94 protein-coding genes (2 of these 94 running past the window's edge) are annotated in these 115343 nt (G+C 41.9%); 49 read left to right on the forward strand and 45 right to left on the reverse strand.

Annotated elements, in window-relative coordinates; all coding sequences use genetic code 11:
• Nucleotides 1–1272: the start of a triple tyrosine motif-containing protein gene (locus BMW98_RS09915; protein ID WP_170836514.1), read on the reverse strand. It extends 1665 nt beyond the left edge of the window; 1272 of the gene's 2937 nt are visible here — the first part of the coding sequence; its start codon is at nucleotides 1270–1272; the stop codon falls past the left edge of the window.
• Between the two features lie 314 nt (nucleotides 1273–1586).
• Between BMW98_RS09915 and BMW98_RS09920 the strand changes: the two genes are divergently transcribed.
• From BMW98_RS09920 to BMW98_RS09940, 5 genes are all read left to right on the forward strand, one after another.
• Nucleotides 1587–4694: a SusC/RagA family TonB-linked outer membrane protein gene (locus BMW98_RS09920; RefSeq protein WP_090258431.1), complete on the forward strand. Its 3108-nt coding sequence runs from the start codon at nucleotides 1587–1589 to the stop codon at nucleotides 4692–4694.
• Nucleotides 4695–4707: 13 nt separating this feature from the next.
• Nucleotides 4708–6228: a RagB/SusD family nutrient uptake outer membrane protein gene (locus BMW98_RS09925; RefSeq protein ID WP_090258432.1), complete on the forward strand. Its 1521-nt coding sequence runs from the start codon at nucleotides 4708–4710 to the stop codon at nucleotides 6226–6228.
• A 26-nt stretch (nucleotides 6229–6254) separates the two neighbouring features.
• Complete coding sequence (locus tag BMW98_RS09930; RefSeq protein WP_090258433.1) at nucleotides 6255–7100, forward strand: hypothetical protein; 846 nt, start codon at nucleotides 6255–6257, stop codon at nucleotides 7098–7100.
• Between the two features lie 76 nt (nucleotides 7101–7176).
• Entirely contained in the window at nucleotides 7177–9939 is a 2763-nt protein-coding gene (locus tag BMW98_RS09935; RefSeq protein WP_090258434.1) for a carbohydrate-binding protein, read from the forward strand.
• A gap of 15 nt (nucleotides 9940–9954) precedes the next feature.
• Complete coding sequence (locus BMW98_RS09940) at nucleotides 9955–11382, forward strand: glycoside hydrolase family 30 protein (RefSeq protein ID WP_090258435.1); 1428 nt, start codon at nucleotides 9955–9957, stop codon at nucleotides 11380–11382.
• A gap of 111 nt (nucleotides 11383–11493) precedes the next feature.
• Here the strand turns inward: BMW98_RS09940 and BMW98_RS09945 are convergent, their stop codons facing one another.
• Complete coding sequence (locus BMW98_RS09945) at nucleotides 11494–12303, reverse strand: helix-turn-helix transcriptional regulator (RefSeq protein WP_090258436.1); 810 nt, start codon at nucleotides 12301–12303, stop codon at nucleotides 11494–11496.
• 113 nt (nucleotides 12304–12416) lie between these two features.
• On the opposite strand from BMW98_RS09945, the gene BMW98_RS09950 reads away from it, so the two are divergent.
• The 7 genes from BMW98_RS09950 (at nucleotide 12417) to BMW98_RS09980 (ending at nucleotide 19293) form a co-directional block, all read left to right on the forward strand.
• Nucleotides 12417–13019, forward strand: coding sequence for a 3-keto-disaccharide hydrolase (locus BMW98_RS09950; protein ID WP_245733557.1), 603 nt, complete (start codon nucleotides 12417–12419; stop codon nucleotides 13017–13019).
• Complete coding sequence (locus tag BMW98_RS09955) at nucleotides 13016–13939, forward strand: carbohydrate kinase family protein (RefSeq protein ID WP_090258438.1); 924 nt, start codon at nucleotides 13016–13018, stop codon at nucleotides 13937–13939. Before BMW98_RS09950 ends, BMW98_RS09955 begins: the two co-directional genes overlap by 4 nt.
• 16 nt (nucleotides 13940–13955) lie before the next feature.
• Nucleotides 13956–15647, forward strand: a complete 1692-nt coding sequence (locus BMW98_RS09960) for a GMC oxidoreductase (RefSeq protein WP_090258439.1) — start codon at nucleotides 13956–13958, stop codon at nucleotides 15645–15647.
• A gap of 6 nt (nucleotides 15648–15653) precedes the next feature.
• On the forward strand, nucleotides 15654–16739 hold the full coding sequence (locus tag BMW98_RS09965; RefSeq protein ID WP_090258440.1) for a Gfo/Idh/MocA family protein: 1086 nt from the start codon (nucleotides 15654–15656) through the stop codon (nucleotides 16737–16739).
• A gap of 1 nt (nucleotide 16740) precedes the next feature.
• Nucleotides 16741–17280: a gluconate 2-dehydrogenase subunit 3 family protein gene (locus BMW98_RS09970; RefSeq protein ID WP_090258441.1), complete on the forward strand. Its 540-nt coding sequence runs from the start codon at nucleotides 16741–16743 to the stop codon at nucleotides 17278–17280.
• Complete coding sequence (locus tag BMW98_RS09975; RefSeq protein WP_090258442.1) at nucleotides 17281–17976, forward strand: galactosamine-6-phosphate isomerase; 696 nt, start codon at nucleotides 17281–17283, stop codon at nucleotides 17974–17976. It begins immediately after the preceding gene.
• A 66-nt stretch (nucleotides 17977–18042) separates the two neighbouring features.
• Nucleotides 18043–19293 (forward strand): DEAD/DEAH box helicase, encoded by a 1251-nt coding sequence (locus BMW98_RS09980; RefSeq protein ID WP_090258443.1) that lies wholly within the window; start codon nucleotides 18043–18045, stop codon nucleotides 19291–19293.
• 33 nt (nucleotides 19294–19326) lie between these two features.
• On the opposite strand, the gene BMW98_RS09985 is transcribed toward BMW98_RS09980, so the two are convergent.
• Nucleotides 19327–19698: a hypothetical protein gene (locus tag BMW98_RS09985; protein ID WP_090258444.1), complete on the reverse strand. Its 372-nt coding sequence runs from the start codon at nucleotides 19696–19698 to the stop codon at nucleotides 19327–19329.
• Between the two features lie 619 nt (nucleotides 19699–20317).
• Here BMW98_RS09985 and BMW98_RS09990 point away from each other — a divergent pair.
• Both BMW98_RS09990 and BMW98_RS09995 read left to right on the forward strand, forming a co-directional pair.
• On the forward strand, nucleotides 20318–21535 hold the full coding sequence (locus BMW98_RS09990; protein ID WP_090258445.1) for a DEAD/DEAH box helicase: 1218 nt from the start codon (nucleotides 20318–20320) through the stop codon (nucleotides 21533–21535).
• 37 nt (nucleotides 21536–21572) lie between these two features.
• Complete coding sequence (locus tag BMW98_RS09995) at nucleotides 21573–21764, forward strand: cold-shock protein (protein WP_090258446.1); 192 nt, start codon at nucleotides 21573–21575, stop codon at nucleotides 21762–21764.
• Nucleotides 21765–21972: 208 nt separating this feature from the next.
• Here BMW98_RS09995 and BMW98_RS10000 read toward each other — a convergent pair whose 3' ends face one another.
• Nucleotides 21973–25041, reverse strand: a complete 3069-nt coding sequence (locus BMW98_RS10000) for a VPS10 domain-containing protein (RefSeq protein WP_090258447.1) — start codon at nucleotides 25039–25041, stop codon at nucleotides 21973–21975.
• Nucleotides 25042–25199: 158 nt separating this feature from the next.
• On the opposite strand from BMW98_RS10000, the gene BMW98_RS10005 reads away from it, so the two are divergent.
• The 7 genes from BMW98_RS10005 to BMW98_RS10035 all read left to right on the forward strand — a co-directional run bounded on the left by BMW98_RS10005 (nucleotide 25200) and on the right by BMW98_RS10035 (nucleotide 32569).
• Nucleotides 25200–25988: a M90 family metallopeptidase gene (locus BMW98_RS10005; protein WP_162844751.1), complete on the forward strand. Its 789-nt coding sequence runs from the start codon at nucleotides 25200–25202 to the stop codon at nucleotides 25986–25988.
• Nucleotides 25989–26066: 78 nt separating this feature from the next.
• Entirely contained in the window at nucleotides 26067–26447 is a 381-nt protein-coding gene (locus tag BMW98_RS10010) for a hypothetical protein (RefSeq protein WP_090258449.1), read from the forward strand.
• A 259-nt stretch (nucleotides 26448–26706) separates the two neighbouring features.
• Nucleotides 26707–27570, forward strand: coding sequence for an MbnP family protein (locus BMW98_RS10015; protein ID WP_090258450.1), 864 nt, complete (start codon nucleotides 26707–26709; stop codon nucleotides 27568–27570).
• Complete coding sequence (locus tag BMW98_RS10020; RefSeq protein WP_090258451.1) at nucleotides 27563–28603, forward strand: cytochrome-c peroxidase; 1041 nt, start codon at nucleotides 27563–27565, stop codon at nucleotides 28601–28603. Before BMW98_RS10015 ends, BMW98_RS10020 begins: the two co-directional genes overlap by 8 nt.
• Complete coding sequence (locus BMW98_RS10025) at nucleotides 28596–29513, forward strand: transporter family protein (RefSeq protein ID WP_139177475.1); 918 nt, start codon at nucleotides 28596–28598, stop codon at nucleotides 29511–29513. Before BMW98_RS10020 ends, BMW98_RS10025 begins: the two co-directional genes overlap by 8 nt.
• Nucleotides 29514–29624: 111 nt before the next feature.
• A complete protein-coding gene (locus BMW98_RS10030) occupies nucleotides 29625–29963 on the forward strand; it encodes a PadR family transcriptional regulator (RefSeq protein ID WP_090258453.1) in 339 nt (112 codons plus the stop codon).
• On the forward strand, nucleotides 29960–32569 hold the full coding sequence (locus BMW98_RS10035) for an ABC transporter permease (RefSeq protein WP_090258454.1): 2610 nt from the start codon (nucleotides 29960–29962) through the stop codon (nucleotides 32567–32569). Before BMW98_RS10030 ends, BMW98_RS10035 begins: the two co-directional genes overlap by 4 nt.
• Before the next feature lie 73 nt (nucleotides 32570–32642).
• Here the strand turns inward: BMW98_RS10035 and BMW98_RS10040 are convergent, their stop codons facing one another.
• Nucleotides 32643–32855 carry a hypothetical protein gene (locus BMW98_RS10040; RefSeq protein ID WP_139177478.1) on the reverse strand — a complete coding sequence of 71 codons (213 nt, stop codon included), beginning with the start codon at nucleotides 32853–32855 and terminating at the stop codon, nucleotides 32643–32645.
• Between the two features lie 236 nt (nucleotides 32856–33091).
• On the opposite strand from BMW98_RS10040, the gene BMW98_RS10045 reads away from it, so the two are divergent.
• Together BMW98_RS10045 and BMW98_RS10050 are read left to right on the forward strand one after the other, a co-directional pair.
• Entirely contained in the window at nucleotides 33092–34633 is a 1542-nt protein-coding gene (locus BMW98_RS10045; RefSeq protein WP_090258456.1) for a peroxidase family protein, read from the forward strand.
• Between the two features lie 103 nt (nucleotides 34634–34736).
• Nucleotides 34737–36410, forward strand: a complete 1674-nt coding sequence (locus BMW98_RS10050) for an alpha/beta fold hydrolase (RefSeq protein ID WP_090258457.1) — start codon at nucleotides 34737–34739, stop codon at nucleotides 36408–36410.
• A gap of 371 nt (nucleotides 36411–36781) precedes the next feature.
• On the opposite strand, the gene BMW98_RS10055 is transcribed toward BMW98_RS10050, so the two are convergent.
• The 3 genes from BMW98_RS10055 to BMW98_RS10065 are packed head-to-tail and all read right to left on the reverse strand — an operon-like array spanning nucleotide 36782 to nucleotide 40689.
• On the reverse strand, nucleotides 36782–38152 hold the full coding sequence (locus BMW98_RS10055) for a B12-binding domain-containing radical SAM protein (protein WP_090258458.1): 1371 nt from the start codon (nucleotides 38150–38152) through the stop codon (nucleotides 36782–36784).
• On the reverse strand, nucleotides 38149–39483 hold the full coding sequence (locus BMW98_RS10060; RefSeq protein ID WP_090258459.1) for a radical SAM/SPASM domain-containing protein: 1335 nt from the start codon (nucleotides 39481–39483) through the stop codon (nucleotides 38149–38151). Before BMW98_RS10060 ends, BMW98_RS10055 begins: the two co-directional genes overlap by 4 nt.
• 18 nt (nucleotides 39484–39501) lie before the next feature.
• Nucleotides 39502–40689, reverse strand: a complete 1188-nt coding sequence (locus BMW98_RS10065) for a PqqD family protein (RefSeq protein WP_090258460.1) — start codon at nucleotides 40687–40689, stop codon at nucleotides 39502–39504.
• 339 nt (nucleotides 40690–41028) lie between these two features.
• Between BMW98_RS10065 and BMW98_RS10070 the strand changes: the two genes are divergently transcribed.
• Complete coding sequence (locus tag BMW98_RS10070; RefSeq protein ID WP_090258461.1) at nucleotides 41029–43767, forward strand: alpha/beta hydrolase family protein; 2739 nt, start codon at nucleotides 41029–41031, stop codon at nucleotides 43765–43767.
• A 153-nt stretch (nucleotides 43768–43920) separates the two neighbouring features.
• On the opposite strand, the gene BMW98_RS10075 is transcribed toward BMW98_RS10070, so the two are convergent.
• The 7 genes from BMW98_RS10075 to BMW98_RS10105 all read right to left on the reverse strand — a co-directional run bounded on the left by BMW98_RS10075 (nucleotide 43921) and on the right by BMW98_RS10105 (nucleotide 49009).
• A complete protein-coding gene (locus tag BMW98_RS10075) occupies nucleotides 43921–44523 on the reverse strand; it encodes a response regulator transcription factor (RefSeq protein WP_090258462.1) in 603 nt (200 codons plus the stop codon).
• Nucleotides 44492–45295: a sensor histidine kinase gene (locus tag BMW98_RS10080; protein WP_090258463.1), complete on the reverse strand. Its 804-nt coding sequence runs from the start codon at nucleotides 45293–45295 to the stop codon at nucleotides 44492–44494. The genes BMW98_RS10075 and BMW98_RS10080 overlap by 32 nt, the downstream gene beginning before the upstream one ends.
• A 56-nt stretch (nucleotides 45296–45351) precedes the next feature.
• Nucleotides 45352–45870 carry a hypothetical protein gene (locus tag BMW98_RS10085; protein ID WP_090258464.1) on the reverse strand — a complete coding sequence of 173 codons (519 nt, stop codon included), beginning with the start codon at nucleotides 45868–45870 and terminating at the stop codon, nucleotides 45352–45354.
• A gap of 152 nt (nucleotides 45871–46022) precedes the next feature.
• Nucleotides 46023–46661, reverse strand: a complete 639-nt coding sequence (locus BMW98_RS10090; RefSeq protein WP_147407718.1) for a hypothetical protein — start codon at nucleotides 46659–46661, stop codon at nucleotides 46023–46025.
• A 2-nt stretch (nucleotides 46662–46663) separates the two neighbouring features.
• Nucleotides 46664–47167, reverse strand: coding sequence for a hypothetical protein (locus BMW98_RS10095; protein WP_090258466.1), 504 nt, complete (start codon nucleotides 47165–47167; stop codon nucleotides 46664–46666).
• Between the two features lie 237 nt (nucleotides 47168–47404).
• Entirely contained in the window at nucleotides 47405–47995 is a 591-nt protein-coding gene (locus tag BMW98_RS10100; protein ID WP_090258467.1) for a hypothetical protein, read from the reverse strand.
• A 327-nt stretch (nucleotides 47996–48322) separates the two neighbouring features.
• Nucleotides 48323–49009: a tetratricopeptide repeat protein gene (locus BMW98_RS10105; protein ID WP_090258468.1), complete on the reverse strand. Its 687-nt coding sequence runs from the start codon at nucleotides 49007–49009 to the stop codon at nucleotides 48323–48325.
• Nucleotides 49010–49095: 86 nt separating this feature from the next.
• On the opposite strand from BMW98_RS10105, the gene holA reads away from it, so the two are divergent.
• The 7 genes from holA to BMW98_RS10140 all read left to right on the forward strand — a co-directional run bounded on the left by holA (nucleotide 49096) and on the right by BMW98_RS10140 (nucleotide 57872).
• Nucleotides 49096–50118 (forward strand): DNA polymerase III subunit delta, encoded by a 1023-nt coding sequence (gene holA / locus BMW98_RS10110; protein ID WP_090258469.1) that lies wholly within the window; start codon nucleotides 49096–49098, stop codon nucleotides 50116–50118.
• A 64-nt stretch (nucleotides 50119–50182) separates the two neighbouring features.
• The gene (locus BMW98_RS10115) at nucleotides 50183–53245 is read left to right on the forward strand and encodes a tetratricopeptide repeat protein (protein ID WP_090258470.1); all 3063 of its coding nucleotides are present in this window, start codon (nucleotides 50183–50185) and stop codon (nucleotides 53243–53245) included.
• Nucleotides 53245–54906 carry a porin family protein gene (locus tag BMW98_RS10120; RefSeq protein ID WP_090258471.1) on the forward strand — a complete coding sequence of 554 codons (1662 nt, stop codon included), beginning with the start codon at nucleotides 53245–53247 and terminating at the stop codon, nucleotides 54904–54906. Before BMW98_RS10115 ends, BMW98_RS10120 begins: the two co-directional genes overlap by 1 nt.
• Nucleotides 54907–54981: 75 nt before the next feature.
• Nucleotides 54982–55833 (forward strand): hypothetical protein, encoded by an 852-nt coding sequence (locus tag BMW98_RS10125; RefSeq protein ID WP_090258472.1) that lies wholly within the window; start codon nucleotides 54982–54984, stop codon nucleotides 55831–55833.
• Nucleotide 55834: 1 nt separating this feature from the next.
• Complete coding sequence (locus tag BMW98_RS10130; RefSeq protein WP_090258473.1) at nucleotides 55835–56518, forward strand: MotA/TolQ/ExbB proton channel family protein; 684 nt, start codon at nucleotides 55835–55837, stop codon at nucleotides 56516–56518.
• Nucleotides 56518–56907 (forward strand): ExbD/TolR family protein, encoded by a 390-nt coding sequence (locus tag BMW98_RS10135; RefSeq protein ID WP_090258474.1) that lies wholly within the window; start codon nucleotides 56518–56520, stop codon nucleotides 56905–56907. Before BMW98_RS10130 ends, BMW98_RS10135 begins: the two co-directional genes overlap by 1 nt.
• Entirely contained in the window at nucleotides 56907–57872 is a 966-nt protein-coding gene (locus BMW98_RS10140; protein ID WP_090258475.1) for a hypothetical protein, read from the forward strand. Before BMW98_RS10135 ends, BMW98_RS10140 begins: the two co-directional genes overlap by 1 nt.
• Here the strand turns inward: BMW98_RS10140 and BMW98_RS10145 are convergent, their stop codons facing one another.
• Complete coding sequence (locus BMW98_RS10145; RefSeq protein WP_090258476.1) at nucleotides 57873–58643, reverse strand: head GIN domain-containing protein; 771 nt, start codon at nucleotides 58641–58643, stop codon at nucleotides 57873–57875.
• A 123-nt stretch (nucleotides 58644–58766) separates the two neighbouring features.
• On the opposite strand from BMW98_RS10145, the gene BMW98_RS10150 reads away from it, so the two are divergent.
• The 3 genes from BMW98_RS10150 to BMW98_RS10160 are packed head-to-tail and all read left to right on the forward strand — an operon-like array spanning nucleotide 58767 to nucleotide 61306.
• Complete coding sequence (locus BMW98_RS10150; RefSeq protein ID WP_090258477.1) at nucleotides 58767–60002, forward strand: bifunctional folylpolyglutamate synthase/dihydrofolate synthase; 1236 nt, start codon at nucleotides 58767–58769, stop codon at nucleotides 60000–60002.
• The gene (gene trmB, locus BMW98_RS10155) at nucleotides 60003–60662 is read left to right on the forward strand and encodes a tRNA (guanosine(46)-N7)-methyltransferase TrmB (protein WP_090258478.1); all 660 of its coding nucleotides are present in this window, start codon (nucleotides 60003–60005) and stop codon (nucleotides 60660–60662) included.
• A complete protein-coding gene (locus BMW98_RS10160; RefSeq protein ID WP_090258479.1) occupies nucleotides 60662–61306 on the forward strand; it encodes a phosphatase PAP2 family protein in 645 nt (214 codons plus the stop codon). Before trmB ends, BMW98_RS10160 begins: the two co-directional genes overlap by 1 nt.
• A gap of 113 nt (nucleotides 61307–61419) precedes the next feature.
• On the opposite strand, the gene BMW98_RS10165 is transcribed toward BMW98_RS10160, so the two are convergent.
• From BMW98_RS10165 to BMW98_RS10195, 7 genes are all read right to left on the reverse strand, one after another.
• A complete protein-coding gene (locus BMW98_RS10165; protein WP_090258480.1) occupies nucleotides 61420–62031 on the reverse strand; it encodes a DinB family protein in 612 nt (203 codons plus the stop codon).
• 126 nt (nucleotides 62032–62157) lie between these two features.
• On the reverse strand, nucleotides 62158–63261 hold the full coding sequence (locus tag BMW98_RS10170; protein ID WP_090258481.1) for a serine hydrolase domain-containing protein: 1104 nt from the start codon (nucleotides 63259–63261) through the stop codon (nucleotides 62158–62160).
• Between the two features lie 160 nt (nucleotides 63262–63421).
• On the reverse strand, nucleotides 63422–66691 hold the full coding sequence (locus tag BMW98_RS10175) for an amidohydrolase family protein (protein ID WP_090258482.1): 3270 nt from the start codon (nucleotides 66689–66691) through the stop codon (nucleotides 63422–63424).
• 228 nt (nucleotides 66692–66919) lie between these two features.
• Nucleotides 66920–67213: a CBU_0592 family membrane protein gene (locus BMW98_RS10180; protein WP_185116630.1), complete on the reverse strand. Its 294-nt coding sequence runs from the start codon at nucleotides 67211–67213 to the stop codon at nucleotides 66920–66922.
• 8 nt (nucleotides 67214–67221) lie between these two features.
• The gene (locus BMW98_RS10185; protein ID WP_090258483.1) at nucleotides 67222–67704 is read right to left on the reverse strand and encodes a MarR family winged helix-turn-helix transcriptional regulator; all 483 of its coding nucleotides are present in this window, start codon (nucleotides 67702–67704) and stop codon (nucleotides 67222–67224) included.
• A gap of 135 nt (nucleotides 67705–67839) precedes the next feature.
• Nucleotides 67840–68352, reverse strand: coding sequence for a hypothetical protein (locus BMW98_RS10190; RefSeq protein WP_139177484.1), 513 nt, complete (start codon nucleotides 68350–68352; stop codon nucleotides 67840–67842).
• 4 nt (nucleotides 68353–68356) lie between these two features.
• Nucleotides 68357–69106, reverse strand: a complete 750-nt coding sequence (locus tag BMW98_RS10195; RefSeq protein ID WP_090258485.1) for an NUDIX hydrolase — start codon at nucleotides 69104–69106, stop codon at nucleotides 68357–68359.
• 77 nt (nucleotides 69107–69183) lie between these two features.
• Here BMW98_RS10195 and BMW98_RS10200 point away from each other — a divergent pair, with 77 nt between their 5' ends.
• From BMW98_RS10200 to BMW98_RS10210, 3 genes are all read left to right on the forward strand, one after another.
• Entirely contained in the window at nucleotides 69184–70200 is a 1017-nt protein-coding gene (locus BMW98_RS10200; RefSeq protein ID WP_090259433.1) for an alpha/beta hydrolase, read from the forward strand.
• A gap of 10 nt (nucleotides 70201–70210) precedes the next feature.
• Entirely contained in the window at nucleotides 70211–71134 is a 924-nt protein-coding gene (locus tag BMW98_RS10205; RefSeq protein ID WP_090258486.1) for an alpha/beta hydrolase, read from the forward strand.
• A 166-nt stretch (nucleotides 71135–71300) separates the two neighbouring features.
• On the forward strand, nucleotides 71301–72437 hold the full coding sequence (locus tag BMW98_RS10210; RefSeq protein WP_090258487.1) for an acetyltransferase domain-containing protein: 1137 nt from the start codon (nucleotides 71301–71303) through the stop codon (nucleotides 72435–72437).
• A gap of 39 nt (nucleotides 72438–72476) precedes the next feature.
• On the opposite strand, the gene BMW98_RS10215 is transcribed toward BMW98_RS10210, so the two are convergent.
• From BMW98_RS10215 to BMW98_RS10245, 7 genes are all read right to left on the reverse strand, one after another.
• On the reverse strand, nucleotides 72477–74357 hold the full coding sequence (locus tag BMW98_RS10215; RefSeq protein WP_222843626.1) for a glycoside hydrolase family 2 protein: 1881 nt from the start codon (nucleotides 74355–74357) through the stop codon (nucleotides 72477–72479).
• 189 nt (nucleotides 74358–74546) lie between these two features.
• Nucleotides 74547–76139, reverse strand: a complete 1593-nt coding sequence (locus BMW98_RS10220) for a PQQ-dependent sugar dehydrogenase (protein ID WP_245733559.1) — start codon at nucleotides 76137–76139, stop codon at nucleotides 74547–74549.
• 104 nt (nucleotides 76140–76243) lie between these two features.
• Nucleotides 76244–76984 carry a ThuA domain-containing protein gene (locus BMW98_RS10225; protein ID WP_090258489.1) on the reverse strand — a complete coding sequence of 247 codons (741 nt, stop codon included), beginning with the start codon at nucleotides 76982–76984 and terminating at the stop codon, nucleotides 76244–76246.
• A 158-nt stretch (nucleotides 76985–77142) separates the two neighbouring features.
• Complete coding sequence (locus BMW98_RS10230; protein WP_090258490.1) at nucleotides 77143–77493, reverse strand: hypothetical protein; 351 nt, start codon at nucleotides 77491–77493, stop codon at nucleotides 77143–77145.
• Nucleotides 77494–77570: 77 nt separating this feature from the next.
• Nucleotides 77571–80141, reverse strand: coding sequence for a heavy metal translocating P-type ATPase (locus tag BMW98_RS10235; protein WP_090258491.1), 2571 nt, complete (start codon nucleotides 80139–80141; stop codon nucleotides 77571–77573).
• A gap of 158 nt (nucleotides 80142–80299) precedes the next feature.
• Nucleotides 80300–80869: a helix-turn-helix domain-containing protein gene (locus BMW98_RS10240; protein ID WP_090258492.1), complete on the reverse strand. Its 570-nt coding sequence runs from the start codon at nucleotides 80867–80869 to the stop codon at nucleotides 80300–80302.
• Nucleotides 80870–80872: 3 nt separating this feature from the next.
• Nucleotides 80873–81391, reverse strand: coding sequence for a hypothetical protein (locus BMW98_RS10245; RefSeq protein ID WP_090258493.1), 519 nt, complete (start codon nucleotides 81389–81391; stop codon nucleotides 80873–80875).
• A gap of 32 nt (nucleotides 81392–81423) precedes the next feature.
• On the opposite strand from BMW98_RS10245, the gene BMW98_RS10250 reads away from it, so the two are divergent.
• From BMW98_RS10250 to BMW98_RS10275, 6 genes are all read left to right on the forward strand, one after another.
• Entirely contained in the window at nucleotides 81424–81903 is a 480-nt protein-coding gene (locus BMW98_RS10250; protein ID WP_090258494.1) for a DUF456 domain-containing protein, read from the forward strand.
• A 247-nt stretch (nucleotides 81904–82150) separates the two neighbouring features.
• On the forward strand, nucleotides 82151–82945 hold the full coding sequence (locus tag BMW98_RS10255) for a hypothetical protein (protein WP_090258495.1): 795 nt from the start codon (nucleotides 82151–82153) through the stop codon (nucleotides 82943–82945).
• A 6-nt stretch (nucleotides 82946–82951) separates the two neighbouring features.
• Complete coding sequence (locus BMW98_RS10260; RefSeq protein WP_090258496.1) at nucleotides 82952–83377, forward strand: OB-fold protein; 426 nt, start codon at nucleotides 82952–82954, stop codon at nucleotides 83375–83377.
• Between the two features lie 6 nt (nucleotides 83378–83383).
• Nucleotides 83384–83950, forward strand: coding sequence for a YceI family protein (locus BMW98_RS10265; RefSeq protein ID WP_090258497.1), 567 nt, complete (start codon nucleotides 83384–83386; stop codon nucleotides 83948–83950).
• Nucleotides 83947–84807 carry a DUF5777 family beta-barrel protein gene (locus BMW98_RS10270; protein ID WP_222843627.1) on the forward strand — a complete coding sequence of 287 codons (861 nt, stop codon included), beginning with the start codon at nucleotides 83947–83949 and terminating at the stop codon, nucleotides 84805–84807. The genes BMW98_RS10265 and BMW98_RS10270 overlap by 4 nt, the downstream gene beginning before the upstream one ends.
• 56 nt (nucleotides 84808–84863) lie before the next feature.
• Complete coding sequence (locus BMW98_RS10275) at nucleotides 84864–86558, forward strand: FG-GAP-like repeat-containing protein (protein ID WP_162844750.1); 1695 nt, start codon at nucleotides 84864–84866, stop codon at nucleotides 86556–86558.
• 71 nt (nucleotides 86559–86629) lie between these two features.
• Here the strand turns inward: BMW98_RS10275 and BMW98_RS10280 are convergent, their stop codons facing one another.
• Complete coding sequence (locus BMW98_RS10280; protein ID WP_090258499.1) at nucleotides 86630–88543, reverse strand: M14 family metallopeptidase; 1914 nt, start codon at nucleotides 88541–88543, stop codon at nucleotides 86630–86632.
• Between the two features lie 180 nt (nucleotides 88544–88723).
• Between BMW98_RS10280 and BMW98_RS10285 the strand changes: the two genes are divergently transcribed.
• Together BMW98_RS10285 and BMW98_RS10290 are read left to right on the forward strand one after the other, a co-directional pair.
• Entirely contained in the window at nucleotides 88724–91936 is a 3213-nt protein-coding gene (locus tag BMW98_RS10285; protein WP_090258500.1) for a PAS domain S-box protein, read from the forward strand.
• Between the two features lie 57 nt (nucleotides 91937–91993).
• Entirely contained in the window at nucleotides 91994–92725 is a 732-nt protein-coding gene (locus BMW98_RS10290) for a LytR/AlgR family response regulator transcription factor (RefSeq protein WP_090258501.1), read from the forward strand.
• 1 nt (nucleotide 92726) lies between these two features.
• On the opposite strand, the gene BMW98_RS10295 is transcribed toward BMW98_RS10290, so the two are convergent.
• From BMW98_RS10295 to BMW98_RS10355, 14 genes are all read right to left on the reverse strand, one after another.
• Nucleotides 92727–93899 (reverse strand): glycosyltransferase family 2 protein, encoded by a 1173-nt coding sequence (locus BMW98_RS10295; RefSeq protein ID WP_090258502.1) that lies wholly within the window; start codon nucleotides 93897–93899, stop codon nucleotides 92727–92729.
• Between the two features lie 91 nt (nucleotides 93900–93990).
• Complete coding sequence (locus tag BMW98_RS10300; RefSeq protein ID WP_090258503.1) at nucleotides 93991–94872, reverse strand: glycosyltransferase family 2 protein; 882 nt, start codon at nucleotides 94870–94872, stop codon at nucleotides 93991–93993.
• A gap of 37 nt (nucleotides 94873–94909) precedes the next feature.
• Complete coding sequence (locus BMW98_RS10305) at nucleotides 94910–96211, reverse strand: flippase (RefSeq protein WP_090258504.1); 1302 nt, start codon at nucleotides 96209–96211, stop codon at nucleotides 94910–94912.
• The gene (locus BMW98_RS10310) at nucleotides 96205–97362 is read right to left on the reverse strand and encodes a glycosyltransferase family 4 protein (protein ID WP_090258505.1); all 1158 of its coding nucleotides are present in this window, start codon (nucleotides 97360–97362) and stop codon (nucleotides 96205–96207) included. The genes BMW98_RS10305 and BMW98_RS10310 overlap by 7 nt, the downstream gene beginning before the upstream one ends.
• Entirely contained in the window at nucleotides 97355–97498 is a 144-nt protein-coding gene (locus BMW98_RS20445; protein ID WP_162844749.1) for a hypothetical protein, read from the reverse strand. The genes BMW98_RS10310 and BMW98_RS20445 overlap by 8 nt, the downstream gene beginning before the upstream one ends.
• Entirely contained in the window at nucleotides 97495–98673 is a 1179-nt protein-coding gene (locus BMW98_RS10315; RefSeq protein WP_090258506.1) for a glycosyltransferase family 2 protein, read from the reverse strand. Before BMW98_RS10315 ends, BMW98_RS20445 begins: the two co-directional genes overlap by 4 nt.
• Before the next feature lie 144 nt (nucleotides 98674–98817).
• Nucleotides 98818–100275, reverse strand: a complete 1458-nt coding sequence (locus tag BMW98_RS10320) for an O-antigen ligase family protein (RefSeq protein WP_090258507.1) — start codon at nucleotides 100273–100275, stop codon at nucleotides 98818–98820.
• A 97-nt stretch (nucleotides 100276–100372) separates the two neighbouring features.
• Nucleotides 100373–101512 carry a glycosyltransferase gene (locus BMW98_RS10325; RefSeq protein ID WP_090258508.1) on the reverse strand — a complete coding sequence of 380 codons (1140 nt, stop codon included), beginning with the start codon at nucleotides 101510–101512 and terminating at the stop codon, nucleotides 100373–100375.
• Nucleotides 101509–103575 carry a GumC family protein gene (locus BMW98_RS10330; protein WP_090258509.1) on the reverse strand — a complete coding sequence of 689 codons (2067 nt, stop codon included), beginning with the start codon at nucleotides 103573–103575 and terminating at the stop codon, nucleotides 101509–101511. The genes BMW98_RS10325 and BMW98_RS10330 overlap by 4 nt, the downstream gene beginning before the upstream one ends.
• Before the next feature lie 6 nt (nucleotides 103576–103581).
• A complete protein-coding gene (locus BMW98_RS10335; protein WP_090258510.1) occupies nucleotides 103582–104304 on the reverse strand; it encodes a TolC family protein in 723 nt (240 codons plus the stop codon).
• Nucleotides 104305–104315: 11 nt separating this feature from the next.
• Nucleotides 104316–105482 (reverse strand): acyltransferase family protein, encoded by a 1167-nt coding sequence (locus BMW98_RS10340; RefSeq protein WP_090258511.1) that lies wholly within the window; start codon nucleotides 105480–105482, stop codon nucleotides 104316–104318.
• A 3-nt stretch (nucleotides 105483–105485) separates the two neighbouring features.
• Nucleotides 105486–106247 carry a sugar transferase gene (locus BMW98_RS10345; protein ID WP_090258512.1) on the reverse strand — a complete coding sequence of 254 codons (762 nt, stop codon included), beginning with the start codon at nucleotides 106245–106247 and terminating at the stop codon, nucleotides 105486–105488.
• Nucleotides 106248–106424: 177 nt separating this feature from the next.
• Entirely contained in the window at nucleotides 106425–108473 is a 2049-nt protein-coding gene (locus tag BMW98_RS10350) for an LruC domain-containing protein (protein WP_090258513.1), read from the reverse strand.
• Nucleotides 108474–108600: 127 nt separating this feature from the next.
• Nucleotides 108601–108993, reverse strand: a complete 393-nt coding sequence (locus BMW98_RS10355) for a response regulator transcription factor (protein ID WP_162844748.1) — start codon at nucleotides 108991–108993, stop codon at nucleotides 108601–108603.
• Nucleotides 108994–109178: 185 nt separating this feature from the next.
• On the opposite strand from BMW98_RS10355, the gene BMW98_RS10360 reads away from it, so the two are divergent.
• From BMW98_RS10360 to argE, 4 genes are all read left to right on the forward strand, one after another.
• Nucleotides 109179–110381, forward strand: coding sequence for a BaiN/RdsA family NAD(P)/FAD-dependent oxidoreductase (locus tag BMW98_RS10360; RefSeq protein ID WP_222843628.1), 1203 nt, complete (start codon nucleotides 109179–109181; stop codon nucleotides 110379–110381).
• 87 nt (nucleotides 110382–110468) lie between these two features.
• Nucleotides 110469–113507, forward strand: coding sequence for a WD40/YVTN/BNR-like repeat-containing protein (locus tag BMW98_RS10365; RefSeq protein WP_090258515.1), 3039 nt, complete (start codon nucleotides 110469–110471; stop codon nucleotides 113505–113507).
• A 13-nt stretch (nucleotides 113508–113520) separates the two neighbouring features.
• Nucleotides 113521–114909: a YfcC family protein gene (locus tag BMW98_RS10370; protein ID WP_222843629.1), complete on the forward strand. Its 1389-nt coding sequence runs from the start codon at nucleotides 113521–113523 to the stop codon at nucleotides 114907–114909.
• Nucleotides 114910–115320: 411 nt separating this feature from the next.
• Nucleotides 115321–115343, forward strand: partial view of an acetylornithine deacetylase gene (gene argE / locus BMW98_RS10380; protein WP_090258517.1) — the 5' portion only. Its footprint extends 1129 nt past the window's final position; only the first 23 of its 1152 coding nucleotides appear in the window; it begins with the start codon at nucleotides 115321–115323; its stop codon lies beyond the right edge, outside the window.

Consider the following 115343-nt stretch of genomic DNA (forward strand, 5'->3'; position numbering starts at 1 on the left):
AATTCCGCCAGTGTTCCCAATGCGCTTACTCTCAAGTTTATTCACCTGAAAAAGCCCTTTGTCCATTCCAACCAGAATATCTCCCTTAAGCACTTGCAAGGTCCATGCTTGTCCCTCCAATCCTTTTACCTTGGTAAATGATTGATTGCTTGTGTTTAGAGTAGAAGTGTAAAACACGCCTTGGTTGGTGGCCAGATAAATGTCGTTACCCTGAATAAGTACATCATATATAGAGGCATCCTTAAAAATGGTGGTAACAGGAGAGGAGTGTGTGATCAGGTCCAAACCATTGTTTAGTAGTGCCCACACATTGCCGTGCTGGTTTTTATAAAGGTTGAGTACACTGTTGTCCTGTAGCTCGTCAAAGTTGTGGCCTCCTTGCACGGTTGCCCCATCTTGGTTAACGGCAATAATCCCAGAACTTAATGTGCCTAAATAGTAAAGGTTTTGGCTTACTTGTGTGGTTGAAATAATCTGATTGATCTCTTTCTCCTCAAACAACTCTCTTAAGATTTTGACAGTTTTCTTTTTCATATTCACACGAAAAAGAGTTCCTGTTTTTGAAGTTGCTAAGAGTTCGTCTGGTTGGCTTGTAGGGAGCATAGAAATGATCTCTTCATATCGAAACTGCGCATTCGAAAACTCTTGTTCAAAAGTCATGGTCTCTAAATTGAGCCTTTGTATTCCACTATGTTGATCTTGAACTAGGTACTGGTTGTTATAAACGTATGCGTAAATAAAGGCACTAGGAGAGGGGAGCCTTGTTGCTTTATTGTTTTCTACTACTACAAGCTCATTAAAGCTTCTGTAAATCAATTTGTTACCGATGATTGTGGCTTGCCAGAGATTACCTACATCTAGTCCGTAAAGTCTCAGAGAATCTAAACTCGATTCGTAATAGTACTGGCCTGTTTCATCCTTTTTCACTAGGCCGAATTCGTTAAAACCTCCAGCATATACGTTTCCCAATGAGTCGATGGTCAAGCTTCTGACCGATGAACTGTTGGGTAATGTGATTTGATGCCATTCTTCGCCATCATAAATAAGTACGCCATCATTGTTGCCAAAGTACGTAATGCCGGCTTGATCCTCTGTTACAGTCCAAAATTGAGGGTCTGCATTAAACGATTCTCTGTTGTAATGTATAATTCCCGGTAAGCCCTTAATAGAAGAAAAGGGTGTTTCTGAAGTGTTGGTTTGTGCAAAAACCAAAGTATGCAGTGAGGTAAACCATAGTAAAACTAGGCTTAACTGAGGGGCGCGTTTCATCATTTTAGGTTTTATCGGCATATGAAGAGGCGAAATAGGCAAGGTTTTGCAAACGTTTGACACTTCCGCTCATCACATTTAACAAAGCTGATAGAAAAATTGAATCCTTGCAAGTTATTGATAACCAAAAAGCTATAAAGTTTGACGAGTGGTTGGCGAGTGGTGTGAATAATCATGGTGTATTCGAAGTGTAATGTCAAAATGCTGATGTGTTAAGCCATTAAATAGTTTGCGTTATGATTTTTTAACATTTCCTGCAATCGATAGCATGTTGCAGTTGGTTGCCGGAAAACTTTAAAAGCTAAAACCTATATAATATGAGAGTTAAGAATTACCTGTTGATCGGTTTGATGCTGGTGGCCACATGGGCTTCGGCACAAACTAGGTCTGTAACTGGTAAGGTGCTAGATGCTGAAACATCGGAGCCACTACCTGCGGTAAGTATTCGCATTAAGAATACTTCGGCCGGAGATATTAGTGATGCCGATGGTTCATTCATGCTAAACGCTTCACCAACAGACACACTTGTTTTCTCTTTTGTTGGCTATGTAACAAAGGAGTATGTTTTGGGTTCAAGAACTGACTTACAAGTTTTTTTAGAGCCTGATGTTGCCGTACTAGACGAAGTAGTAGTAGTTGGATACGGTGTACAGAAAAAGAAAGTGGTTACTGGTGCAATTTCTAGTGTTTCATCTGAAGACCTGGAAACGTTACCAATTAACAATGTGGGCCAAGCGCTACAAGGGCGTACATCCGGTGTTACCATTGCTACCAACTCTGGTCAGCCTGGTTCTGGTGCTACCATCCGTGTGCGTGGTATTACTACTTTGAACAATAACGATCCGCTTTGGGTGGTTGATGGAGTAGTAGTAGACAATGGTGGTATTGGTTACCTAAACCAGTCAGACATTGAGTCGATTGAAGTATTGAAAGATGCTGCTTCACAAGCAATTTATGGTGCTCGTGCTGCTGCAGGTGTAATTTTGGTTACTACCAAAAGTGGTAAAAGAGGTTCAATGTCTGTTAACTATAACGGATACTTTGGTACGTCTGCGCCAGCAAGAAAGTTAGACCTTTTAAATGCTGAGCAATATGCTACACTAAGAAACGAATCTTCATTAGCTGCTGGTAATGGTGTGATCTTCGAAAATCCTGCTGCGCTTGGTGAAGGAACTGATTGGCAAGATGTGATCTTCAATGATAATGCAAGAAGACAAAGCCATGAGGTGAGCGTAAGCGGTGGAAACGATGTTTCTACTTTCTACCTATCATTCGGTTACTTACAGCAAGAAGGTATTGTTGCCACTGATATTTCGGAGTACGAACGTTACAACGTACGTATCAACTCTACTCACAAGCTTGCTCCTTGGTTGACCTTCGGTGAAAACTTAGGTTATTCTAAAGATAGAAGTGTAGGACTAGGAAACACCAACTCTGAGTTTGGTGGCCCTTTAAGTTCTGCAATCAACCTTGACCCGATTACTCCAATTTACGAAACGGACCCTAACCGTTTGAGCCAGTATCCTTTCAGTGTTGATTCTGTAGGTGCAGTTAAATCTCCTGATGGCAGATTCTACGGTATCTCTCAGTACGTGGGTAACGAAATGAGTAACCCACTTGCCTACATCCAAACTAGATTGGGTAACTACGGTAGTGCTGACAATATCGTTGGTAATGCATTCTTAGAAGCTGAGCCGATTGAAGGTCTTAAACTTCGTACTACAATTGGTACTAAGCTCGCTTTCTGGGGAGACGAGTGGTTCAACCCAGTGTATTATTTGAATGCTTCTACTTACACAAACCAGACTGCATTTAACAGAGGTACTAACCAAAGAATGGACTGGAACCTTGAGAACACTATCTCATACACGAAAATGTTTGGTAAGCACAATGTAAGCGTGTTGCTAGGTCAAGGTGCTTATAGAGACAACTTCTCAAAAGGTGTTAACCTAACAGTTTATGATATTCCGGTAGATAATTTCGATGATGCTTCATTGAACTTCAATGTACCAGTAGAGTCGACCAACCCAGGTGGTTATGAAAGTGCTGAGCACAAAGTAAGCTCACTTTTCGCAAGAGTGAACTACAACTTCGATGAGAAGTACATGTTCTCTGGTGTAATCAGACGTGACGGTTCAAGCCGTTTCGGTGCCAATAATAAGTATGGTGTTTTCCCTTCTTTCTCTGCAGGTTGGGTAGTTTCTGGTGAAGAATTCTGGCCAGAAAACAATGTGATCAACTTCTTGAAGCTAAGAGGTAGTTACGGTGTTGTTGGTAACGATAACATTGGTGACTTCGCCTACATTTCTACTATTGGTGGTGGCCGTAACTATACTTTCGGTAACGATCAGTTTACTATTGGTTATAGCCCAGATGCACCAGCAAACCCTGCTTTGAAGTGGGAGGAAACTGCACAAACTAACATTGGTTTCGAAGCGAACGTATTTGAGGACTTCAGAGTGACTTTTGAATACTACAACAAAGTAACCTCTGGTATTCTTCAGAACCCAAGAATCCCAGGTTATGTAGGAGCTATTGGTAACCCTGCTGCCAACGTTGGCGATGTGAAAAACGATGGTTTCGAATTTGAATTAGGCTACCAAAAAGAAATTGGTGACTTCCAGTTCGGTGTAAATGGTAACGTTTCTTACTTAAAGAATGAAGTTACTTTCCTAGGTGATGGTGTTGAGTACCTTGATGGTGGTGTTGGCTTCCAAGCAAGTAGTGCTCCAATTACCAGAACTGCTGTTGGCCAACCAATCAACGCATTCTACGGCTACAAAATCTTGGGTATCTTCCAAAATGCTGCCGATGTACAAGCGCATACTAGTACTGACGGTACCGTGATTCAGCCAAATGCACAACCAGGTGACTTTATTTGGGCTGATCTTGATGACGATGGTCAGATCAACGAGCAAGACAGGGACTTTATCGGTAGCCCAATTCCTGATTGGTCTTACGGTATTACTTTGAAGGCCAACTACAAGGCTTGGGACTTTACATTGTTCGCGCAAGGTGTTGCGGGTAACGAAATCTTCCAAGGTTTGAGAAGACTTGACCTTTCGAACGCAAACTACCAAAACGCTGCTTTAGGTCGTTGGACTGGCGAGGGTACTTCTAACACTTACCCAAGACTTTCTGACAACGATCCTAATCAGAACTTTAGCCGTCCGTCAAGCTTCTACTTAGAAGATGGTGACTACTTCAGAATTAAAAACCTTCAGGTAGGTTACACATTGCCAAACTCAATTTCATCTAAAGTGGGTATGAAGCAAGCACGTGTTTATGTAATGGCTGAAAACCTTGTGACTTTCACTAAATACACTGGTTACGATCCTGAAATTGGTGGTGGTGTAATGAGCATCGACCGTGGTATTTATCCACAAGCTAGATCATTCATGCTAGGTGTAAATGTTACATTTTAAGAAGAAATAAGACATGAAAAATAGATTAAAATATTGGTCACTTCTTGTTGCTGCTTGTGTATTCTTCACAGCATGTAGCGATGAGTTTCTTGAGGTAGAACCAAAAGGTCGTAGCCTTGAAGACAACTACTACAAAAATGCTGAAGAGGCTTACAACGGTCTTGTAGCAGCATACGACCCAATTGGATGGAGTAGCGGTGATTACATCACCAAGCTTTTCTCTACCAATGCTGGTTCGGACGATTTTTACGCAGGTGGTGGTAATGCACAAGATATTACCAACGCTCAGGTGTTCTCTAACTACACACTCGATGCTGCAACTGGCCCGCAGGGCTCGCTTTGGAGCAAAGGTTTCTCTGGTATTTTCCGTGTAAACACTTTGTTGCTTAAGCTGCCTGAAATAGACATGGATGACAATGTAAAGGCTAGGTATACTGCAGAGTTGAAGTTTTTGAGAGCATTCTACTACTTCGATCTTATCAGATTCTTCTATGAGATTCCTTTGTTGACAGAGCCAATTGACCCTGACAATATGTACAACGTAGAGCAAGTACCTGCTGATCAGGTTTACGATCAAATTGAGGCCGATTTATTGGCAGCAATTCCAGGTTTGCCAACTTCTGTACCAAGATCTACCGAAGCAGGTAGGGCTACACAAGGTGCAGGTCACGCATTGTTGGGTAAAGTGTATTTATGGAGAGAAAAGTATGCTGAAGCAGCACAAGAGTTTGCCGCGGTAAACGGAACACCAGGTGGTACTAGCCAGTATGGTTACGAATTGCTTGACAACTTTGCTGAGCTTTGGGATACATCTAACAAGTACAATACTGAGAGCATCATGGAAGTGTCTCATACTTCTAAGTCAAACGGTGTTTGGGACTGTATCGGTTGTACCGAAGGTAACATTCTGAATATTATGACTGCACCACGTGATTACAACGTGTTGGTTCCTGGTCAAGCACCAGACTATGTTTCTGGTTGGAGTTTCCTTCCTGTTACGCAAGACTTGGTAGATCAGTATGATAGAATAGAAGACAAGCGTTACCCTGCTACTATTTCAAACATTGATAGTTTGGCGCAAGCTGGTACACTTAGCTATACTCCTGGTTACCAAAACACAGGCTTCTTCTTAGCCAAAGTGGCTGGTAAGCAATCGGATGTTTCTACCGGTGGTGGTAACTACGAGTTGAACTTCTACCAAAACGAGTACGAGATTCGTTTGGCAGATACCTACTTGTTAGAGGCTGAGGCTTTGGTAAGAAGTGGTGGAAACGCCTCTCGTGCACAAGCATTACTTGATGCTGTTCGTACACGTGCAGGTTTAACTTCTGTACCTGCAACTGTTGAAAACATTATGCAAGAGAGAAGACTGGAGCTTGCTGGTGAAGGCCACCGTTGGTTCGACCTTGTAAGAACTGGCATGGCTGCTTCCGAATTGGCCGATAAAGGCTTTGTAGCAGGTAAGCACGACAGACTTCCTATTCCATTATTGGAGCTTACGAATACTAAACTGGTTCAAGACCCAGCGTATTAATCTGTAAACTTTTTAACAGTAAGAAAATGAAGAATTTAAAAACATACTCTTTTCTATTTGCTGGGTTAAGTGCACTGTTATTCAGTGCATGTACCCCAGAGAGTTCAGACCTAGACCTGGCACCAGCTCCTGAGGCTTCTTTTTCCATAGAGCCTGCTACTCAAAACAACCGCTACGTAGTTACCAATACTACTACAGGTGCTTTTGGTAGCTATTGGAACGTTGGCGATGGTTATTCGAAAGGCGAGGCGCAACAAACCTTGTTCTTGCCAGACGTAGGAACTTACGATATATCATTAGTAGCTGTAACGGCTGGCGGTGTAGATACTGCTGCTGTACAGCAAATAGTAGTAGACACCCCAGACCCAGTAGCTGGAAACCTAGTTGCCGGAAGCAAAATGGGCGAAGACGCGCTCGACCATTGGACTGTTTTCACCATCTCAGGTGGAGTTAACATCGACTTGACAGATGGTAAAATGGTTGCTTCTGGTGGTGGCTGGGGCCATGCTGGCCTCTATCAAGCAATTGATGTTGAAGCTGGTAAAACTTACAAGTTTGGAGCTAGCGTAGCCGGAAATGGAGCTACTGACGTTTGGTTGGAAACTTTCTTTGGAAGCTTTGCACCATCTGACGGTAACGACTACTCTGATGGCGGCAATAAAATTGGCTTGAATACTTGGAATGGCTGCGGTAACGCACCGTTTAGCGGTAACCTTGCACAAATAGGTTGCTCTGGCGATTTAGTTGGCCAAAACGGTGAAATTACTTTTGACCAATCGGGTACTGTTTACCTAGTTATGAAGATTGGCGGTGCCGATCTTGGTGTTGGTGGTATTTCCATCGATAACGTTGAATTAAGAGGAACAGAATAAGTTCATCATTATAGAGTGAGGGGCGGGCAGCCTTTGTTCGCCCCTTAATTTCCTACCCAAACTAACCTTACTTCTAATGAAAAACGGACTTACAACAGGTCTAGCCTTCATCGCTTGTCTGATATTACTTCCAATCAACTCAATCGCTCAGGGTTTTCTAAAAACTGACGGTCAGAAAATAGTAGATGAAAACAACAATGAAATTATCTGGAGAGGAATTGGCCTTGGTGGCTGGATGCTCCAAGAAGGGTATATGCTAGGAACTGGCGGCCCTCAACACGAAATTGAAGAAAAAATAACAGCACTTATTGGTGCTGAAAGAACCGAAACATTCTACAATGCATGGTTGGCCAATCATGTGAGAAAAGTAGACATTGACTCCATGGCTTCGTGGGGTTATAATATGGTGCGCCTTCCAATGCACTACAAACTTTTTACCCCGCCTATTGAAGACGAACCTGTTGAAGGTGAAATTACCTGGATTGACAAAGGGTTTGAAATGACCGATGCACTTTTAGAGTGGTGTAAGGCAAATGATATTTACCTAATTCTTGATCTACACGCTGCGCCTGGCGGACAAGGAGAGAACGCGGACATTAGTGACTACGACAAGGACAAGCCTTCGCTATGGGAAAGTGAGGCGAACAAAGAAAAGATGGTCGCCCTATGGCGAAAGCTGGCGGAACGTTACAAAGATGAAACACACATTGCCGCATACGATATTATTAACGAACCAAACTGGGGTTTTCAGAACCATGCAAGCGACCTTAACGGATGTGCTGAAAGTGCGAATACACCTCTTTGGAACTTACAGAAGGAGGTTACAGCGGCCATTAGAGAGGTAGATCAGAATCACATTATTGTGATTGAAGGGAACTGCTGGGGGAACAATTACAATGGGTTGCCAAGCCTTTGGGACGATAACATTGTAATAAGCTACCACAAATACTGGAACCCAAATACCCAAGGAGCGATTCAGGGTATGTTAGATATGCGCAGCAGTCGCAATGTGCCTATTTGGTTAGGTGAAACGGGTGAGAATTCGAACACTTGGTTTACCAACGCGATCAACCTTTTTGAAACGAACAGCTTTGGTTGGTCTTGGTGGCCTTTGAAGAAGCTGGGTGGTAACAATCCGCTCCAAATCAAACGAAACGATGGTTATCAGGCTATTTTGGATTACTGGCATGGCAACGGTGCAAAGCCTTCAGCAGATGAGGCTTATGACGCCCTTATGCAAATGACGGAAGACTTGAAGCTGGAAAACAATGTTTACCATCCAGACGTGGTAGATGCCAAAATTCGTCAACCACATACCGATGAGATCATTCCTTTTAAGCAGCATACGGTTGTTCCAAATGAGGACAACGTGATTTTTGCCGTAGACTACGATTTGGGTAAAAATCAGTTTGCTTACTTCGATATTGTATCGTCAAACACCACAGGCGATGCTGGTGGAGCTGCTTGGAATACAGGCGGCCAATACAGAAATGACGGTGTAGATATTCAGGCCAGTACTGATGAAGGTGTTACAAATGGCTACACCATCGGCTGGACAGAAGATACAGAGTGGTTAAAATATACTGTGCAGGTTGAAGAAGAAGGCAACTACGATTTGACGCTAAGAACTGCCGGTGGCGGTGGTCAGGTGAACGTTTCAATAAATGATGTAAAAGCCGCGGCAACCATAGAACTACCAAATACTGGTGGCTATAACAACTGGCAGTCTACCACTGTGGAAGATGTTTACCTAAAAGCGGGTAAAAATGTGATGCAGGTCTACATTGATAAGGCCGGTTTCAACATCAATTACATGCAATTGAATGGCCCAACTCAGAGCAATAGTGCACCTGTATTGATTGATAAAAAGGGCACTAACGAAAAAAAAAAGATAGAGCTGGTCTTTAACCAGCCATTCGAAACTATTCATAGCGATCATGGATTTAGTCTCACCGTAAATGGTGAGGCTGTTTCCATTACTAGCGCAGTTATTTCTGAAGTCTCTGATAGAACAATTGAATTGGAGGCCGACACCGAGCTGCGCTACAACGATGAAATATTCTTGAGTTATAATGGCACAGGTGTGGTTAGTAAAAACGGTGTGCCGTTGGCTGCTTTCGATAATGAAGAGATCAAAATTGTGCTTGAAGGAGGTGTGATTCCTCATATGGTTCCTGGAAGAATTGAAGCTGAAGACTTCATTAACAATAGTGGTTTTGAGGTAGAGCAAACACAAGATGCAGGAGGCGGATCTAACGTAGGCCATACAGATAATGGTGACTATTTAGATTTTATGGTTGATGTGCAACAGGCAGGTTATTATGATGTAAGCTTTCGCGTTTCGTCCGAATCGAATGGCGGAAGCTTGGCTTTAAGAAAAGTATTGGCTTCTGGTTCTGCGCAGTTGCTATCGCAAGTGCAGTTTGGAGCCACAGGCGCATGGCAAAATTGGGTAACGGAGCAAGGGGCTTTGGCTTACTTGGAAAAAGGTTTGCAGACATTAAGGCTACAAGCTACCGCTTCGCTATTCAACATTAATTGGTTTGAGTTGGAATTTGTATCAGAAACAGAGCCAACGTCAATCGAAAAGCAACTGGAAGAAGCACCAGTTAATCTTTACCCAAACCCAACTGAGGGTAAATTTACCATTGAATTTGCTGCTGGTTTTCGACCGAGCACTATTTTTATTCAAAGCCAAAATGGCCAAAAACAAAAGCAGATAACACCGCAAAAGGGCATTGAAAAAATGGAGGTAAATGAGCCACTTTCGTCTGGCCTTTACATTCTTATTTTTGAAGATGCCAACAAACTCACCTACAAAAAGCTACTCATAAATTAACTAGAGACGAATAGAATGAAATACCCTGAATTGAATATTTCCTTTCTTATGAAAGGCTGTCTGGCTTTGTGCCTTTCGGTTGCTATGGTGAGCTGCCAAATGCCTCAGCAGCAGGCAAAGTCTATGGTAACTACTGCCGATGCCACGCAGCTATTAACAGAAGGTGCGCTCAAGGTTTCTTCCAAACAAGTGAGCGGTGTTCCTGTAATTGAAATTGATGAACAAACGCAGTTTCAGCAAATTGATGGGTTTGGCTATACCCTTACGGGAGGCAGCGCCTTTCACCTAAATAACATGTCGGCAGCGGCACGTACTAAGGTTTTGAATGAATTGTTCGGAACTGGGGAAGGAAGTATTGGCGTGAGCTACATCCGTTTAAGTGTTGGCGCTTCCGACCTTGATGAAAAGCCATTTTCCTACAATGACTTGGCAGAAGGTGAAGTTGATCCCGAGTTGGAACACTTTTCCTTGGACTATGACAGAAGATATTTGATTCCTGTTCTAAAGGAAATTTTGACTATCAACCCTGATATTAAAATTATGGGTTCTCCATGGTCTCCACCAAAATGGATGAAGGACAATAATGACACCCGCGGAGGAAGCTTGTTACCTGAGTATTACAATGCCTATGCTAATTATTTAGTGAAATATGTTCAAGGGATGGCTGCAGAGGGTATCACAATTGATGCGCTTACTGTACAGAATGAGCCCTTGCACCCCGGCAACAACCCGAGTTTGCTAATGCTAGCCGAAGATCAAGCAGTCTTTGTGAAAAACCATTTAGGGCCAGCTTTTGAAAATGCCAGTCTTCAAACCAAGATTATTATTTACGACCATAATGCTGATAGGCCTGATTATCCAATCACCATTTTGAATGACCCTGAAGCAAAGAAGTACATTGATGGTTCTGCCTTTCATTTATACGGTGGTGAAATTGAAGCGCTCTCAGAAGTGCATGAAGCACACCCTGACAAGAACCTTTACTTTACGGAGCAATGGGTAGGTGCACCGGGTAATTTTCCGGAAAACCTGCAATGGCATACGCGTGAGTTAATTATTGGTGCTACGCGTAATTGGTGCAAAACGGTGCTAGAGTGGAACCTTGCAGCAGACCCAGAGCAGAACCCACATACCGACCGTGGTGGCTGCGACCGTTGCTTGGGCGCTATTACCATTGATGGAGACAAAGTGATCCGTAACCCTGCATATTATATCATTGCGCATGCTTCTAAATATGTAAGACCAGGCGCAGTAAGAGTTGGCTCTAATGAAGTAGGTGGTTTGCCAAACGTAGCTTTCAAAGCACCAAACGGGGATTTGGTGACCATTGTGCTGAACGATACAGACAAAGAACAAGGCTTCGCAATTAGTTCGGGAGTCGGAAATATAAAAACTGCTTTGAAAGCAGGAGCTGTAGGTACGTATGTTTTTCCTGCGGAATAAAAGAAATTAGTTAACGCCAAAAAAGTGCAATCGGAGTTAACTAGCACCTGCTAGTTCAGGTTTTCAAGGGCATCCCTAGTGAGAAGGAGGGGATGCCTTTTTTATACAGTGCTACCTTTTTAGGTACTTATGCAGGTGACTGGCATCGGTAAAGCCCCAGTTCATGGCTACGGCTTCTTGCGTTTGATCAGAGTGTTTTAGGTCGGCAGCAGCGCCACGCACTCGGTACTGCAAGGCGAAATCAGAAAAGCTTGTGCCCATCAAATCTTTAAACCTTTGCCTGAATGATGATGCAGACAAACCACAGGTTTGTGCGGCTTCTTCAGTGGTAATGAGCCTTTTTTCGTTAAAAACCAGCTGCAAGGCACTGTGTATAGAAAGGTGCTTGGTAAACTTTTGGTCTTCATTTGGCAAGGTGCGCCATTGCTCGTTCAGCATTAATAGCAATTGCAGCACTTGTAGCTTAGCCCATTCGGTGGTGCGTTCACTATCCTTAAGTATGGTTTTAGCAGATTCTCCCAATTGCAGCGCTTTGTCTTTCTCCGCCCCACTAAACTGCGGTCGCTTTTCTGGCGAGACCATAAAAGGAGCAAGCATATCAATATTCAATAGGTTGTTTTTTGCTAAAAATTGAGGATCAATTACAAATACAACCACCTCACAAGGAATCTCCAAAAGCTCAAAACCGTGTGGTTCCCACATGCTGCAAAACCAAACTTGTCCTGGGTGCAAAATCGTTTCGTGGCCCAAATACTCCCGCTTCATACGGCCACGCATCAAAAGCCCAATCTCAAGCTCATAGTGCATATCGAACCAATAGTCCGATTCGCTCAAATGATTATTCACCAGCAGTTCAACTGGCTTCTGCTCATTCAGCTCAAAGTAAAAGCGCTTTAGATTTTGTTCTTCAATTTTGCTCATGTCAAATCTTACAAGTTTTGTGAAAGAATTTACATAAAGAGTGGTTGCAATTTAGTGGATATTGGAATATGAAATACGCTAAAACCCTTCGATTAAACTTATTACTGCTAACGGTGGCTACAATTTTTTGTGCTTGCCAAACAGAAAAAAGGCAAGAAATATTCAACGGAAAAGACCTAACCAACTGGGAACATGTAGGTGATGGTAGCTTTACAATTGAGAATGGATTGTTGAAAACCCAAGGGGGCATGGGGCTGCTTTATTACACACCTGAAAAGCTGGGCGATGTTACCATTAGAGTGGTTTATAAAGGTGCCGATCAAAATAACGCTGGTGTTTTTATTAGAATTCCTGAGCAACCAACCGAGGCTTGGATGCCCGTAAACCGTGGTTACGAAGTACAAATTGACGATAGGGAAGACGAATTTCACAAAACAGGTGTGCTTTATTCTTTAACGAAGGCGAAAGCCGCTCCAGGAATTCCTGGTGAATGGAATACTATGGAGATTACGCTCGATGGAACAAGAACAATTGTAAAAGTAAATGACGTATTGGTTACTGATTTTACTGAGGGTGACCCTGTTCCAGAGAAAAAACTCGACTATGAACCAGACCGTGGACCAAGGCCAGCGCAAGGCTACATTGGTTTACAAAACCACGGTGGCGATGATGTAATTTACTTTAAAGAAGTTAGCCTAATTCCGCTTAAAAAATGAAATACGAAGTAGCTGTTATTGCAGACCTCTGCATGGATTTGTTGGTGGCCGGAGATGTAAAGCCTATTTACGGCCAAGTGGAACAGTATGTGAACGATTACCAAACAGACATTGGAGGGTCGGGATCCATTTTTGCTGCTCAATACAATAAACTAGGTGGCAACGCAGCCATGTTTGGTATTGTTGGCGAAGATGATTTTGGCAGCATGCTAACCCAAAAGATTGAGGAGATTGGCATGTCGACTGACTTTCTGTTTACCAGCGAAAATGTAAAAACCGCCCTTGGTTTAAACTTAGCATACGAGGATGACCGCGCCATGCTTACTTATAAGGGTACGCTGGGCGAAGTGAGTGAAGAACAAATTAAGGCCTGCGGAATTTTCGAAAAAACCGATCACGTGCATATTTCTAGCTACTTTCTGCTCGATCAATTACACAGCATGTGGGTACCTTTGTTAAGCGAACTAGAGCTAAAAGGTGTATCTGTTTCACTCGATACTAACTGGGCACCTGAAGGAAACTGGAGTGCTGTTCATCCACTTTTACCATATATTGATGTCTTTATTCCGAACGAAGAAGAGGCGCTTCAGATTTCGGGCATGAGCTCATGCGATGAAGCTGGAAGATGGCTTAGTTCACGTTGTGGCATGGTGGTAATGAAGCGCGGAGCCAATGGGGCAAGGGTTTTCAAGGGAGAGACAGTCAGAGATTTTTCTGTACCTGAAGCATTGGCAAAGGGGCTAAAGATAGCAGATACCACTGGGGCTGGAGATAATTTTGGAGCTGGCTTTGTATGGTCTTGGCTTAGAAACAAGCCTTTGGAAGAGGCCATTAAAATGGCCATTACCTGCGGAACCAGCAGTTTAAGAAAGTTAGGCGGAATTGAGGGGCAGTACGTGCCACACGCTGTTGAAGCTTAAGATTTAGAGAATCACTATGGAAAATACGTTCGATGCAATTGTTGTTGGTTCAGGTATTTCGGGTGGCTGGGCGGCCAAAGAGCTTTGCGAAAAGGGTTTAAAAACCCTTGTGCTAGAGCGTGGTCGCAATGTAGAGCACCTTAAAGACTACCCAACCGCAATGAAAAATCCGTGGGAGTTTGAGCACCGCGGTAGCATGACAAAAGCTTTTATTGATCAAAACCCGCTAATAACCAAAGCTGCGGGTTTTGGCGAAGACACTGCACACTTTTTTATTAAGGATGCCGACCATCCTTATGTGCAAAAGAAGCCATTCGACTGGATTAGAGGTTATCAAGTCGGAGGTAAATCACTCATTTGGGGCCGTGCCTGCCAACGCTGGAGCGATTATGAATTTAAAGCTCCGGCAAGGTATGGCTACGGAATTGAGTGGCCAATTGACTACAACGACATTTCTCCTTGGTACACCCATGTGGAGAAATTTATAGGCGTTTGCGGTAATAAAGATGGTATTGAAGCGATGCCAGATGGCGATTTTCTACCACCTTTCGATCTGAATTGTGTGGAGCAGCATATGCAGCAAACGCTGAAAGAACACTTTCCGGGCAGACATTTGGTACAAGGAAGGTGGGCGCAACTAAGCAAGCCCAACCAAATTCACTTAGAGCAGGGTAGAGGCCAATGCCAATGCCGAAACCTGTGTATGAGAGGCTGTCCGTATGGTGGCTATTTTAGCTCGGTAACCTCTACTTTGCCATGGGCAGAAAAAACGGGAAATCTTACTATAAGACCATTTTCTGTTGTTCATTCAGTGATTTACGATGATGCTACCGGTAAAGCTTCTGGAGTGAAAGTAATAGATACCAACACAATGGAAGAGCATATTTACAATGCAAAAGTAATCTTCCTGAATGCTTCAGCTTTAAACAGTACTTTGGTTTTGATGAATTCAAAATCGGAACGCTTTCCAAATGGCTTGGGCAACGACAACGATCTGCTCGGGAGGTATGTAGCCTTCCATCTTTACCGCGGTTGGGCTGGTGGAACTATTGATGGCTTCGAAGACAAGTACTTTTATGGTAAGAATCCAACGGAATGCATTATTGCCAATTACCGAAACCTAAAAGAACGCGATACAGATTTTGTGGGTGGGTACACCATATTTACCGGAGCTTATAGAAATAGAGCAGGGGAAGTGCTTGAAAACGAGCCGCAAATAGGTGCTGATTTTAAGGAGAAGTTAACCAAGCCAGGGCCTTGGCAAATGTATATGTACATGCAGGGTGAAACTATTCCGAAGGCCACAAACCGTATTACTTTGAGTAAAACAGAAACCGATCAGTGGGGAATTCCACTTATAGAAACGGATGTGGACTACGATGATAATGATGAAAAAATGATTCAGGATTTTCTTACGGAAAGCCGTAAGATGATGTCGAAAATGGGTGCAAGAGATATTTATGCCCACGACAACAAACAAGCACCTGGTTTGGACATACACGAAATGGGAGGTGCTCGCATGGGCAATGACCCAAAAACATCAATGCTCAATGAGCATAATCAGGTGCATGGTTGTAAAAACGTTTTTGTAACCGATGGCGCTTGTATGACCAGTACAGGCAATCAAAGCCCATCAATTTTGTACATGGCCTTAACGGCAAGGGCTGCAAATTTTGCCGCAGAACAAGTAAAACAAGGAAAACTATAACTCACCATGGATAGAAAAGTAAACGTAGGTTTAATTGGTTCTCAGTTCATTTCAAGCATTCATGCTGATGCCCTTAGGCGTGTGGCCGATGCCAATGTAATGGCCGTAATGTCGCCAACTCCGGGCAATGCACAGAAGTTTGCCGAACGCTTTAATATTCCCCATCATTTTACCGACTTGGACGAAATGCTGGCAATGGATGAGTTGGATATGATTGTGGTTGGTGCCCCTAACTATCTGCATTGTGAAATCACGCTGAAAATCGCGCAGGCAGGCAAACACATTGTAGTAGAAAAACCGCTTTGCATGAATTTACAAGAGGCCGACTTAATGATTGAGGCGTGTAAAGAGGCTAACGTAAAGTTGATGTATGCGGAAGAATTGTGCTTTACACCAAAATATGTACGCCTAAAGGCTTTGTTAGATGAAGGTGCCTTGGGCAAACCGGTGTTACTTAAACAGTCCGAAAAGCACGATGGCCCACATTCTGACCATTTTTGGGATGTAGAACGCTCTGGCGGTGGAGTTACTATGGATATGGGCTGCCATGGTATTCAGTTTTTTCGTTGGCTGAATCCGGGACACAAAATCACTTCAGTTTATGCCCAAATGAATACTAGTGTTCATACGGATAAAACGATTGGCGATGATAATGCGATTGTGATTCTTGAATTTGAAAATGGCGTAACGGCTATGATGGAAGAAAGCTGGTGTAAGCTGGGTGGAATGGATGATAGAGCAGAGGTACACGGCACAGAAGGCGTGGCTTATGCAGATGTGCTTCAGGGCAACTCTATTCAAACTTATAGTACAAAAGGCGTGGGCTACGCGGTAGAAAAGGCTGGTGATACAGTTGGCTGGAGCTACACCATGTATGAGGAAAACTGGAACTACGGTTTTCCGCAAGAGTTTGAACACTTTGTAGACTGTGTGAAAAACGATAAAACACCACTAGTAACTGGTGAGGATGGCAAAGCTGTGTTGGAGGTTATTTATGCGGCCTATGAGTCTGCAGGGACAGGTAAGAAGATCAGTTTACCATTTAAGCCGACAGTAGATAAGCCATATAAAGGTTGGAAAAAGAAAGCGTAACATGAAAAGGAGAAAGGCACTATCGCTAACCGCTGCCATGTTTGGTGGCGCTATTGTAGGGGCAGAAATGTTCCTATCCGGTTGCACGAGAGAGAAGGATACATTTGTATTCTTCTCTCATAATGATGTGCGCTTACTCGATGAAATTGGTGAAACCATTTTGCCCGAAACAGCCAATTCTCCAGGAGCTAAGGCAGCTCAAATCGGTAATTTTATGCGCGTAATGGTTCGCGACTGCTATAGTCAGGAAGAAGCGAACACCTTTTTTAAAGGCTTGCACGAAATTCAGAAGATAGCCAAGAAAGATTACGGCAAAAGCTTTGTGGAGTTGAGCAGCGCTGATAAGACTGAGCTTTTAACAGAGCTAGATACAGCGGCCAAATCTGCTGGTGATGAACATTACTTCACTATGATGAAGCAGTTGACCATTTGGGGCTATTTTACCTCGGAACCTGGCATGACAAAAGCACTACGCTTCAATCCAATACCGGGTAGGTTCGATGGTTGCGTTCCATATGACAATAAACCTGCTTGGGCCTAAATGGAAATTACTAACTGCGAATCGTATGATCAGCTAAGTGCTTTGGCTGCCGAAGTTGTGCTTCATTACGTTACCGAAAACCCAAACTTATTGCTCTGCGCTGCTACTGGCAATTCACCATTAGGGCTTTACAGAAATTTGAGTCAAGCGGCTGAGCAAATGAAAAAGATGCGTGTAATAAAGCTAGACGAGTGGGGCAGCATACCTATGTCGCACCCCGCTAGCTGTGAGTATTATTTGCAGCAGGAAGTAGTTAAGACGCTCGGAATAGCACCACAGCGTTACTTCGGCTTTCAAAGTAATGTTGCAAACCCTGAAGCAGAATGTGCGCGAATGGCTGCTGTGCTTAAAGAGCAAGGTCCAATCGATTTATGCGTTTTAGGGCTAGGTAAAAACGGTCATATTGGCTTTAACGAACCGGCCGAGGCCTTAACAGACCATTGTCATATTGCGACACTTGCAAGTAGTTCTCAAGCTCATAGTATGGTGCAAGCGTTACAAGACAAGCCAACCTATGGGCTCACATTGGGCATGAAAGACATTTTATCTGCCAAGCGTATTTTGCTTTTGGTGAGTGGCGAGGGAAAAGCCGGTGCCCGCGAAAAACTATTCAGCAAGCAGATTAGAAGTCAGTTTCCGGCCAGTTATTTATGGCAGCATGCAAGTGTTACGTGCCTTGTTCATACTCCAGATTAGTTATTCATTTCTACTAACCCTGAAAATGCGAAAACAAGGCTTACCTTTGTGGCTTAATTTAGTGCTATGAAGTTTGAGTCGTATTCCATTGATGAAGGGATAAAGCGCAGTATTTCTGAACAAGGCTATAAAAAGCCAACTGATATTCAGTTCAAGTCAATTCCAGCTATTCTCAAGGGAGAAGATGTACTGGCAATTGCCCAAACGGGAACGGGTAAAACGGCTGCTTTTGCTATTCCAACACTTCATAAACTAACGCTTAAAGCTGGTAATAAACTCCGTGCCGATGGAGTAAAGTGTCTCGTAATGGCACCTACACACGAACTAGCATTACAAATATACGAGGTGTTTAAAACGCTAGGTAAGTACACCAAGGTTTCCATTTTCTGTATTCACGGTGGGGTAGACCAAGATCCACAGAAGGAACGGCTTGAGAAGAAAGTGGATGTGCTTATCGCTACACCTGGCCGTATGTTCGATTTGGTGAGTCAAGGAGCACTGAATTTAAGCAGGGTAGAAACGCTTATTCTGGATGAGGCCGACCACATGTTGGACCTTGGTTTTATTAAGGATATAAGGGACTTAATGCGTCATATCCCAAAGCGAAGACAAACACTTTTCTTTTCGGCCACTATAAACGAAGAGATTAAAAAGCTGGCTTACTCGCTGGTAACGAATGCGATTAGAATTCAGATTTCGCCAAAAGATCCGGTGTCTAAAAATGTGCAGCATGCTGTGGCATTTATTGAAATGGACGACAAACGTTTTTTCCTCGAAGATTTAATTAAGCAAAAGCCTGATCAGAAAATATTGGTTTTTGTGCGAACAAAAGTTCGTGCCGAAAGAGTGAAAAAGGCGATGGAGCGCGTAGACCTTACGGTTGATACCATTCATAGTGATCGTGAAGCCAAGGACAGAAAGGCTACAATGGCTGCCTTTAGAAAGGGCAAATTGAAGGTGCTTGTGGCTACCGATGTAAGTGCTCGTGGTATAGATATTCCTAATGTAGAATTGGTGGTGAATTATGATTTACCAGAATCTGTAGAACATTATGTACACCGCGTGGGTAGAACCGGGCGTGGAACACAAAAAGGGCAGGCACTTTCGTTTTGCAGCACCGAAGAGAAAGATTTGCTTAAATCTATTGAAGGCGAATTGGCTAAGCCGATAGACCGTTGGGAGATCTCAAAAAGCGACTATCGTTACACCTTAGATATTTCGGATGGAAAGGCCAACGACTGGCAACAGCTTATGAAGCAAGCAGCGCTTGAAGAAGAGGAGTACAAAAAGGTGAAAAAGAAAAGGCGCAAGAAGTAATTCCTGCGCCCTATAAGTCTTAAGTTTTACTGATTACTCTTCAGTTGTTTCTTCGGCATTCTCAGCTTTTTCTGAAGAAACGTGCAATACAAACTCCTTGTCTAGTTTAAAGGTGTAAGTAGCAGCATCCATCAATTCAACAGCCGTTTGCGACATTTTCAAAAGCGACAAAAGGTCTTGTGCTAATAATGACGACTTAATGGAATTAACAGCTCTTCCCTCATGAGCTTCAAGTTTGAAAGGGTAAGTAGTGCTCTTTTTTGTGTCCACATCGGTAAACTCATGCTTAGAGAAAGGGTAAGTCTGAGTTTCTTCCTCAGCATCTTTCATTAGCTTAAGTAAAACCGGACGGTATTTCTTCCAAACAGGGAAAAAGGCATTAGTTGCCACAGTATCGAATTGCATACAGTTTTTATTATTAAAATTTCGCTTTAAAACGTTCAGAACCCGGTATTAACCGGTTTAGAAAGGCAGCGTTAAGTCTCCAAATTCTCAGGCCGCCTATATAGAATCACAATGAACTATAAGCCACAAAGTTAAGAAGATTAGACAGAATGTCCACCAGTTAATTCCATAACTTCTGAAAAACGCATTTAAAATCAGTCCGTTTGAACTGTTTTATATGAGGTATTATTAGCTAAATAAGTGGCAATAAAAGTGTTTTTAGAGGTAAGTATTGACTTCTTTTAGAAGTTGAATTCTGGCAATGAGTGTGTGATTTTGAATATGAGATATAATTAGGAATGACGATTTATTAAGCTCATCTTTGCATCAACAAATTAGGAGTATCCTTTTATTATTCAATCACGCCCGATTCTATAATCAATTTTTGCCCCTTATTATTTATCATTATCCAAGAAAATCAGGGCGAGTATAAGATCCTCAAAGTAAGTTCGGAGTAAGAAATCCTTACTTTTCACAGACCGTAATATCTAGGTCAGCTGTAAGCCTTTATTAATTATCCCTTCTGTGCCCTCATTAAGAGGTTTGTCGATCTCAGGCAATCATAATATCAAAAGAATTAATGCATTCTATTAAGACAAAAAGAAAAAAGCGAACTACAACCGATAGGTTTAGTAAGCCAAACAGAAATAGTAACAACAGAAACAGAAATAACGGTAGAGCTAAGAAAACTTCAACTATAGATCCTAAGTCCCTTATAAAGAAGGCGACAGTAGATACTAATAAGCCTTACGAGGCTAAGAGCACTTTTGAAGAACTACCAATACATTATAAGCTTAAGCAGAACTTGGCTAAAAAAGGTTTTTCTAAACCAAGCCAAATTCAGGAAGAAACGCTCGTTCATTTAAAGGACAAAAGGAATTTAATAGGCGTAGCCAATACAGGTACTGGTAAAACAGCTGCATTCTTAATTCCGATTATCGAAAGGTTGCTAGAGAACCCAAACACGCTAACTGCATTGGTTGTGGTGCCTACCAGAGAGCTGGCATTGCAAGTGGAGCAAGAGTTTAAAAGCTTGGCTCAAGGCTTAAAGTTATTTTCAGGCAGTTTCATTGGCGGTACCAGCATTGGTAAAGACCTTTCTCAATTAAAAAGAAAGAATCATATCATAATTGGTACACCAGGTAGGCTTAAGGATTTGGTGGATAGAAAAGCCATAGCATTACACAGAATACCTGTGCTTGTGCTCGATGAGTTCGATCGTATGTTAGACATGGGCTTTGTACATGATATTAAGCGTATTGTGAAAAGCATGGACAAAAGAGAGCAGACAATGCTTTTCTCTGCTACTATTGACAAAACACAGAAAAACTTAATCTCGGAGTTGATCAGCAATCCTGTTGAGGTAAAAGTGAATACTGGAACTTCTTCTAGTGATAGGGTAGAACAGGATATTATAAAGGTGCCTGCGAATGCCGATAAGTTCGAAATGCTTAGGGACCTGATCTCAGGAGAAGATTTTGAAAAAGTGATTGTGTTTGCGGAAACCAAAAGATGGGTTGATAGAGTGACTAAAAAGCTCAATCAAGCAGGTATTAAGTCTGATTTAATTCACGGTAATAAATCTCAGAATTACAGAATTAAAGCACTTGATAAATTCAAAAAAGGCAGCGTAAAAGTATTGGTAGCTACAGATGTGGCAGCTAGAGGAATAGACGTTACAGGTGTAACGCACGTTGTGAACTATCAGCTACCTATGACAATGGATAGCTACGTGCACAGAATAGGTAGAACCGGTAGGGCCGGAAAAACAGGAAAGGCGTTCACGTTTGTGGACTAATTCATAAAACAATTTTATAACAACTAATATAATTAAAATGGAAGGTACAGTTAAATTCTTCAATTTCTCTAAAGGTTTTGGGTTCATTAAACCAGCTGATGGTGGTGACGATGTGTTTGTTCACGAAAGTGGTTTGACCGAAGAAATTCGTGAAAATGACAACGTAGAATTCGATACCGAAAGAGGTAGAAAAGGAATTAACGCTGTAAACGTAAAAGTGATTGACTAATCACTGTTTATCAGCTAAGAATTGAAAGAGGCTGAATCAAAAGCTAAACGTTATTCTGAGTCCCGAGCATTCGGGACGAAAGAATCTGTCTGTTAGGAGCACTGCAATCAACAATAAGATTCTTTCGGTCGACTATTTCTCTAAGGAGAAATTTTCTCCCTCAGAAAGACGAAAACAATTAGCTTTTGAGTCAGTCTCTTTTATTTTATCAATTCACTTCAATAATATCCTTACCACTATTAAGGAGTACTTCGTTTACCTGCTTGAGGTCTGTGGTTAGCACATTATTAAGTTTATCCAGGTGCATTTTTAACTCGGCTTTCAGTTCTTCAAAAACTACATAAGCAGCATCGGTAGGCCTGGCTTGCCCGTTTTCCACACTTCTTCTCAAAGATGCCAAACGGTTGTTCAGCTTAATCGGAAAGTTTAGCGGGTCTTGCGGACTTTGGTTTTGTACCTGATACAAATCCTGCTCAATAACAGTAAGCTTTTCCATCATTGTATTGATAGCCGAAGTGGTATTTTGATTGGCGTCAATCGCCTCTACTTGCTTACGGATATCACGGATCAAAATTACTGCTTCGTTCGCCTCAGAGGTTTCTGCCATTATTTGCATAGCCAAATCAAACTGCTCTTGTAGGTGCTCAGGAGTAATGCCCTCCAAGTTAGGGTCCATTACAATGTTGAAGCTACTGGTTTTAGTTTCTCCGTCTACTGTAAGTCTAACCTGATATTCACCAATAGGCGCCATTGGACCACGCTGAGGTCGTGCACTCCAAATAATCATACCATCGAAGACTGTAGCGCCTGGGTAACGTAAGTTCCATGTAAAGCTGTTCAACCCATTGTTGGCAGGAGGTAGGCCTCTACCTTTTTCATCTTTTCCACCTTTAAAAGTGTCGATAAGGTTGCCCTCGGCATCCATTAATTCAATGGTTACTTCATTTGCGGCTTTAGGCAAATAGTATTGAATATTCGCATTGTAAACCCCTCGAATAGGATCGGCAGGTTTGAACAAGGTCACCTGATCATTAGCCATTATTTCCGTTGCTTTTCTAAATGGCGCAATATCATCCAATATCCAGAAACCACGACCGTGAGAACCAAGCACCACATCATCATTCTTCAGCACTAAATCACGAATAGGTGTATCGGGTAAGTTAAGCTGAAGCGGTTGCCACATTTCACCATCGTTAAACGATACATAAACACCATGTTCGGTGGCTAAGTACAGCAGTCCCGGTTGTTTCAAGTCTTCTCTAATTGCCCTAGCAAAGTGACCGTCTGCAATACCGTTGGTTATTTTAGTCCAAGACTTTCCATAGTCTGTGGTTTTGAAAACATACGGTTGTCTATCGTCTACTTGGTATCTGTTGGCGGCTAAATAGAGCGTTCCTTCATTGAATTTACTCTCGTCTATTATGCTTATGCGCGAATATTTAGGCAAGTCTTTAGGTGTAATGTCAGTCCATCTTTTACCACCATTTCGGGTAATGTGCACTTTACCATCATCGGAACCTGCCCAAATGGTATTCACATCGTAGTTTGACGGTGCCAATGCAAAAACGGTAGCATATATCTCTGGGCCGTTCATGTCTTTGGTTAAAATACCGCCAGTTTCGCCCAAAGTTTCAGGGTCGGCATAGGTTAGGTCTGGACTAATTTTCTCCCATGTTTGTCCATCGTTGGTTGTTTTCCATACATGCTGAGAAGTAGTGTACATTACGGAAGGATCGACAGGAGAGAACATAATAGGGAAGGTCCACTGCCAACGCTCAGGTAGCGCACTTGACGGTTCTCCTGAGAAGAATCGCGGATAAACTTGAATGTCCCTAATCTGTCCAGACTTACGGTTGTATCGGGTTAAAAGTGCTCCCTGACTGCCTGCATAAAAGATATCTGGATCGGTAGGGCTTTGTGTAATCCAGCCACTTTCACCACCACCAACTGCATAATACCACTCGCTGCTAGGTCCACGCGCTTGCATATGTCGCCAGCCTTCGCTTGGTATGGCTAAAGTGCTGTTGTCTTGCTGCGCTCCAGCTACATGGTACGGAACATCACTCGTTGTCATTACATGGTAAAGCTGCGTGGTAGGGAAGTCCTGGGCGGTCCAAGATTGACCACCATTAATGCTCACACTGCCACCTCCATCGTTGGCGCTAATCATGCGCATTGGATCATTAGGGTCGATCCATAAGTCATGGTGGTCTCCATGGGGTGGTCGCAATTGAATGTCGAAAGTTTTACCACCATCTGTAGACTTCCAAAAGTTCACATTCAAACCGTAAACTGTGTTTTCGTCTTGAGGATCGGCATAAATGCGAGAATAATAAAAGGCGCGCTGGCGAAGCTTTCTTTCACTATTGGTGCGCTCCCATGTCCAGCCTCCATCATCGGAACGGAAAACGCCACCTTCGTTTGCCTCAACAACCGCCCAAACTCTATCGGGGTTTACAGGCGATACGGTAACACCGATTTTACCAACGGGGCCTTCTGGCATTCCCGGGTTTGCGGTGAGGTCAATCCAAGTCTCGCCACCATCTAGCGACTTCCATATTTTACAGTCGGGGCCGCCTCCCCACATTTTCCATGCTTTTCTATAAACCTGCCAAGTAGTGGCATACAGTACATCGGGGTTGGTTCTGTCAATTATTAAATCAGCAGCACCAGCTTTTGGACTCACATAAAGCACTTTGTCCCATGTGTTTCCGCCATCGGTCGATTTAAAAACACCACGCTCTTCATTTTCGCCATAAGGATGGCCGAGCGCTGCCACATAAACAATATTTGGGTTAGTAGGGTGAACCCGGATTCTCGATATGGCTTGCGTTTCTTTCAAACCTAAATGTCTCCAGGTTTTACCACCATCTGTGGTTTTGTACACGCCATCACCTTGGGTAATGCTGCCGCGGAGCTGTGTTTCTCCACCGCCAATGTATACAATGTCGGGGTTGGTTTCGGCTACAGCCACCGCACCGATACTGGAAGATGTAATCTGTCCGTCTGTTACGGGAAACCATTCATTACCGCCATCGGTGGTTTTCCATAGCCCACCGCCTGTGGCGCCAAAGTAGTACTCGTTTGGTCTACCGGGGCTACCTGCAGCACCCAACGATCTACCACCACGGTTTGGGCCAATATTTCGCCACGAATAATTGCTATAAAAGGAAGGATCGACAGGGTAGTCTTTGGCTTGGGACAAGCCGCTCTCTTCAAAAATAAATAGCCCACTGGAAATGGCCAGTAAGCACAAAATAATTCGGTTTACTCTCATGTAGTTTAATTAAGGTTGAATGGAAACTACAAAATAGCACCTAAGAACTCACGTCAATTTATTTCAGTGGCAAAGGCGATGAGCCGATTTATTTGTTGGGGCACAGGGTATTTATGCTGTCAGATTTAGTATCATTACAGACCAAACACCCTAACCAGATGATCGGATATATCATTGCCTTTGGCTTTTTAATAGTTGTTGTTTATCAGCGTAAAAAGCGTAAAAAGCGTAAAAAATTCCAGCATAAGCCTATTGCACCAGCGTGGAGAACCATTCTTCAGAAAAGGGTATATTTCTATAGACAATTAAATGAACAAGGGAAGCGCCAGTTCGAAAATGACGTTCAGGAGTTTTTGGCGAGTATAAAGATCACTGGAGTTAAAACAGAGATTACCTTGGTGGATAAACTGTTAGTGGCAAGTAGTGCTGTAATTCCTTTGTTCGGCTTTCCGCGTTGTACTTATCGCAACTTAGAGGAAGTGATTATTTATCCTACTTCATTCAATAGGTGGTTTCAGTTAGACGATCCTGACGAACGCATAAATGGCATGGTTGGTAGTGGTATTTTGGAAGGGAAGGTGCTTTTTTCCAAACCTGCATTACACGCTGGTTTTGATATTAATGACGATCAAGACAATGTCGGTTTGCATGAATTCATCCATATTTTCGATAAGGAGAATGGGTTTATTGATGGTGTTCCTCCGGGCTTTGAAAAACGCTCATTTGCTATTCCTTGGTTACAGTTTATTCACCAAAAGATAGCCGAGATTGAGGAGCAAGATTCCGATATCCACGTTTACGCCACCAATAGTCAGCAAGAGTTTTTTGCTGTGGCAGGGGAATACTTCTTTGAAAGCCCACACTTGCTAAAGGCCAAGCACCCGATACTGTACCGTTCGCTAATGAAGGCTTTTAGTATAGATACTGCGGCTGTGCTGGCTAAGTAGCTGCCTTTCATCAATTCTAATGTTAAAAAGTGCGTTTATTCGTTTGAAATGAAGGAATGCTGACTGACATTTGCAACTATGTTGCTCAAGCGGTTAATAATAGCACTGATAATCCTGTCCAATCTGGTCAGTGCGCTGATGATGCCGCTTATTCTCCTCGATTTTGAAGTAAGGCGAGATTACATAGCCGAGGTGCTGTGTATTAATCGCGATGAGCCAATTACTGTTTGTGGGGGTACCTGTTACCTAGATAAGAAACTGGGTATGGCCGAAGAACAGAAGGAAAAGGCTCAATTAGACCTTCCAAAGGGCTTCAATTTCTATCTGAATGCTGATTTGAAAGTTGAACTAGAGGAGACTACGCGGTACCTGTTGATAAGCCAAGAAGAGCTTGTGCTGAACGACAGAACGCCAAAGAACCTGTTAAGCTTCGATATTTTTCACCCTCCCCGGGCATAGGTTAATTATATCAATTTTGTAGGCAAAATCCACTCCACCTCAATTGGGCTGGAAGAGGTATGTCTACCCACTTATTTCAATAATAGTGTTACTCACTTAGGTCACATTGGGATAAACCATTACTCGCGCCAAAAGCTGTGTCCTCACAGCTTTGTTCAAGGCATTCTGTGAAGACCTTGTTCAGGGTAGAGTATGAAGCACATCCCTTTAGGCCTAGGTAAGTAGCTCTATTCAAAAATTAACCTATAAAACATTCAAAATGAAATTTCTAAAATTCACAGCGATACTATCGCTGACAATATTCCTATGGTCTTGTGATAATGATGATAGCCCAAGTCCTGAAGAAACAGGTAGCTTTCAAGTTTACTTCGATAATAAAGTTGGATCTAATGAAGTGAACTTAACTGCACCAGGGGATAAAAACTACCAATACGAAACGGCAAATGGTGAAAAGTTCAACGTTTCAATGTTGGGCTATTATGTAAGCAAAATTGTATTGGAAGGCCCTAATGGTGAATACTATGCCGATGAAATGGATGCGAGTGCCGCAGATTCAAAAGGCTATTACCATGTAATGGAAGGTGAGTCGGCAACAGCTAATATTCAAATTGAAAACGTACCTGCCGGAACATACGATAGAGTCACTTTTACAATTGGTGTAGAAGAAGATGGCGTGCAAGAAGGTGCTGCCGGTGGTGTGCTAGATCCGGCCAACGGTGGTTGGTTCTGGAACTGGAATGCCGGTTATATTGGCTTTGCTATTGAAGGTACTGCCGAAAATTCTCAGCAAGAATATGTGGATTGGGGCAATGGTGCTTCTACTGAAGAGAAAACTTTTGCATTGCACGTAGGCGGCTGGAAAGACGTAGCCGATAATGAGAACTTTGTTAACAATGTAAGAACCGTGACGCTAGATTTTGGCACCACAGTAACGGTAGGCGATGGGCTTTCGCCAATGGCACATGTGGTTACGGATGTGCTGAAAATGTTTGATGCCACCAATATTGACTTCAATACAACTTATTCAGTGCATGCGCCTAAGGCTGGTGCTCCATTTGCCAATGTATTAGAGCAAATATTTGTGGTTCACCATGTGCATCAAAGCACTAGCAGCCATGATTAAAAATTGTAGAAAGTACCTAACCTTTGGTTGGGTACTTTTGCTGCTTTATGCTTGCAGCGATACGGAAGCTCCAGACAAGCCATTTGGATTTGAAAAGCCTGAGCATTTCCCTGAACCGACTTACACCTTTGAAAATAATCCGGTAACAAAGGCAGGTTTTGAGCTTGGTAAAAAGCTTTTTTTCGATCCGATGCTTTCGAGAGACAACAGTGTTTCGTGCAACAATTGTCACCAGCAGTCGCGGGCATTTGCCGATACGCCCCTGCATGCAACCAGCATTGGTATCGATAATCAGTTTGGTATTCGAAATGCGCCTTCTATGGCTAATATGGCCTTTATGCAAGAGTTCTTTTGGGATGGAGGCGTAACGCATTTAGACTTTGTGCCAATTAATGCCATAGAGTCTGACATTGAAATGGGAGAATCCTTGGCCAATGTGGTTGAAAAGCTCAATAATGATGAAGAGTATCCGGCATTGTTTCAGGCAGCTTTTGGAGTGAGTGAAATTACCTCTCCGTTTATGTTGCATGCGCTATCTCAGTTTACAGCCATGATGGTTTCGGCTAATTCTACCTATGACAAATATGTGCTAGAAGGTCAGCCTTTAACAGAACTTGAAATGGCTGGAATGAATCTATTTCAGCAAAAGTGTGCGGCTTGTCATCAGGGTGAATTGTTTACCGACTTTAGCCACAGAAACAACGGTATAAGTAGTGTGTTTGGCGATGAAGGCTGGGCAACCATTACTGAAGACCCGAGTGACATTGGCAAGTTCAAGGTGCCGAGTTTGAGGAATGTGGAGATTACTGCTCCTTACATGCATAATGCTCGGTTCAATACATTGGAAGAAGTGTTGGGCCACTATGATGGTAACATGGTGGATTCACCTTCGCTCGATCCGATGTTCAAAAATGGAGGTGAGGTGGTTGGAATTCCGATGACGGAAGAAGAGAAGGTGCAAATAATAGCCTTTCTCAAAACCTTAACCGATCACGATTTTATTTCGAACCCTTTATTCAGAAACAATGATTAAACGAATATTAATAGTCCTTTTACTAACAGGTGCCTCTTTTAGGGCAATGGCCTGCGATGTATGCGGATGCAGCCTTTCGGGGCTTTACTTTGGCTATATGTCCTTGCAAGATCGCAACCTTATTGGTTTGCAATACAACAGGGCCACCTTTAGCGCATACATTGATAATGATGATTATTACTTTGAAGATGAGTACAGCAATGATACTTACCAAAGAGTTGATTTGACAGGTAAGTTTAGCATTACCAACAAGTTGCAGGTACGCTATATTGTGCCATATATGTTCAATAGCATGAATGGTTCGCACCAAAATATTGATGCGAATGGCATTGGAGATCCTATTGTTATGGCTTATTACAATGTGCTGAATACATCTGATAAACTTGAAGGTGTTTGGCATTCATTGGACCTAGGTGGTGGTTTTGAACTACCGGCAGGGGATTATGACATGGAAGATCAAGGAGAGTTGATTAATAGAAACTTTCAACTAGGTTCTGGAAGTCTTGACTATATCCTTTCTGCCAATTACATCATTAGAACAGGCAAATGGGGCATCAATACCGAAGGCTCCTATAAGTTGAATACTACCAATAGTCATGAATACAGGTTTGGTAACCAGTGGAATGTATCGGCTAGTGTGTTTAGATATTTTGAAACGCAAAGCGTCTCATTTCTACCATTTGCCGGAGTTTACTACGAGTTTGGTGATTATCACGAACTGAATGGTATTCGCGAAGCCAATACTGGTGGTGAATCTCTGCTAGGAACGCTCGGAGGGCAACTTTATCTGTCTCGTTTAACTTTCAATACACAGTATCAATTTATAATTGATCAATCGTTCAATACAGATGAGTTTGCAACGATAGAAGGCGGTAATCGCTTTACTTTCGGAGTTTTCTACAGCTTTTAATTAATAAAGTGGCTGCAATTGGGGAACTAATTGTGGCCATTTTTATTTAGATAAAAGATACAATTAGGACTTTTATTTATTTTCGCTACATTTAAGACTTAAATAGAAAATATGGGAAAGCAATCGATAGGAGAGTTTGAAGAGGTAATACTCTTAACTGTGGCTGTGCTTTATGAGAATGCCTATGGAATATCCATAAAGCAAGATATTGAAGAAAGGCTACAGCGTAAAGTGAGTGTTGGCGCTATGCGCACGGCACTTTCTAGGTTGGAAAAGAAAGGCTTTTTAGAGTCGGAGTTTGGCGAGGCTACCGCTATTCGTGGGGGTAAGCGAAAGCGCTTCTACAAAGTAACACCTTATGGCAAAAAGGCATTGGAAAGTGTAATGGAGACCCGCAAAAAGCTATGGGAAGCCATTCCAAACGTAGCCTTCGACTTTAAGTTTGCATGAGTAAACAAGCGCCCATATTACCACCTAAACTTCCGCTCCGGTTTTTGCGCTGGTTTTGCAGCCCCGAATTGTTAGAGGATGTAGAAGGTGATATCAATGAGCTTTTCGGTCAAAGAGCTCAACAGAATCAAAACAAAGCAAAACGCCTGTTTTACTGGGATGTACTTCTTCTATTCCGTCCAGGTATCGTCAGGTCACTCAATATTTTCAAAGGTCAAAACAACAACGTTATGTTTAAAAACTACTTTAAAATTGCCATGCGCAATGCCCTCAGATATAAGGGCTACACTGCACTTAATCTGTTAGGCTTAATTGTTGGCATAGTATCCAGTATGCTTGTCTTACTCTGGGTTTCGGACGAGCAAAATGTCGATAAGTTTCACGCCCAGGGAGATGCGATCTACCAAGTGCTTCGCAATATGAAACAGTCGAACGGTCAGGTTTCTACTGGTACCAGTATTCCAAAACCACTAGGGGATTTAGTAGCAGCTGAATATTCTGAAGTTACTGAAGTAACGCAGCTTAGTTGGTTAATGAATATGAGCCTGGAAAGAGCGAATGAAACGATGGAAGAGGGTGGCCGGTTTGCTAGTCCTTCATTCTTGAGCATGTTCTCCTTTAAGTTGCTAGATGGAAACAAGGAAACTGCACTCAGTGAGCCCAACAACATTCTAATAAGTAGAGCCGTAGCCGAAAAACTATTCGGTAGCAACTGGCAATCTGAAGCCTTAGGAGAAGTAATTAAAGTTGATGGTCAATTTGAGCAGCAAATTACTGGTGTATTTGAGGATGTGGGGAATGATTCAACTATTGATTTTGATTGGCTGATTCCGGCACAAGCGTATTTTACAGCAAACAAATGGGTTGAAGATTGGGGTAATGGAGCTTTCGAAACCTATTTGTTGATTCCAGATCAAACAAAGATTCAGGCCGTGTCTAATCGCATTTTGATGGAGATAAAAGACCATACAAAAGGTAACCCCAATGCCGGTGATGAAGAGCTGATGCTCCAGCAGTTTACCAACAGATATCTCTACTCTAAGTTTGAAAATGGTGCAGTTGCAGGTGGCCGCATAGACTATGTGCGCATAATGGCAGTGGTTGCTGTTTTTATGCTGCTTGTTGCCTGTATTAATTTTATGAACCTGACCACGGCAAGGTCGAGCAGAAGGTCTAAAGAGATTGGTTTACGCAAGGTTATGGGAGCCCCAAAGAAGTCTATCCGCATACAATTCTTCTTTGAAGCAATGATGCTATCGGCTGTTGCTATGGCGCTTTCCGTTGCCATAGTAATGCTTATACTTCCATTGTTTAATGTGTTGGTAGATAAAACATTAACGCTGGATTTTTTAAGTATGAATACTTGGTACTTTATGCTTGGTTTAACGTTTGTCGTAGGTTTTCTATCGGGTAGTTACCCAGCCATTTTACTGCCTACATTTAGTGTGGTGCAGTCCATTAAAGGTGGCGTAAGGAAACAGTCTAGTTTTGCTGTGTATTTCAGAAAAGGCTTGGTGGTGTTTCAATTTGCCATTTCAACATTGCTCATCATTGGTACAGCCGTGGTTTATAAACAAATAGACTATGTATTGAACAAAGACCTTGGTATGAACAAGGACAATCTGTTAGCTGTCTCGATTGAAGGAGATCTTGCTGGTAGATTGGATACTTATAAAAGCGAATTACTAAGGCTACCACAAGTTACTGCTGTGTCTGGTGCATCGGGTAATCCGTTGAACTATGGTCGGTCCACCAGTTCAGCCAATTGGGAAGGAAAGAGTCCTGCCGATGGATATGAGATCAATATTCTTTTAACAGATGAGGATTTTATTGAAACATCAGGAATGCAAATAGTACAAGGCAGAGACTTTGATAGCCAATTGCAGGATTCTACCAATTTTCTAATCAATGAGGTGGCAGCAGAGTTAATGGGCTTTGATGATCCAATAGGTAAAAAGCTCTCATTTTGGGGGATTGACGGACAGATTGCTGGTGTAGTGAAGAATTTCCATATGCGTGATCTGTACCAGCCAATTGCGCCATTGATCATTACCTGTATAGATCCAAGCATGTCATCCGTAGTATTAGTCCGCACGGACGAAAACGCAACTGATGCGCTTGCTGCTGTTCAAGGGGTGACAAAAGAATTGAACCCAGCCGAAGATTTTGAATACGTTTACATAGATCAAGAGTATGCAGAAAGCTATTCGAATGAGCGAACCATGCGGACTTTGGCCAATATTTTTGCATTGGTGTCAATCTTCATATCGAGTTTAGGTTTACTTGGCCTGGCATCATATTCTGCTGAGCAGCGCTCTAAGGAGATTGGTGTACGAAAAGTTCATGGGGCTTCCATAGGTCAGGTGTTGGTATTGCTATCTAAAGACTATTCTAAATTGATTTTAATGGCCTTTATTTTAGCTGTTCCAATAGGCTATTACTTTACCAGCGATTGGCTGGCCAAGTTCGAGTTTAGAACACACCTCGATCCATTGGTCTTTATTATTGCCTGTGGAATAGTGTTTGGAGTAGGAATTCTAACAGTGGTCTCCAAGTCATACCAGGCTGCATCTATCAATCCGGTTAAATCTTTAAAGGAAGAATAGGAAGGATATAAAAGAATTAAAGCCCGCTTTTAGGCGGGCTTTATTGGTTATAAATATGTCTTAGTCCAAATTCTTATTCAAAGGCGCTTAGAGCTCGCTTGAGTATGTCGTTTACGCTTGTGGCAGGTGCTGTTTCAGGTTCCACTAAAGCCACCTGAAAGTGAATATTATCATTGCCATTGGAAAGATGCCTTAAGGCAAGAGCCAAAGCCTCTGATGGGCTTCTGAAGTACGTGTCTTTAGCCGACTTCGTTTCTTCGTGTTGAAGTGTGGTGTTTACTGGCATAATACAGTGTCTGGTAGAATATAGGTATGAATTTAAGCCAAGTTGTGGTAACAAAACAAACATATTATCAGAAACAGGTTGAAATCACGTATTTCTACCTAAAGCAGGTTATGAGCAAAAAAATGTATTTGAACTTCGTTTTGTTTCTGAAAAATACCACTCTTATAGTATTGATATACAGTGTCTTATTGGCGTATCTTTAATCTCATTAAAGTTGTACCAAAACAGAACTTGTTATGTCACACACTCCAGCCAAATCGAAAAAACAAATGCATGGCGTTTCAAAAGCCAGAGGTTGCAGCCACCTTGAATTAGGTTCATTTTCCAGAATGTTCTGCAATGAGACTTCTTGGGCTGAAGACCTCAACCTTGAAGATAAACCTGAAGAAGTAGAAAGAATTGCCGCACTACTCGGTGGAATAAACGGAGTTATGCACGATACGCGGTTGAGTACCCCGGATAGTTGTGTGCCAGCGGCTTATACCTTCTTTGCACAATTCATCGATCATGATGTAACCTTAGATACCACATCTGACCTGCACGGTGGACCGACCAAACATCAGCTTAACTTTCTGGCTGGTTGTCCTCATGCGCATGGTGGTGGCGTTAATCCGCACACACATCGTTTACCCAACCTCCGCTCGGCTTCGCTAGACCTCGATTGTGTGTATGGATTTGGCCCAGAAGCCAGTCCGCACCTGTACGATGACAGCCAACCAGGAAGGTTGTTGGTTGGTAATAAGGAGAACCCCAATGATGTGCCTAGAAATAGGGTAGGCACGGCACTTATCGGGGACCCAAGAAACGATGAGAACATCTTTGTATCTCAAATGCAATTGCTCTTTCTCAAGTTTCATAATAAGCGTTTGGTTGGCAAAAACTTTGAAGAGGCCCAGCAAGATGTGCGATATCACTACCAGTATTTGGTTTGGAACGATTTTCTAAAACGCGTTTGCGATGAAGCAGTATTCGATTTTGCAAATACTGAAATCCATGAGGCAGCCAAAACGGGAGAGGGCTTTCCCAAGTTTAAGCTTGTAGATGATTGCGGTAGAATTACCATGCCTGTTGAGTTTTCCGTGGCGGCCTACCGTTTCGGCCATAGTTTGGTAAGGTCCATTTACCCCATTAATGCTGATTATCCTGCTATTGAGTTGTTTGATGAGCGATTCGGTACGGAGGGTTTTAGTGCGGTGCCCAAAGCACTTACGGTAGACTGGAGCTTTCTACTAGATATAAATGAATGCCAGAATTATGTAATGTCTAAGTCTATTGATCATTTGTTAACTGATGAGTTGATTCGCTTGCCCAATCCTGTAGTAGGTAAGTTTGCTTCGGAGAATGATCGTTCTTTGGCTTTTAGAAACCTCTTAAGAGGCTATGTGCTGCATTTACCTTCAGGTCAAAAGGTGGCTAGTGCACTTCAAAATAGTGGATATCCAATAAATGGTTTAAGCTCGGAAGAAATCGAGGCTGTTTTAGCAAAAAAGTTTGAAGCGTCCATGGCCAAGGAGTTGTCAAAGCACACTCCACTCTTCTTTTATATAATGCTTGAATCATCGATCAAAAACAATGGTAAGCGATTGGGCAGTGTAGGCTCGGCTATTTTAACCGAAGTATTCGGCACAATGCTTTTGCACTGCAATAGTTTTTTAAAGCCAACGGTGGAGACAAATGGGTGTGAGGCAATGGCTGATAGAGACATTTGGCAACCTGATGCTTGCTTACGCCAAAATGGTGATTTTACCTTGGCAGATGTTGTTAGGTATGTGCAATAATATAGTCATGTAAAAAATGAAAATTCATCTATAATGCATGCTACTTTTAGTTGGGTTTGTACCTTTATGCCAGTAATGTCATCAACCAATAACTCAACTAATAATGAAGCCTGCTACCCGGTATACCAAGAGTGGTAGAATCAATATTGCCTACCAAGTGTTTGGCTCGGGGCCGATTGACTTGGTGTATATTCCTGGCTGGGTTTCTAACATTGACTGGATGTGGGCATGTCCGGAACTGGTTGATTTTTTGGGTGAGTTGGCCAAGATAGCCCGTGTCATTCTCTTCGATAAGCGCGGCACAGGACTTTCTGATCGGGTGGTAGAGCTTTCTACTATTGAAGAAAGAATGGATGATATTCGGGCCGTAATGGATGCGGTGGACTCAGAGAGAGCCGTATTGTTTGGCCACTCAGAGGGAGGTTCCGTTTCGGCACTTTTTGCAGCTACCTATCCCGATAGAACTATTTCTCTTATCACTTTCGGAATATTCGCTAAGCGAAGATATGCCTCTGACTACCCATGGGCGCCAACAGATGAAGAGCGTCAAGCTGTGTACGATATGATTGAGCATAGCTGGGGTAGTGGGGATATGAACTTGGAATCGTTAGCGCCTTCAAAAGCCAACGACAAAGCTTTCATGGATTGGTTGGCCAACTACTTTCGTTCTGGTGCTAGTCCAAGTGCAGCCTTGGTACTTACCAAAATGAACACTCAGGTAGACATTGTTAAAGTGCTTGGGTCAATAAAGGTACCAACGCTTTTGATGCAGCGTACCGATGATATTGATGTAAAAATTGAAGAAGGTAGGTTTATTGAAGAGCGTATTCCTGATGCACGATTAGTTGAGTTCTCTGGTAACGACCACCTCTTTTGGGTTGGCAATACCAAAGAAGTATTGGACGAAATGCGCTCATTCATTTCAAGCGTGAACCCTGTCCAAAACTATGAGGAAAGACTTTATACTATTTTGGGAGCAAGAGCATGCGGAAAGCCATTAACTGCAAAGGCTGAAGAATCTGTAAAAAAGTATGTTCATCAATACCGTGGTAGAATTATAGCCTTTAACGAAGAAGGTTTTATATCAACTTTTGAAGGCCCTAGTAAAGCTACGCACGCCAGTATTGAAATTGTAAAATCTTTGAGGAGATACAATTTGCCGGTTTCTGTTGGTATTCATATTAGAGAAGGTGCGGTTGATGAGTCGCATTTTGTTAGCAAAACCACGCAGCGCTTTATAGATCTTATCTTGGACTATGGCGGTCCAAATCAAATCTTGATCACCCAAGGAGTAAAGTACCTGTTGTCCGGTGCTGGACTAAACATGTCGCTTTCCAAAACCACTATAGATCCGGTAAATGAAGAACCCCTTGCTCTCTTTAGTGTAATTGACTCTCTGGATGAGGCTGTTAATGATGAGTTGCGACCGCTCAGTAATTCTCCCAAAAACGATTCTTTCATAGAGAATGTATTGCAGTGTATAGATGAACATTTAGGCAATGAAAGCTTCGGTGTAGAGATGCTTTGCAGAGAAATAGGCGTGAGCGAGCGCCAACTACAGCGTAAGCTTAAGGCTATAACCAACAAGTCGCCAAATCAATTAATTAGCTCTGTTCGTTTGCACAGGGCAAAAGAGCTCATTTTGGCAGGTAAATTAAACATCGCTGAAATAGCCTATCAAACCGGTTTTTCCAATCCATCTTATTTTTCAAAATGCTTTAAAAAAGAGTTCGGAACAAGCCCTTCAATATTTACCCAACAGGCTCAACAATCTTAAATGTCGGGTTTGTTGTATGCCATCTAATTTAGTGCGTCCATTTGTCGGTTTTCTTAGGGTTTTTAGCGGGTTTGTTATACCCCATTTCGTGGCGCATGCTCTACTTTTGAATCGTTAAGTGTGAGTGTCCAGAACATCTTCTTGTTTTCAATCTTATTGATTCATTTTGAGAACTTATAAGGGCTCGGAAGGCCTCACACCTTATTGTTAGGGTTAAGTACCTTCAGAAGTTTTGGTGTAGTTTATTTAGCAAGGGAAAGATCAATGGGGGAGTTGCGGACGGCAATTCTCCCAATTCGAAAAGTATCATAAAGGCTGAAAGTATTCCGTAAGCAGAGTTCAGCTAGTTTCCAAACTACAATTTCTACAGGTTAAACTTCTTGCCAAAGTTCGCGCGGTGTCAAATAGGCGTTGCTACTTTGCAGGCTATGTCTGTAGTGGTCTACCACCTTAGCGTGAGAAGCAAGGTTGGGTGATGCAAAAGAATAGAACGCGCTAAAAACCTTAGAATCACTTTGTAGTAATGATTCAAACTGTTGGCTGAACTCAGCTTTAAGCTCATAATAGTCTTGAATAAAGATATTTGGGTACTTAAAGTTCAGAATCAATTCTTGAAACTCTTCTGTGATTGGTGCCGATTGTAATGGAGCCAGCATTACTAGGCTACAGTTGAGTCCTTTTTGTTGGAAAAAACGATGATACTTCAGCGTGGCTTCAAGGTCTTCCGTTTTTTCGAAAGGGTAGCCCCAAATTAGATTCAAATTGGTTTTCATGTATTGCTGAGTCATTTGAAGTATTGAAGTGGCTTTTTCAATAGTGAATTGCTTTACTATTTTTTTCAGCACATAGTTTGACCCAGATTCAACACCGTAAAACATGCTCTTGCAACCAGCATCTGCCATTAAAGCGATAAGCTTTTCATTTGAAAGATTAATATGACCATTGGCTCTCCATGTCATTTTGTTACCACGTGCTAATTTCTTTTCGCAAAATTCCTCTACCCATTTTCGGTTAATAATGAAAAGGTCATCCACAAAAGCAATATCTCGCAATCCGACTTTGTAGTATAGATAATCAAGCTCGTCCAATACGTGGTCTACTGATCTGCGGGTATTTCGCCTTCCCCACGAGGGAGCTACATCACAAAAAGAACATTTATATGGGCAGCCTCTGCTCGACATTACTGGATAACCAGTATATGCCGCTAGATCAATATTATTTAAGGATAGATAAGGTATCTCATCGAGTGCTACGATTCTTTCGGCCTGTGGTGTCTTTTTAACTTTACCTTCAATACGATAGCAAATGCCGGAAACATCTTGAATTTGCCGCTTTTTGTGCAGCCATTCGGCAATTTCAACAACCTGCTTTTCGCCTTCTCCAAAGCAAACCACATCAATGTCTGCGAACTTATTAGCAGCTTCTTCTGCTACACCAGTAAACCCAGGGCCGCCTACAATTACCGTTTTGTTTGGAGCTTGTTGTTTTACGAGCCTTAAGGCCATTATTAAAAGTGGCAGACCGTTGATCATTGTACTAATTGCTGCCGCTCCAGGTGTATCTATTATTTGCTGTGCAAGCAGTTTTGGGTCTAAATATTGACCTTTAACATGTAGAAACTGATTGAAGGAGCAGGTATAGCCTTTGTCTTCCAGTATTTTTTTTAAAGTTAATACTCCCAAAGGGGGAGAATGGGCTATTCCATTTTGATTAATTAGAATATGGTGAAAAGCTATATTCATGCGTATTCCGTTTGAAGTAGCCACTGATGATACTCTTGAAACACCTTAAACAGATTTTTGTAAAACCCAGGATAACCATTGTTAGGGTTATCTTCGTGATGGCAAGAACAGTAAACGTGTTTTCCTGCCGGGTCTTGCTTGCCATCTGTAAAACGTTCGTGTGGGCAGTTGCCAAATCCGCACAAGCCAGACCACTCACAAGCTTTGGTTATGTCTTGTCCTTTGCTCTCATTCTTAACAAACTTTTTAAATGCATCTTGCTGTTCGATGGTTTGTAGATCTAGCTCTCCAGCATTACCAAAGGTGTATTCATTATGAAAAGGCCTGGTACAAGGAGATACAGCACCTGAAGGATCAACACCAATAATACTAGTACAATATCCACTCGCGAAACAAGAGACTGATCTTTCGTTTGTTAGGTTTTGTATAATGTCTTCGATACAGCGTAGTCTCAAGTTTGGGTTGGAACTCTGTGCCCATGCATAAGCCAATTCTGTCATAAATGAAGTGTACTGAACCCGACTCATGTTGCTGTCAGCAGAGTTACCAGAAGTGTCTTTTGGAGTAAATGCAGGGTGCACATCCACATAGTCTACACCAATGCCGATATGGTGGTCAAGAATCCTTTTAGCTATTCCGGGAATAGCAGCTGTTTCTGATCCTACCACAGTTATTATTCCAAAAACCATGTCATTATCCTGAAGTAACTTTATGCCTTTCATCACTTGCTCATAACTGCCTCTTCCTTTATGGTCGACTCTGTGTTTGTTATTTAACTCTTCGTCACCGTCCAAACTAATACCAATGCTAAAGTTGTGCTCCATAAAGAAGTCGCACCACTCTTGATCGAGTAGCGTACCGTTGGTTTGAACACCCAAGGTTAGTTGACCATAAAGCCCCATTTGTTTAATGGTGTCAATGAATTCTTTGAAGAATTTTTTACCGGCTAAAAGCGGTTCGCCTCCATGAAGGAATACATCACTTATATCTGAATGCGCTACCAGGTTACGCAGGTATGTTCGCATTTCATCAACTCCCATTACCTTTTCGTGAGTACCAGTAAGGCGTTGGATTTCGTAACAATATTCGCATTTGAGATTGCAATGGTCTCCAACAGGCTTCATCAACAATACTTTTGTCTTTGAATCAGGCCCTTTCGCGAACGTAACGTCTGTTGGGTGATAAAAACCCTGGATCAGGCCAAAGGCGGCATTCGCCTCTCGGTCGAATGCGCGCTTTATGGTGTTGGTAACTACATTGTTGCGTTTTTGCCTGCTATTAGTAATATGAATATCTCTAACAACAGCGCGTAAATCATTTAGCGTTGCCATAATCAATTCAATGTTTAGTTACTTAATAGAGTCTTTCCCTTTTTTAACCTTTGCGGCCTCTAAATTCTCTTTTTGCTTCTCTAATTGTGGCTGCCAAGTGTCTAAAAACTTTGGTCTTACATTTGCCATCTTCTCTTGTAATTCGCTTAAGGAAGGCTGTGAATTTCTGGTGTAACGAGAAATTGTTCCATCTGCATTTCTAACATCTATTACCTGAGTTCTGGCAGTAGTAGCATTATCTGGATTCCAGGTATCCGAGAACCTTATCATGTTTCTGCCTATATTATTTGGGTTTATATTGGCATTGGGGTTCCAGGTATCGCCAAATGCATGTCTTCCTACATTAGCATAGTTAGCGTCAGGGTTCCATGTGTCTGAAAACCTAGGAGCAACAGTATTTCTAGCATATGGGTTTACTGTGTTCGGATTCCATGTGTCGGAGAATGCAGCGGCAGACTGAGGCACTCTGCCAGCTGTGGGGTTCCAAGTGTCTACAAAAGCTGCGGGGTTGTTAGGTCGGTATGCAGGGTGCATCCCAGTATCGGGGTTCCATGTGTCAGAGAAGGCTGGTGAAACTGTAGGACGCGCATGTGGGCTAATCGTGTCAGGATTCCAAGTATCAGAAAAAGCAGCTACAGGATTTTGGAATGAAGTAAAAGGTGCTCTACCTGTGTCTGGGTTCCATGTATCGGAAAATGCTGCCGGAGCATTTCTACCCAAGTTATTGCTGTTAATCGGTCCCCAAGTATCCAGGAAGTATCTTTTAGGGTTTACATACTCCTTTTTTAAATCGTCCATAGAATACCCTGTTATCATAGGAGGTAGATATTCCATTGGCAGGCTTGTCATTTGCAATTCTGTTATGGCCAAGTCTTCTGGTATGTCAGAATCCTTAGGTTCAAATGCTTCAATTAGCTCTAGGTCCTCAAAGAACTTAACTGTTTTAAGGAGGTCGGATTTGATTCTTTCAGCACTTATAGAGGTTCTTCCATACGCGATTTGAATGTTCAATACAATCTCATCGTGTGGTTTACCTGTAGATAAATACTGTAGGATTAAACTTGCAGTTGGATTCATCATAAATACAATCTTTTCTTTCAGATCGTATATTCCGAAGTCAAGGCCAAACTGCCTTTGCTGTAGGTCATCACGAAGTTTAAAACACTTCGACTCTTCTTTTTTCGATGTTTGTTGTTTTTTTGCCATGATATAATGTCTTGTTGAATAGTTATATAATATAGGTATATTATTATGTTTTGTATAGTGTAAATGACTAAGTATAAGTCTATTACTGTAAAAATACCTATATGTGGGTATGCAGATTCAGGCTTTGAGCGAAATGGATTACCGGTTTTTTGGTTTTACAATTGGCTAGCCTAAGGCTATAAAAAGCCAATAGAAAAGAGGGGCATTTGGAGTGTTTAGTTGAATGCTTGAGCTATTTCTTGACCATTTAAACACAGATTTCCACACCAGTATAATTGCACCCTAGACACCGGCTAATAGCTGTATATTTAAAACACTGAGATTTTAAATACATCAGCTATGCAAAAAATTACCTCAAAACAATTTTTTACACTTCTTCTAGCGCTGTTGTGCATTGGCCAACTCGCAAGGGGGCAAGAGAAAAAGCCACTCACTTTGGCAGATTATGGCCAATGGAATAGTATAAGAAATACAGCCATTTCGCCTAATGGCGAATGGATGACCTACTCATATGTACCTAACGATGGAGACTCCAAACTATATGTTCGAAAAATTGATGGAGATACAGTTAGCAGTGCTGTCAACGGAAAACGTGTTTCATTTTCTGACGATAACCTATGGGTAGCATACCTGAAAGATTTACCTGAAAAAGAAGCTGAAAAGCTCAAAAAACAAGGCAAACCCGCAACCAGCACTTTTGAACTTTATAACCTGAATGCAAAGTCGGTTCAACAAATTGAGAATGTAAAGACTTTCGGTTTCTCAAATACATCTAATTATGTGGCCATTCACAAAAATGCTGCAGACAGAAAAGCAGAACATGGTGGAAGTGATCTGATTCTAAAAGACTTAAAGGGAAACAATACACTGAACATCGGTAATGTTTCAAGCTTTGCTTTTAACGAAACAGGCAGTTTGTTTGCCTATTTGGTAGATGCTGACGGCAGAGCGGGAAATGGCCTTTTTGTAGTTGACTTGAATGGCCTTCGTACATTCCCTGTACATGCTGGAGATTACACCTACAGCCAGTTATCATGGAATGAAGCTGGTGATGGACTTGCGGTGCTTTTTGGCACTAAACCAGAAGGTAAAGTGCAAAGGGAAAACACACTTGCTTGGGCTAATGGCTTGGCTAGTGGTATGAGTGCAACACCGAGTTTAAAAACCTTTTCATCCACTAATGGCAACGGTTTTCCAGAAAACCATGTGATAAGCGAATACAGCAGCTTGAGCTGGAATGATGCCGGATCACAAATCTTTTTTGGCATAAAAGAGCAAGATGATGAAGCGAAGAAAGAAGATGAGTTAAAAGCTAATGTAGATGTTTGGCACTGGAAGGATGATGAAGTTCAGTCACGTCAAATTGTAATGGCTGGCCGCGATAGAAGAGCAACATTTACGTCAGTATTGAATTTAGAAAATGGCAAGTTTGTACAGCTGCAAACGGAGGATATGTCATTTGTTCGCACCAGCGATAGATCTAAATGGGCAGTGGCCTCTGTAGATAAAGACTATCGTGCAATCCGCAATCAACCGTCAGGCTATGCCGATTTGTATGCCATTAATACCACTTCTGGTGCAAAGCAACTAATAGCTAAAAATGTTTATCACGACTTGGGTGTTGACCCAATGGGACGATATGCCGCCTATACCAAGGACACACAGGTTCAGCTTTATCACTTCGATTCGGGTAAAACAACCAATATTAATGCAAATTCTGATGTTGACTTTGAGAATCTGGAGTTCGATTATCCGGTGGAACGACCAGTATATGGAATTGCGGGTTGGTCCAAAGATGGCAATTGGGTTTTCATGAATCATAAATATGATATTTATGCATTTTCGATGAATTCTAACGAGGTGATTAACCTTACCCAAGGCATGGGCGATGAAAACGAAATCCGTTTCAGATTGACACGCCTTGACCCTGAAGCAGACACCTACGATACTTCAAAACCGCTGTTAATGAGTGCTTATGGTGAGTGGACCAAGCAATCTGGTTATTATGAAGTGACTGTTGGTAAGAAGCCAAAGGCACTTCATTTTATAGATAAAATGGTTGGCAGACCTACAAAGGCCAAAGATGCCAACGTGATCATGTACACCGAACAAACCTTTGAGGAATTTCCGGATTTGTGGGTGGCTAGTACTGACTTTAAGAAGCCAAAGAAAATCACCAATGCCAATCCGCAACAGGCGGAATACAAATGGGGTAGAAGGGTACTGGTAGATTATACCGATAAGCGCGGTCATAAATTGCAGGCCACATTAGCATTGCCGGCCGATTATGAAGAAGGCAAAAAGTATCCGATGGTGATTTATTTCTATGAGAAAATGTCTCAGAGGCATCACCAGTATTCTATGCCAACTTATGACGATAGGCCACATATGTCTACCTATGCCAGCAACGGTTATTTAGTGTTAATGCCAGATATTGTTTACGATATGGGGAAACCGGGCAGTTCAGCATTAGATGATGTAACAAGTGCGGCTAAAGCGGTGATTGAGCTAGGTTATGCAGACCCACAGCGAATTGGTTTACAGGGACATAGCTGGGGTGGTTATGAGTCTTCTTTTATACTCACACAAACCGACATGTTTGCGTGCGTAGTAACGGGTGCGCCACTTACCAACCTAATTTCAATGTACAATGTGGCATATAAGCGCAGTGGAAATCTTAATGGGCCAATTATAGAATGGTCGCAGGGTAGAATGGGTGTGAGCCCGTGGGACGATATGGAGCTATACAGAAGCCAATCGCCTATTCATCATGCGGAGAAGATCAATACGCCATTCTTGATTTTACATGGTACTGCCGATGGTGCTGTAGATTGGAATCAAGGGTTGGAGTACTACCAAACGGCGCGTAGGTTGGGCAAAGAAGTGATCTTACTATCGTATCCAGATGAACCACATCACCTTACGAAAGAAGCCAATCAAAAGGACTTTCAGATTAGAATGAAGCAGTACTTTGATCATTATTTAATGGATGCGGACGCACCGGTTTGGCTAAGCAATGGCGTAAGTAATTTGGACAAAAAACGCGTTAAGCCAGAAGATATGGGCGAGGGTAAATAAGCTTAATTTAATCCCAAATAATAAATAGCATTAGGCCTCATGAAAGTGAGGCCTTTTTCTGTGGTAAACTTAACATCTTTAAACCTATGGACTGAATGGAAAGTATTCTTGAGACTTTAAAACGTATACCCTGAACACAGGCCCTATTTCTAACTAAATCAACTGATTATTGATAGCGTAGGCAATTAGGTCTGGCGTACTGTTTTGGCCTGTTTTGCGTAGGATGTTTTTGCGGTGGGTTTTTACAGTATGTATAGAAATGAACAATTTCTCGGCAATATCATCGCTAGTAAGGCCTTCCGCCAAAAGTTGAATAATCTCAACCTCGCGTTTGCCCAAAACTTCAGAGGTGTGTTCATCTTCAGGGAAATCATCAAAGTGCTTTCCGTTGTTCATTATGCGATGAATGGCCGTGCTTAACTGCTTGCCTGTATTATTCTTAAGCATACAGCCATCTACAATTTTGGCCACTTCCTGAATGAATGTTTTTTGAGAGTACTGCGTAAGAATAATGATCTTCAGCTCAGGGTAGTCCTTTCTAAGTTGTTTGGCACATGTAATGCCATCCATTTCAGGCATGTTAATGTCCATGATTACCAAATCTACTTGGTGCTGTTTGAGTAGGTTAATTACTTGTGCACCATTTTCTGCAGTACAAACCACCTCAAAAATAGGATCACTAGAGAGTAAAAACTCTAGCCCATCTAAAACAATGCGATGGTCATCAGCTAGTAACAACTTGTATGTGTTCCCCATATGGTATGTGTATTCTAAATAAAGAGCCTCTAGAAGGTGAAGATATGGCTAATTTTCCATTATAGGGTTGTATTCTGGTCTCAATTCCGTTTAAACCAAGGCCTTTTTTTACTTTTTCGGGGTCGAAACCGATTCCATCATCAGAATATTCTAATACAAGCTGTTCGTCAGCCTGTTCAACTTTAAAGTTGAGTGTTTTTGCTTTGCTATGTTTTAAGCTGTTGTTTACCAACTCTTGGCACACACGGTAAAGGTTAATAGCCAACTCGGTAGACATGGGGATGTCTTGCGGGTAGTCTAAATTAAAATTCACTTGACTGGTGCCACCAACGGTTTCCTTTAAATCGGTGAGTGCGCTTTTTAGGCCGAAGTGCTGTAACACACCAGAGTGTAATTGATGAGAAACTTTGCGCGTTTCTTTAGCAGCCAAGTTGGCTACTTCCGATATTTTTTCTGCAATCCTTTCCTTGTCAGGTCTATCACTTGTAAGCGAATCTGCATACATGGTTAGTGTGACCATTATACTGCCCAAGTTATCGTGAATATCGGCAGCTATGCGTTTGCGTTCTTCGTCTTGCGCCTGCATTATGTCATAAGCTGCGGTTAACTCGCGCTCTTTCAGCTGATCGTTTACTGCTTGAAACTCCAGCTTTTTCTTAATGAGCTTACGCTGGTACAGGTAAATAAATATGGCGATACTAGCTGCCATAAGCAACATAGCCATAGTACCGCCATACAATATTATTTGGTTATAGTTTTGGGCGCTTTCCATAAAACCCGAATTAATTCACGGGTTAAATTAGCTAGGGATTAGTTAAATTCACAAACCTAACCTTCTCCTTCTTCGGGGCAGAATGGTGGACATGGTTTAGAGTTATTCAAAATAATAGTGCTGTCACTTTCTGATAGTATTTCAGCATCAAAACCGGATTTATTTAAATTAGTAGAGCCATAAAAATCCTCACCGGTGCTTTGTAAATAAGGCATAAAGAACACATCGTTTCTTTCACCAGTGGCAGAGCCATCTGTTTTGCGCGCCATATAAATTCTAACCCCGCCAATAGGGTCATCGGTAGAGTTATTATATTCGTTAATGGCATTCACCAGTTGTTCTAATTTGTCAATGCCAAAGCCAAATGCATATGCTTCTTCATCTGGGTTCCATTTAAGACCATTTTTTGCTTCTAGCTCTTCGCGGTAATTAAAATAAGCCTGTAGTTTTTCATAAGCTTTCCTTTCACTTATAAACTCGCCTGGTCCAGCAGATACTTCACTAAAAAATCCGTTTGAGCTGGCTTTAACCGCAAGTGGGGTTTCATCAGTAGTTCGACTTTCGCAAGCTATCACAGTTGCAATAAGGGCGATACACAGCAGTACAGATAATCTTTTGAAAAATTGTTTGTCTCTTTTTATAGTTTGATTGTGTTTTTTTATAAAAATAATAATTGGAGTGAAAACACAAGCGCCATTGAAATAATAAAACCAATAAATAAAATGCTTTATTTATTGCCTAATGCTGGCGCTTTCCATAATGCAAATGCAATAATAAAATTAGTGGCAATATTAATGGTTACAAATACCACCCAGCCTTCGAAAGTTGCTCTATCTGTTAAAATCTGCTGTGACAACAAGTAGGAAAAGAATGATCCTGTACCATTAAAAAAGAAAGCACACGCGATCCAAAAGGTTACACTGTCCTCAATAAATATCTCTGTTTCATTTTTATATAGATTATAGAAGTAATGAAAGCCCAATCCTATGCCAATGATTGTTCCCAACATATTTCCATAGAATGAGTGCTTTATTGTAAAGCCTTCTAAAAGAATTGTGATAAGTACAACACTAGCAAATGTGAGGGATGGTATGTTCCATTTCTTACTAGACAAACTATAATAGAAAGCTGTAACAGTGAAAATCTTTATAACCTGCCACGAGTTAATTGTAATCAAATTGTGCAAATTGAATAATGTATTCAACATGCTACTTGTTACGTCAATTACCAATGAACCCAAAACATAAAAAAATGCCCACTTAATAATTGCCGTATTAAACGACCTACGGTACAGGCCGATTAATACGGCAGGCAATCCGCTAAAGACACTGGTGTATCCCAATATATCTATTAGAGATATCTCCACAATCAGCCTTCATCGTCAGTGTCAGGGTCGTTACAATATGGTGGGCATGGTAATGAACCATTCAGTAACATGCCATCATCGTCATCTTCCTCGCCATCATCTGTGCCGTCATTTTCAAAGCTGCTTTTCATTAATGTAGCGGTGGCAGTATCTGGAGCGTCATCATGGTGTTGGTCAACTGGAATGTAATTTTTGCCTGTTTTTGCTAAGTATGGTACAATTACTACATCTGGTCCTACGGCTACACCTTTGTTGCTGCGGGCAGAAACTACCCTAATACCACCAATTGGGTTGTCTGGGTTGTTGGCATTGTATTTCTCAATTTTGGCCATAAGCTCTTGTACTTTATCTAAGCCAAAAGCAAAAGCATAATAGTCCTTTTTTGGGCTCCACTTTGTGCCATTCTTCTTGTTCTCTTTTTCCTGATGGTCGAAGAAAGCATTGATCTGCTGAATGGCTTTCTTCTGGCTAATAAACGCACCAGGTCCTTTCGATTTTTTGGTCATTTTAATGATTGTTTAAGATGGTTGAAAAATATTTGAAGTTGAGCTCTGGTAATATTATTCTAAATCAATTCTAACAATTGCTTGCAGCGAATTTCCTTTTTTGAAATGGGATTTGGGAGGAGATAAGTAAATCTCTATCATCCCAAACGCTATAGATCACTCGTGTACTTTGAGGGGTAATCGTGCAAACATCTTTTAATTATGTGTGTCATCAAATTCTTTTTATAGTACGCTTAATTAGTTTTCCTCCTTAATAGGTGTAATCATAATATGTGCGCGGTACTTACCAGGAAACATGATCCACGGATGTCCTTTGGCGTTTGGCTTTGATGGCAAACCAGTGGTTTCCGGAGTGGCTAGTGGGGTATACACCACATACCTAAAATGTCCGCCCTCAAGCGCATCGGTTTCTTGGTTGTACTTGGCTTCAAGCCCAAAGTAAATGTTTAGGGTAGAACCATAGTTGGGTTTCTGAAGCTTGCCCTCCATCATCTCTTGCTCTCTAATTTGTAGCACCTCTCCGTGGTTTTTACCTTCAGCGCGCAATTCGCGACCGCGTGCCATAAACGGCTCCACATCTTTTGGGTAGCAAACTACTTCAAACCCATCTTGATTTGGGTTATCGGCCCGAACAATAAAGTTATTGGTGCCTTCGCGAAGGGTAATCATTTCGCCTTGTTCGTTGTAACCATATACATGAGCACCAGCTCTGGCCTCAGCCGGAGCGGCCAATAGTGCAGCTTTAATCTGGTTTTCTTTGTCGTTCTGTGCGTTGGCACAGCTCATACTACTAATTATTAATAGCAGTGCGCAAATACGTGTTTTCATAGGCTTGTCTTTTTGGTTTTTGAGTGGTTTTCGCTTCGTTATTCCAGAATTTTTCTTTCTATTTTTTCAAGAAAGAAAAATATCCGGAATCTCTATTTGTTCATCTAAGAATAAGGTTAGGCGACTTATTCAGTCTTTTTGCCAAACACAGTTATTTTGGCTTTCCTAATGCTATTTCTTTATGGTTTTTAGTTCATTCCCCCAACCCTAAAGGGTGATAAGGCAAGTTCTATCACCCTTTAGGGTTGAGGCTAAACTCCGTTAGTTTTTTTAAGGCAAAAACTAATTTCTCACTCAAATTAGAAACTCACCCGACAGTATGAAAGCCTATTTTTTGTTTTTCTTTAAAAGGTTAGTGCTAAAGGTTACAAAGTCCTTAAAGCCTTCTTTGGTGAAAATTGATTTGATTATGGTAGCTCTTGTAAGTGGTTTTTCTTCAGCTGCTATTGGTGGGAGAGTTGTATCGGGCTGAGCCTCTTGGTTTTGCTCTGGCTTATAACCGATAAGTTCATTGCTTTTGTCAAAGCTTTGGTTGGCTTTTTCCTTTCTACCCAACTTCTCTTCAATAATTCCCCTGTTGTTTAGTGCTATGGCATCTTCTGGGTCAAGGGCAATGGCTTGGTCGTAATCGGCAATGGCACCTTCCAAATCACCAATTCTATCTTTGAAAAACGCCCTTGAGGAGTATCGGTAAGGGTTTTTCGGTTCCAGCTTTAAAGCCATTTCGAATTGAGCCTCGGCTGCATCGTTCTGATTGTTCAGGTGTAGCGCCACTGCGTAATCGCCAATAAAGCTTGGGTTTTGGGGCTGAATTTTTACAAGTTGCTCGAAATCGGAGAGGGCATCTTCAAGCCTTCCAACCCTCGAAAGTGCGCGGCCTCGATTGTACAAAGCTTCAATATTAGCCACATCATTGGCCAATGCCTGATCAAAATATTTTACTCCTTCTTCAAACTTCGCATCGCTGCAGGCAGCTATTCCTTTGGCGATCAATTCTTTCACTAAATCCGTCATGCTGCCGCAAATATAATAGGTCAAAAAAGTCTTTATCTAACTGAATTGAAAATTGATTGGAGTACGTATATTTGACCACAAGTCCTATGAGTTTACATCCAGATCAGGTCTTGCGAGAAATTAAGTCCGGAAAGTACCAGTCCGTGTATTTTCTGCAGGGCGAAGAACCTTTCTATATCGATCAAATCGTTGATTTTATTGAGGATAATTGTATTCCTGAAGCCGAAAAGGGTTTTAACCAAACCATTATGTATGGTAAGGATGTAACCATGGCGCAGGTAATTACGAATGCCCGCAGATTTCCGATGATGGCCGAACGTCAAGTGGTAATTGTAAAAGAAGCCAAAGACATTCAGGACATAAATAAGGAAGAAGGGCAAAAGCTACTGATGGACTATTTGGAAAAGCCAGTGCCTTCTACTGTTTTGGTCTTTGGCCACAAACACAAAAAAGTAGACGGAAGAAAGCCACTTTCTAAAGCGCTTAGCAAGCATGCCACACTTATTACCACCGCCAAACTGCGCGAGCACGAAGTGCCAGGATGGATTGAGCAATACGTAAAAGGCAAGGGCATTGCAATTGGTTATGAGTCGGTGCAGTTGCTTACCGAATACCTAGGTAATAACCTGGAGCGATTAAGTAACGAGATAAGCAAGATTACCATCAACCTGAAAAAAGGAGAGGAAATTACACCTCAGCTTATTCAAAAATATGTGGGCATTAATAAAGACTACAATGTTTTTGAATTACAAAAAGCCATTAGTCAGGGTAATGTGCTCAAGGCAAATCAGATTGTGAATTACTTTGCGGCCAACATTAAAGCCAACCCAATAATACCTACCATTGCCGTACTTTTTTCGTACTACAGCAAGTTGTTGTTGGTGCATGGAACTAAAGACAAAAGTGATGGTGGCTTAGCCAGAGCGCTAAAATTACCACCCTTTGTGGTGAAAGAATATAAGATGGCTGCCAATCGCTATTCTCTCGGGAAGGTGATTCAGTGCATTGCCGTTTTACGCGATGCCGACCTAAAATCTAAGGGAGTTGAGTCGGGCAGTATGTCGCAAGAAGACTTGTTAAAAGAAATGGTTTTTAAGTTGATGCATTGATCAACAAAGCCAAACAATATTTAAATGCAAAAGGAGTTTACCATTTAAGTGAACCAAACACCAGATGAAGAAATACATTTTTTCGATTGCTATTTTGTTCACTGCGCTAGGGTCATTAGTAGCTCAAAATACTTTTCAGCAAGAAGATGAAAACCGCCTTTTTAGGTTCGGTTTAGAACTGCTTGACAAGCAAAAGTACAGTGCTGCCAGAGAGCAGTTTGAGCGATTCCTGGACAGTGGCACCGATAAAGTAAAAATGACCGAGGCCGAATACTACGTAGCATTCTGCGCCTTGAATTTAGATAATGCCGATGGCCCCGACTTGATCGCCAAGTTTGTGGACAAGCACCCTAATAACCCGAAGGCCGCCAAGGCTTACTATCAGTTGGGGATTATCGCCTTTAAGTCGGCCGACTATACCAATGCCGGCAGCTACCTTAAAAAAGCCAAGTTTAGTGCCCTGAATGAGCAAGAAGTAGCGGAAGCTTACTTTAAGATTGCTTATAGTGCTTATTACTTAGGTAGTACGCAAGAGGCGGTAGAATACTTTGACCTGGCCAAAAGAGAAAATAGCGAATACTATGCAGAGGCTAATTACTACTCGGGGTACTTGGCCTATTATGAAAAGAACTATGATAAGGCCATTGTTGACCTGAAAAGGGCAGGAGAGAGCAATAAGTATAAATACCGCATTCCTGTAATGCTCACTGGTGCTTATTTTCAGCAAGGCCGTTATGGCGAAGTGTTGAGCTATGTAAACAAGTTTAAGGATGTTCAGCTAGAGCTTACACGAACCGATTATTTGTATCAGTTGTACCAAATGGCAGCAGAGTCGGCTTTTGCTTTGCAACGTTACGATGATGCCATTGATTTTTATGGCTTGTACCGTCAAACTGCGGGCGAAACTATTTCTGACCAAACCCTATACAGAATAGGCTACTCGCATTATGCAGTGGGCGATAATCGAGAAGCTATTGAGAACTTTAAGCGTGTGGCATTGCAAGAAGATACGCTTTCGCAGTATGCCTCTTACTATTTGGGTCAGCTATATGTACAAGATCAAAACTTCCTATTTGCTGCTTCTGCATTCGACCAAGCCAGCAAATTGCCTTACAACAAAGAAATACAGGAAGAGGCAAGCTTCAACTTTGCCAAAGTAAATTACAGCACACAAAAGTACTCGGTAGCCATTACCTCGCTCGATCGTTTTATTGGGCAGTTTCCTAATTCACCTTACATTCCTGAGGCGAACAACCTACTTTCAGAAGCCTTTTTAAATACCAATGACTTTTCTCGTGCGATTACCTTTATTGAGCGCATTGAAAACAAAACGCCAAGGGTAAAAGAAGCCTATCAAAAAGTTACCTTCTTTAAAGGAACAGAGCATTTCAATGCTGGTCAGTACGATCAGGCGGTTAAGCTTTTCGACAAATCTTTGACCTACACAACGGACAGAGACATTCAAACGGCATCGCTTTTCTGGAAGGCCGAAGCACTGGCAACCATGCGCCAATATGATAGAGCGAAGCAGGCTTATCAGCGCGTGTTCCAAACCAGAAATCGAGAGTCGGAGTACTACACCAAAGCCAATTATGGATTGGGTTATGCGTACTATAATACAAGGGACTATCAGAATGCGCGCATCTACTTTAAGCGTTATGTTGATGTTTTAGAGTCAGCTCAGAATCGCATGAACTATGACGATGCAATTCTCAGATTAGCAGACTGTTATTATGTAGATAAAGAGTATGCTACGGCCATTGCTTATTACGATCGGGCTATTCAGAACAACAACCCGAATGTTGATTATGCATACTTTCAAAAGGGTGTGGTGAGAGACTTTCAAGAGCGCAGCGAAGAGGCCATAAAAGAGTTAGAAGTGGTAATCAATCGCTACTCAAACTCTATCTATTATGACGATGCCATTTATAAGAAGGCACAAATTCAGCTTGAGAATAAAGACTATCGTGAGTCGATTGTTGGTTTTACCAGAATAATAGAAAATCAGAAACAGAGCCTTTTCATTCCTTATGCTTATGAGAGCAGAGCTTTGGCCTATTTCAACTTAAAGGAATTGGATAGAGCAGAGGCTGATTATAAAACCATTCTGGATAATTATGTGACCAGTCGCGTAGCAAATAGTGCTTTGCTTGGTTTGCAGAATACATTGAAATTGAATGAAAAGGTTTTAGAATTCGATCAGTACTTGAGCAAATATAAAAGCGCAAACCCTGAAAACGAGGCACTTGAGAACATTGAACTGGAGTCTGCCAAAAACCTCTACTTTAGTCAGGAATACGAAGCAGCCATTGGTGCTTTTGCCGCCTACGAGCGCAATTATCCTGAAAGCCCACTAAGGCATCAGGCTAAATTCTATCGTGCCGAATCAATGTTCAGACTTAACCAGGTAGATCAAGCACTTGCTTTGTACTACGAACTGGACAGAGAGTCGCAAATCAACGATATGGATGTGGTGTTCCAGCGCATTGGTCAGTTGCAATTAAGAAAAGGTGACTTTACCGAAGCGGCTAATTACTTCACAAAGCTAGAGTCTATTTCGCGAAGCAAACGCCAAGAAAACGATGCTTGGGCAGGTTTGTTGGAAGCTTACTTTAAGCTAAGCGATTTTGAGAAGATGCGTGTTTACGCAAACAACATTATCGAGAAGGGCAACGTGTCTGCCGATGCAACCAACAAAGCGCAGTTGTATTTAGCTAAAGCATCCATTGCCGAGGGGAATTTCCAAGGAGCAATTGACGAGCTGTTGACCACGGTAAACACCTCTACCGATGTGTATGGGGCAGAAGCACAATACTTGCTAGGGGAGATTTTCTACAAGCAAACCCAATATCAGCAGTCGCTAAACACGCTTTTCGACTTTAACGATAAGTATTCTGGCTATGACCAATGGTTAGGAAAAGCCTTCCTATTAATAGCGGATAATTACATTGCGCTGAATGAGCTATTCCAGGCCAAAGCAACAGTAAATAGTATTATCGAATATTCCGAAGTGGAAGATGTGGTGACACAGGCCAAAGCCAAACTGGTGGAAATTGAAAGGTTAGAAGAAATGCAAAAGCAACAAGAAGTTGCAGATACTACACAAATAAAAGGAGGGAACGAGTAATGAAAAGGTTATTGACACTTACCGCATTCGGCTTGTTCGCTCTAACGAGTTTACAGGCTCAAACAGGCCAGCAGGGGCAACAAGGTCAACAGCAGATAGAAGAAGCTGAGATTGTTATCCGTAAGGATAGAAAGATTGTTCTGCCACCGGCCACACGTAACTTTGAAAAGATACCGCAGCTGCCAAAGTCGACTGGTGAAAGCTCGCAACGCTTTGAGTTTAAGCGATACAATTTCGAGCTCGATCCGTTTATGCCCACTTTTCAGGCAGTGCAATATGCCGGAGAAACTGGCTTTAAAGAACTTAAGAGCAACTATATAAAGGCCGGTTTTGGAAATTACGTTACCCCTTATGTAGAAGCTTACATAGGTTCTAAGAGAAGGAGAAATTACCTCTATAACTTTTATGTAAGGCATTATTCTTCGCAAAAAGGGCCTGTGGCTGATGAGAACTCGGGTAATGGTAGTACAGAAGCTGCTGTTAGTGCGAAGTTCTACGATGGTACCAATACTATTTCTGGCTCTTTATTGTATCAGCGCAGAAACGTGCACTTCTATGGTTATAACCCTGTGCTGGATTACAATCCTGAAGATATCGAGCAAATATTCAATAAGTTCTCTGCCATACTGGATGTAAGAAGAACGGTTAGTCACAATAAGTACGACTACCATTTTAAAACTGATTGGGGTTTTATGAAAGACCTTTTTGAGTCCCGTGAGAGTAAGTTCTTCTTCGATACTGGCTTTGAATACAACTTTACTGATGAGTTTAAATTCGATGTTGACTTGCTAGGAACCCTCTCGAAGCGTAAGCAGGTTGATGAGACAGACTTTAGCCGAAACTATGTGAATATTATGCCGCGTTTGGTGTACACAACTGATGCAATTGGTTTAGAGGCTGGGTTCAATATTGCAGGAGATAATGATGACACTGGAGAAGGCGTAAAGCTTTATCCTGCAGTAAAAGCATCTTATAAAGTAAACTCTGGGCTTTTGGCCTATGTAGGTTACGAGGGAAGCGTGGAAATGAACACGATGGAGTCTATTCTGAAAGAGAATCCTTTTATGATGTCGGATTTTGAATTGAGGAATACGGAAAAGAAAAGCGATATTTTTGGTGGAATAGAAATGGATTTGACGGACAGGCTGCAATTGAAGTCGGGTTTTTCAATAGCTGCGCTTAACAATATGCCTTTCTTAACCAACGCACAAACAGACTCTACCAAGTTCGAAACCCTGTTTGATGGCGGCACAACCGATCGTTTGAACGTGTTTGGTGCGATTAACTTTGAGAATCCGGGCATGGTGCGTTCTTCATTACGTTTCGATTTCTTCAATTATTCATTGGCCACTTTAGCAGAGGCTTGGCACAAACCAGACTATAAAGTAGCGTTTAACAATAGCTTCTTCCCGGTTGAAAAACTGGTAGTTACAGCCGACTTGTATTACCTAGGTGGTTTGAATGCTTTGAACGGAGAAACAGATGAGGCCTATAACCTTGATGATATTTTTGACCTGAATTTGGGCGCCAGATACGACATAAGTCAACGATTTGGTGTATTTTTACAATTCAACAACCTGTTCGGGAAAGAATACCAGCGTTACCTTAATTATCCAACAAGAGGTATACAAGTGCTGGGAGGCCTTTCTGTATCATTCTAGCCGTACATTTCCGCATTTTAGTATAGTGTCGATAATTTGTTAATTTGACAGAACAATTTTCAACCTTAACGATTTATGGCTGCAAAAAAGAAAAGCGATTCTTCTAAGGAAGATGAGAACAAAAAGACGCCTGCCCGCAAAAGGGGTGGTGGTACCAGAAAAAAACAGGTAACCAAAAAAGAAGAGAAGAAAGAGGAACCTACTCAAGAAGAAACCAATGTTGATGACGATTTTGGTTTAGATGATATTGAGTTGGATGAAGAAATCACCCCTGCTGAAGAAGTAGAGGAGATAGAAACCTCTGAGCCTGAGCAGCCAAAAGTGGAAGAGCCAGCACCGGAAGAAGAAAAAGAAGCGGCACCTGTCGCCTTTGAAAGTTCTTCGGAAGACAGCGTGGTTACTCCTGTGGTTGAAGAGGCACCAATTGAAGCAACTGAGACTCCTGAAAAAACAGAAGAAGTGAAAGAAGAAAAAGAAGAAGAGAAGAAAGGCGGACTATTGTGGTTATGGATTGTGTTGATCCTTTTAATTGCTGCCGTACTGCTTTATTTCTTGGTTTTCAATAAAAAAGAAGAGCCAAAACCACAGCCAAAAAAGGTTGAACAGCCTGTGCAGCAAGAGCCGGAACGACAACCAGAACCGGAGCCAGAACCTGCACCTCAACCAACTGCAGAACTCCATACAATTTCGGCACCTGACGGACGTTTCTATGTTGTTATTGGTAGTTTCTACGATGCAGACTTGGCCGAAGATAAAGCCAATACCATTGTAGCATCTGGTAGAAGCGCCTTTTTACTTGCACCATCTGGTAACTTTAAGTTTCATAGGGTAGGTGTAGAGCCGCAAGGTTCTGCCAATGCTGCCGAAGCTGAAAAGGCTGAGCTGGTTCAAGAGTTTGGAGAAGAAATCTGGGTTGTTAAATATTAATATGCTATTCTTTCAAGATTTAAGCACCCCTGCAGATACCACAGCGATTGATGCAGGTGGTGAAGGCATTTTGTCTTTTTTTGATTTATTGTTAAAAGGTGGATTTTGGTTAGTACCCTTGGTTATTCTGTGGGTAATGGCCATTTACATTTTCTTTGAGCGTTTAAGAAACCTTAATCGTGCAGCAAAAACACCTTTCGAGTTTATGGAGAAAATAAAGGAGCTGGTAGCCAATGGCGATGTTAATGGCGCCAAGTTACTCTGCTCTCAAACCGATAGTCCAATTGCCAAAATGATTGAGAAGGGAATTAACCGAATAGGTAGCCCACTCAAAACCATTGAGGCTTCTATTGAAAACGTGGGTAAAATTGAGGTTTATAAACTAGAAAAGAACCTATCGTTGTTAGCCACTATTTCGGGTGCTGCGCCAATGATTGGCTTCCTTGGTACGGTTTCGGGTATGATTCAGGCCTTTATTGCCATTGCGCAAGAAGAAGGTTCTGTAAGCCCAAAACTACTTTCAACAGGTATTTACGAAGCAATGATTACCACTGCAGCCGGCTTGGTTGTAGGTATTATTGCATACTTAGGTTACAATTACCTCGTTTCTAAAGTGCAGAAGGCTATTCACTACATGGAATATACTTCTATTGATTTTATTGACTTACTACAAGAACCGCAGTAATGGATATTAAATCGAAACATAAAGTAGAATCTAATTTCAGCATGTCGTCAATGACGGACATCGTGTTTCTGTTATTGATCTTCTTTATGCTTACGGCTTCTTTCATTACACCTTCTGGTTTGCCGGTAAACTTGCCAACAGCGGCCAGTTCTAGTCTGCAAATGCAAAAGAACAGCCTTACCATTACGGCCGATCTTAAGTATTACCTAAACGACAAAGAGGTCTCGCTCAATAATTTGGAACGAGAATTGCGTGCTTTAGTAGGTGACAGCGAGGGAACATTGAGCTTGAATATTGACAAGTCGGTTCCTACTGGCGATTTTGCCAGAGTAGGTGGCATAGCAGCCAAATTAAAGCAGAAGACGATTTTAGTGACAAACCCAGAGTAATGTCAAACCAAGAGCAAAAAGATAAGCGATTTAGCATGACGATGTCGATCATCGTTCATGGTTCGCTTTTGCTTATATTCTTCTTTTTGGTGGCTTGGAAAGAACCCGATCCGCCAATTCCTGAATACGGCATCGAAATTAACTTTGGTCAGCAAGACGTTGGCGGTGGCAATACCGAACGAGAGGCCGAAGCAAAGATTGAAGATACCGTAGAGGAAGAAGCGCCTGATAGCGAGGTGGAAACCGAAGAGGTAGAGGAGATAGTAGAAGAAACTCCTGAGGAAGTAATTGAAGAAGTTACTGAACCTGTAGAAGAGGTAACTCCGCCAGTTGAAGAAACCGAGCCTGAACCAGTAAAAACCGAAGAGGTAATTGAAAAGCCAGTTACTACGCCCGAAAAGGCTGAGGTAAAGGTGGAAGAGCAACCTAAAAAGGAAGAGGTTAAGCCGGTTGAAGAGAAGAAGGAGGAAGCAAAACCCGTAGAAGAGAAAAAAGTAGAGGAGAAGCCAGTTGAAAAACCGAAAACAGTTGATCAGCGGGCGATTATGGGAGGTAAGAAAACGAATAACAATACTACAAACCCAGCCTCTAACAATCAGGGAGACGACCCTGACAAAAAAGGTAACGCTGGTGATCCTGAAGGCAAAAAGGAAACCAAGGGCAAAAGCCCAGGCGGTGCCGATTTAGGTGTAAGTTATAGTTTAGATGGCTGGAAGTGGCAAAGACCGCCAGCCGAAAAAGACGACTCACAAGTAGATGGTGTTATTAAGTTCGCTATAGAGGTTGATGATAGAGGTAAAGTGTTGAGCGTTTCAGAACTTCCTGGAGGTTCAATTAGTGATAAGACAATTGTAGAGTTTTATAGAAAGCAGGTAATGGAGCTTTCATTTATTCAGCTCGATCCAAGTAAATCACCTGCAGCTATATCTAAAGGAGAAGTGACCTTTATAATAAAGACCAACTAATCAGTTGGTCTTTATTATTTTACCTGAGCCTGTTACGCGTGTGTTTACCTGCGGATTTCCTTTATAGCTAATATCTCCAGATCCTGTTAATCTTACCGTAAGTTTAGTTTCTGCATAGGCAGATATGTTGCCAGAACCGGTTAAAGTCGCATTAACTTCCTTACTAGTTAAACCAAATCCGCTAAAACTTCCAGAGCCACTTATGGCTACATCTAGCATATCTGAAGTGCCATTGAATTGAATATCAGAAGAACCCGTAATAGTTGCGTTAATGCTTCCCGCACTTACTTCATTAGCGTTTAGGTTGCCAGAACCTGTGGCATAAACTTCCAAATTTGAAAATGTACCACAAAGACTAAGGTCGCCTGAGCCTGAAAGTACCACTTTCAATTCTTCAGCTTCAAAACAGTTTTCGGTTTGTAATGAACCAGACCCTGTGAAGCTCAGCGAGCTAAGGGCTGTGGTATAAATGGTGATGTTGATAATACCAGAACTGTTAATGTTTGAACGTGTACCGAGCTTCAATTCATTGCCGTGAATATTCACTTTGATTACATTAAATAGGTTTTCGTGCGCTTCAATTACCACTTCAGGGTTTTCGGTTACCTGCACCAGTGTCACTTTTGCTGGTAAGCCAATATTTACTTTTTCAAAGTCACCTAAGGTGTAGGTTTCAGTTACAACTGGTCCGCTAGGACTAATTCCATCCAAATCGCACGATGAAATGGACAATGTAAATAATGCGATGAGTAATAGTGTTTGCTTTTTCATTTGAGTATTTTGTTAACCTTCACCCTAATGACGTGACTCAGGCTAAACACACGTACACTGCTCCTAAAAAACTTTAAAGCCAAGTTTGAATTACATTTATCCGATTACCATTAATTTCGCATTATGAACTATTCAGAAGTATTGGACTTTCTTTACAGTGCGTTACCTATGTATCAGAAGGTAGGCAAACCGGCATTTAAAAAAGACCTTTCCAATACTAAGGCATTGTGTAAGCAGCTGGGTAATCCAGAGCAGAAGTTCAAGAGCATACATGTAGCCGGAACCAACGGAAAGGGCAGTACTTCACATATGTTGGCGGCTGTTTTTCAAGCCAATGGCTATAAAGTGGGGCTTTATACCTCTCCACATCTTAAAGACTTCAGAGAAAGAATTAAGATAAACGGAGAAATGATGCCTGAAGAAAAGGTTGTGGGATTTGTAATGAAGAACCGTGACTTTATCGATGAGTTAAAGCCTTCATTCTTCGAAATGACAGTTGGGTTGGCCTTTCAGCATTTTGCCGAAGAAGCAGTAGATATTGCCATTATAGAGACGGGCCTAGGAGGTCGCTTGGATTCAACCAATGTTATTACGCCAGAAATCTCCATCATTACCAATATTGGTTTCGACCATATGGATATGTTGGGCGATACAAGAGAAGCTATTGCTCGAGAAAAAGCAGGCATTATTAAGCCAGGAGTTCCGGTTGTAGTGGGAGAGTCTCACCCTGAAACGGATCATGTTTTTAGAGCCACGGCCATAGATCAAGGCTCGGATATTTTCTTCTCTCAGGCCTATCAAGAAGTGTTGACCGAACTATGGGAAACTGACCTTGGCAATCCATATCAAAAGGCCAACCTTACTACTGCCATGTCGGCTGTATTTGTTCTGAAGAATTTGCTTAACTGGCCACTCGACCGGGATAAGTCCAAAGAAGGGCTTAAAAATGTAGTTAAGCTAACCAACTTTAAAGGGCGTTGGCAAAAGTTAAATGACAAACCTTTAACCATCTGTGATACAGGTCATAATAAAGAGGCGTTTGAATATATAGTTCCTGCTTTAGAAGGGCTAAGTAGTGGTCGGTTGTTTATGGTATTGGGCTTTGTTAAAGAAAAGAAGGTATCAGAAATACTATCAATGCTACCTCAGAATGCTTATTTGATCTTTTGTCAGGCTAAAATACCTAGGGCTTTTCCGCTTGATGAGCTAAAAGCTGTAGTAAACGAGCATGGTTTAGGAGCTGAGTACATTAGTGATGTAAATGAAGCGATAGATTGGGCGAACACATTGGCTAAACCAGAAGATGTGATATTTGTGGGAGGAAGCACCTTTGTGGTAGCTGAAATTGAGAATTTATAAATGGGGAGATCTAAGTTGAAAAGGTTTGCAGAAAACCTTGAGAGAGAAAACATACTACAAGACGACAAACCGAATTTCGATAAGCTTAAGGGGAACTGGAATAAGGCGCATTTTAAGAATGACTTGCCGTTGATTGTAGAACTAGGCTGTGGCAAAGGGGAGTACAGCGTTGGGCTAGCGGAGCGATTTCCACAAAACAACTTTATAGGGGTTGATGTAAAAGGCGACAGGCTTTGGGTAGGAAGTACTGAAGCCATAGAAAAGGGGATTGATACCGTTGCTTTTTTACGTGCTCAAATTCAGCAAATTGATACGTTTTTCGATGAGGACGAAGTGTCTGAGTTCTGGATAACTTTTCCTGATCCCAGACCAAAAAAGCGTGACATTAAACGCAGGCTTACAAGCCCACGCTTTCTTGAAATGTACAAGAAGCTTTTAAAGCCTGAAGGGATTGTCAACTTTAAAACAGACAACACAGCGCTGTTTGAATACACTTTGGAGACACTTCAAGAGCGAAAAGATATTAAAGATCTGAAGTTTACTTTCGACCTATATAACTCCGATTTGCAAGAGTATACGTTCGGGATTAAAACCACTTTTGAGAAGAAATACCTAGAGAAAGGTGTAGAGATTAAGTATATGCAGTTTAAGTTTGCCTGATGCAGTCGAAGCCACACGTTTATTTCATCGTTCAGTTATTTACGGCAGTTTACCTTTTTGCTTTTGGAGTTTACCTAATGATGTCCAATCATGGTGACTTTGTGCTGTTGGTAAACGAATATCATACACCATTTTGGGATGTTTTCTTTAAATACTGGACCTATCTTGGCGATGGGGTAATGCTTGGTGTAGTGGCGCTCATAATGCTTTTCATCAACTATTATAGGTTCTTCGCTTTTCTAATTGCCATTGGCTTTCAGACAGTGTTTGTGCATATTTTTAAGCAGTGGCTTTATGCAGGTGAGCCACGGCCTAAAACTTTTTTTGCTGACTCTTTGGATCAACTCAATTTTGTAGAAGGGGTAGTTGTAAGAGGCTTTGATAGTTTTCCTTCAGGGCATACGGCATCCGCCTTTACCTTGGGCTTTTTTCTAATAATGATCTGTAAAAATAAGTGGACACAGGTGCTCATTCTTGTGGCTACCATTTTGGTAGGAATATCACGGGTTTACATATTACAACACTTTGGTCGTGACATCTTCTTTGGAGCTATTTTCGGTATCATTTCAGTACTACTCGGCTTCTACCTAATGCGTAATAAGGCCGACAGCCCTAAACTTCAAAAGGGGCTTTTGAAGCGGTAAGGAGTTTTTGAACTACTACCGGTCGTGACTTTTAAATTTCTTTCTCAGTAGAATTAATAGAACATAAAAAAGCCCGCCATTATTGGTGGGCTCTCTGTTGTTTGAATTAATGCTTATTGTTTCGGGAAACCAGGACTGGCAATCACTTCTTTCATTTGGTTAGTATGACGCTTAACATGACCGCTTATAAATAATACCGCCTGATAAGCGTCAATAGTACCAACTGGAGTTTGCGCATATCGATTACGAAGGTCATCATCGGTGTTCTTCATCCATTTTGCATGCTCAGCTCGGAGGCTCTTAAACTCCTTCATTACTGTTTTAAAGTCTTCTGGTTTATTTGTTGGCTCAAAAGGAGCTTGAGTTTGTACTTTTTGTTGTCGGCTTTCTATCATGCCTAAAAGCATCCTATCTTCCACTTGTACCTCTGCTCTTTTAGAAGGGTCTGGTGCAGTTTGCAAAGCAGTGGTTACAAATCCAGTCCAAATCGTTTCTTCAGAAATGGCCATATGCTTTAGACATTCTTCTACAGACCAAGTATTAGCGTCTGGTTTATATGCTAATTGCTCCGCGCTCAGCCCTTTAGTAGTTTGCTCAACACCTTTGGTCGCTTCGTCCATATATTTTATGGCGAAGGCTCTTTCTTCTTTGGTCATAGGAGACTGAGCAAATGAACTTGCACTCATACCAAGACCAATCAATAGGGTAAATAGTCTGATTCTCATAATGATTAACTTTAGTGTCTTTTGGTTTCGCTTTTATGACGTGATGAAAGCCTTGACGGGGACATTTATGAGAATAATTTACAAAAAAATCGTTTAATGGTTCTTAAGGTGTTGTCAACCTATTGGTTAATCTTTTACTATTTCCTTAAGAAGCTTCTTAACCGTTTTATTAAGCAGTGTGGGTGTTTTAGGGCCACTGTTGTTGGTTATTATGGAAATGCCCAGTTTGTATTTTGGGAAAATGTAGAGCCAGTTTTGTGTGCCACTGGTGCCTCCATGATGATTGTATGATGTACCATACTTGTCTGTCCAAACATTCCAGAAATAAGCTACTTGGGCTGTTTTTCCTCTCGCAAATAGTTCCCTGTGCGATTCGGACACTATAGGGTTTTCGCTGTTCAATTGTAAGGCCATGTATTTTAGCAAGTCTTCCATATTGGTTTTAACGCCACCAGCAGTTCCCCATAGTGTATTCAGTTGATTGGGAGATTGCTGCTCATTATTCATCCAATAACCTTTGGCCAAATTCTTCTGTTCAGTGCTTAGCTGAATGCCAGTGTTCCTCATCGTTAGTCTACTCAGAAAGGCCTCTTGCAAAAGCTTATCTAAATTCTGTCCATAAATGGTTTCTAAAATATAGCCTAGAAGTTCTGCGCCAACATTGGAATAGGCATATTCATTGCCTGGTGCTTGTTTTAGTGGAACGCTTTCAAGGTCTTTAAGGAACTTGGCTTTGGAATAGTGCTTTTCAATTTCGAGGTATTTTTGAGGCACATCGGGCGAAAGGCTCTCAAAAAGTCCGTTCACATCTTCGGGTAAAAACATGGGTAAACCACTGGTGTGTGTAAGTAAATGCTGAATGGTAATTGGCTTTTCATTAAATGCCAAGTTATCATAACCGGCAGGTAAGTATTGAGTCACCTCATCGCTTAAATTGAGTTTATTGTCAATTACTGCTTTGGCCACTAAATAACCGGTCATGGTTTTACTCACCGATCCTATTTCATAAATAGTTTGGTCGGTTGGCGCTACATCTTGCCCTTTAACCAGCGATCCAAAATGTTGCGTATAAGTCTGTCCGTTTTTATAAACGCCTATCGAAACAGAGGTGATGTCTTTATGTTTTAAAAACGCTTCACCCTGCTTTGATATAGCTGAATTAATTTGATCTGCCTGCGCTAAAGTAATTATGGGAATAAGGCTTAAGAGGAGAATGAGTGCGTGTTTCATTTGATCACTTTTTCTTGGTAGCTAGGCAATTATAAGGCCAAAAGATCAGTGGAGTTGGTTTAGTAAGGTAACCACTTTAGCGCTTAACGTGAGCATTTATAGGTATAAAAAAACACCTCCCAAATCGAGAGGTGTCTTTTATGCTATAAGCTATGGCTTGCTATTTTTTAACGCCCGGTACATTTTTAGGTACGGCATCTTGCCACCAAAGTTTAGGCAGTGTTTTTTGCTCAGGGTAAACTTCATTAAGCGTATTCGCTTCATAAAGTCTGCCGTTGAACATCACATGACTGATGTCTTTGGAGTTCTTGATATTGTCGAGCGGGTTAGAGTTTAGAATTAGGATATCAGCAAGTTTGCCAACTTCCAAACTACCCAAATCGGTATCCAAACCAATGGCTTCGGCACCCAAAATTGTGGCACTTCTCAATGCATCGTATTCGGTCATTCCGCCAGACTGAACCGCCCAAAGTTCCCAGTGGTAACCTAGGCCTTGTAACTGTCCGTGGCTACCAACACCTACACGGCCACCAGCTTTAAGAATATCGTTGGCAATGCTCGATTGCTCCACAAAAACATATTCTTCTTCCATAAACCACCCTGCATTCCTTCTTCTTGAACGTGAGTCCAAATTCCAGTGAGGCATAAAATGATTCAACTTCGGGTCGTCATGTGGTCTTTCTGTGGCGTAGTAGTAATTCTCCGTCCATGGGCCACCATATGCCACTAAAAGGGTAGGCGTATAAGCCGATTTAGAGAAAGCTACCATGTCAATCACATCTTTGTAAAGCGGGAAAATAGGGAAGGAGTGCTCTTGGCCAGGATAGCCATCAATCATTTGTGTAAGGTTGGCTTTAAAGTCCAGTCCACCTTCAGTTGTTGGCATGATCTGCTGTTCTTTGGCCGCCTGAATAATCCATTGACGTTGTTGGCGATTCCCGGCACCATACATTTTTATGGTTTTGGTGTCGTAGTAAGCACTGTAGCGTTTCATTACTTTTCGTGCGTGCTCTTGACTGCTCACATTTTCACTGCTGAAAATACCTGGGCCAGTAGAGTAAATGCGTGGGCCAATAAGCTTACCTGCAATTACTAAATCACCGTAAGTCAATACATCAGTTGTGGCCGTTTGCGGGTCGCGAGTAGCTGTTACACCAAAAGCCAAGTTTGTAAGATATGGCCAGAATTCGCCTCGGTGCAAGTTAACCGGATGCCTGAAGTGCGAGTGTGTATCAACAAAGCCCGGTAGAATGGTCTTTCCGGTCATGTCCATTACAGTGGCTTTTCTACCTGCTTCTAAGTTCTTCCCAATTTTTACAATACGGCTGTTTTCGATTAGAATGTCTGTATTCTCTAATACCTCATTGTTTTTCATTGTAAGCAAACGGGCATTTTTAAGCAGAATAGTGCCTTTTGGTGTATCTCTTTTCGCCTTTACTTCAATGCGACTTTCTACAGGCTCGTAGTCCTTAGGTTCGTCTGTCTTTTCTTCACCTTCTGCTTTTTCTTCATCCTTAGCAGCTGCTTTAGCTGCGGCAAAGTCCTTAGCATCTTGAAAGTTGTAAACTACATGCGCATTGCCAATTGCCCAATGAATTTGTGAGGCGTCCCAAGCCCAAGCAGGGAATTGCCCACCAATGTCAGTCAATTGTTTGGCAGGAAAGGCGGCTCTGTCTGGATTAGCAACCGAAATGCTTGGCGCCTCATCGCTAACTTGAGGAACAGTAACCACAAACAAGTCGTTCACCACGCCCACCAAAGCTTGGTCGCCTTCTGGTGCCATTTCATAGAAAGAAGCTCTGGCGCCACTTCCGCCACCGGCAGATGATTTGCCGCGTACTTCCAAATGATTTTGCTCGTCAGTACCATCCCAACGAATGGAGGTTAAGCCTCTAAAACCTGAAAGGTAAATACGGTCTGATCCTTTTACGAAGTGAGGATTGCTACGGCCATTGGTAAAAGTGATGAAGTTATTACCAGAACCGTTAGCGTCAATCCAAACAAGGTCGCTGGTGCCTCTAAAAGCAGTACGTTGCAATGCACTACGGAAATCTTCTGGCTGGCCTTTAATGGCTACAATTTTGGTTCCCTCATTGTTCCAAACAGGGTTTTGATAAACTCCCGGCTCTTGATTGAGTTGTGTAAGGTTTCTGCCATTCGGACGGATTTTGTAAAGTTTTCCGCCATCAGCTTCCCAAGTTACAAAAGCGATCCACTCGCCATTTGGTGACCATACAGGCTCTGCTTGGGTTTCTTCCAAATCAACTAGTTTCTTTGGCTCACCATTTGGTAAATCCATTATGTACACCTCGTTCAATGCAGTAAACACCATTTGCTTACCATTTGGTGATGGTGCAATGTCTCTGATTTGCGTTACCACAAACTCTTCATCGTCAGAAATTGGGTAGTCGAACTCAAGTAATGGTCCAAGTTCGATAGAGGAATTTACGCGAAAAGGAATTTCCTCGGCCGCCTTAGTATTTACATTGATCTTATGGATTTTTCCACCATACGAAATTACAATGTGTTGATTGTCTGGAGTCCAAGAGAAGCCAGGTAGAACATCGCGCGATGCACGAGATTCCTGATCATCGTGTTGAATAGGGTAGGCCAACCAACTTTCGTCACCTGTGGCCAAGTCTCTTAGGATAAGCCCCGTTTGGTCATCGTGGCGCGTACCATAAACCAACCATTTGCCATCGCTGCTTGGGGTAGGGCGAAATGCCGATCCATAGCGAGAGGTTTGTGTAAGTATTTCACCGGTTACGCGGTCGTATTTGCCAATTTGGTACTGCGGCATTGGGGCGTTGTATGTCCATGAACCATTTCTTCGAGAGAACCAAACATAGCGTTCGTCTTGGCCAAAAGCGCCTTCTAGCATTCTAAGGCTGCTTGGCTCATCCACTAAAGCAGTTCCTGAACCACCATCAACATGGTAAAGCCAGATTTTGTGCGAGCCACGGGCTTGCTTAGAGGCAATCATGTATTTGCCATCTGGAACCCACTCTGGCGACTGGTAAGCATTGGCATTGCCTTTTGTAATTTGCTTGGTCTCTTTGCTTTCAAGTTCAACTGTCCATACGTTTTCACCTCCGGACTCATCAGAGATAAAGATTACTTTGGAGCCATCAGGGCTAAAGCGTGGTTGAGAATCGAATTGCATGCCTTCTGTAAGTTTGACGGCATCGCCACCACTTATCGGTATAGTGTACAAGTCGCCCAAAAAGTCGAATACAATTGTCTTTCCATCAGGGCTGACATCTAGTGAAATCCATGAGCCTTCCGTTAAGTCGAAGTCAAAGGTTCTGGCTGCTTCGAGCGGTAGGTCTTTTTTCTTCTTTTTATCAGTTTTAGTAGTGTCTTGTTCTTGTGCATTCAAGCCGAAACTCGCTAAGAGTATCAGTGCCAGGCACATGAATTTAGTTGTCATTCGCATGATCGATAGGATTGTTGTTTCGAAAGCAATTACGCACTTATGCAAAGTTGGCAAAACGGTTTGCTTTAAGCGGTGCGGTTATCCCTTACCTAAGTATTTATGACTGTAAAACGGTTTGAAAAGTGGGCTGCGATCTGCTCGTGTTTCTTGCTTTTTATTTCGAGTGGGGAAAATGCAGGGTGGCAGGAAAGAGCCTGTCCAATAGAACAGGCTCAGGAGGGGTTAAATAAGTTTCTTGGTTACCTTCTTATATCGATTGGCTTTCTTTTTTCTTTTAAAGAAATGTTTGTTGGCCCTGTAAATAGAAACTAGGGCAATGCTGCTCCAAATAACGTTGGTTACAAAGGAGGGCAATACCATGTAAAATAGACAGTTAATGGCAATGAGAATTGCCCCTGTAAGGTTTAAATAGCTGCAAAACGCACTAAAATCTCTTCCCTTTGATAAGGTTAGTGCGTAGGACAGGACAACCATAAATGATCCCAGCCAGCCCGAAATGTCTACCCATAATTTCATGTTTTGTTTCAGTCGTTAAGAAGTTTAACCATCCTTTCTTTAAAATTTTCTGTTGATATGTTCTTTTCCACTATTGTGAGTTGTTCCAATAGTGCAGTGTTACTTTCTAGTAATTCTTCCAATGCTTTGTTGCCGGCTTGCCAATATGCATCCAGCTTAGGAAGTTGGCGTTTGGCTTTGTCCGTAAGCTGTAAATAGAACTTTCTGTTGTCCGTCTCATCCTGAACGGAGTCGATGTAACCATTCTTCTTCATTTTGTTTACCATGCGAATAATAGAAGGGTGGCTAAGGTGCAGCATAGCGGCCATATCCATTACAGTGAGGGATTCATGCTTTTGTAATAGCATAAAGATCATGTGCCAATTAGGCTCAATATCTACCCCGAATTCCTTATAAAATTCCTTAGTTTGATAAACAAAAAGGTCGCTTAGGCGCTTCAGCCTTCCGGTTAATCCGGGGTAGCCCATTTCTATCAGAAAGTCGTTTTCCATCGCTCAATTTTTGCAAAGTTAAGCAAGAAACGTAGCATGCTACATATTTGTTCCTGAATTTAATTTTTTATTGCTCTATCAGGCTGAATGAATGTTATAAATGGTCGCTTGAGGTAAAGCTTTTAGCGATTTGTACTAATCTGACGCGGAACCGTAGATAAAGTACCAATTGTCTTGGTAGGTGAATAATAGCCGAAATGCCCAAAAAACGGGGTAATCAGGAATGCCTATATCTGATCTGTATTCAAATAATTGGGAGTTAGTGTCAATTGATTTATTGAGTGCCGATTTGTACGCTTGAGCAGTTTTCGAAATGGCTTTTTCATACGCCTCATTCGTTTTAATCCCTGAGCTCGTATTACCGCGGTATTCCAAGCCAGTGTCAATGCAGTTCCAGAATCTGTTTAGCTCAATTGGTTTAGCCACCTTTTGAAGGTCTTCTGCTTTAGGAAATGTTTTCTTGAATAGTACATCGGCTTTATCCAAGTTTTTGGCTTTGCCGAGCGATACAAACTCAAAAGTAGTTTGGTAATTTATGCCAACCAGCAAGTACTCGAGCTCGGCAGTATATTGTTCAATGGCTAGAATAGCGCGCTGTTGCTTAGGAAGAAAAGTCTTTTTTATTCGGTGAAAAAATCGTGACATCATATCATTACCAGCCCATATTCAATCCGGCCTGACTGGCCTTTTTATAAGCGCTAACGTCAAACTCATAAAGGGCAGGGGCTTTGTGTGCCACTCCAGTTCTAAACTTTTTAGTATCCTTTAGAATACCGTAGCTCAATATCTTCCGTCTAAAATTTCTACGATCCAGTTGGGTCTCCAAAATGGTTTCATACAGTGCTTGCAATTCAGACATTGTAAACTGATTTGGTAACAGGTTTAATCCGATTGGTTGATAACTTAGTTCTCTTTTCAAAGCTTTGTGAGCCTTCTCCACAATTTCTTGATGGTCAAGCATGAGTGGTGGCAGGTCATTCACAGAGCACCATTCGCAAGCTTCTGAGATTGGACCAGGAACAGGCTCTTTTACTTGAGAGTATTCTACCAAAGCGTAAAAGCCAATAGTAACAAAGCGCTGGTTGAACCAATCAAACAGATCTTCGGAAATAAGCCCTTTGTCGATTAAAAACTTAGGGTGATTTGGGTCGTTTCTGGCAATGCTACCGAATGTATGAAACTGCCTGAGAAAGATGTCGGTGAGCCCTGTTCGTACTTCTAACGTGTCTATAGCGGCTTTTTCTAGGTCTTTGTTTTTATCTACAAAACCACCAGGCAATGCCCAAACGTCTACTCCTGTAAGTTTTAGGAGCAATACTTTGAGTTCATTTTCATGAAAACCAAAGACTACACAGTCAATAGCTAGGGAAGGTACAAATGATGCTGTGTCTATTTCAGCCATAAAAGATTTCGGTGTAAGACTTCCAAAATTAAACAATTGTAATTTATCTTAGTGTCATAATGACGCAAAGAAAGATAATGAAAAACTTAATAATACTATTGGTCATACTCACGGCTAGTATTTCGGTCAACGCTCAAGATACGAAGCACGCATTTAAAAAAGCCGAAGATGTAGTTTTTGCATCACCCGAAGGGTTCGATTTAACGATGGACATTTACACTCCGGAAACTGGCAAATCGGCTTATCCCGTTTTGGTCATTATTCATGGGGGCGGTTGGCTTATTAACAATAAGTCTATTATGGACGAAATGTCGGCTTATGTAGCCAGCCATGGTGAGTATGTGGTTTGCAACATTAACTACAGACTGTTGGGTGACCAAGACAATACGGTAACAATTAATGAGATTGTAGAAGATGTGTTTGGTGCCGTATTGTGGGTAAAAGACAATATTGGCGAATATAAAGGCGACCCGGCCAAGGTAGCATTAACGGGCGACAGTGCTGGCGGACACCTTACCGAAATGGTAGTAGTGGCTGGGGATAATCTCAAGTCGCACGGTTTTAGCAAAGCACCTTATGGTTTTAACCCAAGTTACTTGCCAAAAGGCAAAACAGCAGAGCAAGTTGCTGCAGCCAATGGTTTAGCTGTTCAAGCGGCTATCCCTAGCTACGGAGCATTCGACATGGTGGCAGCTGCTAAGGGCAGTTTTGAAAAGGACGCTAACTTCTTTTGGCAAATGGGTGGAGCCAAAGCAAGAGGGCTTTTTGGTAACGAGTACAATGTAGAAGATAATTTGGCCATGTATAAGGCCGTTTCGCCAACCTATTTGGTACCAAATGTTAGCGATAAACAGCTGCCGCCTCAGTTCTTTCATGTTGGTAGTGAAGATACTACCACGCCACCAGTGGCTGTAAAAGCATATTTCGACAAAGTGAAAACGGCAGGTCAATCTGCAGAGTATTGGTTGTACGAAGGCAGAAACCATGCTTACCTAGATTCTGGCGCTAACGAATTTTTAGGCAATAGTTTTGAAAAGGATGCGATTGAGCCTTTAAACCGAATGATCAAATTTTTAGATAGCGTATTTTATTAAATAACTGATAATGATTTTTTTAAGAAAAAGATTAATGGTTGTGCTGCTGGTTTTTCAGTGCAGCATGCTATTGGCACAGCAAGGTACAGTAGACACCTCAAAGTCTATTCATAGCGAGATTTTGAATCGCGATATGCCTTATTCCATCTACTTTCCTCCAGGGTATGAAGCATCAGATAGGCCGTACCCGGTATTGTACCTTTTACACGGTATGACGGGTAATTACTTAGACTGGTCAACAAAAGGAGAAACGCGCTCAATAGCAGATGCTGTGATAAACGATGGTGCAGCCCCAGAAATGATTATTGTAATGCCTGATGGCTTATTTGACGGTTTTTACATCAACAATTATGACAAGTCGATTCGTTGGGAAGACTTCTTTTATGAAGAGTTCATTCCTCATATAGAAAAGGAGTACCCAATTTTAGCCAACAGAAATAATAGAGCTATCGCAGGATTGTCAATGGGTGGCTATGGTGCTTTGTATCATGGAATTAAGCACAAGGATATGTTCAATTCGGTGTATGCCATGAGTGCTGCTGTAATTGAAAGAGAGCCGCTTAAAAAGGGAGAGGAGCTCAATGAGTTTGACAAACAGTTTGCGCTTAAGACTTGGGGGCCAATAAACGATGAAGGTTATCCTGAGAATTTCAAAGCCCATTCAATTCAGGAGATGTTTAAAGCCAGGGATCCGTATAAGGCGCCTAGCTTTGGTTTTATGCAAGGCCCAGCACAAACACCACTGCCCAGCATTTATTTGGATTGTGGCGATGATGATTTCTTGATTGAGCAAAACACCAACCTTTTGCACATTATGAAAGGGAAAGGTTACCCGCTAGAGTTTAGAGTGCGCAATGGTGGCCACACTTGGGAATATTGGCGCACAGCATTGCCAATTGCCATGGAATTTGTAGGTGACAAATTTAGAAACTAGATATAAATGAGGTACTAATTTTATGATTAGTATGGTTGATAAAGGCAGCTCAAATGAGCTGCTTTTTTTGTCTGTAATCGTTTGTCATAAATAATGATGGTATTGGTGATGCACGTGATTGTTAGATCTATATTTGCATCGTTGTTGCAGAATTGATGGTGTTTGAATGATGGCTAAAAAGAGGATTTCTTCGATTGATATTTTACGTGGGTTGGTAATGATGATCATGTTGGTTGATCATGTGCGAGAAAGATTCTTTTTACATGAACAAGTACTAGACCCAATGGATGTGAGTGAGACAAGTTCCGGCTTGTTTTTTACGCGTATGGCTGCGCATTTATGTGCGCCAATATTTGTGTTTCTAACCGGATTGTCTGCTTGGTTATATGCAAACCCAATTGGAAAGCCTGCCCGATCGGCTAGTCAGTTTCTTTTAAAAAGAGGACTATTCCTTGTGTTGCTAGAGGTCACTGTGATTAACTTTTCTTGGTTTGGCCGTTATGAAACCCTTTACCTTCAGGTAATCTGGGCGATAGGTTTGAGCATGATAAGTTTGGCTTTGCTATGTAAACTGCCTAGGTGGTGCATTGGCCTTTTGGGTTTAGCAATAGTGTTTGGCCACAATGCTTTGAGTTTTGTTTCATTTACGCCAAATGAAAGTGGCTATGCACTTTGGACGATACTACACGATAGGGGCTACCTTGTATCTGAAGGTTGGTTGCAGGTTAAGATTTCCTATCCGGTATTGCCGTGGATTGGTGTGATCTTGCTCGGTTTTTTTGCAGGCCCATTGTTTGGTTCTGGCTTTTCAGCTATGTTAAGAAAACAGTGGTTAATAGCACTTGGTACAGCTTGTTTACTGCTTTTAATCCTCCTAAGAGGGTTTAATATTTATGGAGAAACGCTGCCGTGGCAGGAGTATGACTCGGCTGTAGTTACGGCTATGTCCTTTTTCAATTTCACCAAATATCCGCCATCATTAGACTTTTTACTGCTAACGCTCGGCATAGGCTTTTTTACTTTGCACTGGTTCGAAAATAGGCCAGCTAAGTGGATGGATGTTTTAAAGAATTATGGTGCTGCCCCTATGTTTTTTTACATCCTACACTTGTATGTATTGTTGATAGCCTATCAGGCTTGTGTTGGTGTTTTTGGTACCAATAAGGGAGCTTACTTTGGAGTGGATTCGCTTTGGCAGGTTTGGGCAATAGCGCTAGCGTTAATTGGCATACTATATCTTCCCACAAAGAAATTTGCCGCATATAAGCATAATAGCAAGGCAAAATGGATCAAATATTTTTAGAATTAAGGCGCCAAAGTGCTGACGCCTTAACCCTGTAAATTACTGTTTTGCTTTCTCTTGATAGAACTTCTCTAGTACAGAAAAGGCCATTTTCTTTTCTCCTTTTTCCGAAAGAAGACCTTTACGGTTCCAATTGTCTTGAATGCCCGGTAGCACTCTTCTCGGTGAGCGGAAGTCCATCAATATCCACGGAGAGAAACCCTGTAATTGCTCAATTCTGTTCAGCATTTCGATGGTCTCCTGGTACAAATAAGCCTGATATTCTTCAGACCAACGGGTCATTTTATCGGCATGGAAACCATACTTAGCACCTGCGCCAAATTCCGAGACAAGTACAGGCTTGTCAATGTCAATGTTCCATTTTACCAAGCGAGGGCTTTCTGGTGTACCTCCGTACCAGCCGGTGTATTGGTTAAAGCTCAATACATCAACCACCTGCGCATAAGGATCGTCAATGCTGCGAATATTGCCGTCATTCGGATCGTAGCTCTGCTCCAGTGCCGCACTAATAAGTCGAGTAGGATCGAGGCTGCGGGCTTTCGTTGCCAAACGAGTAAGGAAATCGTTGCGTTCGGCACGTACCGGAGTTTCGTTGGCCATAGACCAAATAATGGTAGCCGCACGGTTTTTATCGCGCTGAATCATTCTTGTAAGCTGCGCTTCTGCATTGGCATAAGTTTCCGAGTTTGTCCAATCAATTGTCCAGTAGACCGGAATTTCCTCCCATAACATAATGCCCATTTCATCTGCCAAACGAACCATGTGTTCATTGTGTGGATAATGGGCAAGTCGTACATAATTGCAGCCAAGTTCTTTGGCATAGGTCAGCAGTTGCTTTGCTTCGGCTTTGGTACTTACCCGGCCACCGCCCAGCTTTTCTTCATGAATGGAAATTCCTCTGAGGAATACTGGCTCGCCATTTAGCACAATCTTTTGACCTTCGGTTTGAATACTTTTAAAGCCAATTTGATCTTCTAGCGAATCATCTCCGGACTGGATTATGGCCTGATAAGTTTTAGGAGATTCGGGTGACCAGAGGGTCATTTTTTTTGCTCTAAAATTGAATGTAGCAATACCTTGAGCATTTGTAGTCAAGCTTTCTTTTACCTTAAGTTCAGGTATTTCAATTGATACAGGCTTGCTAGCAACATCATTACCTGTGAGTGTTACGCTACCTTGCACCGTTTTGCTGTTCATATCTTCCAGCACAAACTGATAGTCTTCAATAAAGGTGTTTGGTGTTGACACGAGCTTAACATCACGGGTAATTCCTCCATAATTCCACCAGTCGGTGTTAAGGGTTGGTACGGCTTCTTTTGCCCTTTTATTATCAACTTTAACTACCACAAAGTTTTCCTCTTTTAGTTGGTCAGTCACTTCGTAATGGAAAGGAGTGAAGCCGCCAACATGAGTGCCTAACTTTTCACCATTCAAATAAACCTCGGCTTTATAGTTTACCGCCCCGAAGTATAGAAAGTAGCGCTTTCCTTCTTGCTGGCTGTGGCTAAAAGACTTTTTGAACCAAACGGTGCCTTCGTAATAAAATAGCTTTTCATCGGCCGTATTCCAATCAGTTGGAATGTTCATGGTTGGCGATTCGTCAAAATTGTATTCGATCAAATCGGTTTTGTCCAAAGCTTTGGAATTCATAAAGAAGGCACTTCGTGAAGGATTTTCCGACTGATCGAAAGGCTGGTAACGATAGTCGTAATAGCCATTTTCGTATGGGTCTACAATGTAATGCCAGGCTCCGTTTAGGCTTTCAAAATCACGCGCATATGCATTGTGCAATACGGCTTGTTGAGCTCTTGCGCTGTTTAGAGCTATAAGGGTTAAAGCGATGGTTAATGCTTTCGTGCTAGACCAAAGCGTGCGTGCTAGCGCCATGCAGTTTGCTAGACTGAATTCAGTTTTTTTCATGAAGAAGTAAATCGGTTAATTAATGAATAAAAATGACGCGCATGGGAAAATGTGAAAATCTTAGGAGATAACCTAAAGGATTGGTTTCTGTGGCGATTGATTGAGCCGGTTGGTGATGAACACCAACCAGGGCGGCAGGTTACTTAGGGGGTAGCGTTGTTGGTGAAGAACACCAACAACATCTGCGGACTACTTATCCAAACTCTGTCTTTCAACAAATACTTCACCTTCAATTACGGCATCTGCTTGGTTGCCAAAGCTATTGCGAATGTAGGTGAGCACTTCTGCGATTTGCTGGTCGCTTAGGTGTGCGTACGATGGCATTTCCTGATTGTACGTTTCTCCGTTTACTTCTATTGGTTCGGAAAGTCCCAGCAACAGCACTCTGATCAAGCGAGATTTATCGCCTGTAACCCAATTGGTTTTGGCCAAAGGAGGGTAGAGGCCTGGGGCTCCGGTTCCTTCCGGATTATGGCAGGCCAAACAGTTTTGTGTGTAAAGCTTTTGTCCACCAGCAAACTCTTCCTCGCCAACCGCATTAGTCCAGTTTTCACTCATCAAGTCCATGGCTTTGTCATCTTCTATTAGCACTGGCAATGTGTCCACTTTGTTGCTCTTGTCAATTGCTCTTAACCTAAGAATTCTATCGGGTCCACTTGGTAGCCCATCGTACATCCAAGGCTGAAAGCGCGGATGCCAATCGGTATTGGTTGTGGTTACATAAATATCGCCATTGGCGGCTATGCTCACATCTCTTAACCTGCCAAAGTACTTTTGGAAGTAAATATGTTCTGCTGTTATTTCCCGGCCATTTTCAGATAGGTTTAATACCCTCAAAGCCCTTCCTTTCATGTTAGCCACTATAAGGCTATTCTGCCATTCGGGAATTGCGGATTGATCATAATAGCCCGTTCCAGCTACAGCAATAGTTGGTGTCCAAGCCATTAATGGCTCGGTGGTATTATGTGTTTCATTATAGGCTATTTCAGCAGTTCTATCTATAAACCCGTGAACATCCGGCCAGCCATAGTTCGCATTTCTTTCGATGAGGTTTAGTTCATCATCACTTAGTGGGCCGTGTTCTGAGCTGTAAAGCATATTGTTTCTGCCAAAAGTTAAGCCCTGCGGATTTCTGTGACCGCGCGACCAAATAGGGCTGCCTGCAATTGGATTGTCTTCAGGAATGCTTCCATCCAAATTGAGACGCATGATCTTGCCAACCAGTATATCATCATTTTGCGTTTCATTTGCACGACCTGCATCGCCCATAGAGAATATCAGTTTGTCATCGGGGGAGATGACTAAGCGTGAACCATTATGGTAACTATTGCCTGGAATATTGTCGAGCAGAACCAGTCGGTTGCTCAGTTTATCACCTTCAATATCATAGCGAACCACCCTAGAATTTACCGACTGTTGCAGTTCACCCTCGTTTGCCTGATAAGTATAATGAATAAAGAGGTAGTTCTGCTCAGGGTGAACAGTCATGCCTAGCAATCCATAGGACTTTCTAAACAAGACATCTTCTAACTGGAGCATAAGTTTGTGCTCGCCAGATTTGAGGTTAAGCCTATATACCAAACCTTTTTGTTCAGTAAACCACAATTCACCAGATATTGATGCATCAACGTCCCACGGAATATCCAGACCAGTGGCTACATCGGCAATTTCTAATGTGGTTTGTTCTAACTGCAGGTAGGCTATAGGCGTGCCTATTTCAATGCTTTTATTGCATGAATAAAGGACACAAAAAAGTAAACTAAGTAGTGTGATTTTCTTCAAAATAGAACGAGTGAAAAATTCAGCCTTAAAAGATGATAAACTGAATGGTTTTAACAAAATACTTTGATTTAACGCCTGAGAATAGGTGCATGAGTGGCCGAGGCTCAATCTTCTTGCAGCACCCATTGTATGCCACCTAACAAGTGCTTAAGAAATACTTGGTCTGAATAGTATTCCGGTTTATGGCCCAATGCGGTAAAGAATTGTCGGCCGCCATCAAACTGGTGTACCCAAGCAAGGGGCGTATAGTTACCAAATCGGTTGCGGTGAAATTCATCTTTGGAGTCGTCTTCTACTGTTCTCAAGTCGGCAGCCAAAAGCACATGAATATCGGGATTGAGGTTGTCCAAATAGTAAACCTCGTCTTCCCATTGCCAAGTTTCTCCCAGAAAGTTGGTAGCTGGATTTTGCTGATCGAACACCTTCATTTCGAATGGCTGCAGCGCTGGGTGACGCACAAACTTTCCGCCCACCATGGCCCAGAACCACGGCCAATCGCGCTCCGAACCGGATGCACTATGTATGCCTACAAACCCGCCACCCGACTGAACGTATTTCTGAAATGCATCGCGTTGTGCTTGATTATCAAAAGCTTCATTATTCGTGTTTGAGAAAATAATACAGTCGAATTTGGCCAAGTTTTTGGGTGTGAAAAATGTTGGGTCGGCTGTTGCTTCGGTTGTATAGTTGTTTTCAGTCGCAAGCTTTTTTAGTGCATTCACGCTTGCCTCAATGTTATCATGCACAAAACCTTCCCCGTTTTTGGTGTATATCAAAATATGCTTTTGCTGCTGTGTTTGGCAGCTAAGACTAAAAGCAATTAGGAGTAGGCTGAGGTATTTCATCGACACAATCAGGTTTCAATTTGAAAGCTACTAATTGATGCCTGAGTTTGAAAATACTATGTCGTGAATGGTTGAGGAGTAGTTTAGTCCTTCTTAGAGGCCAGTTGGTGAATAACACCAACTCGGGCGACAATGACTATGTTGAGTATTAATTACTCTTAGTAGTGTTTCATTTGGCCAAAATGATGAAATTTTCCATTAGGTGACCTTCTAAAAATCTTTAACTCTAAAGATTCCGTTTCTTTAACTATTGAGTCGCCTTCATGTGGTTCAATGTAGTTAGGGAAGTCATCAGAATTAATCCCAATAACCTTATCCACTCCTTTCAAACGATAATGATAAAGCCCTCTTCCTTTATATTGAATAGATAAAAGCTCTCCTTTAAAACTCGATTTGTAAAAGGCCTGTTTGAAGGAGTACTTATTATACCATGTATAAATAAGAAGCGTAAGGAGAATGCATAGCAATAGATAGAATCGTAGTTTCTTTTTTGTTAATGGCGCTTTCAATGTTTTTATTATTTAATAAGTAAGAAGTTTGCCAAGCCAGTTGGTGAATAACACCAACTGGGAGAGTTTTAACTCTACTACTTGTCCTCTAAAGCGAAGCCAGCTTTTTCTACCACGGCTTTCACATCTTCTTTCGAAAGGTCTTTTGTTGTGACCGTTAAAATGCGTTCCGGGCTTTCCAGATCAACTGACCAGTTGTCTATCTTGGCTTCGTTTAAATGAGGGGTTACGGCCGAAATACAGCCATTGCAATTGATGTTCGATTTGAATTTATAGATATTCATATTATTTGAGTTTGAATGTTCTAAAGTGTTAATGTTTTTTGATTGAGGGGGGGTAGTGTGCTTGGGTTCTGAAGTGTTGATGTTTTGAGGTTCAGAGTTGTCAACCTTCGCGGAGCTTATCTCTTTTTGAAGTTTGATGTTTCTTAGTCTCAGGCTATTCAATACCACCGAAACAGAGCTAAGGGCCATGGCACCACCGGCAATCATTGGGTCGAGCAAAAAGCCATTGATAGGGTAGAGCACACCGGCCGCAATAGGTATACCGATTAGGTTGTAAATAAAGGCCCAGAATAAGTTCTGTCGAATACCCTTCACAGTTTTAGACGATAGCTTGAATGCATTGGGAACAGCCAATAAATCGGAGGTTACCAGAGTGATTTTGGCTACGTCCATGGCAATATCGGAACCGTGCCCCATGGCAATGCTCACATCGGCTTGCGCTAGTGCTTGCGAATCGTTTATGCCATCGCCCACCATGGCCACTGTTTTACCTTTTTGCTGCAGTGCTTTTACAAAAGCCGATTTATCTGAAGGCAAAACGCCCGCCTTGTAGTGCTTTAAACCAGACTGTTGGGCAACCGTTGCTGCTGTTTCTTCATTGTCGCCCGTAAGCATATGTACGGTTATGCCCTGTGATTGAAGTGTGGCTATGGCCGATTTAGAAGTAGCCTTAATGCTATCGGCAATACCGATAATCGCTAAAATATTCTGACTGTTACTAAAGCAAACCACTGTTTTAGCTTCTTTTTGCCAGGTGCTTATTTGTGCAGCCGAATCTTTGTCGATAGTTAAACCTTGTGTTTCTGTAAAAGTTGGGCTTCCTACAAAGTAGCTTTGACCTTGATAATTGGCTTTTATTCCTTTTCCAGTAAGACTTTCGAAGCCTTCTATTTCTGCGGGCTTAGTGCCTTCTTCTTTCAGTTTTCTAGTAATGGCATTGGCGAGCGGGTGCTCAGACTGAGCTTCGAGCGCCAATAGAATAGGGGACAGCAATTGACTGTCTTCATTAGCTAGCCATTCAATATTGGTTACGCTAGGCTTACCTTCGGTAATAGTGCCAGTTTTATCCAGCACCACAGTATCTACTTTGTGGGCAAGCTCAAGGCTTTCCGCATCTTTTATTAAAATGCCGTTCTCAGCTCCTTTACCAACGCCCACCATTATGGCAGTAGGCGTGGCTAAACCAAGTGCGCAAGGGCATGCGATTACTAAAACGGCTACAGCGGTAAACAGGCCGTGGGTAAAGGCGTTTTCAGCACCAAAAATCATCCAAGCGGCAAAAGTTATAATAGCGATAACAATGACTGTGGGTACAAATATACCGGCAATCTTATCCACCAATTTTTGAACGGGCGCCTTGCTGCCCTGTGCTTCTTGCACCATTTGAATGATCTGTGAAAGCATGGTCTCGCTGCCTACTTTCTCTGCTTCAAACTGAAAGCTTCCTTTTTGATTTACCGTTCCACTAAAAACTTGCTCACCTTTGGTTTTTTCTACCGGAACAGGCTCACCAGAAATCATGCTTTCATCAACATAAGAAGAGCCGGATAAGACCGTTCCGTCTACCGGAATCTTTTCGCCCGGGCGCACAATGATGGTATAGCCTTTTTCAACTTCGGAAACCGGTATTTCCTTTTCTTCACCATTGACAATTGCTTTCAGTGTTTTGGGCTGTAAACCCATTAGCTTTTTAATAGCCGAAGAAGTACTCGATTTAGCATTTTCCTCTAATAATTTACCCAAGGAGATAAAGGTGATGATAACCGTGGCGGCCTCGTAATAAACATGGGGCATTATGCCTTTGCTCATTAAATAATGTGGGAAGAAGGTATTGAAAACGCTGAAAACAAAAGCGACTCCCGTGCTGAGTGCCACCAGTGTATCCATATTGGCTTTGCCGTGCTTGGCTTGTTTCCAGGTATTAACGTAGAAGCTTCTTCCGAAATAGAATAGGATGGGAATAGCAAGGGCAAGAGAGATGTATTTGCCGAGCTCCCAATCCATAAAGAACATGCCGATGAGAAAAACTGGGAGTGTAAGTACGGCCGCCCAAATAGTGCGCTTTTTCGTCTCTTTGTATTGGTTTTTGGCCGCTTCTTCTTGCGCTTCTGGTGTGCTGTCTTTTGCCTCAATCACTAAGTCGTAGCCAATGCCTTGAATAGCTTTTTTTAGTTCGGTTTTAGGCAAGTTTTGGCTGTATTGAACCAGCACCGAGTTTGATGCAAAATTGACGGTGGCATCAGAAACGCCATCGGTATGCTTTAAGATGGATTCTACACTTGCAGCACACGATGCGCAGGTCATGCCAGTAACAGGAAAGGTCTCTTTTATCAGTTTGCTGTTTTCTTTTGCTGCTGTTTCCATGGTGTTTTGCCTTTTATAATTTCAACACTACAAAGTTGGCTTGTTCAACAGCAAAAGGTGTTACAGAATTTTGTGGTTCTGTTATAGTTTTTTGACTTATGAGAGGGCTAGCTTTCCAAAAGTTTAAAACTTTTGGAAAGCTTAACGATGGTTTAAGCTTAAATACCATCAATACGTTTATGGCCGGGCTTCTTCATTTTGCGGAAATCCGTTGGTGTCATGCCCGTTTCTTTTTTGAATTGTGTAGAAAGATAGGCTACGCTGCTGTATTGCATTCGAAAAGCGATTTCGGACAGGCTCAACTCATTATAAAAAAGCAACTCTTTCACCTTCTCAATCTTCTGCTGGGCAATAAACTTTTCAATGGTAATGCCTTCAACACCAGAAAAGAGCCTGCTGAGGTAAGAGTATTCATGGTTCAATTGGTTGGCTATATAGCTAGAAAAGTTTTCGCTTAGTGCTGTTTCACTATGGTGAATTTGCGCTATGATGAGGCTTTTAATCGAGGAGATTAGGCTTGATTTTACACTTTCCAGTAGTTCGAAACCTTGGCTAGCAAGTTTGTGAGAAAGCTCCATTCGCTGTTCAGATGAAATAGCCTTTTTCAAGGACACTTGTCCCAATTCAATTTTGTCAAACGCAATGTTCAGTTCATTTAGCGTGTTTTGTACCGCACTGATACAGCGTGGGCACACCATGTTTTTTATGTGTAGGGTGTTTTCTGCCATAAATTAAAGCTTAGCGATGCTCTTGAGTACTTTGCTCCCGCGGTTTTTAAAACCAGCCGAACCATAGGGAAGTTGCTCTTCTATTAAAAACTTTAGTTCGTCTTTAAGTTCCGGCACGCTGAATACAATCTTTTCAAGAACAGTCATGGAAAAGCATTTTACCGCGATAGGTTCTTTATTATCAGCTAAATAGCCAAAGCATATTTCAGCCACTTCTCCGAAATAATCTTCAGGAATGGGTAATTCTTGCCAAGTGCGGACGGTATTACGCTTTACGGCATCGTGTAGGTTCTCTTTTTTTAGGTTCTCAATCATTTCTGGCCAGTAGGGGATCAATAACTCGCTTTTCTTTCTGGCCAAATCGCCAACTACCCAAGCCGAACGCTGCACTAGACGCCATTCACCATGCAGAAAGATTTTCATCAGCGCTGACAACCTTTCAGGGTGAGCTACGATATACTCTACAATTTTTGTCGTATTTTCCTTAGAATGATCATGATTGAGTTGCTTTTCGATGTCCATAGAGAGCAGCACTAATTTTTAACAACCAAATTATGGATTTAATCCTCATCATACTCGGCTTTATCTTCATTATTGTTGGCGTGCTTGGTTGCTTCTTGCCAATTATTCCTGGTCCACCTATTAGCTTTTTGGCTCTGCTCTTTTTGCAGTGGACTGAAAAAGCGCCATTCGATAGCGATACACTCTGGACATGGGGAATAATTACGGTGGCCGTAACCGCGCTTGATTATGTGGTGCCTGTTTATGGTACCAAGAAATTTGGAGGTACCAAACGAGGTGTTTGGGGGAGTACCATTGGCTTGGTTGTTGGCATGTTCTTTTTTCCGCCTTTGGGCATTATTATTGGGCCATTTTTAGGGGCATTTCTAGGAGAGATGAGCACAGGCGAAGCAGATAATAAGCAGGCACTGAGGGCTGCTTTTGGTTCCTTTATTGGCTTTTTGGTAGGAACATTACTTAAGCTAGTTGCCTCGGCATGGATGGCATGGCTGTTTGTGGTAAACGTATTCTAAATAGGGTTTTTCTTTCTGTCTTTTTTCATCAAGTAGTTTCCCGACTTACAAGTCTATCGCCTTGTCGGTTTTGTCATATCATTTGTCGGGTAAGTGGTAGTCTACTGGTATTCAGTCGATTAATTTTGTATCTTAAATAAGTAAGCCATTATTCGATTGTACCATTGGTGAGCAACAAATCTGCACCCAGATGATTTTACGTAAGTAATTACAGTCTAATTAGTGTGCTTATTTAAATCTCTCTATCATGAAAAAAAGTCGTTTATTACTAATCGTAGGGCTTACCTATGTGCTTTATCTATGGGCATGTAGCTCTGACAAAGAACCCGCTCCATCTGTTTGTGATGGAAGCCTCCTATTAAACTTAATATCCAAAACCGATGCAGCCTGTGGACTGGATGAAGGCGTAATTGAAGTCGGAATTGTTGGCAACATTGGTGCCGTTTCGTATCAATTGAACAACGGTGCATCGCAAAGTAGCAGCGTATTTACGGGATTAAGTGCCGGAAGCTACACGGTTACCGCAACAGATAGTGAAGGCTGTACGACCACCGTTGATGTTACCATTCAAAATCAAGATGGGGTTAACGCTTCTCTTACTACTTCCGAAACACAATGCGATGCTGCCTCGGGTGATATCACCATTTCTGCATCGGGCGGACAGCAACCTTACGAGTTTAAGCTAGATAACGGTGCCTACCAATCGGCCAATACCTTTACGAGCTTAGCACAAGGCAACTATGAAGTGAGCGTAAGAGATGCAAGTGGTTGTGAGGTTGTACTTAGTGCCGAGATTAAAACAGACATTCAATTCTCTCAAATTCAAAGCATTGTACAAACGAACTGTGCGGTATCTGGCTGTCACAATGGAACACAATCGCCTAACCTAACCACGACTGCGGGCATACAATCCAATGCTGGAAGAATTCAGGCCAGAACAAGTGCGGGAACCATGCCTCCAGCATCAAGTGGAAGAAGTCTTACAAACGCAGAGATTGCAGCCATTGCTTGCTGGGTGAACGATGGTGCTCAAACAAACTAGTAGGCCATGCAGAAGAGAAGACTCATCCTGTCGCTAATCTTTATTATTGGCATAGTTGCCGGCTATTTTGTTTATCAGAAATTCTTAAGCACATCACCCGGAATGGCTAAGCAGAAGGCAGTAGCCGAGGTGACCGCCATAGATGTTTATGCAGCTTTTGAAGCTGATGAATCAGCGGCAAATCAGCAGTATCTGAATCAAGTAATTCAGGTATCGGGTAGCATAGCAGGAGTAGAGCGACCAGCAGATGCTAACCCTGTAATTACGTTGGAAACTACTGGGTTCGGTTTGGTAAAATGCACCTTAGAACCTGGTTGGGACGAAGCCCAGCTTCAGTCACTTTCCACGGGTGATCAAATTACACTGAAAGGAGAGTGCATCGGTCTTTTGCTGGATCTGCTCATCAATAATGCCATCATTATTCAACCATAGTCAATCATGAAACTGAATAACTTAAAGAAAATAGGCTTTACTGCCATATTGCTGTTGTCGTGTTTTAGCGCCTTTGGACAGCGCTACTTAACCCGCGAAGGCAAGATTAAATTCTACAGCCATGCCCCAATGGAAGATATTACTGCACATAATAACAAGGTGCTGAGTATTATAGACATCGATAAAGGGCAAGTAGCGGTAGATATGCTCATTAAAGCTTTTGAATTCGAAAAGAAGCTGATGCAAGAGCACTTTAATGAGAACTACATGGAATCGGACGAATTTCCTAAAGCAACATTTAAAGGCAGTTTTGAAGTGCCCCAAGGCCTTAAACAAATGACTGCCGGGAGTTATGAAGTTGCTGTAACGGGAGATATTACGATTCATGGTGTAACCAAGCCGCTAGCGCAGAATATTACGCTTAAGGTTGAAGACAAGAGTATTACTACACATTTTGTTTTCAATGTAAAAGTGAAAGACCACGATATAAAGATTCCGAACCTAGTGGTTAAGAATATTGCAGAGGAAATAGAGGTGACAGCGGATTTTGTATTTAAACCTTTTGAGCGATGAGTAAGAAAAGCAGATACATATTAGTTGCAATGGTGATGGGGCTTCTGTGCTTCAACCTTAATGCACAGAACGATTTGCTCGACATTTTAGAAGAAGAGCAGGAACCGGTTACTAATGAACCGATTGCTATTTTTAAGGCACAAAGACTTATAAATGGTCATACTACCAAAACCAGAAGTAAAGGTGAGTTAGAGTTTATCATTATGCACCGTTTTGCTTCAATTCAAGGAGGCATAGATGAGTTGTTTGGCTTAGATGGTGCAACTATTAAGTTCTCGTTTGAATATGGAATAACCGATAAACTTACGCTTGGGCTAGGCAGAAACTCTTTTGAAAAGGTTTATGATGGCTTTGTGAAGTATAACTTCTTAAAACAAAGCGATACCTCTCCGTTTGAGATTACTTGGTTTTCATCAATGGCTGTTCGCACGCAAGACAGGGCCGATTATACAGTGAATGATTTTCAATCAAAGCTGTCATATGTGCACCAATTGCTCATTTCTCGAAAAATGGGCGAAAGGGTTTCGGTACAACTTATGCCAAGCTATGTGCACCGCAATAGGGTTCGGTATGATCAGGAAAACGACTATTTGTCGCTGGGTTTTGGCACAAGGGTAAAGCTAGATGACCGATGGTCGATTATTGGTGAATACTATTTGGGTTTAACGCAGGAGGAAACTGATGACTACTACAATTCCCTCGGTATTGGGGTTGAAATTGAAACTGGTGGTCACGTTTTTCAACTTACTTTTACCAACTCTAGGTCGCTAACGGAGAATGCCTTTATAACAGAGACTGTAGGCAATTGGGCTGATGGTGACATTCACTTTGGATTTAACTTATCAAGGACTTTCTAAAATTCATTGCTTTACTCTAAATTGTTCGGTGATTTTAGAGTAAAGCAATGGTAAGAATGGCTTGGCCGGCTTTATTAGTCGGCTTTTTTGTTTCCAATTTATTAACTGCACAGCAGGTACCATTTAGCGATTGGGCCAATCAATCGGGTTTGCAAGTGCCTTTTGGAATGGGCGTGTCGCTGGTAGATGTTAACCAAGATGGTTATGAGGATGTGTTTATTGCCCGTAAAAACCGAGACAATCTGCTATACCTGAACTTGGTAGATGGAACGTTCGAAGATATTTCTGCAGCGGCAGGAGTGGACTACATTGGTACATCGTTGCAAAGCATCTGGGCGGATTATGACCAAGATGGAGACTTGGATTTCTTTTTGGGTACAGCTGGTGGGCAGCAAAACTTGCTTTATCGAAACAATGGAGATCTTACATTTACTGAGGTATCGGAAACGGCAGGTGTAAACACCACGGTTCACGCGATTTTTTCTATGTGGGGCGATGTAAATGGCGATGGCTGGTCAGACCTTTTCGTGTTTGCCCTGGAAGGCCAAAACCATTTCTACTTAAATCAAGGAAATGGTATTTTCAAGGATTATACGACAGAGGCGGGAGTCGTTCATCATCCGCTTTCCATGGGGGCTGCATTATTTGATTTCGACCATGATGGCGACCTAGATCTATACGAAACGCATGATGGTAAGTACGGTAATTTTCTATACCAAAATGATGGAGAAGGTCACTTTACTGATGTTTCTGAAGCTTTTGAGATATACTTTGAGTCGAGTGCCATGGGCGTAAGCATTGGCGACTTTAACAACGATGGGTGGGAAGATATTTACCTGACCAACTTAGAGGGAAACTTCCTTTTTAGAAATAACGGTGGCACTAGTTTTAGTGAAATTGGTGCAAGCGCTGGTGTAGCCGATGAGGGCATGGGATGGGGTGTAAGTTGGCTCGATTATGACAATGATGGCTGGCTCGATCTTTACGTGGCAAACGATTCTTATTATTCCGATTACCCGAATGTACTTTATAGAAACAATGGTGATGAAACATTCAGCATAGTTAAGGCTGACACAGAAAAGGATAAAGGGAGTTATGCCACAGCAATAGGCGATATAAACCGTGATGGGCGAATGGACTTGCTACTCGCTAATCGTGGAAATACCGATTATAATCAGGTTTTCCTGAGTCAAACTATAGTTGGTAATTGGCTTTCAGTAAGGCTTCTAGATCCTGAACATAATGCCTTAGTTGGTAGCCGCGTGTCTGTGACTGATGGGGGCTTTCAGGTTACTAGATGGCATTATGCGGGAACCAGTTGGTCGGCCGATGATGCCGATAGACTGCACTTTGGTTTGGGCAATCATAATGCCGTTAGCTTAACAGTTCTTTGGCCAGATGGTCTGGAAGAACGATATGAGTCAGTGCCAATTAACGGGCATGTACTGCTCACCAAGGGTAGCGGTCTGACAGAAGAAGATATTCCACCAATAGCGAACCTCGGTAACAGCATTACTTCTATAGCAGATGAAACTTTTGAGCTAGCCGTATACCCAAATCCTTTTACTGACCTTATTTGGGTAGACAATAATAGTTTTGAGTTTGAAATATATACATATGAAAATAAATTAATATATAAATCAAATAAGGTCTACGAATCTATTAATACATCAGGGTGGAAGAGTGGCTTGTATTTTTTGATTTTAGTGCGTGATAGTGACCGTATTGTAAAGAAGCTATGGAAACAGTAGCCTATTTGACCACATAAAAAAATCCCACCCTAAGTGACTAGAGTGGGATTTCTTCATCTTTTGTACCTTACTTAATTTTCAGGCTCGCCAATTGTTATTTCCTTTTGGATATAACCACCTCTGGTAGAAAGGATTTTAACAGTGGCTTTAGCACCTTTAATATCCTTGAACTTCACTTCGAAAGTTGCCGTTTTAGTTTCTCCTGGTAAAGTTCTGTCTAGGTAAATTGTCTTATCTGCTAGGGTTGGAGAGGCAACGGTCACCTTAGCATCATCGCCACCTTTTGTTAGCTCACCTTTAAACTGCAATTGAACCCTGTCTTCTCTCACAATTTTCACCAATTGTGCCTGAAGCAAAGCTGTTGGCAACAAGCCCGTGTTGGTAAATGAGACCTTCACCGTGTAAGTGTTTCTGTTTTTCTTGTCAATTTTAACCTCATCCAATTCCAGTTGAGGAAGTTCCAAAGCCATGGCTAAGTTGAAGAGTGCCTGCTTTTTGGCCCAGTTCTCTAGTTGCCATGGTGGTCCGTTTTGGCCGAAGAACTTAGGATGAAAACCACCTATTTCCACTTCGCCCAAGGTTGGGTGATCAAACGGTTCCCATTCTCTAAAGCCATTGCCATCATTCTCCTCATCGTCCCAGCGAAGGCCATCATAATCATCGTAAATGCCATCGTTATTGTAGTCTTTCATGGCTCCATTGTTCCATAGCTCATCGCCATACCAAATGGAACCATAGTAGAAGTAACCGAAATCGGGGCCATGACCAAATAGTGGGCTTGGTTTTAATGGGTCGCCAGTGTAGCGGTTTACTTTGTAGCGAGTAGCATAGGTTTCATACACATCGCCAGCCCACGGGTAATTGGTAATGCTCAAACCAATGCTATCGTATCTCTCGTAAAGCGCCAAGTCTTCTGGATACATTCTATCGGTACTTTTAGAGGTAGAAGGAGCGCGCAAGTGCATAGGCACTCTGGTATCCATTGAGTTGGCTACCGAAATATTTGGGTGTGTTAACATCCACATTACAATAGAGCGCGATTCAGGCTCTGAGGTAGGGTAGGCGCCTGCACCACGCTGTGTGTAACCCCTTCCCGTGGCATCTTCACCGGTGTCTGGTCTCCAGTTTTCTGGGTAGTTTCGGTGCAAATCTAAGCCGCCAATGCCATCTTCATTAAAGCTGCCGTCACCATCATTGTCAATGCCTTCGGTGTATACAAACCAGTCGCCATCACCATCTCTGGCATAGGTCATCAGTCTTCGCGATGGGTCTCTAGGGTCGAGTTTATGTGTTCCCTTTTCACCTTCTTTGGCCTTTCTTCTAATCTGATAAATGATTCCATCACCATCTAAGTCTTCTTCATCATCTTCATCAAGTAAACCGTCACGGTCGTTGTCATGAGGCCTTACGGTACTGCGATTACGCTGCGCTGTATGTAAATACAAATTGCCACCGTCAGGGTTGTTTTGAGGGCGCAAGTAAATGGCCTTGGTGTCAATAAGTTTAGTAATGGCTGGGTCAGACCCGTAATTCTCTAGTAAGTGCTGGGTTAACCACAAAACTGACTCGCTACCTGTAATTTCGCCACTATGACGGCCACCTTCAAAAAACGCAGCTGGTTTGTCTGTGTCTTTGCCAGTTTCCTTATTTGTTATCGTCATTTGTAGTATTGGCCGGCCTTCAAAGCTTGTTCCTACTTCATATAGGTCTACAATGTCTGAATATTTTTCTGCCCATAGTTTATACCAATAATACATTACATCGGCTGTATGGTATTGGTCGAACGTGAGCTGTTTGCCAGGCTCGTACTGTACTTCTGCATGCTTGAATTGGCGTGTAAAACTTACGCCATGTCTGTAGCCTTTAACGTGATAATAAGTGGTGTCATCGTCCGATTCTGGCCAAGTAACCGGATTAAGTTGCCTAACCTGAGCTGAAATTGAAATGCACAAAATTAGGCCTGTTAGGGTGAAAAAATGCTTCATATAAATTCGGTTTTTGTTTGAATTTAAGGAATTCGATAGGCAGATAAGTAGCTATTATTTAAGCGGTTGAATTTGATCGCTTACAGAAGGTTTTACCAGTTATCGAAGGATTCCGTTCATTCATCGAAAATTCCCCTATCTCATTAGGGCTTTGCTTTCTTTTGGTCAATTCACACTGTTTTGAAAAATAAACCCATACTTAGGCTTGATAAAGACTTTGTCTTAATCGAAAGGCTATTAATTCCTAATAGCTGGATCCGTGCATTTCATTTAGAAAAGGGGAAACCAATACATCCACTAATTGAAGAGGCCATTAAAACTGGCGATTCGAGTGACCTGCGTGTTGCACATAATGAAATCAAATTGGCGTTTTACCTTGAACATCTTGAAGATTCTTACCATCTTCATTTCCATACCAACTCCAACACTATATTGGAATCCCCTCAGAATATCGATAAGTACAAGTTGCTTGTAGAGGCGGCTGATGACATGATCTTTGAAACCGATTTAGGTGGGCATTTTACTTATGTAAACCCTAAGTCTGTTGAACTCACGGGTTATTCAAGAGAAGAGCTTGTGGGGATGAAATATTTAGAGCTGATTAGAGAAGATTGGCGCCCAAAGGTCCGCGATTATTATGTGCAGCAGTATGCAGATAGCACTCAATCTACTTATCTGGAGTTTCCCATTACGATTAAGAACGGTAAAGAAATTTGGGTAGGGCAACGCATTCAGTTACTCGAGAATGACAATGCCGTATATGGCATGATGGCCGTAGCCCGAGACATTACCGAGGAGTATAAATCGCGCCTAGCATTACGCCAGTCGGAAGACAAGTACCGCAGTATTATTGAAAACCTGAAGTACGGGTTAATGGAAGTTGACCTGGATGAGCGTATTCTCTTTGTAAACGATGCCATGTGTGCTATTACGGGGTACACCAGAGAGGAACTGATTGGAAGTACAGCTCAGGAGGTGTTAACATCTACCGATCAGAAAGATGTGCTCGACTCTCAGCATGCAAAACGTGCCAAGGGAGATTCATCTGTATATGAGTTAAAGTTACTAGACAAAAAAGGTGACGAGCATTGGGTGCTTATCAGTGGCGCACCGATTCACGATATTAATGGCAAGCTTACGGGTACCATGGGAATTCACGTGGACATTACCGATAGAAAGCAGGCCGAACAAGAACTTATTAATACCCAACATAGGCTCGATAGGTACAAACAGGGTATCGAATCAATTAATGAAATCACTTCTAATCAGGCCTTGTCTCTGCAAGACCAGCTGATTGCAGGACTTAAAAATGCGGCTAATTTTCTCGGTTTACCAATTGGCATTGTAAGCGAAGTGGTTGGCGATGAGTATTCCATTAAAGAGCATTTTCTGCTAGAGGATGGGGGCGAGTTAGAAAATGGCCAGAGGTTCGACCTTACCGAGACTTACTGCGATTTGGTGTACGCTCAGGACAGGAAAATTGCCGTTTCCGATTTTGGTAAAAGCGAATACAATGTTCATCCGTGTTACGAGCTGTTCAAGCTTGAGTCTTACATCGGCACAACCTACTCTGTGAATGGCTACAAAAGGGGCACGATTAATTTTTCAAGCCCAACTCCGAGAGGCACTAAATTCGATGCTTACGATTTAGAATTTATAGATATTCTGGCCAAATGGGTGGGCTATTTGGTTACGCAAATAGAAAATCAAGACGCGCTCGATCAAGAAAGAATCTTGCTTGAAGAGAAGAATGATGAACTGAGAGATAAGGAAAACTACCTCAAAGCAATAAACGATTTTGTAACCAAGCTGTTGGATGATGATACCATTCATGATATAAGCTGGGAAATAGCGGAGAACGTAATCGACCAATTTGGTTACGATGATTGCGTCATCTACATCCTGAATAAGGAAGAGGGTTGTCTTGAACAAGTAGCCGCGTATGGCTCCAAAATTAAAGAGCCTAGAAAAGTATTAGACCCAATTAAAGTTGAATTGGGCCGTGGAATTGTTGGCTCCGTAGCACAAACTGGTAAAGCCGAAATAATAGGCGATACCAGCAAGGATAAACGCTATTTGGTAGATGATGCCGTAAGGTTATCGGAAATTACGGTTCCTATTATTTCTGATGGTGAGGTACTTGGAGTGATTGATTCGGAACACCCGGACAAAGATTACTTTACGGATGTTCACCTAGATACATTAACCACTATTGCCAATTTGGCTTCGAACAGATTAAAGAATGCCATTGCCAAAGGAAAACAGCTAAAGGCTGAGGCCGAGTTAAAGGACAGTGAGAGAAAGCTGAGAAATATAATCGACTCGGCAATTGATGGTGTGATAACCATTGATAAAGCTGGACTCGTTACCGAATGGAACCGGCAAGCAGAGGTGATCTTTGGCTTTAGGGAAGATGAAGTAATTGGCAAGCCACTTACTGATACCATTATTCCAGAAGAATACAGGGAGGCGCATAATAGGGGGATGAGCCATTACCTAAGCACCGGAGAAGGCCCTGTTTTGAACCAGAAAATTGAAATAACTGCACTAAGAAAGAATGGAGAAGAGTTTCCAATCGAATTGGCAATTATTCCGGTAATGATGAAAGGGGAGCACTCTTTTACTGCCTTTGTAAGTGATATCACGCTTCAAAAAAAGGTGCAGGATGAAATGGAGAAGGCTTTGCAAAAAGAGGTTGAGCTGAACGAATTGAAATCTCGATTTGTCTCTATGACTTCCCACGAATTCAGAACACCACTTACTACCATTAAGCAGAATACTGACTTAATGAGTTATAAACTGGAGAATAAATACCCTGAACAGGCCAAAGAATTTGAAAAATATCTTAGCCGTATTGAATCTGAAATTACGCGTGTTACTGGCTTAATGAATGATATTTTAATGCTTGGTAGAATTGAATCGGGCAAAATGGTTGTGAAGAAAAGCCCAACCGAGTTGCCTAAGTTTTGCCAGAACATTATTGATACGCATACGGCAAATCGTGCTGATGGACGTACGGTTAACCTAACGCTTGCAGGTGTGCCTAGGCCTGTACACCTTGATGATCAACTGTTTGGTCATGTGGTTAACAATCTGGTTTCTAATGCATTCAAATATTCAGAAGGCAAGCCAAACCCAGAAATGACCCTCAAATTCACGGAGCTTAAGCATGTGGTTTTACATATTAAAGACTACGGCATAGGAATTCCAAAGAAAGATCAGAAGGGGCTTTTTCAGTCATTTTTTAGGGCTACCAATGTTAGGAATATACAAGGAACAGGGCTTGGGCTGTCTATTGTGAAAGAGTTCACCGAAATGCATGGAGGAACCATCTCACTAGAAAGCGACAAAGATCAAGGGACCGAATTTATCGTTGAAATACCTTATGAATAACTCAAATACCTTGAATTATGTAAGGATTTCTTATCTTAAGACAAGAATTTTTAAAATATGAGCGCATTAAAAGTTTTAGTAGTAGAAGATGATCCAATGATTGCTGATAGTCTTAAGGACATTTTGGAGATGTTGGATCATGATGTGGTAGGCATTGCAGAAAATGCTGATGAGGCCATTGCCTTGTGCAACGATCATCAACCGCAAATTGCCCTGTTGGACATTCAAATCGGTGGAGATATTGATGGTGTGGAGCTATCTCAGATCATCAATGCACAGTTCGATATGCCTTTTATCTTCACCACTGCTTTTGCCGATAATGAGACCGTTTCTCGCGCTAAAGAGCAAGGTCCCTTCGGTTACCTGGTAAAACCATACGGTGTAAAAGATATTAATGCCGCTATTGAAGTGGCCATGTCGGCTTATGGCAGGCTTAAAGATGCCGAGAAGAAGGGAACAGGCATGTCTAAAATTATAGACAATAGCATCTTCCTAAAAGTGGACTATAAGCTTATTAAAGTTAAGATTGAAGATATTCTATACATAGAAGCAAAGGGTGACTACGCGCTTTTCAAAACTGTAGACAAAGGCCATATTGTTCATACCACTATGAAAAAGGTAGAAGAGCGCCTTGGTGACTTTAACTTTGCCAAAGTACACCGTTCTTTCGTAGTTAACCTTGCAAAAATTGTTGATATAGAAGAGTCTAACCTTTTGATAGACAACAAGGTAATTCCTATCTCAAGGGCGAACAAAGAAGCTTTGCTTAAGCGATTGCACCTGTTGTAGTTCAGGCTGCTTCTGCCATTACTGCGCGTTTCGATTTTTCCCAGGTTACTTTTTGCTTACCGCTGAAGTACTTGATCCAACCTAACACCACGCAGTAGTGCATATAGATAAAGTAATAAGGAATGTAAACCGGCTTAAATTTAGTAGGTCGGTTTCTTACTATATAGCCTACGCTAGCCAAAGCATAAAACGCGATTTGAGCGATTAGTACCAGCGTGTAAAACAATTGATTATCAGCAATAAAGAAGTTAGATAATAAAGTAAACAATAAAGCTAATGGCATTAGCGTCCACCGGAGAACACGGTGCGATATATACTGAAAGCTGAGCTTTCCATACTTAAAGATGTTCAGCAATGGCATAAGCTTAATAACTGCTTGAATGCCTCCAGCACTGATTCTAACCTTACGTTTAGTTTCTTCTTCAATATTGGCCGATCCGGACTCTACTGCAAGCGCCTTAGGCTCATAGTCCACTTTGAATCCTTTGGCCGCCATGCTCATGGTCATTACAAAGTCTTCAATCAAAGTGTTAGTGTCAATCGTTTCGTATAGGTCTGTTCTTATGGCGAATAATTCACCTGCAGAGCCTACTAACGAGTTATATTCAGCATCTTTCTTTTTTAGGAAAGATTCGTATTTCCAATAAAATCCTTCACCCGATGCACTGGCTCCATCGCTGGCAGCAGATATTACAGTTTTTTCACCTGATACAGCCGCAACCAAGTTGTTCTGAAAACGCTCAACCATTAGACGGAGGCCTTCGGGGTTAATCATTACGTTGGCATCCGTAAAAATGGTGATTGGTGTTTTAATGTAGGGCATTACACGGTTAACTGCAGCAATTTTGCCTTGTCTTTTCGGGCTGTAGTCTAAAGTTATGCCTTCGTGTTTTGCAATGATTCTATTGGTATTATCGGTAGAACCATCCGTTACAAAGTGAATGTTGAGCTTTTCTTTGGGGTAGTTAAGGGCGAGAGAGTTCTTGATTTTCGCTTCAACTATTTCCTGTTCATTATAAGCGGCAATCAACAGCGTAACCTCGGGCAGATCTTCATCGATTAACGATGGATAGTTTACTTGCTTTTTTGTCTTGGCCAATAGTGTGATGATTACACCGTAGCCCACAAAGGTGTAAGCTACTATTGCTACCGAAATCCAGAATACTGCTTCCATAACTTTAATGTTTATTTAAATATGAAAGATTAAAGCGATGAATACCTCAGGTTTAGGTGAGTAACATGCTTTGGCGGTTAACTGGTAGGTTTTAGCCGATGGGCTGAAAACCATACTTTGGTTTAATCAAACCGTCTTTAAATGCTTTAATCAATGATTTTAGGTGAGAAGACTCACGTTTTATCAAATGAGTTAATAGGTTTTTAGGTGTACTAATCAAAAGGTAGAAGGTAATGAAGAACAACCAAGTGCTTTTGCTTTTGCGCATAAAATGAACCCTATTTCTGTTTTGGTAATAAACTTTTAGAGGACTGTTTTTACCTGTGGTAACCGATTCTTTGTGCAATACAGATACACGTTTGTCAACCATTAACTGGTAGCCTCTAAGCCTGATTTGGCGCGACCATTCTAGCTCTTCATAATACAGGAAATATTCCTCAGGCATTTGCCCACATTGATCAATTACATCTTTCGACACCATTACAGCAGCGCCATGAAAGTACGGTGTGCTTTCAACGGCAGGACCACTTACTGTTTGAATTAAGTCATTGCGGCCCGTGTAGGGATTAATCTCTGTAAACCCTGCAAATTGTATCTTTTCCGGAGCATCAAAATACTTAAGCACCGGGCTTACGGCGCCAACATCTTGATGCGTTTCGAAAACACTTAATAATGATTCGATTACTCCATTTTCAATCTCGGTATCATTATTTACAAAAAATAAGTATTTACCTTTTGCCCGCTCAATGCCTAAATTGTTTCCACCTGCAAAGCCCAAGTTTTCCTTTGAGTTTATCACCTTTACACTTGTTAAGCGTGTTCTGTACAGAAAGCTATTGTCGTATTGCTGATCGTTATCAACTACTATTACCTCAAGGTTAGGGTAGCTGAGTTTTGACAAGCTTTCTAATAACTCGCAGGTAACTTCTGGTTGCTTATAGTTTACTGTGATAATGCTTACTAATGGTGTCATGTTCTTTTCTTAAATACTTACTTTTTAACTGGTAGGCCTATTTTATCATTTGCCTATCCATAGATGTAATCGCTTTATTTAGATTTATAAATACCTCTTTCCAAGGCGTACAATTAATGTGTTTCTTAATCTTTAATTGGCCTATAATAATGGTGAGTACAATGCTGATAGAAGTGGCCATAGCTGCACCTATAATTCCGTATTTAGGAATCAGTATCATGTTCATGGTAATGTTTACCAATAAGCTGAACAGAAGCATCATAAAGTTTACTTTTGGTTTTCCTATGGCATCTAAGGTTAGGCCAAAAACACGTCCCCATGGCTTAAATATGGCTGCAATAGCCAGAAGCACAATCATTGGGGCTGCTGCCAAATATTCTGCAGAAGACATAACTTCTATAATGAAAGACCTTGCGAATATTAAAACCATGCTTACAGGAATTATAAAGGCTAATAAAAGCAATACAGATTCGCTATATGTTTTACTTAGTTCTTTGGTACTTCCTGTTAGATAACTGGCAGAAATTCTCGGATAAATCACTTGAGATAAGGCTTGTAAAGGAAGTTCTGAATAGTTGATGATCTTCATTCCTACATGATAAATCGCCAGGGCCGTTGGGTCTAAAAAGTACCCGATCATTAACACATCGGCTTTACTAAATAGGAGAGACACCAGGTTGGTGCCAGAAGCATATTTACCAAAACCAATAAGCTCTTGAATAGCTGCTTTCTGAGGTTTAGCAAATGTTGGCTTGGCCTTGTAAAAGTAGAACACTACAGCTGGCACAAGTGCCATCACTTGTATGTTGATAATTGCAACTAAAGTTGGCGTTCCGGTAAAGAACAACACCAAGGCCAATGCCATTAGCGACACAAAATATATTGAGTTGGTAATGGCATAAGTTTTAAAGTCTTGTTTGCCCTGGCAAAGTGTATTGATAAACTGCAAGCTTCCTAAGGTGAATAGCGACTTTAGACCATGTTTAAACAAAACTTGCGTGTCTTGATTTAGCCCAGCAACCAACGAAAAGACTAACACTATAGCAGCGAGTGCTAATATTAGTGTGTAGTTAAGCAAAGTGCCGCTGGCGAAAATTGCACTGTTGTTTGGTTGCTTAATAATCTGCCTTGTAAGTCCATTTTGTATAAAACCCTGTCTAAAGGAATCTGCAATACTTATAATGGTGATGTAATAAGCCCAGTTACCAAATGTACTTTGCTCAAAGTGCTTCACCATTAAAATGAACAAGACAAAGTTGCTTAACAAAAATGCCAGTTGTCCACCAAGTGAAAATAAGGTTTGGCCTACAAATGCGCTATTTCTCAGCTTGTTTAACATGCCTTTGCAATTTTATGGTAAGCCTTTTCCGTTTTATCTGCTATTGACGTCCACAGAAAGTTAGCCTGTACTTTAACTTGACCTTTTAAGCCCATGTGCTGCGCCAGTTGGGGTACATTGCTTAAGTAGGCCATGGCCTCAACAAAGGTTTCTACCTTGTTTGGATTGCACAAAAGTCCGTTCATTTCGTGCTCTACTGTTTCTCTAATAGCCGGTATGTCCGAAGCAATTACCGGAATAGCGTGAGCATTTGCTTCGATAAGCACTATACCTTGCGTTTCGTACAAGCTAGGCAGTACAAGCGCCTGATAATTGGGCATTATCTCGTTAATCTCCTCGCCAGTTAATTCGCCAATAAGCTTAATTCGGTCACTAAGGTTATTATTCGTAATCACTGCGGCTATTTGTTCTCTTAGTTCGCCATCACCAACAATATCGAGTTTTAATGATGGGTGAGACTTGGCCATGGCATTAACCAGTGGCAGTATGTTTTTTACAGGGTGTAAGCGGCCGATAAATAGGAATTTGTTGTGGTCCTTTTCTATAGGAGCCACGGTACCTATTTTGCCTAACCTTACTCCGTTGTTTATTACTTCAATATGTTTTTGCTTAGGTGCGGTAATCTGGCTTTTTAAGTCTTGACTAACAGCTATAAGCATTTGAGAGGCTGCTAGTTGCTTGCGCTCGTAGCGCGTAGCCATCATTTTATGAAAACGCTTATCTAAGTTGTACCACTTGTATCTGGCACTTTCTATTTCAATTAGGCCATGAACAGTAGTTATTAACTTTTTGCGGATGCCCTTAATGGTGTACAATAAGTAGCCGCTACGGCCTTGAGCGTGAATAATGTCGAACCTTTCGTGGTTTTCCTTCACCCATTGCTTGGCGCTCCAATTAAAAGCTAATTCTTCAGCCAACACCGAAAAGGGTTTTATGTATCTACCAGGGATATAAGGGATTTGAATGATCTCTATTCCTTCAACCTCAGAGACTTTGGTTTTCTTTTTTATAGATCCTGCATTCAGAATACTGATCTTATGTCCTCTATCGGTAAGCGCTTTGGCAAGCTCCCAAGTGTGGGTTTGAATACCTCCTTTGAATTGCCAAGGGAGTGTTTTACAAACCATTAATATGTTTAGCTGTTTATCCATTGCGTTTACTTTTTAGCTGCTTCTTTTGGCGTTTAGCGAATATTTCTTCCTCTTTTTTAGAGCGGATTATTCCGTAGATCATGGCCGCTATTGCGAGTGGCAATACAAGTGGCCAAGGCATTCCTTCGAAAATCATGTTTTTACGAGTTTGTGTGGTGTATGAATAAATCCTTTGCGAGACTTCTTAATGTTGCCCAATGCACCAATTGCCGAGGCAATAAGGCTTGGAAAGGCCATTAGAAGTGGTATGAATTGCTTCTTCAAAGTTTTTGAAGGCAAAACGAGTAGGTAAGAAAGGGAGAGCGCTACAAAACCAATAAGGCTTGTGATAAGTACCGTTTGATTGATAAATAGGCCAGCAACAACCAACATAAGCAATGCAAATGGAGCGAGAGCTCGTGGTGGCAAAGCAAGCTGAGCTACTTTGTGTACGTGATCGAGGTTGCCGATAGAAAGGCTTCGCAAAGCTGGTTTTATCGACTTTTTAAGAAAACTATATTGTGCTTCTAACCAACGGCCACGTTGTTTAGAGAAGTCGCCTGCCGAAGCAATTTTTTCATCATAAACGACCAAGTCATCGGCATATTGAATGTAGTCCCAGGCTTGCGTGTAGAATAGCTCCATTTCCTTGTCGAAACCGCCAATGGCCGTAAGGTCATATATGGCCTTTTCGAAAGCTTGAATAGTGAATACCATTCCTGAACCCGAAAGCTTAGAAGATAAGCCAAGCGCATTTGCTCCCTTACATAGTAATTGCGTGTTTGCTGTTTCAGAAAGTCCATCGAGCAAAGCAAAAGTAGTATTGCTGTTGGCCGATTTTCTATTCCCCTGAATAACATTGTATCCTCGGTTTAAGTAAGTGTTAGCCTTATTAAGAAAGTTATGTTCCACCACATTGTCAGCATCTAGAATAACCACGCCATCGTAATTTCTAGCACCATACTTGGCCATGGCACTCTGCAGTGCTTTTACTTTGGTGCTTTTTTCAAAGCTTACCTCGTGCACCTGCGCACCATTAGCTTTTAGGCCTGCAATGGTACTTTGCTTAAGCTGGTCTGCAATCACCACATAATCAAAGTGGCTTTTAGGGTACTGATACTTCATAGCAATGTTTTTAACTGTGCTATGTAGAATAACAGCATCGGCCTTGTAAGCCGGAACCAATACCAAAAAGCGGTTATTAAGACTGTTCTTTATGGCAGCTACCTTTAGCGTTTTATGAGACGCTACTGCTAGTATAAACTGATACAAACCTGCCAGCGCTAAGTAGGTGGCCAGCGGCATTAGTAAGATGTAGAGTAATAGCTGCATAACTTTCTTTTTTTGTTAGAATAAAAGTACCCATAGCTATTGCCATATTTTTTGAGATAAGACGAGTGAACAGAATTTGTCGATGAATGGAAAAAGCCTACAGATAAGTGAATCTGCAGGCTTTTAGTAGTTGTAGTCTCTGAATTAAACAGGGGGATTCTCCTCCGTGCGGTCTCTTTCTGCAATGAGAAAGATAAATGGCAGGGCGAAGTTTAACAGAATGCCCGTTGGCATCTGTATAAGTACTTGATTGCCGTAGCTCGCCAGTAGTGCCCCGGCAAACATGGCGTAAAGTGCCGAGGCGTATGTCCGGTTCTTTTCGAGCCGCATGTTCATGATTTTATGCGCTCCTTTTCCCAGTATAAACCCAACGATCATAAGGTGCAGGGTAAAACCTACAATGCCTGTTTCGGCCCATATTTTGGTGAACCAACTATCGGTAGCCGTGTTGGCCATTAGCGAGGTTGGGTTAAACCTGGCACCCCAAAAACCTGCGGTACCAATACCAGCGCCAAACGGCTTGTCTGCAATGTAGCGGGCAAATATTTTCTGATTATCGTGCCGAACGCTTAGCGACTTGTTGTTTGGGTCTAGGGCGGTTCTCATTCTGCGAACCTGCTCAACCCCTTGAAACATAAAGGTGTATTTAAGGATCACAAACACGAGCACCATACCGCTAAAGCCCGCCATAAGTATTTTAAAGTTTTTGATTAGGATGAGGTAAGCAATGCCGCCACCAAGTGGTACTGCAAGCGCTCCTCTAGTACCTGATATAGCAAAGCCAAGCAGGAATACTACAGCTAAAATCAGGTATTTGGTTTTTTTAACTGTTTTGAAAGGTCCGAGAAACAAGATGGCACACATTAGCGACATCATAGCTTGTGAGGAACCAAAAGCTCCGGCATCTGAGTAATAGGAAAACACCCTCAAAACTCCGTGTAGCACGTGTTCTTCGTGATGGTTTTCTGCGTATAGCCAATGGTGTTCGGCTGCATCAACCCCCAGTAGTTGTTGCTTAAAGCCCCAAATTGTACCTAACAAACTAAAGGCGATAATGACATTGAAAAACTTGATTAGGTCTTTTTCTTCTCTGAATAAAAGGAAAATAAGAGGTACGGTTAAAGCTTGGTAGAAACCAATACCGCGCATGGCGTAAAACCAGGCTACAAGTCCATTGCCGGCAGGGTTTACTATTTCAAGTGTTAAATAGGCAAACCAAATAACAGAAACTGTAACAATGTCGTTTTTGGCAAACTTCCAGTTTACCCTTACGCGTTTGTTCAATATTACCGTCAACCAGGAAAGCGCTAATAGAATGTCTACTGATAGTCCCCACGGGCCAGGCACATAGCGCGCTATACCAGCCGATAGAAAACTGATCACAATAGTGCCCCAAACGCCAAATTTCGGTTTGTTCCACAATATGGAGAGCACAACAGCACCAATTGGCAGGGCTAAAAGTGCAAAGCCAGCCAGTAGACCTAGCACTTTAAAAAGCACTGCGCTCACACCAATAATGGCTATAATCAACACCCAGCCAAGGCTGGTGTTCATTTTTTCAGAACCTTGTGGAGCTTTCAGTATGGCCTTGTTTATTTCCATTGTTAAACAAAGCTAACCTTAGCCTGACTGTTTTTGGGGTACTTACGATGAATGACCAAATAGCTTCGGTGACTGTCCGATTTTTTCGATAATTGGTTTAGGCCACATCTAAGAGTTGTAGAAACTCTTCGGTGCGCTTTTCCCAATCGTTTTGCTTCGCGAAGTCTATACGCTTTTGAATGCGCGCTCTGCTGTTGTATCGTATTTCTTTTCGTAGGGCATCTGCAAAAGCTTCATGATTATTGCCAGTAGCAATTACCTTTTCAAAATCGGATAGATCTGCAAAGGCTGTTGAAACCACGGGCTTACCCATGGCCAGGTATTCATTTACCTTTAGGGGATATATAGCCTCTGTTAGGTTGTTCTTAACGAATGGTATAATACAAGCTGCGGCTTCTTCCAATACCTGTGGCAATTGCTCCTGAGGAATAGCTCCATGGAAGTTTAGGTTAGGCTGTTCGGCAATATTCACCTTAACTGGGCCATAAAAATCGAAGGTATATTCAGAGAATTCTGTTGCCAGATGAGCCACCAAGTCTTGATCAATTCTTTCGTCTACCGCACCTATGTATGCTATGTGCTTAGACTTGGACTTGCTAGCGGTTTCCTGCTGAAAAACACTCAGGTTAACGCCATTTTTCACCACATGGCAATTAGGGTTAAATGCTGCCTTAGTCTTTTTTAATCCTTCGCTTGTAACAATTACTTTATCAACACTCTGTAGGTACTGTTGCTCATAACTAGCACCATGTTTACCTGCCCATTGGGTGCCAGAAATCTCATCGTAGCAGTAGTATATCTGCTGGTTTACCTTCCAAGCATCTTGGCATAGCGCTCCGTAAACCGGGTTAAAAGCATTGATCAATGTGGCGTTTTCAAGTCCATTTGCTTTTTGAAATTTTCTAATGTGCTTTTTAATCAAGCTGGCGTTCAGCCTGGCCATTTTATCAAAAGCCCACTTGTTGCCAATCCAGTTTATCGGTAAAATGGGAGGGAAGTTGTAAACCTCAATCTCTCCGTACTTTGTTTTGACTTTTCTCCATCGGCCACCTTTGCCCAGTAACTTGTTTTTTGGAGCAAACTGATTTGTAATCAGGTCTTTTAAGGTGTAGTGATAATCTATGAAGATTACTCTATGCGTAGCCGAAAGGCGCATCATTAACTCAACTGTAGACTTAATGTATGGTGTGTCCCAGGCCGGAAAACTATGGCAAATTATGGTTTGTTGAGTGCTCATATCGTTGATGTTTTAAGTCCTCCTCTTAATAATCTTTTAACTGTTTTGCGCAACCAGCTACGCTCTCTTGGCACATCGCCAATTACATTTTCCATTACCTCGGTGGTTACACCGTTTAGGAATAATATGGGCTCAGCATCTGCCAGTCGCTTATAGATGTTTAATGTGTGTCTGTCCGATGCATTCCAGGTTCTATTGGCTCTGGTTACCATTACATGCACATCTGCATCTAGAATATCTTTTTGATTAAAGGGCTCGTGGGTAATGGCATTCAATTCTTTGAACTCGAATTCGCCTTTCTCATCTTTTAAAACTGTGTTATAAAATTCTTCTACTTGCTCAATTAAAAAGCTCTTGCCCTCACCATAATCGGTACTAAACACGATTACCTTTTTCTTGTCGCCTCTTCGGCTTGTTTCAGCCCTTAATTGCTGAACGAACAGATTCATGGCTTGTCTTGTAATGCGTCTGTAATTGATTTTTTCCTTGTCTAGGTTATCCGGAATTCTTGGCAGAATACCGCCAACCATTAGTTTCGTTTTGTGATAAGCGTTCTCATGGTTTTTCAAGCTGTTGTCCAATAGCTCCATGGCTATTATGGATCCACTTGGAAGCACCATGCCTACAATAAAGGCTAGCACAACCATCATCATACGTTTAGAGGCCAATGGCTTAATAGGGTAGTAAGGCGGGTCGATTACGCGCAAGTTGCTCGACATCATCATGCTGTATTTGTGCAATCTGGCTTGGTTAAAACTGTGCAGGTTTTCCAAGTATTCTTTTTCGGCTACATCTATTTCGCGCTCAAGTCGGCTTAGCGTAGAACCAAGTGGAGCAAAACGGTTGTAAATTCTGTCGTACTCCAATTGTCTGTCGCGCATTACGGCCAGTTTTGCAGTAGATTCTTCCTTAGCAATAATGTTGTTCAACCACTGCGTTAAAAGCTCTTTGGTTTCAATACCATCAGGCGTTTGGTTTACCAATAGTAGCTGGTTAGCCACATCGTTCATTTCTAGTTTAAGGTTGTTAATTTGCTTGCTCAGCTCTTCTTTTTTAATCTTTCTTGAATTATTAGGCACGGTGTCCATTACCAATTCCAGACTAGTAAGCTGTTTTTGATAGCTTGAAATCTGTGCTCTGCTTTCGGCTAATTTGGTGTTAAGTAGGGGCAGTACGTCCTTATCGCCCAACTCAAATTCTACACGTATTAGGGCAGACTTTGCACCGGCCAAAACTTTAAGTTCTTCTTGATACTGCTTGTCTAATTCTTCTTTGTTACCTGATATAAATCGGGTTTGCTCGTAGTAGTTGATGATTTGATTATCCACTCTAAAATTGAGCAACTCATCTTCTTGTGCTTTGAGATTTCCTGCAGATTCGTTCACTGCATCTTCAAAGAATTTGATAACCGAATCGCTCTGACCTTCTTTGATTACCTTCTTCTTTACAATAAAGATATCCGTAAGAAACTCCAATGTCTTTTGGCTAAGCAGCGGATCTATGGAAGTGTATTCCATTCTGATCATGTCGCTGTTTCCTTCTCTCAGTACATCTATGGTTTCCAACTGCTCTACGCCAAAGAATGGGTTTTCAGAGTTGGTAAGTACATACAGGTCGTTTGTTCTGTCTGCATCTCTCGCATTTACAATTTTTTGGTAAATGGAGATCTCAGAGTCAACTTCGTTTACTTCAATATTTACCTGAGCAATAGCTTCTAAAAAGTCAGGGTAGTTTTGTGGTAAAATGCTTAAGGCACTTCTCTGATGCTCGTGCAGCATGTAGGCCATTAGGCGTGCCGAAAGCTCTTTGAATGTTTCGTAGCTAGTGGCTAGGTTTATTAGGTTTTCAAGTTCGTTATTTGTTTTAGCGTAGTCTACTCTAGACGATCCGCTGCTTTCAATGCTATAACCAGAGATTAAGCCGGTGTTTAATAGCGTATGCGTAGCGTATTCTTTTTTACCGTCTTTCGTGCTGTAGAAAACAAGCGCTGCCAGCACTACGGCAGTTCCCGCAATGTAATAGAAGTAACGAACTAACAGTCGAACGATTTCTACAATAGTCATGATTGCTTACTTTAAAATGTTTTGACCAACCAATTCCTTCAGGGCGCGGTAGGCGTACCATGCCTCACTCTTCGATTTCTCTAATTCCAGCTTAGCGCTGTAGCTGGCATCAACTGCCATACGGTATTGTTCTACCGGTAACTTACCGGCTTTAAAGTAGCTTTCGGCCACTTGCAAGGCTATGTCGTTAGTTTCTACCACCTCGTTTTGTAGTTCAATAGAGGCCAAGGCAAACTGTAGGCTTTTGTATCTCAGAATCACTTCTTCACGAATCAGGTCTTTTTGTTCCTGCTTCATGTAGTCAATTCTTTCAACTTCCAGCTTCTTTATTTTAAGCTCGCTTTTGCGGGTAGCTACCTCGGTAAATGGTAGGCGAATGTTCACACCAATATTGTAGTACATGTTTTGGCGTGTAGTATAAGTTAGTCTACTATCGGCATTGTTAGAACCCGTTAGCTGGTCAGAGGTAATTCCTGTACCGTAGCCTACACCTGCTGTAAAAGCCAGGTGCTGCATCCAGTTCTTTTTAGTTATGTTGATTTCCTCTTCAGTTCTTGCCTGATCGTTTGCTAGTGCATTCAACATTGGAGACCTGGTAACCGCAAGGCTAATAAGCTCACCAATCGGCTTTACTTGTTCTATGGTTAGGGCAGAAAAGTCCTGCTCTGTTTGCCCAACAGCGGTAAGCTGTACAAGTAGAAGGGCCAGTAAGTAGATAACTTTTTTCATGATCTTTTCTTTTAGTGCGTTGTTTGTCGGCTTGTTTTGGTGAAGCGTTCTTTTATGCTTTGGATAAATAGTTTGAATCCGTCTTTTCGCATAAATGGTTTTTCTATCACCTTGTAAAAAACCGCACTGCTAAGTAAAATCAATGGAAGCGCAATTATGAGACTTATCGATAACCACCCGAAATAGCCCGATGACTGACCGAATTTGCCGATAAATGAATACAGCAATTCTAACAATGGAAGGTGTGTTAAATAGATGGTGTAACACATGCCACCGATAATGGCGAGTGGTTTTAAAGACAATAATTGAGGGAAGAATTTTCCTTTTAATGCGCCTAAAAAGAACCCGCCCATAGCTACTACAAATAGCAGTGACTTGGCCATCTCGTCTGTCCAGGTGAACATCATTACAGGTACTGAAACCAGTGTAACTAAGTCCCAGATAAGTCCTTTCTTTTTCACCCACTCTTTTGAGTGAATAAATACATCGGCCATAAAAAGGCCTACCATAAAGTGCTGCAATTGCCCCAGAATTGTAGCTCTATATGGCTGTAGTTGCCAGCCCAATAAATGCTGATAAATAATGAATAACACTGTAAAGAAGGCCAATAACGAACGCCTGCTTTTGGTGTCTCTTAAGCTGAAGTATAATTGTGCAATAAATGGTGCTACCAGATAAAACTGAATTTCGACCTCTAGCGACCAGGCCACTGGGTTAATAATTGAAAAGTCTTGGTAGGCAATGGTATGAACATAGAATATACTACTTACATAGTGGGGCAGGAGTTCACCTAATCCCATGCCGCTTTTGGCCCATAAAATGAGCGCGAAAAAACTCATCCAGAAAATGTAAGGTGGTTCTATTCGCGTAAGCCTTCTGGTAATGTAACTGCGGTATTTAAGTTCAGCGCCTTTGGCAAATGGTAAGCTTAAGATAAAGCCACTAAGCGTAAAGAAGATCATAACACCGATAGCACCACGGCTCAACACGTAGGAGAACTCATGTTCGAAAGAACTGAGCAAATTTTCCGGTACTACATAGCGCAACAGCCTTTCGTTGGCGTGCAGCAATACCACCGGCATAATGGCCATAAAACGAATACCATCTACAAAAGCTAGGTATTGTTTGCCGGCCGTGTCTCTAATCAGCGAATTGTAAAACTTCTTTAGCTGCTTCATGGCTTATACGTTTTCTTGTTGTAAAGCAGCAAATGGTGTTTTAAACAGAATCCACATATCTAACCAGAAGTTGTGCTTCATAGCATATTCAATATCTAGCTTTACACGGTTTTCCGGATCTACCTCGGTCTTACCACGGTCGGTAACTTGCCAAAGGCCTGTAAGCCCAGCAGGAGCCAAAAATCTGCCTACTGCCTTATCGGTAGTTAGCTTTTGTGCTTCGTAAATCGGTAGGGGTCTGTTACCCACTACAGACATATCGCCTTTAAGAATATTGAACAATTGCGGCAGTTCGTCTATGCTGGTGTTTCTAATAAACTTACCTACACGAGTAATGCGCGGATCATTTTTGAACTTCACAAATGAGTTGGCGTTGTCTTGCTCCTTAAAGTCTTCGAATTGTTGCAAACCTGTGTAGGACTCATCGTTGATCACCACTTGGTCGTGCGAGTTATAGGCGATGGCATGACGATCGAGTGCTTTTTCTTCCAGCTCTATTTTCTCATCGTTGCCGTACTGGTTAAGGTGCTTGAGCTTATCAACCAACTGATCGGCATCGGTACGCATTGAGCGAAACTTGTAGAACTTAAAGATCTTGTAGTTTTTGCCTACTCGATAAGAGTAGTAGAAGATAGGTCCTTTAGATTCTAACCTGATGGCAACTGCCACGGCAATTAAAATTGGACTTATAAGTAGAATCACTAAGCCAGAGGACAAGATGTCGAAGGCTCTTTTAATAATTGGGGTTTTGCTTGATGGCCTCATTTTTTCGTTATTTATTTAATTCGAAGGTAATGAGCCCATTACAGCTTTTATGAGGCTTTAGACGAGTGACCGAATTTGCCTGATGACCATAAGGATTTGTTCGATTTCTGAATTTTTACAAAAAATAGAGCACTGCCTTTCGACAGTGCTCTTCTTAGGTGAATGGGAGGCCGTATATTATCGGTTGTATAAATGCGAGGCCGACCTGTACCCCTCATTATCCTTATACCAATCCATATAGCTGTAGCCAAAGCTTTTTGCCCAGTCAGAGAATCTTAAGTGACCTAGTCTAATGTCGGTCTTCTCACTTGGGTAAGCGAAGCTCTCAGGCAAATGGATACCCCATGGTAAGTCAGTCTTCGATCTATAATAAACACCTTGGTTTGCATCGGTGTCATCGTCTAGCGTTCCGAAATAATCGGCATTCACCAAGTCCGTTGGCTCATAACCCGGTAGGTGGATCTCTCGTCCACGTGTTTGCGATACAATTAGGAATGGGTTATAAGGTGCATTACCTAGTTCACTCAGTGTCTTTGGTGTATTCAAGGCAATGTTTAATGTAATAGACTGTGGTTCGTAATATGTCCCGTCTACTTCGGTGTTCACAAAGCCGTTAGCAGAGAACAATTCATGTACATTGTCTGAAACTACAAACACAGCATTGGTTTGGTTGGCTTCTGTTCCATTGGCATTGGTTTGAATGTAGCCTGAGTTAAGCATTGCACCGGTTACCTCACTAATGTCTCCAGGTGCTAAGTCAGTAGCAAAACCAAAACCATTTCTGTAACCAGCACCAATTGCTCTTACAAGGAAAGTTGGCTCCATTTCAACCACTTTGTTGTCTGCATTCTGAATATGCTTGAACTGGTAATCAACTACTAAATCGTTAAAGTCATAATCACCTACATCTGGCCAGTTATCTTCAAAAGCAAAGGTTCCGTAGGTTGTGGCCGAAGGGTAGTAGCTATCGTAAGCTTTGTTCGGGTCGTTAGGGTATTCGTCTAGTACATCGTTAATACCGTCACCGTCTGTGTCAAGTACACCTGGTTTGTCTACAGGGCTTACATTTACTGTACTAATTGCGTTAACGGGGTTAGATGTTACAAATAGAATGGCATCATTAAAATCTTGATCGCATGTAAAAGGAATATTGTCTCTTCTTACATCTTCAAAACCTACTAAAAAGAGCTCGTTTTCTTCGTCCCATAGCAACACGTTGTGTTGTCTAAGGTCTTCATCTGGCTCAGGGTTTAAGTCTTTGTTAGCGAATACAATGTGTTCATAATCGTTCCTTACAGCTCCATAGCTAAATGCATCAGCAAAGAGCATTAAACCAATAGAAGTTCCTGGCTGAAAACGGCCAATGTTAACTTTATCTCCTGAGAAAAGCCCGCCACCAGAGCCATAATACGATAGGTTAGGGAATACGATATTTACTTCATCAATGTCATCTATACTTTGCGGTGGAGAGTTTGTAGGATAAGTGTAGAAGCCAATAGTGTTTCTCCAGCCGGCACCTTCGTGAACAAAAGTAACCCAAACGTCAGCTTCGTCTACAATATTGAGTGTAGTAGTTTTACCATTGGCCAAGTAAGTTGGGTGATAATCAGGAACTGGTTGACCTTCTGGCAACGAGGCATTAATATATTGTAAAAGCGTGCTGCTAATAATATCTCTTTGTGATTCTAGATTGTCAGGAACACCATAATAATTGTGTTGTGACAAGTAGTTTACGGTTGTGCTATTAGTAGCATCGGTTCCAGCTGCGGCACTTTTTACATTGCCAGGAGCCGCTGTAGACTTCTCATCATCAACAGTGCTAGAGGTAAGCTCACCATTTTTGTAACTCACCAGAATTCTACCGTTCTCTACAGGTACTTCTAAGTTGTTTGGAACCCCGATATGATTGGTTTCTATAATTACAGACGAAAGTGCTGTAGCTAGCTCAATCTCCTGATATACTGTACCGTTGTCGCTGGTGAAGGCGGTAAAAATGAGATTTCCTTTGTCTCGATCATTAACGTCCCAAACTTGTACCTTAATGCCGCCAAACGGCTGCCCTTCGTTATCTTCAAAAGTCATATCGACCACTGTTCCCTGAGTGGTTTTAAAGTCGAATGAACTTGCAAGTCCTTCCTGCTCCGATTGGGAAGGGTCAATCTCAGGCTTCTCCAAGCAAGCTGTTGCAAGCAAAAGCATCGTAAATAATAGAAAGTAATTCTTCATAATTCTCTTTTAAAATGGAAGCAATTGGCGTGCGCGGCATCATAGAAACGGCCATGTTTTGGACTGGCCGTTGGTGTGAGATCTTAGTGTATAGGTGAATTGCTTTCGAATAGAAAGCAGTTAAAGATTATGCTACTCGTTTATTCGATTTGTTGGTCTGGCGTTTAACTACCGACCTAATTCTCAATTCAAGCTCTAGCGGGTTGAATGGCTTACTCATAGCATCAATAGCACCAAGCTGCATTGCATGAATTCTATCTTCGCTTTTATCGCCACTTGTTAAAAGCACAAAGTCTTTTCCTTCAGATTTCAACAAACCAAGTGCGGCATTAAAGTGGCCCGTGTTTTCTGGATTGTTAGGGACATCGCTAAGTACTACTGCGTAGTCGTTGCTTTTCTCTAGCTTTTGCAAGCCTTCCTCATGCGTAGCGACAGCATCTACCCAGAAGTTCTTGTCTAAGTAGTTTACTAGAAATAGTCGCATCATGTAATTGTCTTCTATAATCAGTAATCGTTCCATAATCATATCGTTTATGCTTCGAATGTAGCGCTGATATGCATGTTGCTCGGGGCATTTACGATAACTGGTAAGTATTCTTCGATAACTGGAAACTGTGAATAGACGAAAAATATAGGCCTTGAAAAGGCTTATTCGCCTATGGCAATTAAAACCAATGATTAACTTCGCAACTCAATCATTTTCTCATGTCAAATTTGAAGGTAGCAGTTATTGGAGGTGGCGCAGCAGGCTTTTTTGCCGCTATTTCTGCCAAATCACATCATCCAAAAGCGCAGGTTCAAGTTTTTGAGAAAACATCTAAACTACTGGCAAAGGTAAAAGTGTCTGGTGGGGGGCGATGTAATGTTACCCATGCTTGCCCTAAGCCGGCAGAGCTCATTAAATTCTACCCAAGAGGAAGTAAGAAATTGAGAAAAGTATTCGATCAGTTTTCTGTTAACGATACGATCGACTGGTACGAATCGAGAGGGGTGGAGTTAAAGACAGAGGCGGATAATCGCATGTTTCCGGTTACCGATAACTCTCAAACCATTATAGATTGCTTAATGGCTGAAAGTAAGCGTTTAGGTGTTCAAATAAACCTAAACACAGCCATAAGGCAGATTGAAAAAGTTGCTACTGGGTTTACCTTAGATGGCGCTTTCTTTAATAAGGTTATAGTAGCAACCGGTGGAAGCCCAAAACTTGCTGGCTTTGAATGGCTGCAGAAGCTAGGACACACAATTGAATCGCCCGTACCTTCTTTATTTACCTTTAACATGCCAAAGGAACCTGTAAAGGCTTTAATGGGTGTTTCCGTGCCAAATGCTACGGTAAAGGTAATCGGAACTAAATTAGTGCAATCGGGCCCTTTGCTAATTACGCATTGGGGAATGAGTGGCCCTGCAATTCTTAAAACATCGGCTTGGGGAGCCAGAGAATTGGCGGAAAAGAATTACCACTTTACAGCGCAAATAAATTGGTTAGCCGATAAAAAGGAAGAGGCGCTTAGGGAAGAGCTATCGCACTTTATTACTGAAAACGGTAAGCGTCAAATCAAGAACAAGAATCCTTTTGGTTTACCACAGAGACTTTGGGATTTCCTTTTAGAAAAAGTAGAGATTTCGGCAATAAAGCCATGGATGGAGCTCGGTAAAAAGGATAAGAATCGTCTGGTAAATGTTTTGATAAACGACCAATATCAAGTAGCTGGCAAAACTACTTTTAAGGAGGAGTTTGTGACTTGTGGCGGTGTTAGCCTAAGTCAGGTAGACTTTAAATCAATGCAAAGCACTGTTTGCCCGGGCTTATATTTTGCTGGGGAGGTGCTTGATGTTGATGGTGTAACGGGTGGCTTCAATTTTCAGGCAGCTTGGTCTACTGGGTTTGTGGCTGGTAGGCTTTTGTAAGGCCAAATCTCCGCTTAAAGAATCGCCAGCATATTTTTCGGCCTTTTGTACTATCTTCCAAACTTAACTTAACTAACAAAGAGCTGTATGTTGTCGATCAAACGTCAAGCATTATTATTTCTATTAACGATAGTAAGCTTTTCGGTAGTTGCTCAAGATATTGATGAACTATTGAAGGCTTATGAGTTCCGCAATGTTGGTCCGCTAAGAGGTGGCCGAGTAACTGCTGTAATGGGGGTTGAAAGCCAACCTTCTGTTTTCTATATGGGCGCCACTGGTGGTGGTGTATGGAAGACAAGTGACTATGGAATCACTTGGGAGAATATTTCTGATGGTTATTTCCCTACACCATCAATTGGTGCTATTGAAGTGTACCAAAAGAATCCAGATATTATATACGTTGGAACGGGTTCAGATGGGCTTCGCTCGAATGTAATTACTGGTAAAGGAGTTTATAAATCTACGGATGCTGGTAAAACATGGAGCTTTGCAGGGTTGAAAGAAACAGGCCAGATTGGTGCGGTAGAAATTCACCCGAACAACCCTAACACGGTTTATGTGGCTGCAATTGGTCAAGCATTTGGTAAGAATGAGGCACGTGGTGTTTTTAAAACTACCGATGGCGGTAAAACCTGGAATAAAATCTTCTATCACTCTGATAGCGTTGGGGTTTCTGATATTGAGTTTGCTCCGGACGACCCAAACACTATTTATGCAGGTGCCTGGAGAGGCGAGAGAAAGCCTTGGACAATCATTTCTGGTGGTACCGAAGGTGGGGTTTACAAGTCTACCGATGCTGGTAAAACTTGGAATAAGCTTACCAATGGCCTACCAACTGCACTAGTTGGTAAGATCGATTTTGCCGTTTCTCCGGCCGATCCAAACGTGCTTTATGTAAACGTTGAGGCTTCTGAAGGTCAGGGTGGACTTTACCGTTCAGATGACAGAGGAGCAAGCTTTGAGTTTGTTAGTGATAACTCGAACTTAACCAACCGTCCGTTTTACTACACCAATATTTACGCTAACCCAAAAAATGCAGATGTAGTATTCAATAGCGCATTGAGGTTCCAAAAGTCGACTGATGGCGGAAAGACTTGGAACAGAATGGGGACACCTCATGGCGATAATCACGACATCTGGATTAACCCGAACGATACTAGTATTTGGGTGCAGGCCAATGATGGAGGTGCTAACATAACCTTGAATGGTGGTAAGTCTTGGTCTACTCAGTTCAACCAGCCAACTGCCGAGTTGTACCAAGTGGAAGTTGATGATCAAACTCCTTATTGGTTATACGCTGGCCAGCAAGATAACTCGTCTACCATTGCAGTGCCTAGCATGCCACCAAGTAGCGTACAAGCAGGACCAAATGCATGGTTCATTAACACTGGTGGTTGCGAAACCGGACCGGCTGTGCCAAAACCAGGCAATCCAGATATTGTATATTCTAACTGTAAAGGTCGTTTTGGCGTTTTTGATAAACGTTCGGGGCAAGAACTTCAGTACTATGTGGGCGCGACCAATATTTATGGTCACAACCCTAAAGATCTAAAATTCCGTTTTCAGCGTGTTGCGCCAATTCATGTTTCTCCACACAATCCTGATGTGGTGTATCACACTTCTCAGTACGTGCACAAAACAACTGACGATGGTGAAACTTGGGAGATCATTTCTCCAGATTTAACAGCTTTCGAATCGGAAAAACAGATTGTACCGGGTGGGCCAATCACTAGAGATGTTACTGGAGAAGAATATTACAGTACCATTTACGCTATTCGTGAGTCTCCAATTAAAGAAGGTTTAATCTGGGTAGGTGCCAATGACGGACCTGTGCATGTAACTAAAGATGGTGGCAAAACTTGGGAAAACGTAACGCCAGACATGCCAAAAGGCGGTAGAGTAGATGCAGTAGAGCCTTCTCCTCATAACCCTGCCAAGGCTTACGTTTCTGTATTGAGATACCAATTGGATAACGATTATCACCCATACATCTACAAAACTGAAGATTACGGAAAGACTTGGGAGTTATTAACTACAGGCTCAAATGGTTTGCCTGAAGATCACCCTACAAGAGTTGTTCGCGAAGACCCTAAGAAAGAAGGCGTACTTTATGCCGGAACCGAATTCGGCCTTTTCATTTCGTTCAATGATGGAAAGCAGTGGCACGATTTCAACAATAGCTTGCCAATTACTCCGGTTACAGACATCAAAATTTACAGAGATGATGTTGTAATGTCTACTATGGGTAGAGGCTTCTGGATTTTAGATAACATTGTGAGTTTAAGAGAGCTTGGAAGCCTTTCGAACCAGCAAGTAATGCTTTTCGATCCATTGGATGGTGTGCGACATAGAATGCGTGCAGGTAGAGAGCCAAATGGACCGGAATACCCTTCGGCAGCAGTTACATTAGATTACTATATTGCCGATAAGGACAAATCAGTTAAGCTTGAAATCATTAATGAAGAAGGCCATGTGGTGAGAACTTTTGTTAATGGTAGACCAGAGCCAGAAGTAAATACTGAGCGCGATATGTCAACTGAGTTTAGAAATCCTCCAGCTTCTGGTGGTCTTTCAAACAAAGAAGGTATCAACCGTTTTAACTGGAACATGAGACATGCTGGTGGCTGGAATGCCAACCCACGAAGAGCTTACCAGGGTTATGGCCCAATGGTTTCAACCGGTACGTTTAAGGCCAAGCTAACAGTAGATGGTCAGGTGGTTGAAAAAGATTTCAATGTTGTGTTAGACCCACGTGTGACTTTGGTAACTGATGCTGATGTTGCTGAGCAAGAAGCTTTGGCATTGGAAGTAAGAGATTTCCAAAGTGAAGTGGATATGTTTATTGCCAAGGTGGAAGAAGCGCGTAAGAATTTGGACAATAGCTTGGACAAAGAGCGTGTAAGCAAAAGACAACAAAGACAGAAGGAAGCATTAGACAAAGTGTACTATCAGTTGGTTACACCTCCTGGCACTTACATGCAACCAATGCTGAGCGCACAAACGGGTTACCTTGGTTCTATGATTGGCCGTGCCGATCAGAAGCCAGGTAAAGATGCCTACGATCGTTTTGAAGAACTGAAAGAACAATTTGAAGCCATCAAGGCAGAGTTCGAAGAACTACAGTAATTGAGTGGCTGAATTGAATAAAACAAAATGGTACAAGCGTATTCCGCATCCATTGGTGATGTTGATGGCGATTATTGTACTGACTTCCATCTTGAGCCATATAATTCCGGCAGGGGTTTATGAGCGAGAAATTATTGATGGGAGAGCTAGAGTGGTGCCGGGTACTTATCACGAAGTGGACCCGACACCACTTTCTTTTTTAGACACATTTGTAGCAATACCAAAAAGTTTTGCGGCAGCCATTGCCGTAATATTTGTGGTGCTTTCAAGTGGTATTATGTTTGGAGTGCTTGAGAAAACCGGCATGATTGAAAATGCGGTCGGCACTTTTGTAAAGCGCTTAGGCGTGCAAAACAGAATGTTGGCAGTAGTACTAATGACCTACCTTTTTGGCCTGTTGGGTGTATTTGTTGGTTACGAAAATAACATTGCCCTAATACCTATTGCAGCCATCACAAGCCTAGCCCTTGGTGGAGACCTAATGTTGGCGGCAGCCATTGCCGTGGGGGGATGCACCGTAGGCTTTGGACTTTCTCCGTTCAATCCTTATACGGTGGGTACTGGCCATACCATTGCCGAAATGCCCATGTATTCAGGTTGGGGGTTGCGCTCAGTGCTCTGTTTTAGTGCATTGACTTTTCTGGCATACTTCAATGTTCGCTACTTCAAGCGAATTATTAAAAACCCAGAGAGGAGTCTGTCATTAGGCATTAAAACCGATGGTTTTCAACTTTCTAAGCCGATAGCACAGTATGGCATGACAGCCTCAAATTGGCTTATATTGAGCATTTTCATTATCGGTTTAGGGATAATGCTCTTTGGTGTTTTCACCTATCATTGGGGAATAAATGAAATATCGGCCATCTTCTTAATGATTACCATTGCTGCAGGGCTTTCGGCTGGATTGAGTGGAAGAACACTCAGCGAAACAGCGCTTTCTTCAGTTTCGGTAGTGGCACCAGGAGCTTTTATGGTAGGCTTTGCAACCAGTATAAAAGTGGCCATGGAAATGGGCAATATCTCAGATACCATTGCCTTTCATTTGGCTGAAGGCCTGCAAACCTTACCGCTTTATGGTTCAGCGGTGGCCATGTCAGGAGCACAGAGTATTATCAACTTATTTATTCCTTCAGGAAGCGGGCAAGCCTTGGCTACTTTGCCAATTATGATTCCGCTGGGCGATATTCTAGGATTAACCAGACAGACCACGATTTTGGCCTTCCAAATTGGCGATGGTGTTACAAACCTTTTCAATCCAACTTTAGGCGGGCTAATCGCTATGTTAGCCATGTGCCGAATTCCATTCGACCGATGGCTACGCTTTGTGCTACCATTAGTTGGTGTAATTTTGCTGATATCCTGGATAGCATTGATAATTGCGGTAGCGGTTAACTGGCAATAGTCTTTTATGGAATCAATAACTCTTCATACTCTAGCTATTTCAGTTGCTATTATTGGGATAACTAGAATAGGAATTCGTTTTTATGATCTACATTCGAAAGAGCTTAAATGGGAGTCCTATATTGAGAAAACTGTTTTTCTAAGCCGAGTATTAATAATAGCTTATTTTAAGCTAGTGATTAGTACCTTACCAATTTGGTCATTCAAAATTGAAAATCGACCCTTAAGATGGATTCATAATGTGCTGGTTGTTCTGTTTTATGTATTAGTGTTCTTAGTGAATGAAAAGCTTCAAATGAATAACACCTAATAACTTGTACTAAAAACCCCTTAATCCCTAAAGGGATGCCAAATAATGAAATTCGCTATTACCAATACCAGTCTTAATACTTAATACCCGTTACCTAATACTATGAAAGTTGAAGAAATTTTATC

The organism is Roseivirga pacifica, from assembly GCF_900111145.1.
GTDB classification, from domain to species: domain Bacteria; phylum Bacteroidota; class Bacteroidia; order Cytophagales; family Cyclobacteriaceae; genus Roseivirga; species Roseivirga pacifica.

Bases quoted from the DNA above. Each gene is read 5' to 3' on its own strand.
- BMW98_RS09920 (WP_090258431.1), top strand. From the start codon at position 1,587: ATGAGAGTTAAGAATTACCTGTTGATCGGTTTGATGCTGGTGGCCACA.
- BMW98_RS09925 (WP_090258432.1), top strand. From the start codon at position 4,708: ATGAAAAATAGATTAAAATATTGGTCACTTCTTGTTGCTGCTTGTGTA.
- BMW98_RS09930 (WP_090258433.1), top strand. From the start codon at position 6,255: ATGAAGAATTTAAAAACATACTCTTTTCTATTTGCTGGGTTAAGTGCA.
- BMW98_RS09935 (WP_090258434.1), top strand. From the start codon at position 7,177: ATGAAAAACGGACTTACAACAGGTCTAGCCTTCATCGCTTGTCTGATA.
- BMW98_RS09940 (WP_090258435.1), top strand. From the start codon at position 9,955: ATGAAATACCCTGAATTGAATATTTCCTTTCTTATGAAAGGCTGTCTG.
- BMW98_RS09945 (WP_090258436.1), bottom strand. From the start codon at position 12,303: ATGAGCAAAATTGAAGAACAAAATCTAAAGCGCTTTTACTTTGAGCTG.
- BMW98_RS09955 (WP_090258438.1), top strand. From the start codon at position 13,016: ATGAAATACGAAGTAGCTGTTATTGCAGACCTCTGCATGGATTTGTTG.
- BMW98_RS09960 (WP_090258439.1), top strand. From the start codon at position 13,956: ATGGAAAATACGTTCGATGCAATTGTTGTTGGTTCAGGTATTTCGGGT.
- BMW98_RS09965 (WP_090258440.1), top strand. From the start codon at position 15,654: ATGGATAGAAAAGTAAACGTAGGTTTAATTGGTTCTCAGTTCATTTCA.
- BMW98_RS09970 (WP_090258441.1), top strand. From the start codon at position 16,741: ATGAAAAGGAGAAAGGCACTATCGCTAACCGCTGCCATGTTTGGTGGC.
- BMW98_RS09975 (WP_090258442.1), top strand. From the start codon at position 17,281: ATGGAAATTACTAACTGCGAATCGTATGATCAGCTAAGTGCTTTGGCT.
- BMW98_RS09980 (WP_090258443.1), top strand. From the start codon at position 18,043: ATGAAGTTTGAGTCGTATTCCATTGATGAAGGGATAAAGCGCAGTATT.
- BMW98_RS09985 (WP_090258444.1), bottom strand. From the start codon at position 19,698: ATGCAATTCGATACTGTGGCAACTAATGCCTTTTTCCCTGTTTGGAAG.
- BMW98_RS09990 (WP_090258445.1), top strand. From the start codon at position 20,318: ATGCATTCTATTAAGACAAAAAGAAAAAAGCGAACTACAACCGATAGG.
- BMW98_RS09995 (WP_090258446.1), top strand. From the start codon at position 21,573: ATGGAAGGTACAGTTAAATTCTTCAATTTCTCTAAAGGTTTTGGGTTC.
- BMW98_RS10000 (WP_090258447.1), bottom strand. From the start codon at position 25,041: ATGAGAGTAAACCGAATTATTTTGTGCTTACTGGCCATTTCCAGTGGG.
- BMW98_RS10005 (WP_162844751.1), top strand. From the start codon at position 25,200: ATGATCGGATATATCATTGCCTTTGGCTTTTTAATAGTTGTTGTTTAT.
- BMW98_RS10010 (WP_090258449.1), top strand. From the start codon at position 26,067: ATGTTGCTCAAGCGGTTAATAATAGCACTGATAATCCTGTCCAATCTG.
- BMW98_RS10015 (WP_090258450.1), top strand. From the start codon at position 26,707: ATGAAATTTCTAAAATTCACAGCGATACTATCGCTGACAATATTCCTA.
- BMW98_RS10020 (WP_090258451.1), top strand. From the start codon at position 27,563: ATGATTAAAAATTGTAGAAAGTACCTAACCTTTGGTTGGGTACTTTTG.
- BMW98_RS10025 (WP_139177475.1), top strand. From the start codon at position 28,596: ATGATTAAACGAATATTAATAGTCCTTTTACTAACAGGTGCCTCTTTT.
- BMW98_RS10030 (WP_090258453.1), top strand. From the start codon at position 29,625: ATGGGAAAGCAATCGATAGGAGAGTTTGAAGAGGTAATACTCTTAACT.
- BMW98_RS10035 (WP_090258454.1), top strand. From the start codon at position 29,960: ATGAGTAAACAAGCGCCCATATTACCACCTAAACTTCCGCTCCGGTTT.
- BMW98_RS10040 (WP_139177478.1), bottom strand. From the start codon at position 32,855: ATGCCAGTAAACACCACACTTCAACACGAAGAAACGAAGTCGGCTAAA.
- BMW98_RS10045 (WP_090258456.1), top strand. From the start codon at position 33,092: ATGTCACACACTCCAGCCAAATCGAAAAAACAAATGCATGGCGTTTCA.
- BMW98_RS10050 (WP_090258457.1), top strand. From the start codon at position 34,737: ATGAAGCCTGCTACCCGGTATACCAAGAGTGGTAGAATCAATATTGCC.
- BMW98_RS10055 (WP_090258458.1), bottom strand. From the start codon at position 38,152: ATGAATATAGCTTTTCACCATATTCTAATTAATCAAAATGGAATAGCC.
- BMW98_RS10060 (WP_090258459.1), bottom strand. From the start codon at position 39,483: ATGGCAACGCTAAATGATTTACGCGCTGTTGTTAGAGATATTCATATT.
- BMW98_RS10065 (WP_090258460.1), bottom strand. From the start codon at position 40,689: ATGGCAAAAAAACAACAAACATCGAAAAAAGAAGAGTCGAAGTGTTTT.
- BMW98_RS10070 (WP_090258461.1), top strand. From the start codon at position 41,029: ATGCAAAAAATTACCTCAAAACAATTTTTTACACTTCTTCTAGCGCTG.
- BMW98_RS10075 (WP_090258462.1), bottom strand. From the start codon at position 44,523: ATGGGGAACACATACAAGTTGTTACTAGCTGATGACCATCGCATTGTT.
- BMW98_RS10080 (WP_090258463.1), bottom strand. From the start codon at position 45,295: ATGGAAAGCGCCCAAAACTATAACCAAATAATATTGTATGGCGGTACT.
- BMW98_RS10095 (WP_090258466.1), bottom strand. From the start codon at position 47,167: ATGACCAAAAAATCGAAAGGACCTGGTGCGTTTATTAGCCAGAAGAAA.
- BMW98_RS10100 (WP_090258467.1), bottom strand. From the start codon at position 47,995: ATGAAAACACGTATTTGCGCACTGCTATTAATAATTAGTAGTATGAGC.
- BMW98_RS10105 (WP_090258468.1), bottom strand. From the start codon at position 49,009: ATGACGGATTTAGTGAAAGAATTGATCGCCAAAGGAATAGCTGCCTGC.
- holA (WP_090258469.1), top strand. From the start codon at position 49,096: ATGAGTTTACATCCAGATCAGGTCTTGCGAGAAATTAAGTCCGGAAAG.
- BMW98_RS10115 (WP_090258470.1), top strand. From the start codon at position 50,183: ATGAAGAAATACATTTTTTCGATTGCTATTTTGTTCACTGCGCTAGGG.
- BMW98_RS10120 (WP_090258471.1), top strand. From the start codon at position 53,245: ATGAAAAGGTTATTGACACTTACCGCATTCGGCTTGTTCGCTCTAACG.
- BMW98_RS10125 (WP_090258472.1), top strand. From the start codon at position 54,982: ATGGCTGCAAAAAAGAAAAGCGATTCTTCTAAGGAAGATGAGAACAAA.
- BMW98_RS10130 (WP_090258473.1), top strand. From the start codon at position 55,835: ATGCTATTCTTTCAAGATTTAAGCACCCCTGCAGATACCACAGCGATT.
- BMW98_RS10135 (WP_090258474.1), top strand. From the start codon at position 56,518: ATGGATATTAAATCGAAACATAAAGTAGAATCTAATTTCAGCATGTCG.
- BMW98_RS10140 (WP_090258475.1), top strand. From the start codon at position 56,907: ATGTCAAACCAAGAGCAAAAAGATAAGCGATTTAGCATGACGATGTCG.
- BMW98_RS10145 (WP_090258476.1), bottom strand. From the start codon at position 58,643: ATGAAAAAGCAAACACTATTACTCATCGCATTATTTACATTGTCCATT.
- BMW98_RS10150 (WP_090258477.1), top strand. From the start codon at position 58,767: ATGAACTATTCAGAAGTATTGGACTTTCTTTACAGTGCGTTACCTATG.
- trmB (WP_090258478.1), top strand. From the start codon at position 60,003: ATGGGGAGATCTAAGTTGAAAAGGTTTGCAGAAAACCTTGAGAGAGAA.
- BMW98_RS10160 (WP_090258479.1), top strand. From the start codon at position 60,662: ATGCAGTCGAAGCCACACGTTTATTTCATCGTTCAGTTATTTACGGCA.
- BMW98_RS10165 (WP_090258480.1), bottom strand. From the start codon at position 62,031: ATGAGAATCAGACTATTTACCCTATTGATTGGTCTTGGTATGAGTGCA.
- BMW98_RS10170 (WP_090258481.1), bottom strand. From the start codon at position 63,261: ATGAAACACGCACTCATTCTCCTCTTAAGCCTTATTCCCATAATTACT.
- BMW98_RS10175 (WP_090258482.1), bottom strand. From the start codon at position 66,691: ATGACAACTAAATTCATGTGCCTGGCACTGATACTCTTAGCGAGTTTC.
- BMW98_RS10180 (WP_185116630.1), bottom strand. From the start codon at position 67,213: ATGAAATTATGGGTAGACATTTCGGGCTGGCTGGGATCATTTATGGTT.
- BMW98_RS10185 (WP_090258483.1), bottom strand. From the start codon at position 67,704: ATGGAAAACGACTTTCTGATAGAAATGGGCTACCCCGGATTAACCGGA.
- BMW98_RS10190 (WP_139177484.1), bottom strand. From the start codon at position 68,352: ATGATGTCACGATTTTTTCACCGAATAAAAAAGACTTTTCTTCCTAAG.
- BMW98_RS10195 (WP_090258485.1), bottom strand. From the start codon at position 69,106: ATGGCTGAAATAGACACAGCATCATTTGTACCTTCCCTAGCTATTGAC.
- BMW98_RS10200 (WP_090259433.1), top strand. From the start codon at position 69,184: ATGAAAAACTTAATAATACTATTGGTCATACTCACGGCTAGTATTTCG.
- BMW98_RS10205 (WP_090258486.1), top strand. From the start codon at position 70,211: ATGATTTTTTTAAGAAAAAGATTAATGGTTGTGCTGCTGGTTTTTCAG.
- BMW98_RS10210 (WP_090258487.1), top strand. From the start codon at position 71,301: ATGATGGCTAAAAAGAGGATTTCTTCGATTGATATTTTACGTGGGTTG.
- BMW98_RS10215 (WP_222843626.1), bottom strand. From the start codon at position 74,357: ATGAAAAAAACTGAATTCAGTCTAGCAAACTGCATGGCGCTAGCACGC.
- BMW98_RS10225 (WP_090258489.1), bottom strand. From the start codon at position 76,984: ATGAAATACCTCAGCCTACTCCTAATTGCTTTTAGTCTTAGCTGCCAA.
- BMW98_RS10235 (WP_090258491.1), bottom strand. From the start codon at position 80,141: ATGGAAACAGCAGCAAAAGAAAACAGCAAACTGATAAAAGAGACCTTT.
- BMW98_RS10240 (WP_090258492.1), bottom strand. From the start codon at position 80,869: ATGGCAGAAAACACCCTACACATAAAAAACATGGTGTGCCCACGCTGT.
- BMW98_RS10245 (WP_090258493.1), bottom strand. From the start codon at position 81,391: ATGGACATCGAAAAGCAACTCAATCATGATCATTCTAAGGAAAATACG.
- BMW98_RS10250 (WP_090258494.1), top strand. From the start codon at position 81,424: ATGGATTTAATCCTCATCATACTCGGCTTTATCTTCATTATTGTTGGC.
- BMW98_RS10255 (WP_090258495.1), top strand. From the start codon at position 82,151: ATGAAAAAAAGTCGTTTATTACTAATCGTAGGGCTTACCTATGTGCTT.
- BMW98_RS10260 (WP_090258496.1), top strand. From the start codon at position 82,952: ATGCAGAAGAGAAGACTCATCCTGTCGCTAATCTTTATTATTGGCATA.
- BMW98_RS10265 (WP_090258497.1), top strand. From the start codon at position 83,384: ATGAAACTGAATAACTTAAAGAAAATAGGCTTTACTGCCATATTGCTG.
- BMW98_RS10270 (WP_222843627.1), top strand. From the start codon at position 83,947: ATGAGTAAGAAAAGCAGATACATATTAGTTGCAATGGTGATGGGGCTT.
- BMW98_RS10275 (WP_162844750.1), top strand. From the start codon at position 84,864: ATGGCTTGGCCGGCTTTATTAGTCGGCTTTTTTGTTTCCAATTTATTA.
- BMW98_RS10280 (WP_090258499.1), bottom strand. From the start codon at position 88,543: ATGAAGCATTTTTTCACCCTAACAGGCCTAATTTTGTGCATTTCAATT.
- BMW98_RS10290 (WP_090258501.1), top strand. From the start codon at position 91,994: ATGAGCGCATTAAAAGTTTTAGTAGTAGAAGATGATCCAATGATTGCT.
- BMW98_RS10295 (WP_090258502.1), bottom strand. From the start codon at position 93,899: ATGGAAGCAGTATTCTGGATTTCGGTAGCAATAGTAGCTTACACCTTT.
- BMW98_RS10300 (WP_090258503.1), bottom strand. From the start codon at position 94,872: ATGACACCATTAGTAAGCATTATCACAGTAAACTATAAGCAACCAGAA.
- BMW98_RS10305 (WP_090258504.1), bottom strand. From the start codon at position 96,211: ATGTTAAACAAGCTGAGAAATAGCGCATTTGTAGGCCAAACCTTATTT.
- BMW98_RS10310 (WP_090258505.1), bottom strand. From the start codon at position 97,362: ATGGATAAACAGCTAAACATATTAATGGTTTGTAAAACACTCCCTTGG.
- BMW98_RS20445 (WP_162844749.1), bottom strand. From the start codon at position 97,498: ATGATTTTCGAAGGAATGCCTTGGCCACTTGTATTGCCACTCGCAATA.
- BMW98_RS10315 (WP_090258506.1), bottom strand. From the start codon at position 98,673: ATGCAGCTATTACTCTACATCTTACTAATGCCGCTGGCCACCTACTTA.
- BMW98_RS10320 (WP_090258507.1), bottom strand. From the start codon at position 100,275: ATGGAAATAAACAAGGCCATACTGAAAGCTCCACAAGGTTCTGAAAAA.
- BMW98_RS10325 (WP_090258508.1), bottom strand. From the start codon at position 101,512: ATGAGCACTCAACAAACCATAATTTGCCATAGTTTTCCGGCCTGGGAC.
- BMW98_RS10330 (WP_090258509.1), bottom strand. From the start codon at position 103,575: ATGACTATTGTAGAAATCGTTCGACTGTTAGTTCGTTACTTCTATTAC.
- BMW98_RS10335 (WP_090258510.1), bottom strand. From the start codon at position 104,304: ATGAAAAAAGTTATCTACTTACTGGCCCTTCTACTTGTACAGCTTACC.
- BMW98_RS10340 (WP_090258511.1), bottom strand. From the start codon at position 105,482: ATGAAGCAGCTAAAGAAGTTTTACAATTCGCTGATTAGAGACACGGCC.
- BMW98_RS10345 (WP_090258512.1), bottom strand. From the start codon at position 106,247: ATGAGGCCATCAAGCAAAACCCCAATTATTAAAAGAGCCTTCGACATC.
- BMW98_RS10350 (WP_090258513.1), bottom strand. From the start codon at position 108,473: ATGAAGAATTACTTTCTATTATTTACGATGCTTTTGCTTGCAACAGCT.
- BMW98_RS10355 (WP_162844748.1), bottom strand. From the start codon at position 108,993: ATGGAACGATTACTGATTATAGAAGACAATTACATGATGCGACTATTT.
- BMW98_RS10360 (WP_222843628.1), top strand. From the start codon at position 109,179: ATGTCAAATTTGAAGGTAGCAGTTATTGGAGGTGGCGCAGCAGGCTTT.
- BMW98_RS10365 (WP_090258515.1), top strand. From the start codon at position 110,469: ATGTTGTCGATCAAACGTCAAGCATTATTATTTCTATTAACGATAGTA.